The 104,587-nt window shown below is 65.0% G+C and carries 92 protein-coding genes, 2 pseudogenes and 1 riboswitch; of the genes and pseudogenes, 48 read left to right on the forward strand and 46 right to left on the reverse strand.

The genetic code is table 11. The features are described 5' to 3' along the window. Positions 1–164, forward strand: a pseudogene (locus tag CKW13_RS21070) (acetyl-CoA C-acetyltransferase); the annotation flags it as partial. Positions 165–506: 342 nt separating this feature from the next. Further along, the gene (locus CKW13_RS21075) at positions 507–1,304 is read left to right on the forward strand and encodes a DUF4349 domain-containing protein (protein ID WP_095110709.1); all 798 of its coding nucleotides are present in this window, start codon (positions 507–509) and stop codon (positions 1,302–1,304) included. Here the strand turns inward: CKW13_RS21075 and CKW13_RS21080 are convergent. Further along, the gene (locus CKW13_RS21080; RefSeq protein ID WP_095110710.1) at positions 1,301–2,380 is read right to left on the reverse strand and encodes a DUF1615 domain-containing protein; all 1,080 of its coding nucleotides are present in this window, start codon (positions 2,378–2,380) and stop codon (positions 1,301–1,303) included. The two genes, CKW13_RS21075 and CKW13_RS21080, sit on opposite strands and share 4 nt — an antisense overlap. Positions 2,381–2,552: 172 nt before the next feature. Between CKW13_RS21080 and CKW13_RS21085 the strand changes: the two genes are divergently transcribed. Beyond that, positions 2,553–3,167, forward strand: a complete 615-nt coding sequence (locus CKW13_RS21085; RefSeq protein ID WP_095110711.1) for a LysE family translocator — start codon at positions 2,553–2,555, stop codon at positions 3,165–3,167. Positions 3,168–3,178: 11 nt separating this feature from the next. Here CKW13_RS21085 and hemB read toward each other — a convergent pair whose 3' ends face one another. The 3 genes from hemB to CKW13_RS21100 form a co-directional block, all read right to left on the reverse strand. After that, positions 3,179–4,153, reverse strand: a complete 975-nt coding sequence (gene hemB / locus CKW13_RS21090) for a porphobilinogen synthase (protein ID WP_095110712.1) — start codon at positions 4,151–4,153, stop codon at positions 3,179–3,181. A gap of 272 nt (positions 4,154–4,425) precedes the next feature. After that, entirely contained in the window at positions 4,426–5,130 is a 705-nt protein-coding gene (locus CKW13_RS21095; RefSeq protein ID WP_095110713.1) for a glutathione binding-like protein, read from the reverse strand. Between the two features lie 81 nt (positions 5,131–5,211). Then, entirely contained in the window at positions 5,212–5,568 is a 357-nt protein-coding gene (locus CKW13_RS21100) for a hypothetical protein (protein WP_095110714.1), read from the reverse strand. Between the two features lie 305 nt (positions 5,569–5,873). Between CKW13_RS21100 and CKW13_RS21105 the strand changes: the two genes are divergently transcribed. Continuing rightward, complete coding sequence (locus CKW13_RS21105; RefSeq protein ID WP_095110715.1) at positions 5,874–6,548, forward strand: histidine phosphatase family protein; 675 nt, start codon at positions 5,874–5,876, stop codon at positions 6,546–6,548. A gap of 92 nt (positions 6,549–6,640) precedes the next feature. Further along, on the forward strand, positions 6,641–7,693 hold the full coding sequence (locus tag CKW13_RS21110; RefSeq protein ID WP_095110716.1) for a permease: 1,053 nt from the start codon (positions 6,641–6,643) through the stop codon (positions 7,691–7,693). Position 7,694: 1 nt separating this feature from the next. Here the strand turns inward: CKW13_RS21110 and mnmH are convergent, their stop codons facing one another. Both mnmH and selD read right to left on the reverse strand, forming a co-directional pair. Then, positions 7,695–8,798 carry a tRNA 2-selenouridine(34) synthase MnmH gene (mnmH, locus tag CKW13_RS21115; protein ID WP_095110717.1) on the reverse strand — a complete coding sequence of 368 codons (1,104 nt, stop codon included), beginning with the start codon at positions 8,796–8,798 and terminating at the stop codon, positions 7,695–7,697. Continuing rightward, a complete protein-coding gene (gene selD, locus CKW13_RS21120) occupies positions 8,798–9,832 on the reverse strand; it encodes a selenide, water dikinase SelD (RefSeq protein WP_095110718.1) in 1,035 nt (344 codons plus the stop codon). The genes mnmH and selD overlap by 1 nt, the downstream gene beginning before the upstream one ends. A 133-nt stretch (positions 9,833–9,965) precedes the next feature. Here selD and CKW13_RS21125 point away from each other — a divergent pair, with 133 nt between their 5' ends. The 4 genes from CKW13_RS21125 (at position 9,966) to CKW13_RS21140 (ending at position 12,670) form a co-directional block, all read left to right on the forward strand. After that, entirely contained in the window at positions 9,966–10,193 is a 228-nt protein-coding gene (locus tag CKW13_RS21125) for a DUF6555 family protein (protein WP_095110719.1), read from the forward strand. A gap of 107 nt (positions 10,194–10,300) precedes the next feature. Beyond that, positions 10,301–11,035 carry an AraC family transcriptional regulator gene (locus tag CKW13_RS21130; protein ID WP_095110720.1) on the forward strand — a complete coding sequence of 245 codons (735 nt, stop codon included), beginning with the start codon at positions 10,301–10,303 and terminating at the stop codon, positions 11,033–11,035. Between the two features lie 98 nt (positions 11,036–11,133). Next, positions 11,134–12,021, forward strand: coding sequence for a DMT family transporter (locus tag CKW13_RS21135; protein ID WP_095110721.1), 888 nt, complete (start codon positions 11,134–11,136; stop codon positions 12,019–12,021). A gap of 70 nt (positions 12,022–12,091) precedes the next feature. Then, positions 12,092–12,670, forward strand: a complete 579-nt coding sequence (locus CKW13_RS21140) for a DcrB-related protein (RefSeq protein ID WP_095110722.1) — start codon at positions 12,092–12,094, stop codon at positions 12,668–12,670. Positions 12,671–12,722: 52 nt separating this feature from the next. Here the strand turns inward: CKW13_RS21140 and CKW13_RS21145 are convergent, their stop codons facing one another. The 5 genes and pseudogenes from CKW13_RS21145 to CKW13_RS21165 all read right to left on the reverse strand — a co-directional run bounded on the left by CKW13_RS21145 (position 12,723) and on the right by CKW13_RS21165 (position 15,509). Next, positions 12,723–13,253, reverse strand: coding sequence for a GNAT family N-acetyltransferase (locus CKW13_RS21145; RefSeq protein WP_095110723.1), 531 nt, complete (start codon positions 13,251–13,253; stop codon positions 12,723–12,725). Positions 13,254–13,360: 107 nt separating this feature from the next. Further along, positions 13,361–13,441: pseudogene (locus CKW13_RS21150) on the reverse strand (ABC transporter substrate-binding protein); the annotation flags it as partial. 123 nt (positions 13,442–13,564) lie between these two features. Next, a complete protein-coding gene (locus CKW13_RS21155; protein WP_095110724.1) occupies positions 13,565–14,137 on the reverse strand; it encodes a DJ-1/PfpI family protein in 573 nt (190 codons plus the stop codon). A 49-nt stretch (positions 14,138–14,186) separates the two neighbouring features. Then, positions 14,187–14,948 (reverse strand): precorrin-6A synthase (deacetylating), encoded by a 762-nt coding sequence (cobF, locus tag CKW13_RS21160; protein ID WP_095110725.1) that lies wholly within the window; start codon positions 14,946–14,948, stop codon positions 14,187–14,189. A gap of 9 nt (positions 14,949–14,957) precedes the next feature. Beyond that, on the reverse strand, positions 14,958–15,509 hold the full coding sequence (locus CKW13_RS21165) for a histidine phosphatase family protein (RefSeq protein ID WP_095110726.1): 552 nt from the start codon (positions 15,507–15,509) through the stop codon (positions 14,958–14,960). Positions 15,510–15,787: 278 nt separating this feature from the next. Between CKW13_RS21165 and CKW13_RS21170 the strand changes: the two genes are divergently transcribed. The 7 genes from CKW13_RS21170 (at position 15,788) to CKW13_RS21200 (ending at position 23,811) form a co-directional block, all read left to right on the forward strand. Further along, entirely contained in the window at positions 15,788–16,642 is an 855-nt protein-coding gene (locus CKW13_RS21170) for a MurR/RpiR family transcriptional regulator (protein ID WP_095110727.1), read from the forward strand. Beyond that, complete coding sequence (locus CKW13_RS21175) at positions 16,639–17,385, forward strand: N-formylglutamate amidohydrolase (RefSeq protein ID WP_095110728.1); 747 nt, start codon at positions 16,639–16,641, stop codon at positions 17,383–17,385. The genes CKW13_RS21170 and CKW13_RS21175 overlap by 4 nt, the downstream gene beginning before the upstream one ends. A 202-nt stretch (positions 17,386–17,587) precedes the next feature. Next, positions 17,588–18,604 carry an arginine N-succinyltransferase gene (locus CKW13_RS21180; protein WP_095110729.1) on the forward strand — a complete coding sequence of 339 codons (1,017 nt, stop codon included), beginning with the start codon at positions 17,588–17,590 and terminating at the stop codon, positions 18,602–18,604. Positions 18,605–18,659: 55 nt separating this feature from the next. Further along, positions 18,660–19,694, forward strand: a complete 1,035-nt coding sequence (astA, locus tag CKW13_RS21185) for an arginine N-succinyltransferase (RefSeq protein WP_095110730.1) — start codon at positions 18,660–18,662, stop codon at positions 19,692–19,694. A 172-nt stretch (positions 19,695–19,866) separates the two neighbouring features. Then, positions 19,867–20,071: riboswitch (cobalamin riboswitch) on the forward strand. 98 nt (positions 20,072–20,169) lie between these two features. Continuing rightward, positions 20,170–22,137 carry a TonB-dependent siderophore receptor gene (locus CKW13_RS21190; RefSeq protein WP_095110731.1) on the forward strand — a complete coding sequence of 656 codons (1,968 nt, stop codon included), beginning with the start codon at positions 20,170–20,172 and terminating at the stop codon, positions 22,135–22,137. Beyond that, on the forward strand, positions 22,137–22,895 hold the full coding sequence (locus tag CKW13_RS21195; RefSeq protein ID WP_095110732.1) for a ferredoxin: 759 nt from the start codon (positions 22,137–22,139) through the stop codon (positions 22,893–22,895). Before CKW13_RS21190 ends, CKW13_RS21195 begins: the two co-directional genes overlap by 1 nt. Next, entirely contained in the window at positions 22,888–23,811 is a 924-nt protein-coding gene (locus tag CKW13_RS21200) for an ABC transporter substrate-binding protein (protein WP_095110733.1), read from the forward strand. The genes CKW13_RS21195 and CKW13_RS21200 overlap by 8 nt, the downstream gene beginning before the upstream one ends. Positions 23,812–24,057: 246 nt before the next feature. Here the strand turns inward: CKW13_RS21200 and CKW13_RS21205 are convergent, their stop codons facing one another. Further along, positions 24,058–25,110: a diguanylate cyclase gene (locus tag CKW13_RS21205; protein WP_095110734.1), complete on the reverse strand. Its 1,053-nt coding sequence runs from the start codon at positions 25,108–25,110 to the stop codon at positions 24,058–24,060. Between the two features lie 204 nt (positions 25,111–25,314). On the opposite strand from CKW13_RS21205, the gene CKW13_RS21210 reads away from it, so the two are divergent. Then, positions 25,315–26,703: a VOC family protein gene (locus CKW13_RS21210; protein ID WP_095110735.1), complete on the forward strand. Its 1,389-nt coding sequence runs from the start codon at positions 25,315–25,317 to the stop codon at positions 26,701–26,703. 237 nt (positions 26,704–26,940) lie between these two features. Here the strand turns inward: CKW13_RS21210 and CKW13_RS21215 are convergent, their stop codons facing one another. The 3 genes from CKW13_RS21215 to CKW13_RS21225 all read right to left on the reverse strand — a co-directional run bounded on the left by CKW13_RS21215 (position 26,941) and on the right by CKW13_RS21225 (position 31,153). Then, a complete protein-coding gene (locus tag CKW13_RS21215; RefSeq protein ID WP_176465158.1) occupies positions 26,941–27,828 on the reverse strand; it encodes a serine protease in 888 nt (295 codons plus the stop codon). A 4-nt stretch (positions 27,829–27,832) separates the two neighbouring features. Continuing rightward, positions 27,833–29,329 (reverse strand): hypothetical protein, encoded by a 1,497-nt coding sequence (locus CKW13_RS21220; protein WP_141234005.1) that lies wholly within the window; start codon positions 29,327–29,329, stop codon positions 27,833–27,835. A gap of 114 nt (positions 29,330–29,443) precedes the next feature. Next, positions 29,444–31,153: a sulfatase-like hydrolase/transferase gene (locus CKW13_RS21225; RefSeq protein WP_095110738.1), complete on the reverse strand. Its 1,710-nt coding sequence runs from the start codon at positions 31,151–31,153 to the stop codon at positions 29,444–29,446. Positions 31,154–31,595: 442 nt separating this feature from the next. On the opposite strand from CKW13_RS21225, the gene CKW13_RS21230 reads away from it, so the two are divergent. From CKW13_RS21230 to nirD, 18 genes are all read left to right on the forward strand, one after another. Then, positions 31,596–32,948: a UDP-glucose/GDP-mannose dehydrogenase family protein gene (locus CKW13_RS21230; protein ID WP_095110739.1), complete on the forward strand. Its 1,353-nt coding sequence runs from the start codon at positions 31,596–31,598 to the stop codon at positions 32,946–32,948. Next, a complete protein-coding gene (locus CKW13_RS21235) occupies positions 32,945–34,027 on the forward strand; it encodes an NAD-dependent epimerase (protein WP_095110740.1) in 1,083 nt (360 codons plus the stop codon). The genes CKW13_RS21230 and CKW13_RS21235 overlap by 4 nt, the downstream gene beginning before the upstream one ends. Continuing rightward, the gene (locus tag CKW13_RS21240) at positions 34,024–34,767 is read left to right on the forward strand and encodes a sugar transferase (protein ID WP_095110741.1); all 744 of its coding nucleotides are present in this window, start codon (positions 34,024–34,026) and stop codon (positions 34,765–34,767) included. Before CKW13_RS21235 ends, CKW13_RS21240 begins: the two co-directional genes overlap by 4 nt. A gap of 1 nt (position 34,768) precedes the next feature. Further along, the gene (locus tag CKW13_RS21245; RefSeq protein ID WP_095110742.1) at positions 34,769–35,416 is read left to right on the forward strand and encodes a CpsD/CapB family tyrosine-protein kinase; all 648 of its coding nucleotides are present in this window, start codon (positions 34,769–34,771) and stop codon (positions 35,414–35,416) included. 21 nt (positions 35,417–35,437) lie between these two features. Continuing rightward, the gene (locus CKW13_RS21250; protein ID WP_095110743.1) at positions 35,438–36,460 is read left to right on the forward strand and encodes a polysaccharide biosynthesis/export family protein; all 1,023 of its coding nucleotides are present in this window, start codon (positions 35,438–35,440) and stop codon (positions 36,458–36,460) included. Positions 36,461–36,476: 16 nt separating this feature from the next. Continuing rightward, a complete protein-coding gene (locus CKW13_RS21255; RefSeq protein WP_095110744.1) occupies positions 36,477–38,057 on the forward strand; it encodes a Wzz/FepE/Etk N-terminal domain-containing protein in 1,581 nt (526 codons plus the stop codon). Then, complete coding sequence (locus CKW13_RS21260; RefSeq protein ID WP_256576647.1) at positions 38,054–39,142, forward strand: glycosyltransferase family 4 protein; 1,089 nt, start codon at positions 38,054–38,056, stop codon at positions 39,140–39,142. The genes CKW13_RS21255 and CKW13_RS21260 overlap by 4 nt, the downstream gene beginning before the upstream one ends. After that, positions 39,139–40,512, forward strand: coding sequence for an O-antigen ligase (locus CKW13_RS21265; protein WP_095110745.1), 1,374 nt, complete (start codon positions 39,139–39,141; stop codon positions 40,510–40,512). Before CKW13_RS21260 ends, CKW13_RS21265 begins: the two co-directional genes overlap by 4 nt. Beyond that, positions 40,509–41,474, forward strand: a complete 966-nt coding sequence (locus tag CKW13_RS21270) for a glycosyltransferase family 2 protein (RefSeq protein WP_095110746.1) — start codon at positions 40,509–40,511, stop codon at positions 41,472–41,474. The genes CKW13_RS21265 and CKW13_RS21270 overlap by 4 nt, the downstream gene beginning before the upstream one ends. After that, on the forward strand, positions 41,467–42,603 hold the full coding sequence (locus CKW13_RS21275) for a glycosyltransferase (protein WP_095110747.1): 1,137 nt from the start codon (positions 41,467–41,469) through the stop codon (positions 42,601–42,603). The genes CKW13_RS21270 and CKW13_RS21275 overlap by 8 nt, the downstream gene beginning before the upstream one ends. An 11-nt stretch (positions 42,604–42,614) precedes the next feature. Next, positions 42,615–43,616: a polysaccharide deacetylase family protein gene (locus CKW13_RS21280; protein WP_095110748.1), complete on the forward strand. Its 1,002-nt coding sequence runs from the start codon at positions 42,615–42,617 to the stop codon at positions 43,614–43,616. Continuing rightward, on the forward strand, positions 43,613–44,917 hold the full coding sequence (locus CKW13_RS21285; protein ID WP_095110749.1) for a lipopolysaccharide biosynthesis protein: 1,305 nt from the start codon (positions 43,613–43,615) through the stop codon (positions 44,915–44,917). The genes CKW13_RS21280 and CKW13_RS21285 overlap by 4 nt, the downstream gene beginning before the upstream one ends. Then, the gene (locus CKW13_RS21290; protein WP_095110750.1) at positions 44,914–46,833 is read left to right on the forward strand and encodes a hypothetical protein; all 1,920 of its coding nucleotides are present in this window, start codon (positions 44,914–44,916) and stop codon (positions 46,831–46,833) included. The genes CKW13_RS21285 and CKW13_RS21290 overlap by 4 nt, the downstream gene beginning before the upstream one ends. Positions 46,834–46,870: 37 nt before the next feature. Then, positions 46,871–48,076: a GNAT family N-acetyltransferase gene (locus tag CKW13_RS21295; RefSeq protein ID WP_095110751.1), complete on the forward strand. Its 1,206-nt coding sequence runs from the start codon at positions 46,871–46,873 to the stop codon at positions 48,074–48,076. Continuing rightward, positions 48,013–48,843, forward strand: coding sequence for a carbohydrate deacetylase (locus tag CKW13_RS21300; RefSeq protein ID WP_095110752.1), 831 nt, complete (start codon positions 48,013–48,015; stop codon positions 48,841–48,843). The genes CKW13_RS21295 and CKW13_RS21300 overlap by 64 nt, the downstream gene beginning before the upstream one ends. Before the next feature lie 37 nt (positions 48,844–48,880). Continuing rightward, positions 48,881–49,273 carry a VOC family protein gene (locus tag CKW13_RS21305; protein WP_095110753.1) on the forward strand — a complete coding sequence of 131 codons (393 nt, stop codon included), beginning with the start codon at positions 48,881–48,883 and terminating at the stop codon, positions 49,271–49,273. A 527-nt stretch (positions 49,274–49,800) separates the two neighbouring features. Next, positions 49,801–52,359, forward strand: a complete 2,559-nt coding sequence (nirB, locus tag CKW13_RS21310) for a nitrite reductase large subunit NirB (RefSeq protein WP_095110754.1) — start codon at positions 49,801–49,803, stop codon at positions 52,357–52,359. After that, positions 52,359–52,721: a nitrite reductase small subunit NirD gene (gene nirD, locus CKW13_RS21315; protein ID WP_095110755.1), complete on the forward strand. Its 363-nt coding sequence runs from the start codon at positions 52,359–52,361 to the stop codon at positions 52,719–52,721. Before nirB ends, nirD begins: the two co-directional genes overlap by 1 nt. An 890-nt stretch (positions 52,722–53,611) precedes the next feature. Here the strand turns inward: nirD and CKW13_RS21320 are convergent. From CKW13_RS21320 to CKW13_RS21350, 7 genes are all read right to left on the reverse strand, one after another. Continuing rightward, positions 53,612–54,511 (reverse strand): transporter, encoded by a 900-nt coding sequence (locus CKW13_RS21320; RefSeq protein WP_095110756.1) that lies wholly within the window; start codon positions 54,509–54,511, stop codon positions 53,612–53,614. Positions 54,512–54,683: 172 nt separating this feature from the next. Then, positions 54,684–55,745, reverse strand: coding sequence for an NADH:ubiquinone reductase (Na(+)-transporting) subunit F (locus CKW13_RS21325; RefSeq protein WP_095110757.1), 1,062 nt, complete (start codon positions 55,743–55,745; stop codon positions 54,684–54,686). A gap of 10 nt (positions 55,746–55,755) precedes the next feature. Beyond that, positions 55,756–56,115 (reverse strand): phenol hydroxylase subunit P4, encoded by a 360-nt coding sequence (locus CKW13_RS21330; protein ID WP_095110758.1) that lies wholly within the window; start codon positions 56,113–56,115, stop codon positions 55,756–55,758. A gap of 61 nt (positions 56,116–56,176) precedes the next feature. After that, positions 56,177–57,691, reverse strand: a complete 1,515-nt coding sequence (locus CKW13_RS21335; RefSeq protein ID WP_095110759.1) for an aromatic/alkene/methane monooxygenase hydroxylase/oxygenase subunit alpha — start codon at positions 57,689–57,691, stop codon at positions 56,177–56,179. A 57-nt stretch (positions 57,692–57,748) separates the two neighbouring features. Beyond that, complete coding sequence (locus tag CKW13_RS21340) at positions 57,749–58,021, reverse strand: MmoB/DmpM family protein (protein WP_095110760.1); 273 nt, start codon at positions 58,019–58,021, stop codon at positions 57,749–57,751. Then, positions 58,018–59,013: an aromatic/alkene monooxygenase hydroxylase subunit beta gene (locus CKW13_RS21345; RefSeq protein ID WP_095110761.1), complete on the reverse strand. Its 996-nt coding sequence runs from the start codon at positions 59,011–59,013 to the stop codon at positions 58,018–58,020. Before CKW13_RS21345 ends, CKW13_RS21340 begins: the two co-directional genes overlap by 4 nt. A 39-nt stretch (positions 59,014–59,052) precedes the next feature. Further along, positions 59,053–59,295 (reverse strand): phenol hydroxylase subunit, encoded by a 243-nt coding sequence (locus CKW13_RS21350; RefSeq protein WP_095110762.1) that lies wholly within the window; start codon positions 59,293–59,295, stop codon positions 59,053–59,055. Between the two features lie 352 nt (positions 59,296–59,647). Between CKW13_RS21350 and CKW13_RS21355 the strand changes: the two genes are divergently transcribed. The 5 genes from CKW13_RS21355 (at position 59,648) to CKW13_RS21375 (ending at position 64,730) form a co-directional block, all read left to right on the forward strand. Beyond that, positions 59,648–61,330: a sigma-54-dependent Fis family transcriptional regulator gene (locus CKW13_RS21355; RefSeq protein ID WP_095110763.1), complete on the forward strand. Its 1,683-nt coding sequence runs from the start codon at positions 59,648–59,650 to the stop codon at positions 61,328–61,330. 287 nt (positions 61,331–61,617) lie between these two features. Next, entirely contained in the window at positions 61,618–62,148 is a 531-nt protein-coding gene (locus CKW13_RS21360) for an iron transporter (RefSeq protein WP_095110764.1), read from the forward strand. Then, positions 62,149–62,502, forward strand: coding sequence for a cupredoxin domain-containing protein (locus tag CKW13_RS21365; protein ID WP_095110765.1), 354 nt, complete (start codon positions 62,149–62,151; stop codon positions 62,500–62,502). A 15-nt stretch (positions 62,503–62,517) separates the two neighbouring features. Next, on the forward strand, positions 62,518–63,372 hold the full coding sequence (locus CKW13_RS21370) for an FTR1 family protein (RefSeq protein WP_095110766.1): 855 nt from the start codon (positions 62,518–62,520) through the stop codon (positions 63,370–63,372). Next, positions 63,360–64,730, forward strand: a complete 1,371-nt coding sequence (locus CKW13_RS21375) for a 4Fe-4S binding protein (RefSeq protein WP_095110767.1) — start codon at positions 63,360–63,362, stop codon at positions 64,728–64,730. Before CKW13_RS21370 ends, CKW13_RS21375 begins: the two co-directional genes overlap by 13 nt. 85 nt (positions 64,731–64,815) lie before the next feature. Here the strand turns inward: CKW13_RS21375 and CKW13_RS21380 are convergent, their stop codons facing one another. The 11 genes from CKW13_RS21380 to CKW13_RS21430 all read right to left on the reverse strand — a co-directional run bounded on the left by CKW13_RS21380 (position 64,816) and on the right by CKW13_RS21430 (position 79,497). Further along, positions 64,816–65,511 carry an anaerobic ribonucleoside-triphosphate reductase activating protein gene (locus tag CKW13_RS21380; protein ID WP_176465159.1) on the reverse strand — a complete coding sequence of 232 codons (696 nt, stop codon included), beginning with the start codon at positions 65,509–65,511 and terminating at the stop codon, positions 64,816–64,818. Then, positions 65,508–65,675 carry an anaerobic ribonucleoside-triphosphate reductase gene (gene nrdD, locus CKW13_RS21385; protein WP_095110769.1) on the reverse strand — a complete coding sequence of 56 codons (168 nt, stop codon included), beginning with the start codon at positions 65,673–65,675 and terminating at the stop codon, positions 65,508–65,510. The genes CKW13_RS21380 and nrdD overlap by 4 nt, the downstream gene beginning before the upstream one ends. Before the next feature lie 31 nt (positions 65,676–65,706). Further along, complete coding sequence (locus tag CKW13_RS21390; protein WP_095110770.1) at positions 65,707–67,722, reverse strand: ribonucleoside triphosphate reductase; 2,016 nt, start codon at positions 67,720–67,722, stop codon at positions 65,707–65,709. A gap of 305 nt (positions 67,723–68,027) precedes the next feature. After that, a complete protein-coding gene (moaA, locus tag CKW13_RS21395; RefSeq protein ID WP_095110771.1) occupies positions 68,028–69,020 on the reverse strand; it encodes a GTP 3',8-cyclase MoaA in 993 nt (330 codons plus the stop codon). Between the two features lie 25 nt (positions 69,021–69,045). Further along, positions 69,046–69,981 carry a peptidylprolyl isomerase gene (locus tag CKW13_RS21400; protein WP_095110772.1) on the reverse strand — a complete coding sequence of 312 codons (936 nt, stop codon included), beginning with the start codon at positions 69,979–69,981 and terminating at the stop codon, positions 69,046–69,048. Continuing rightward, entirely contained in the window at positions 69,974–70,672 is a 699-nt protein-coding gene (gene narI, locus CKW13_RS21405) for a respiratory nitrate reductase subunit gamma (protein ID WP_095110773.1), read from the reverse strand. Before narI ends, CKW13_RS21400 begins: the two co-directional genes overlap by 8 nt. After that, complete coding sequence (narJ, locus tag CKW13_RS21410) at positions 70,665–71,420, reverse strand: nitrate reductase molybdenum cofactor assembly chaperone (protein ID WP_095110774.1); 756 nt, start codon at positions 71,418–71,420, stop codon at positions 70,665–70,667. Before narJ ends, narI begins: the two co-directional genes overlap by 8 nt. A 2-nt stretch (positions 71,421–71,422) precedes the next feature. After that, positions 71,423–72,961, reverse strand: a complete 1,539-nt coding sequence (narH, locus tag CKW13_RS21415) for a nitrate reductase subunit beta (protein ID WP_095110775.1) — start codon at positions 72,959–72,961, stop codon at positions 71,423–71,425. 1 nt (position 72,962) lies between these two features. Next, on the reverse strand, positions 72,963–76,736 hold the full coding sequence (locus CKW13_RS21420) for a nitrate reductase subunit alpha (protein WP_095110776.1): 3,774 nt from the start codon (positions 76,734–76,736) through the stop codon (positions 72,963–72,965). A 68-nt stretch (positions 76,737–76,804) separates the two neighbouring features. Then, a complete protein-coding gene (locus tag CKW13_RS21425; RefSeq protein WP_095110777.1) occupies positions 76,805–78,202 on the reverse strand; it encodes a NarK family nitrate/nitrite MFS transporter in 1,398 nt (465 codons plus the stop codon). A gap of 68 nt (positions 78,203–78,270) precedes the next feature. Next, a complete protein-coding gene (locus tag CKW13_RS21430; RefSeq protein ID WP_371856250.1) occupies positions 78,271–79,497 on the reverse strand; it encodes a nitrate/nitrite transporter in 1,227 nt (408 codons plus the stop codon). Between the two features lie 330 nt (positions 79,498–79,827). On the opposite strand from CKW13_RS21430, the gene CKW13_RS21435 reads away from it, so the two are divergent. The 4 genes from CKW13_RS21435 to CKW13_RS21450 all read left to right on the forward strand — a co-directional run bounded on the left by CKW13_RS21435 (position 79,828) and on the right by CKW13_RS21450 (position 83,801). Next, a complete protein-coding gene (locus CKW13_RS21435; protein WP_095110779.1) occupies positions 79,828–81,630 on the forward strand; it encodes a HAMP domain-containing protein in 1,803 nt (600 codons plus the stop codon). Further along, complete coding sequence (gene narL, locus CKW13_RS21440; RefSeq protein WP_095110780.1) at positions 81,627–82,274, forward strand: two-component system response regulator NarL; 648 nt, start codon at positions 81,627–81,629, stop codon at positions 82,272–82,274. The genes CKW13_RS21435 and narL overlap by 4 nt, the downstream gene beginning before the upstream one ends. A gap of 86 nt (positions 82,275–82,360) precedes the next feature. Then, positions 82,361–83,038 (forward strand): Crp/Fnr family transcriptional regulator, encoded by a 678-nt coding sequence (locus CKW13_RS21445; RefSeq protein WP_095110781.1) that lies wholly within the window; start codon positions 82,361–82,363, stop codon positions 83,036–83,038. 376 nt (positions 83,039–83,414) lie between these two features. Then, positions 83,415–83,801, forward strand: coding sequence for a putative zinc-binding protein (locus CKW13_RS21450; protein ID WP_095110782.1), 387 nt, complete (start codon positions 83,415–83,417; stop codon positions 83,799–83,801). A 24-nt stretch (positions 83,802–83,825) separates the two neighbouring features. Here CKW13_RS21450 and CKW13_RS21455 read toward each other — a convergent pair whose 3' ends face one another. The 8 genes from CKW13_RS21455 to norR all read right to left on the reverse strand — a co-directional run bounded on the left by CKW13_RS21455 (position 83,826) and on the right by norR (position 95,614). After that, the gene (locus tag CKW13_RS21455; RefSeq protein ID WP_095110783.1) at positions 83,826–88,874 is read right to left on the reverse strand and encodes an NEL-type E3 ubiquitin ligase domain-containing protein; all 5,049 of its coding nucleotides are present in this window, start codon (positions 88,872–88,874) and stop codon (positions 83,826–83,828) included. A 96-nt stretch (positions 88,875–88,970) separates the two neighbouring features. After that, the gene (locus tag CKW13_RS21460) at positions 88,971–89,444 is read right to left on the reverse strand and encodes an SCP2 domain-containing protein (RefSeq protein ID WP_095110784.1); all 474 of its coding nucleotides are present in this window, start codon (positions 89,442–89,444) and stop codon (positions 88,971–88,973) included. Continuing rightward, the gene (locus CKW13_RS21465; RefSeq protein WP_095110785.1) at positions 89,438–90,328 is read right to left on the reverse strand and encodes a U32 family peptidase; all 891 of its coding nucleotides are present in this window, start codon (positions 90,326–90,328) and stop codon (positions 89,438–89,440) included. Before CKW13_RS21465 ends, CKW13_RS21460 begins: the two co-directional genes overlap by 7 nt. A gap of 11 nt (positions 90,329–90,339) precedes the next feature. After that, a complete protein-coding gene (locus tag CKW13_RS21470) occupies positions 90,340–91,335 on the reverse strand; it encodes a peptidase U32 family protein (protein ID WP_095110786.1) in 996 nt (331 codons plus the stop codon). A gap of 123 nt (positions 91,336–91,458) precedes the next feature. Beyond that, a complete protein-coding gene (gene glp, locus CKW13_RS21475; protein WP_095110787.1) occupies positions 91,459–92,694 on the reverse strand; it encodes a gephyrin-like molybdotransferase Glp in 1,236 nt (411 codons plus the stop codon). Further along, positions 92,691–93,245: a molybdenum cofactor biosynthesis protein B gene (moaB, locus tag CKW13_RS21480; RefSeq protein WP_095110788.1), complete on the reverse strand. Its 555-nt coding sequence runs from the start codon at positions 93,243–93,245 to the stop codon at positions 92,691–92,693. The genes glp and moaB overlap by 4 nt, the downstream gene beginning before the upstream one ends. Positions 93,246–93,355: 110 nt before the next feature. After that, the gene (gene pdxH / locus CKW13_RS21485) at positions 93,356–94,003 is read right to left on the reverse strand and encodes a pyridoxamine 5'-phosphate oxidase (protein WP_095110798.1); all 648 of its coding nucleotides are present in this window, start codon (positions 94,001–94,003) and stop codon (positions 93,356–93,358) included. An 87-nt stretch (positions 94,004–94,090) separates the two neighbouring features. Continuing rightward, positions 94,091–95,614, reverse strand: coding sequence for a nitric oxide reductase transcriptional regulator NorR (norR, locus tag CKW13_RS21490; RefSeq protein ID WP_095110799.1), 1,524 nt, complete (start codon positions 95,612–95,614; stop codon positions 94,091–94,093). A 153-nt stretch (positions 95,615–95,767) separates the two neighbouring features. Between norR and ytfE the strand changes: the two genes are divergently transcribed. Next, complete coding sequence (gene ytfE, locus CKW13_RS21495; protein WP_095110789.1) at positions 95,768–96,442, forward strand: iron-sulfur cluster repair protein YtfE; 675 nt, start codon at positions 95,768–95,770, stop codon at positions 96,440–96,442. Between the two features lie 57 nt (positions 96,443–96,499). On the opposite strand, the gene CKW13_RS21500 is transcribed toward ytfE, so the two are convergent. Together CKW13_RS21500 and CKW13_RS21505 are read right to left on the reverse strand one after the other, a co-directional pair. After that, on the reverse strand, positions 96,500–96,934 hold the full coding sequence (locus tag CKW13_RS21500) for a hypothetical protein (protein ID WP_095110790.1): 435 nt from the start codon (positions 96,932–96,934) through the stop codon (positions 96,500–96,502). Between the two features lie 25 nt (positions 96,935–96,959). Continuing rightward, entirely contained in the window at positions 96,960–98,150 is a 1,191-nt protein-coding gene (locus CKW13_RS21505) for an NnrS family protein (protein WP_095110791.1), read from the reverse strand. A gap of 552 nt (positions 98,151–98,702) precedes the next feature. Between CKW13_RS21505 and CKW13_RS21510 the strand changes: the two genes are divergently transcribed. Together CKW13_RS21510 and CKW13_RS21515 are read left to right on the forward strand one after the other, a co-directional pair. Further along, the gene (locus tag CKW13_RS21510) at positions 98,703–99,386 is read left to right on the forward strand and encodes a Crp/Fnr family transcriptional regulator (protein WP_095110792.1); all 684 of its coding nucleotides are present in this window, start codon (positions 98,703–98,705) and stop codon (positions 99,384–99,386) included. Positions 99,387–99,391: 5 nt separating this feature from the next. Continuing rightward, positions 99,392–99,583 (forward strand): protein DnrP, encoded by a 192-nt coding sequence (locus CKW13_RS21515; protein WP_095110793.1) that lies wholly within the window; start codon positions 99,392–99,394, stop codon positions 99,581–99,583. Positions 99,584–99,701: 118 nt separating this feature from the next. Here CKW13_RS21515 and CKW13_RS21520 read toward each other — a convergent pair whose 3' ends face one another. From CKW13_RS21520 to CKW13_RS21530, 3 genes are all read right to left on the reverse strand, one after another. Next, positions 99,702–101,543, reverse strand: coding sequence for a nitric oxide reductase activation protein NorD (locus tag CKW13_RS21520; RefSeq protein ID WP_095110794.1), 1,842 nt, complete (start codon positions 101,541–101,543; stop codon positions 99,702–99,704). A gap of 192 nt (positions 101,544–101,735) precedes the next feature. Beyond that, on the reverse strand, positions 101,736–103,163 hold the full coding sequence (locus CKW13_RS21525; RefSeq protein WP_095110795.1) for a cbb3-type cytochrome c oxidase subunit I: 1,428 nt from the start codon (positions 103,161–103,163) through the stop codon (positions 101,736–101,738). Positions 103,164–103,166: 3 nt separating this feature from the next. Continuing rightward, positions 103,167–103,607, reverse strand: coding sequence for a cytochrome c (locus CKW13_RS21530; RefSeq protein ID WP_095110796.1), 441 nt, complete (start codon positions 103,605–103,607; stop codon positions 103,167–103,169). A gap of 382 nt (positions 103,608–103,989) precedes the next feature. Here CKW13_RS21530 and CKW13_RS21535 point away from each other — a divergent pair. Continuing rightward, the coding region (locus CKW13_RS21535) for a type VI secretion system Vgr family protein (RefSeq protein ID WP_095110800.1) at positions 103,990–104,587 on the forward strand (598 nt) is incomplete at its 3' end.

Consider the following 104,587-nt stretch of genomic DNA (forward strand, 5'->3'; position numbering starts at 1 on the left):
TCAACGGCGGCGCCATTGCGCTGGGCCACCCGATTGGCGCTTCGGGCTGCCGCGTGCTGGTGAGCCTGCTGCACGAAATGCTCAAGCGCGACGCCAAAAAGGGCCTGGCCACCCTGTGCATCGGCGGTGGCCAAGGCGTGGCCCTGGCACTGGAGCGCGGCTGAACCCCCCACCGACCCGCCCCTGCGGGAGCTAGGCCTGCCCGCGATGGCGCTAAGACATCCAGCATTTAGGTTGGCTGGCCCACCGCTATCGTGGGCTGAGCCCGCTCCCACAGGATTGGGTTCCAAATGATGTATGTGGCAGTCCTAACCTTCTCTGTGGGAGCGGGCCTGCCCGCGATAGCGATCTGTCAGGTAAATGAATGTCGACTGACACACCGCCATCGCGGGCAGAGCCCGCTACCACAGCGGGTCCAACAGCCATGCGAGTAACACAGAGGGGCAATTGGCAGTAAGATGCGCGGCCTTTTAATGGCCGTGCCCTCTTCTACCCAAGGACCCCCCATGCAACCGGATGGCAAACCTGCCTCGCGTCACTCCCTGGTTTTGTTGCTGCTCGCCAGCCTGAGCCTCGCAGCCTGCTCCCCCAGCGACCGTTCGCTCTCATCCGCCTCGGCGATTCGTGGTGAGCAGGGCCAGGCTGGCGCAATGCTGGCGTATGAACACGAACTGACCCTCACCCTGCCCCTGGCGCAGATCGCGCCGCGCCTGGCCGAAACCCGCCAGGCCTGCGAAACCGCGCGCTTTGGGGCGTGCAACATCCTGCGTATCGAGCAAAGCGCCGAGCGCGCCGACATCACCCTGCGCATCGCCCCAACAGGGGTGGAGCCGCTGGTGGCGATGGCGGGCGAAGGAGGCGAACTGGGCCAACGGGTGACCAGCGCCGAAGACCTGGCCGACGCCGTGGCCGACATGCAACGCCAACAGGAACGCTTGCGGGCGCAGCAAGCGCGGCTCGATGACCTGGCCAAGCGCCGCGACATCAGCGTCAGCGACCTGATCGCCCTGAGCAAGGAGCAGGCTGGCATCGAAAACGACTTGCAGGCCCTGGCCCAAGTTGCCGCCGGCCACCAGCGACGCCTGGACACCAACCGAGTGACCCTCAGCTTCACCCCGTCCGACAGTAGCCAGCGCGCCTCCAACCTGCGCGAGGCCTTCGCCAACCTGCTGGACAACCTGGCCGACGGCACCGCCCAAGCCGTGGAAAAAGCCAGCTATACCTTGCCGTTCCTGATCCTCGCCTTCCCGACGCTGCTGCTGTGGGTATGGCTGTGGCGCAAATTCGTGCGCCGTCGCGCTTAACGCTTCATACACCGCTGATAACGCTCATCCACGCGCTTGGCGAACCAGGCCGTGGTGAGTTGGCGGGTGATTTTCGGGCTCTTGAGCACGATCCCCGGGAGCAATTCCCGGGGCAGCGCTTTGCCATTGGCCTGATCGGCCAGGGCAAATACTTTGCGATACAACGCGCTCCCTTCAAATTCCAGGCTGTCGCCCTGCTCCAATTGGCTGCGGATGCTCGGGTTGCGCATGCCCAACGACTTGCCCAGGGTGCGCACCGCCAATTCGGTGCTGCCGGGCAGCAGCGAGCCATGGCGAATCAGGTCGCCGTCCAGGGCCAGGGGGATACCTGTGGCCTGGCTGACGGCGTTCTGGAACGCCGCATTGCGGCTGGCATACCAGCCGGCATTGAAGTCGGCGAAGCGGTACAGCGGCTGGCTGTAGTGGGCCGGGTAGCCCAGCAAATGGTCGATACCGAAGTACATCCCACCGCGGCGGCTAAACACCTCCTCGCGGATCGAACCTTGCACCGCGTAGGGGTAATTGCGCGCCCGGGCCTGGGCGAAGGCGATGCTGACCTGCATCGGCCCGCCGGTGTGCACCGGGTTGAAGTTGCCGAACAGGGTGCGGCCCATGGGCACGCGGCCGATAAAGTCATCGAAGATCGCGCTGAGCTGTTTTTCCGTGCGCGCGGCACTCAGGCGATCGCTATAGGATTTACCGTTGGACGACGGCAACTTCAGCGCCGCACTGACCAAAAACGCCGGCACATGGACCTTGGCCGCACGCCGGTCGATCTCGGCGCGGGCGATCTTGCCCAGGCCCGGCACGGGCGGGTCGACCACGAAGGTGGACTCCTGCTCCGTCACCGCCAGCACTGCGCATAGGTTGGACTGATCGGGGCTGATGTTCAGCGCGGCGAAAGCGGCGTAGATGTCGGTGGCCCAGCCTGGGCGGTCGACCGTGCTGGCCGGCAGCAGGCGCACAATCTGCGCCCGCACCTCGGCCGGTTTCGGCGCCGGCGGTTGGCTGCGCTGGCTGCTGCAACCGGCCAGCAGCAACGCGGCGGCGGCCAGAGTGAGGGGTAAGCGTTGCATGGGAACTCCTGCGACAGGGAGGCGGCCAAGGCTGGCGCCGAGGACTTCGACCCCAGTAGCGCCACCCTGTTCCACGGCTAAGCTGGCAATGCCCGCCACGCTGGTATTCAATGGCCGGCCCGGGGCAAAAAACCCACATGGACGGTACCACCAGCGCTGGAGCCTGCAGCTTATGATGACCCTGGATTTCTTTATCACTTCACTGATTGTCGTGTTGATTCCCGGCACCGGTGTCGTTTACACCCTCTCCACAGCCCTGGCGGCCGGCAAGCGCGCCAGCGTATACGCAGCGCTGGGGTGTACCACGGGAATCGTGCCGCATCTGTTGGCGTCGGTGCTGGGCCTGTCGGCGCTGCTACACGCCAGTGCGCTGGCGTTCCAGGGGCTGAAGTTCGCCGGTGTCGCCTACCTTCTGTACCTGGCCTACGCCACCTGGCGCGACCGCGCGGCCTTCGCCCTGGGCGACACGCCGCAGGCCAGCAGCGCCTGGAACATTGCCCTCAAGGCCTGCCTGCTGAATGTGCTCAACCCGAAACTGACGATCTTCTTCCTGGCATTCCTGCCCCAGTTCATCAGCCCCAGCGGCCCGGCGCCTGCGGTGCAGATGCTCAGCCTGAGCGCGGTATTCATGGCCATGACGTTCGCCGTGTTCCTGCTCTATGGGCTGCTGGCCCATAGCCTGCGCAGGCACGTCATCGAGTCGCAACGGGTGCAGGACTGGCTGCGCCGTGGCTTTGCCGCATCCTTCGCCGCGCTGGGGGTGAACCTGGCGTTCGCCCAGCGCTAGCGACAGGGGTTTCAGATCCCGCTAAGCGCTAGGTCCATGGCGAAGTAGGTGAAGATCAGGTCGGCGCCGGCGCGTTTGATCGAGCCCAGGGTTTCGCGCACCACGCGATCCTCGTCTATGGCCCCGGCCTGGGCGCCGAATTTAATCATCGCGTACTCGCCGCTGACCTGGTACGCCGCCAGCGGCAGGTTCGACACTTCACGGATGTCGCGGATGATGTCCAGGTACGCGCCGGCCGGTTTGACCATCAACGCATCCGCCCCTTCCTGCTCGTCGAGCAACGACTCGCGCACGGCTTCGCGGCGGTTCATCGGGTTCATCTGGTAGCTTTTGCGGTCGCCCTTGAGGGCGCTGCCGCCGGCTTCGCGGAACGGGCCGTAAAGGGCCGAGGCGAACTTGGTGGAGTAGGCCATGATCGGGATGTGGCTGAACCCGGCGGCGTCCAGCGCACGGCGGATGGCCTGGACCTGGCCGTCCATCGCGGCCGAGGGCGCGATCACGTCGGCGCCGGCGCGGGCGGCGGCCACGGCTTGCTTGCCGAGGTTGTGCAGAGTCTGGTCGTTGTCCACTTCGGCGCCGTGCATCACGCCGCAATGGCCGTGCTGGGTGTATTCGCAAAAGCAGGTATCGGACATCACGATCATTTCCGGCACCGCGTCCTTGCAGATGGCCGACATGCGCGACACCAGGCCGCGTTCGTGCCAGGTGTCGCTGCCGTCGCTGTCCAGGTGATGGGACACGCCAAACGTCATCACCGACTTGATCCCGGCACGGGCATAGCGCTCGATTTCACTGGCCAGTTTCTTCTCAGGAATGCGCCGCACCCCAGGCATGCTGGTGATGGGCACGAAATCGTCGATCTCTTCTTCGACGAAAATCGGCAGCACCAGGTCGTTGAGGCTGAACTCGGTTTCCTGGAACAGGCTGCGCAATGCCGGCGAGCGACGCAGGCGACGGGGACGGGCTTCGGGAAATTGGCTGGTCATGGGGTTTCCAAAAAATAGGGGCCAGGGGTATCAAGGCCCTGGCAGGTAAAACACCGGCACGGTGGGAGCGAGCCCGCTCGCGATAGCGGTCTTTCATTAAACATCGATGTTGGCTGCAAGGACGCTATCGCGAGCAGGCTCGCTCCCACAGGGAGGGGGCTTAAGCTTAAACGCCGCGCCCGGCCCGGTACAAACCGCGAGTCTATGGCCGACGCGGCAACCCGGGCATGCCGCGGATCAACAATTAGGGCGATCCGAGGCCTGGCGGGCGGTCAACGGACAGCGGGGACGTCCAACCCCCGTGCCACCGCCGGGCGGGCGACGAAGCGCTCCAGCACCCGCAGCACGTTGGGGAAGTTGTGGATACCCACCAGGTCCCCGGCCTCGTAGAAGCCGATCAGGTTGCGCACCCAGGGGAACACCGCGATATCGGCGATGGTGTAGCGCTCGCCCATGATCCAATCGCGCCCCTCGAGCCGCCCTTCCAGCACGCCCAGCAAGCGCTTGGCTTCGTCCACGTAGCGGTCGCGCGGGCGTTTGTCTTCAAAGTCCTTGCCGCCGAACTTATTGAAGAAACCGACCTGGCCGAACATCGGGCCCACGCCGCCCATTTGCCACATCAACCACTGAATCGTCTCGTAACGCGCCGCCGATTCCTGGGCCAGCAGTTGGCCGCTTTTGTCCGCCAGGTAGATCAGGATCGCGCCGGACTCGAACAACGCCAGCGGCTGGTCGCCCGGGCCGTGGGGGTCGAGGATGGCGGGGATTTTGTTGTTCGGGTTCAGGGACAGAAACTGGGCAGACAGTTGATCCTCAGTCTCGAAACTGACCCGGTGCGCCTCGTAGGGCAGGCCGATTTCTTCAAGCATGATCGACACCTTGACCCCGTTGGGCGTGGGCAAGGAGTAGAGCTGGATCCAGTCCGGGAACTGGGCGGGCCATTTGGTGGTGATGGGAAACGCAGCAAGGTCGGTCATGGAAAGCTTCCGATAGCGATGGGAATGGGGCCTGCACGTGACGACGCGGGCCCTCGCGGCGGGCTGATTATAGGCGCAGCCCTACAATGATGGCACCACGCCTGGCTTGGCCGCGCTGACGGAGAAGAAAGTTTCCCCCGCACCATCGGCCCGCAGCGTCACGTCATACAAGCGCGAGGTGGCGCAGCCGCTCACGTTCCAAGTCTCGTGGACTTTCTGCAAGCCACCGGCGGCGTCCTTCTCCAGGGTCACGATGCGCGTGTCGACGGTGTCGACGCGGCGGCACGAGGCCTGCACGTCGAACATCATGTGCACGGTTTTATAGATATCGGCGCGCAGCACCGCGTCGGTCACGCTGGCGCCGCGGTAGGTCGGCCCCATGGCACAACCGGCCAGGGTCAAGGCGGCAAGGGACAGGGTCAGGGTGCGTGACAGCATCGAAGGACTTCCTTGTAGAGGGCGCCAGGGGTTGGCGAATGATCCGACCGACGCCCTGGCCATGGGTTCCGCCCTGGCCGTCACGCATCCGAAACATCCTGTGGTTAAAGTTCATCAACGTCCGATAGAGGCGAAGATAAAGTGCCTTCGCGCGTCAGATATCGAACCAAAACCCGTAAAGGGAATCTGAGGGTGACGCATCGGTGGATGGAACCACCCAATGACAGGGAAAACGCGCGCGGCCCCCGGCTCGTTGTGGACAGGTTTGTCAGCCTTAACCGAATGCGCCGAAGAACGATGAATCCATGAAAAGCCCTTTGCGTTTCGCCCGCTCCCTCAAGCCCCGCACTTACCTGATCCTGCCCGCGCTGTTGGTGGCCGGGGCGCTGTTTTTCACCTTCGAACCCCTGGAAAGCCGGGCCCAACAAGCCAATGGCACGCAGACCCTGGTGTTCTTGCGCCACGCCGAAAAACCCCAGGGCGGCCTCGGCCAGCTCAACTGCCAAGGCCTGAACCGGGCCATCGACCTGGCCACCCTGCTCCCGGAAAAATTCGGCAAGGCCAATTACGTGTTCGCCGCCAACCCTACGCGCAACGTTGAGGAAGGCGAATTCGACAACTCCTACAGCTACATTCGCCCCCTGATGACCATCAGCCCCAGCGCCATCAAGCTTGGCCTGCCGGTGAACATCGAGTATTCGGCCAACGACACCAGCGACCTGGCCCACGAGTTGCTCGACCCCAAGTATCACGATTCGATCATCTACACCGCGTGGTCCCACGGTTACCTGCCGGAACTCATCAACAAGGTGGCCGAAAAAGCGGTGGGGCAAAAAGCGCCGATCACCGAAGACTGGAAATCCAACGACTTCGACTCCCTCTACGTGCTGACCCTGACCTGGCACAACGGCAAGGCCACCCTGCTCAGCCACAGCTACAAGCAAGGCCTGGACAACGGCGAAGAGAACTGTCCGACCTGAAACCAGGCGATGCCCGGCACGCAATCAAGGCCCTGGAGCCGGGACGCTGGGGTATCATCGCCGCCTCCCCCTGATTGTCCGGAACTCCCTGCATGCCCAACTCCCTCGCAGCCCCCCGCCGGGGCTGGTCGTTCTGGTGCAAACCCGCGCTGTTCGTCCTGGTGGCCTGTATCGGCCTCTACTACGTCAAGTGGTCGCCCTACTACTTCAAAGCCTTCGCCGCCGCCGATAGCCACAGCATCGGTGCCTCGATCCTCAACGATGCCCAGACCGCGCCCCTGGCGGCCGCGCTGAGCTACGCCCAGGTGTATTTCCTGGCGATCTGGAAAGCCGCGGTGCTGGCGGTGATTCTCGGTTCGCTGCTGCAAGTGCTGATCCCGCGGGACTGGCTGCTGCGCCTGTTCGGCCGCGCCGGCCTGGCTTCCACCCTGCGCGGCGGCCTGTTCGCCCTGCCCGGCATGATGTGCAGTTGCTGCGCCGCGCCGGTGGCGGCCGGCATGCGCCGCCAGCAGGTCTCGGTGGGCGCGGCCCTGGCGTTCTGGATCGCCAACCCGGTGCTCAACCCGGCCACCCTGGTGTTCATGGGCTTCGTCCTGGGCTGGGGCTTTACCGCGCTGCGCCTGGTGGCGGGCATCGTGCTGGTGCTGGGGGTGGCGCTGATCGCCCAACGCATGTCGCGCCCCGAGCAACTGCCGCAGGCCGCGTTCGAGGCGGTAGCCACAGCCACCACGGCGCCGACCCAGCCGTTCCTGCTGCGCTGGGGGCGGACCCTGTGGCAACTGTTCTGGAGCACCATCCCGGTGTACGTCCTCGCCGTGTTGCTGTTGGGCGCGGCACGGGTATGGCTGTTCCCCCATGTCGATGGGGCCATGGCCGACAGCCTGCTGTGGCTGGTGCCGCTGGCGATTGTCGGGACGCTGTTCGTGATCCCCACCGCCGCCGAAATCCCCATCGTGCAGACCATGATGGCCCTGGGCATGGGCACCGGCCCGGCAGTGGCGTTGCTGATGACCCTGCCCAGCATCAGCCTGCCGTCGCTGCTGATGCTGCGCAAAGACTTCGACCGCCGCGTGCTGGTCACCGTGGCGCTGCTGACCATGGCCATGGGTGTGGTCTGCGGTTTGATCGGCGCCGCGCTGCTGTGACCTAACCGCGCTGGCGGGCGCGCTCGCGCAGGTATTCGAGCACGCTCGCCTGGTCGCCGGCGAACTCGATGCGCTCGCCTTTGCTGGCCCGCTGAAAGGCGTACATCGGGTCGTAATATTCCTTGAGCAACCCCTCGATCCAGGCCCGGTGCAGGTCCACCGCGCCACTGCGCGCCTGTTGCTCCAGGGCCGCGTCCAGCAGCGCCAGCAAACGCTGGTGCCGCTCGCCCCCCAGGCGTTTGCGGATGTTGTTGAGGCTGTCGCGCAGGCGTTGGGCGAACAGGGCAAAACCCTCGGCGCCGAAGCAGGTGACGAACTCGGCGCACAGGTCCACCACATAGTCGCGCAGGATCCGCTCCACGCGCCCGGCCACGCTGTCTTCGAGCCAAACCATCGGCAAGCGCTGCATCGCCTGGTACAACGCCAGGGGCAAGGCGCAACTGCCGACCGTGCGGCTCTCGTCCTCGACGACGAAACTGGCGATGCCGGCGTCGCGCTTTTTCAGCACGTCCACCGCCAAGCGGTTTTCAAAATCGATGTTGGACGGCTGGCCCGTGGCCCGTTTGCCGAAGCTGGAGCCGCGATGGTTGGCGTGGCCTTCCAGGTCCAGGCCATTGCGCAGTTGGCTGAGCACGTCGGTCTTGCCGGTGCCGGTCATGCCCCCCAGCAGCACCCAGTCGCACTGGCCGACAGCTTGTTCCAGGGTATTGAGCAGGAAGGTGCGCATGGCTTTGTAGCCGCCGCCCACCCGTGGGTAGTCGATGCCCGCCTCGTCCTTGAGCCATTGCTGGACGATCTGCGAGCGCAGCCCACCGCGAAAGCAATACAGGTAGCCCTGGGGGTGAGCCCGGGCGAAATCGGCCCAGGCCTGGATGCGCGCGGCCTTGACCGCGCCGCACACCAACTCATGGCCCAGCACGATGGCTGCCTGCTGGCCCTGCTGCTTGTAGCAGGTGCCGACGCGCTGGCGTTCGGCGTCGGTCATCAGCGGCAGGTTGACCACGCCAGGGAAGGCGCCCTTGGTGAATTCCACCGGCGCGCGGGTGTCCATCAGCGGCCGGTCGTGGAGGAAGATGTCGCGGTAGTCGGTGATATCGATAGTCATCAATACACCTCGACCGCGTGGCTCTGTCGGGCCACCAGTTCACCGATGGGGGCCAGGTCCAGGCCCAGTTCGGCGACGACGGCCAGGAAGGCTGCGTTGCCCTCGGGGCTCACGGCCACCAGCAGGCCACCGCTGGTTTGCGGGTCGCACAGCACACGCTTGTGCAGCTCTTGCAGGCGCCCGAGCCTGGCGGCGTAACTGTCGAAGTTGCGCAAGGTGCCACCGGGCACGCAGCCCTGCTCCAGGTAGTACTCCACCCCCGGCAGGCGCGGCACGCGGTCGTACTCGATGCGCGCCGTGAGGCCGCTGCCGTCGGCCATCTCCACCAAATGGCCGAGCAGGCCGAAACCGGTGACATCGGTCATGGCCGTCACCCCGTCGAGCTTGCCGAAACGGCTGCCGGGGGTGTTGAGGGTGCACATCCAGTCGCGGGCCAGGCCCACATCGGCGGCGCGCAACTTGCCCTTTTTCTCCGCCGTGGTCAGCACGCCGATGCCCAGGGGCTTGGTCAGGTACAGCAGGCAACCTTCAGTGGCGGTGTCGTTGCGCTTCATGTGGCGCTTGTGCACCAGGCCGGTCACGGCCAGGCCGAAAATCGGCTCCGGGGCGTCGATGGAATGACCGCCGGCCAGGGGGATGCCGGCGGCGTCGCACACCGCGCGGCCACCGCGGATCACCTCGCGGGCGACTTCCGCGGCCAGCAGGTTGACGGGCCAGCCGAGAATCGCAATGGCCATCAGCGGGTCGCCGCCCATGGCGTAGATGTCGCTGATGGCGTTGGTGGCGGCGATGCGCCCGAAATCGAAGGGATCATCGACAATCGGCATGAAAAAATCAGTGGTGGAAACGACGCCGCGCTCGTCATCGATGGCGTACACCGCCGCGTCGTCGCGCGAGCTGTTGCCCACCCACAATTTTGGGTCCAGGTTCTGCGCGCCACTGCCGGCCAGGATCACCTCCAGCACCTGGGGCGATATCTTGCAGCCACAGCCTGCGCCGTGGCTGTACTGGGTCAGGCGGATGGGCTCGGACATGGGGTGTACCTCTGCAAGTGGAGGGCCGCGATTCTAGCAGAAGCGCCACCCGCCCCCGGGCGAGGTGCAATCAAAGTGAATTTTCCAGCGCCGCGGGGATCAGTCGTTAAACAACAGGGAGGATTACACGGGCATGAACAACGCAAAACTTTTCGTCATTGAGTACCGCCTGCACGGACAACCCAAGTCATTCATCATCCGCCAGGACAAAATGAACGACGCGGAGGCCTGGCACTGGGCCAGTTGCGATGCGGGCGTGGGCAGGATCGGCCGCTTCGGCCTGGAAAAAGTCAAGAAAACCACCCCGCCGCTGGCCCGCCAGTACGGCATCGAAGACGTTACGTGGCGCCTATCCAGCTGACCCGCCGCAGCGTGTAGGTAGCAAGCGGGCGAGCCCGCCTGCTACCTACGCACACTCGCCGGCGGTCTTGGGGCATGATGGCCAGCATCGGCCCCAGGAGTGCGGCAATGCACAACACCCCCACAGTTTCCCTTGCCTTGCGCTCCTATTCGGGCCAGGTCGAGTTGCATGACCACCACTTCCACCAGATCGTACTGCCCCAATCGGGCGCGATGCAGATCGAGCTCGACGGCCGCGCCGGCCAGGTCGACTGGCGCCAGGGCGTAGTGATTCCCGCCGGAGCGCGCCACGCCTTCATGGCCCAAAGCAACAACAGCTTCTTGGTGCTGGACGTGCCCCTGGCCCAAACCGTGGCCGGGCCGTTGAGCGAACAGCGCTTCTTCGCCGTGGCGCCGGATATCCGCCATTTGCTGGATTACGCCAGCCGCAGCGCGCCGCTGATGCTCGCCTCGCCCGCGCTGGCGGCGTCCTGGAGCACCTTGCTGCTGGCCTCCCTGACCCACACCCCGGCCAAGCCGCCCAGCCCGGACGCCCAGCTGTTGGCCCGCGTGCAGGAGTTCATGGCCCGGCACCTGGCCCGCGACCTCACGGCGCGGTGTATCGCCCACGCTTGCGGCACCAGTGAGCGCAAGTTGTACCTCTTGCTGCGCGAGCACCTGGGCTGCACGCCGTTCACCTACCTCACCCGGTTGCGCCTGGACCGCGCGGCAGACCTGCTGCGCGACACCCGCGTGAGCATCAGCGATATCGCCCAGCAGGTCGGTTACGCCGACCAAAGCGCCCTGACCCACGCCCTGAAAAAAAACCGCCAACTGACCCCCGGCGCACTGCGCAGGGGCTGATTTGGCAGCCCTGAACAAACCGCGTGCAGCCTGGCGCAAGATCGCCCTAGGTCCGGGCGCTATGCTGCCCGGCAACTTCCGACCTTCAGGCACGCACCATGACCGCATGGCACACCCCGCCCAATCCGCATAGCGCCACCGCCATTGGCGTGATCGCGGTGTTCCTCTGGTCGTGCCTGGCCCTGCTGACGACCCTGACCGCCGGCATCCCGCCCTTCCAGTTGCTGGCCTCAAGCTTTGCCGTGGCGTTCGTCGCCAGCCTCGGGGTGCTGGGCTGGCGCGGGCGCGCGGGGTTTCGGGCATGGCGCCAGCCATGGGCGGTGTGGGTAACCGGGTTCGTAGGGATTTTCGCCTACCATGCGCTGTATTTTTTCGCCCTGAAAGCGGCCCCCGCCGCCGAAGCCAGCCTGATCGCCTACCTCTGGCCCCTGCTGATCGTGCTGCTGGCGGCGCTGAGCAGCGGCGAGCGGCTCAACCCCCGGCAATTGCTGGGGGCGCTGCTGGGCCTGGCGGGCACCGCGTTCATCATGCAACTGCGCAGCCATGACGCCGCCGGGGCCGCACCCATTGCCGGCTACGCGGCAGCCCTGGGCTGCGCCTTGGTGTGGTCGAGCTATTCGGTTATCAACCGGCGTTTCAGCACGGTGCCCAGCAGTTTCATCGGCGCGATCTGCGGCCTGGTGGCCGTGGCGGGGTTGGTGTGTCACCTGGCCTGGGAAACCACCGTGCAACCGGCCCCGAGCCAGTGGGCGGCTATCGTGGGCCTCGGTTTGGGGCCGGTGGGGCTGGCGTTTTTCGCCTGGGACCACGCCACCAAGCACGGCAGCCTGGCGATGCTCGGCGCCTTGTCCTACCTGGCGCCGCTGGTCTCCACCCTGCTGCTGATCGCCGTCGGCCAAAGCCAGGCCAGCGCGATTCTGATCGTGCCGGCACTGCTGATTATTAGCGGGGCAGTCATCGCAACACGGCGCGACACGGCCTCTTGAACATCGGGCTGGAGCCTGTCGCAAGAGCCGTGGGATGATGCCGCCCTTGCGACTCTCCCGGAGACCCCCCATGTTCTTGCTCGGCAAAAAAGCCATTGTTTTGCTATTAGCGGCCAGCGCCAGTCTCGGCGTGCACGCGGCCCCCGCGCCTCACGTTACACAGCCCATTGCGGCTGCGCAGCAGGTCCAACTACTAGGGGGCAAGTTCACCCTCAAGCTGCCGCCGGGCTTTGAATCCAGCCCCCTGCCTGCGGGCGAAGCCGCCAGCGGCACGGCCGGGGCGACGGGCACGATGTACGCCAACCCGCAGACCCAAAGCGTGGTGCTGGTGGCCGAGAACCTGCGCACCGACGGCGTGACCATCAAGGACAACGACAAAACCTTTCTCGACAGCGCCGCCAGTAACTTCCTCGACCAACAACGCAAGGCGCTGCCCGACTTCACCCAGCAGGACCAGAAGACCCTGACCCTGGGCGGCCTCGGCGTGCGCCAGATCGACAGCCACGCCACCCAGGGCGGCGGCAAGACCCTAAGCACCACCCTGCTGGCGGGATCGGGCAACCGCACCCTGGTGGTTCAGGTAATTTCCCGCGAAGACGCCTTGGCCAAGCACCGCGAACTGGTCAAGTGGATCACAGCCGTTAAATAACTGCGGCCCAGGGCGCCAGCCTGTACCTGCTGGCACCCACGCAAAACGCTCATTACGTCAGATCAGCCAGGTTCGCCTCACTGCGGTTCATGCGGTACAAGCGCACCGGCCGGTCATGGAAGTCCAGCACCTGAAAATCCTTGAACCCGGCCTTTTGCGCGACCTTCAGCGAGGCACTGTGGGCCGGTTCGATAATCACCACTACCGAGGCCAATTGCCGGCGGCTGAACACATGCGCCAGCACACCCTTCACGGCTTCGGTGGCCAAACCCTGGTTCCAGAAGCGTCGGGCCAATCGATAACCGAGGTTGAGCTCCTGCACATCGCCAACCTGCTCCGGGGATACTCCACAGAACCCCACGAACGCCTTGGAAGCCTTGTCCACCAAGGCCCAAGGCCCCATGCCGTGGGCGGCGTAGCAGTCCAGGCAAGCATTGAAGAAGCGGCGCGTGGCGTGCTCATCGCACACCCCTCCCACGGAAAAACGCATCACCTCGGGGTCGCTGAGCATTGCGCCCAACGCCGGCAGGTCTTCGCGGGTCAGTTGCCGCCCCAGCAGCCTAGGGGTTTCAAACAGGTACATGGCTGGCTCCTTGCCAGGCCCCATGAAAAACGTTCAGCGCTTGCACGCAGGCCGCTTTGGCGGGGCCAGGATCTGTGACCGTAAACGTCAAGGTTGAAGTATTTGGCCTACACCTGCTGGTACTTGCCATTGGGGCGGATTGGCTCGATGGCACGATTGAAGCGCTCGGCCAACGCCGTATCGCCTTTGCCCGCCTCAGCGAGCATCGCGTCTAAGCACCCTGCCACCTCAAAGAGGCTGTTTCGCAGCACGTTGTTCAGTTGCCGCAGCCCCGTTATAAAAAATCACTGTTTTATTGCCTGCTTCGAGGCCTACCGCGGCTTGCTGTGTTCCGCCGCGTGGAGCGCCAGGTAGGCGTCCAGGTCCGGGCCAGCCAAGCCGAGCAGGCCGACGATCTGCGCCATGAAGCTCACCGGTGCCGAACCCGGCGCCGTGACCACCCGGCCATCGGCCACTGCATAAGGCACGTCCTGGTAGTGCGCGGCGCCGGCATAGCCGGTCTGCACCAAGTTAGCCGCCGAGTTGGAGGTGTGACGCAGGTGGTCCAGGATCCCGGCCTGGGCCAGCACCCGGGTGCCGTCGCAGATGCCTGCCACGATCAGGCCACGCTCATGGGCCTCGCGCACCAGGGCGCTGACGTCGGGGGCCTGTTCGGTCTGCCAGATCGTGCCGCCACAGACCATCAACAGGTCCACCTCATCGAGGCAGATGTCTTCGATCGCCAGGTGCGGGGTGACCGACAGACCGCCGCTGGAGGTCAGCGGTGCGCCACCGGGTGCGGCGTACAAGGTTTCGATACCGAAATAGCAACGGGCCGTAGAGTTAATCAGGGCGGTTTCCCAGTCGGAAAAATTCTCGGTAATCAGGGTGATGGCGCGGGTCATGGGAAGTCCTTTTCGGATGGCAGGGGCGGGGAATCTAGCATGGCGCGGGTCAGTCGGGGTCGCGCAGCAAGTAAGTGTCCATGATCCAGCCGTTGGCCTGGCGTGCGGCCTGGCGGGTGCGCTGGATGTCGTCGGCGACCTCTTTGAGCGGCCCGGCGATGAGGATTTCGTCGGCCGTGCCCAGGTAGGCGCCCCAATAGATGTAGCGGTCGCGGTTGGCGACCTGCTGATAGGCGTCCTCGGCGTCGAGCATCACCACCAGACTGTCGGCGTCGCTCACCTGCCCCGCCGCCAGGCGCCGGCCGGTGGTGATCTCGACACTGCGGCCGATGCGGTTGAGGGGTACTTTGTGCCGCGCCGCCAGGGCCTGCACGCTGGTGATACCGGGAATTACCTCGAACTCGAAGTGGCAGCGGCCCTCGGCGAGGATCGCACGCAGGATGCGGATGGTGCTGTCGTACAACGCCGGGTCGCCCCAGGCCAGGAAAGCGCCGGTTTCGCCGTCGGCCAGCGCTTCGTCGATCAGGCGCTCGAAGGTGTTTTGCTTGTCGCGGTTGAGGTCCGCCACGCTGGCGCTGTAGTCCACACCGCCGCGCACGCGCTCGGGGCAGTGGGCTTCGATGAAGCGGTAAGCGCGCCCAGCACTGATGTAGCGCTGGCAGATTTCGTGGCGCAGGTCGGTGAGTTTTTCCTTGGCTGGCCCCTTGTCCAGGATGAAAAAGCCATCGACCCGGTTCAGCGCATTGACCGCTTGCATCGTGATGTACTCGGGGTCGCCGGCGCCGATGCCGATAATCAGGATTGTTTTCATGTGGTGCCTTCACTCCTCGCCAGGGGCCGGCAAGCGCAGGCGCCAGCGGCCATTGAATTGCAAATGGATGCGCGCCAAGGGCTCGACATCGATCAGCGTGAACGCCCCCGGCGGGCCTTGCAGGGCATGCACCAGGGCCGCGCGCACCACCTGCGGGTGGCTCACCGCCAGCCAATGGCCGGGGCGGGCGGTGAGGCTGTCCATCCAGGTGCCGACCCGGTGGCATAACATCGCTATCGACTCGCCACCATGGGCCGCGCTGCTGCTGTCACTCAACCAGCACTCCAGGGCTGGGGCCTCGTCGCGTTGCAGCTGTTTGATCGGTAACCCGGCCCAGCGCCCCATATCGCAGTCGCGCAGTGCCGGCTCTAGGGTTGGCGCACAGCCAAACTGTGCGGCGGTCTGCCGGGCCCGCAGTTCAGGGGCGCTGAGCAGCTGCCAGGGCGGGGGCAGCATGGCAACTGCGCCTGGCTCCAGCAGCGGTTCGTCCAAGGCAAAACGCGCGAATTTCTGTGCTGCGGTGCGGCCATGGCAGACCAGGGTCAAGCGGGTGGCTAACACGGAGGGCCTCCATGGGGGAATCGAACGCTTCGGAATGTGGGGCTTTGTAGCATTTGTCGTGGGCATTTTCTCGGGTTCTTCCCCAATTGGTGCTTTTGCGGCCTAACGCTAGGCCCATAGCCGGCACGCGCTGCGCAAGCCTTGCTGTAAGGCAATTCTGCGTATTTTGAAGGGGTATCCACAGCAGCAAAAATTCACTAGACATGTAGTGTTGATTACACAAATACTGTTTTAACGGACTATGAAACAAAAACGACACTGCCCGTGCCGGAGCCAGGATGCCCCCCCTCAGAGACTTGATAACCAGCGCTGCCTTGGATTTGACCCCCTCGGAACGCAAAGTCGTGCGTGCGCTGCTCGATCAGTACCCGCGCAACGGCTTGGGCGCCATGTCCCGCCTCGCCGAGCGGGCCGGAGTCAGCGACCCCACCATCGTGCGCTTGGTCAAGAAACTCGGCTTCCCTGGCTACGCCGAATTCCAGGAAGCCCTGCTCAGCGACATGGACCAGCGCCTGCGCTCCCCCAGCGCCCTTTTGCAACAACATGCCCAGGTCCATCAGGACGATACCTGGGGCCAGTATTTGCACGACTGCCAACGCGCCCTTCAGGAAACCCAGGCCCTGACCCAGGCCGAAGACGTGCGCATCCTCGTGCAATGGCTGCTCGACAACCGCCACCTGGTGCATTGCTATGGCGGCCGTTTCAGCCATCACCTGGCCCAATACCTGCTCAGCCACCTGCGCCTGTTCCGCCCCGGCTGCCAAGCCCTGGAAGACTGCGCTCGGCTGGCCGACGCCATGCTCCAGGTGCAGCACCACGACACCGTGGTGATCTTCGACTACCGCCGCTACGAGGCCCGTGCCCTGCGCGTGGCCACGGCGGCCAAGGCCCGGCATGCGCGGGTGGTGCTGTTCACTGATATCTACGCCTCGCCGTTGCGCGAATTGGCCGACCTGATAATCAGCGCGCCGGTGGCCTCGGGCGCGGCATTCGACACCCTGCTGCCGGCCATGGCTCAGGTCGAGGCGCTGATCGCCTGCATGACCCGCCGCAGCCCAGACCTGGCGGAGCGACTCGATAGCGTGGATGCCTTGCGCAACGAGTTCGGCGTCCACCTGCTGGAGGAAAGATGACCTTGCCCACTGCCGAAACCGGACTCTACGAACAGCCCCCATATACTTTGCACCACGAAGACTCGAGCCACCCGCTGATCCTCGTGTGCGAACACGCCAGCCGCTACATTCCGCCGGCCCTCAATGACCTGGGGCTGAGCCCGCAGGCTGCCGCCGAGCATATCGCCTGGGACATCGGCGCCCTGGAGCTGGCTCGCGGCTTGTCCCAGGCCCTGGGCGCGACCTTGCTCAGCGCCAACTATTCGCGCCTGCTGATCGACCTTAACCGCCCACGCCACGCCGCCGACAGCATCCCGGTGCGTAGCGAGATCTACGATATCCCCGGCAACCAGGGCCTGAACGAGGCCGCCCGCGACTACCGCCGCCAGTGCCTGTTCAAACCCTTCCACACCCGCCTGGGGGAACTGATCGAAGCACGCACCGTTGCGGGGCGCGAAGTGCGCGTCGTCGGCATCCATAGCTTTACGCCGATCTATTTCGGCCAACCGCGCACACTGCAAGCCGGGGTGCTCTATGCTCGGGCACAGGCCTACGCCCAACGCGTGGTCGAAGGCCTGCAACGCCACGGCCTGAACGCGGCCGGTAACCAACCTTATGAAATCGACCCCCTGTCGGATATGACCGTGCCCGTGCACGGCGATGCCCGGGGGATCGATGCTGTATTGATCGAGGTGCGCAACGACCTGCTGCGCACCCCGCAAGCCGTGCAGCGCTGGACGGAGTATCTGGCGCCGCTGTTGTAAACCTTGATCGCCGACAAGCGCACCGACGCTATGACCTGGCATAGCATTGCAATACCATCGAGCGCCAGGCAGAGCGCAGAATAAGCACCGGCACCCCGCCCATTGGCCGTGACCGGGGTCAAACCCGTGGAAAAGACAGTGATAGTCAGGCTCATCCCGCCAAAGCTGGCGCGTAGGAGCCCATTGATACAGGAGTGCATCCATGCTGGTGTTACGCCCAGTCGAGTCAACCGACCTGCCCCATTTGCAGCAACTGGCCCGCGAAAGTCTGCTGGGCGTCACATCCCTACCGGATGACACCTCGCTGTTGCAGGCCAAAATCGATGGCTCCCTGCGGTCCTTCGCCAAGGACGTGGACGAGCGCGCCGACGAGAGCTACTTCTTCGTCCTGCAGGACAGCTTTAGCCAGCGCCTGCACGGCTGCGCCGAGATCATCGCCACCATCGGCTTCAAAGAGCCGTTCTACAGCCTGCGCAATCGCACCTTCATCAGCACCTCGCGGGAGCTGAACATCCAGCACGCAGTGCCGGCGCTGTCGCTGTGCCAGGACCTCAACGGCCACACTTTGCTGCGCGGTTTCCACGTCGACGACGCCCTGGTGCGCGGGCCTTACGCCGAGTTGGGGTCGCGCGCACGCCTGCTGTTCATGGCCGCCCACCCGCGGCGTTTTGCCGAGGCCGCCATCACCGAGATCGTCGGCTACTACAGCGAAGACATGAGTTCGCCCTTCTGGGATGCCCTGGGCAAGCACTTCACCGACCTGCCCTACGCCGAGGCCGAGCGCCTCAGTGGCCTGCAAAGCCGCGAAGCCATCACCCTGTTGATGCCCCATCACCCGATCTACATCCCCATGCTGCCGCAAGCGGCCCAGGACTGTATCGGCAAACCCCACCCGGATGGCCGCGACGCCATGGACATGCTGCTGCGCGAAGGCTTCGAACCCCATAGCTACGTGGACATCTTCGACGGTGGCCCAACGCTTTATGCGCGCACCGCTAACATCCGCTCCATCGCCCGCAGCCAGCTTCTGACCACAGTGCGCCGGGCCCCCAGCGGCAAATTGGGCCGCTACCTGCTAAGTAACGACAAACTGCGCGATTACCGCGCCATCGTCGCCGAACTGGAGGAACCCCTGGAGGGGAAGGTCGGCCTAAGTGATGACATGCTCGAAGCCTTGCGCCTGGACGAGGGCCGCACTGTGCGGTTGATCGCCCTGTGACCTTGCCCCGAGCCCAAGAACTACGCCTGGATAGGCGCGCCCAAGGAGCTGCACCATGATCGTCCGCCCGGTGAATATCACTGACCTGCCCGCGTTGCAGGACCTGGCCCGGCATGTAGACCCCGCGCTGACCAGCCTGCCCATCAGTGAAGAGCGCATGGCCCATCGGGTGCGCTGGTCGCAACGCACCTTCGCCCAACAGGTCGAGCGCGCCGATGCCGACTACCTGTTCGTGCTCGAAGACGACGACCAACGCCTGCTCGGCGTCAGCGCCCTGGCTGGCGCGGTGGGCGAGCGCGAGCCTTGGTACAACTACCGGGTTGGCCTGACGGTGAACTCGGCGCCGGTACTGGGCATCGAGCGGCACATTCCGACCCTGTTCCTGAACAACGAAATGACCGGCCAATCCCAGCTCTGCTCGCTGTTTCTGCGCCCGGACCTGCGCAGCGTCGGCAATGGCCGCTTGCTGTCCACGGCGCGGCTGCTGTTCGTGGCTGAGTTCCCCGAGTTGTTCGGCGAAAAACTCATCGCCGGGCTGCGCGGCTGCACCGATGAAGAAGGCTGCTCGCCGTTCTGGGACAGCCTGGGCCGGCACTTCTTCAAGCGCGACTTCTTCCACGCCGACCACCTCTCGGTGATGGGCAACAAGGCCTCCATCGCCGAACTGATGCCGCGCCAGCCGCTGTACACCTGCCTGCTCACCGAAGAGGCGCAAGCGGTGATCGGCCAAATGCACCCCAACACCCGGCACGCGGCGCAGATCCTCCAGGCCGAGGGTTTCAGCTACCACAATTACATCGATATTTTCGATGGCGGCCCGCTGATCGAAGCGGCGGTGGGCAACATCCGTGCCGTGCGCGACAGCCAGTCCTTGACCTTGAGCATCGGCACCCCGGACGACGAAGCCCCGACCTGGCTGATCCACAACCGGCGCCTGGAAAACTGCCGTATCACCGCCGCCAAGGCGCGCCTGGTGGGCAATCAGTTGCTGATCGACCGCCTCACCGCCAAACGCCTGCAACTGCAACCCGGCCAATCGGTACGCGCCGTGCCCATGGCCCTGCGCCACATGCAAGCTGTCGCCGCGTAACCCTCGCGGTAGCAAGCGGGCTCGCCCGCGCTGGGGTGCGCAGCGCCCCTCGGTGGTGTGGCACCGGGCCAATTTTTACGGCCGTTACGCGACCGAGCGCGGGCGAGCCCGTTTGCTACACCAGTCTCCCCAAAACACCCGCCAAGGTTGACGAACGGTCATGCCAGTGTTCAGATGCCGCCCTGTTTCAGGTGCCTCCTGCCGCCGTGCATGAGGTGAAACGGGAAACCGGTGCGCCCTCCCAGGGCTAGTCCGGTGCTGCCCCCGCAACGGTAAGCGAGTGATGGGTTCAATCAGCCACTGTGCCTCACGGCATGGGAAGGCGAACCCCTCCAGCCTCGCAAGCCCGGAGACCGGCCTGGAATGTTTGTTTGGCAAAAACCTGCGGTGGGCGGGCATGGGCCGGTATCGGCGTGTGCCCGGTACTTTCTCCTGCGTGCTTCTGCGAAAGAAACTTTTTCGAGAAGACCAAAAAATGAATCAACTCCAAACCTTGCGTGCCCGGGCCCTGTGTCCTGCGCCCTTGCATGCCTGCGCGGCCCTGTGCGGCGCCCTCCTGAGCCCGGCCCTGCTGGCCGATGACAGCGCCCTGACCCTCGAACAACAAACCGTCAGCGCTCCGTCCGTGGAATCCACCACCGTCGCCGAGATGGCCAAGTACGGCAGCAAAGTGGAGATCGTCAGCCGCGAGCAGATCGAGCGCGCCGGCCCCAGCAGCGACATCTCCCGCGTCCTGCAGATGTACGTACCGGGCCTATACGTGGCGCCGAAAAACGGCCCGTTCGACTACGGCACCTATTCCCTGCTGGGCGGGCGCAACGACGACACCCTGATCCTGCTCGACGGCGTGCGCCTGAACAATCGCCTGTATGGCGGCATTTACATCGACACCCTGCCTGCCAACGCCATCGAGCGCATCGAAGTGCTCAAGGGCGGCCAGAGCCTGCTGTTCGGCACCCAGGCCGTGGCCGGGGTCATCAATATCGTCACCCGCAGCCCGCAAAGCCGCGACATCGGCGGCGAGGTCAACCTGGGTCTGGACAGCTTCATGGGCAAAACAGGCGACGCCCGCGCCGAGCGCATCGTCAGCAACGGCTGGGGCGACCTGGGCCTTTTGGCCTACGTCAGCCACAACGTCTCCGACGGCTACCAACCGTTTCGCAACCGCGACTACAGCGCCAACACCACGGACAAAAAGCGTTCCTACGAGGTCACCACCTTCGGTGCCAAGGCCATCCAGGCGTTGGGCGACGATGCGCGCCTGGAGCTGTTCTACCAATACTCCGACGCCAACCTGGACTTCGCCCGGCCCGCCAACAACCGCAAAACCACCAACGACCGCGTGCAGCAAATCGCCACGGCCACCTTCGAGCACAGCCTCAGCGAACGCCTGAGCTATTTCGTCAAAGGCCACGTCAACGACTGGGACACCCGCTACACCCGCATCAACAACGCCCCGGGCGGCGCCACCACGGTGGTCAACGACAAGGATTACTGGGGCTTCACCGACTGGGGCGTGCAGGCCGAAGGCAAGGCCGAACTGGACGGCGGCCACGTGCTGGTGTTCGGCGCCGACAACCAGTGGTTCAAGGGCCAGGACGATGTGCTCATCATCGACGACAACCAGGCCCAGGCCCACGCCCTCTACACCCAATTGCGCCCGGTGATCGCCGCCCTGCCCGACTGGCACCCCAGCCTCGGCATCCGCCACGAAGCCATGAGCGGCGGCGATAGCGCCACCGTGGGCATGCTCACCTCGCTCTATGACCTCAACCCCAACTGGCAGCTGCGCGGCCAGTACGGCAGCGCCTACAAGCTGCCCAACGCCGAACAGTTGTTCGCCCGCGAAGACGATGAAATCGGCAACCGCAACCTCAAGCCCGAAAAAAGCCGCAACGCCGAGCTGGGGCTGGACTACAAGGGCGAACTGCTGAACCGCGACTTCAGTGCCAGCGTCACTGGGTTTAGGCGCAAGATCACCGACCTGATTGCTCTGGACGACATCCACTGGACCAACAGCCAGGGCGAGGTGCGGGTGCGCGGCGTCGAACTGGACGGCAAATGGCAGCTGGACGAGCGCTGGAGCCTGTCGGCGGACATGACCCGCAACCTGGTGGAAGGCAACCACGGCGTCACCCTGACCAACATCCCCAGCTTCTTCGCCCGCTCGCGCCTGGCCTTCGACGCCGACAATCGCCTGTGGGGCGTGGCCGGCGCGGTGCGCTACATCCGCAGCGTGGTGGGCGCCAAGGAGGTGGAATACGGCCACTACGCGGTAGTGGACGCCGACGCCTACCGCTACCTCGACAACGCCCGCCAGCACCGCATCAGCCTGCTGGTGGAAAACCTGCTCGACCGCGACTACGTCACCAGCCGCGCCAGCTCGGTGGACAACCTGGGGCGCCCGTTCACCAGCGAAGTGCGCTACACGTACCGCTTCTGATGAACACCCCAAGCACATACCAACAGGTGCTGTTCGTCGGCCCGGGCCTGCGTGACGGCTCGCAAGGCCAGGCCTTTGCCGCCGCGTTACGCACCTTGCGCGGCGCGGCGCCGAACGAGCGGATCATCGACACCCTGCACAGCTTCGACGGGCTCTGGCAGGCCCTCCAAGCACCGCGCCAGCACCTCGGCGAGCAGGTGCTGGTGGTGGACCTGGAGCCCGCGTCCGACAGCGCCTACCTGGACTGGTTGCGCGATGAGCTGGCGCGCCGCGCGGCCGCCCACCCGCAGGCGCCAAGGCTCTGGGTCACCGCCTCGGCCCTCGGCCGCCGGGGCCTGGCGGCCGACGCGGTGTGCGCCGAGGTGGCGCGCAGCGAGCGCCACTTGCCCTGCGAGCGGGTGGCCCCGGTGGCCGCCGACCCAGGCTGGGAACACCCGCCGGCCCACGCCCGCCACCTGTTTTTGTGCACCGGCCCGCGTTGCGTGCGCCGGGGCGCCCTGGCGCGGTGGAAAACCCTGCGCCGCCATTTGCTCGACCATCACCTGGTAGAAACCCCGGGCGGCGTACTGCTGACCCGCACCGCTTGCCAGTTCCCATGCAACCGTGGGCCGCTGCTGACGGTTTACCCCGATGCCTGCTGGTACCGCATCGCCACCGACGACGACGCCCGGCGCCTGGTGGACGAACACCTGCTGGGCAATAGGCCGGTCGCGGCCCTGCTGATCCATCCGCCCTCAGGAGGCCTGCCCGATGCGTAGATTCTTCGTTGCCGCTACGTGGCTGTGCCTGGCCGCCCCAGCCTTTGGCCAAACCTATGGCAACTGCGGCCAAACCTGGGCCGTGGCGCAGCCGCCGCAGCGCATCGTGGCCCTCAACCAGCACAGCGCCGACACCCTGCTCAGCCTCGGCGCCGGCGACTTGCTGGCCGGCGTGGCCTATATCGACGACGACGGCGCAGCCATTGAACACGGCGCCTATCGCGCCATCCCGGTGATTTCCCGGCTCTATCCTTCAGCCGAAGTGCTCTATAGCCAGCATGCCGACCTGGTGGTGGGCGGCTTTGCTTCGGCGTTCGACAACAACCTGACCTCGCGCGCCACCCTGGGCGCCAACGGCATCGCCAGCTACTTGATGGAATCGGCCTGCGACGGCCGCTCCCTGGATTTTTTCGGGCATATCCGCAACGACCTACGCACCCTCGGCGCGCTGGTGCGCCAGCCCGAGCGCGCTAAGCAGTTGATCGCCCGCCTGGATGCCGACCTGGCCGGCGCCCGCGCGCTGCATGACGAAAGCCGAGTGCTGTCGGTGTTCTACCTCGACAGCGAGGTCAATGGCCTGCACAGCGTCGGCACACGGGGTTTTATCACCGCCCTGCTGGCCGCCGCGGGCGGGCGTAACAGCTTCGCCGACGTCGACATCCCGCGCCTGAACGTGAGCAATGAAGTGCTGTTGATGAACGACCCCGACGTGATCCTGCTGGCCGACGCCGTGTGGTCCCCGGCCAGCCGCAAGCGCCACCTGCTCCAGACCGACCCGCTGCTCTCACGCCTGCGCGCCGTGCGGGAAAACCGCCTGATCGACATCCCCTTCGCCCACCTCGTGCCCACCCCGGCCAGCGGCGCCGTGGCCCTGGACCTGGCCAAGCGGTTCAAGGCGATGGCGGGCAAGCGGTAGGGGTTTCACAGCGTAAAGAGCGACCTCTGTGGGCCGCGTTGCCGGGCTTTTGTGGGAGCGGGCCCGCCCGCGATGGCGGCATTGCAAGCGCTAGAGGGGCATCGGCTGTACCGACCTCATCGCGGGCGGGCCCGCTCCCACAGTTGAACTGTGATTTTCCTCTGTATGAGCGAGCCTGCTCGCGAGGGCGGCACGCAGTGGCGGTGACCAGGGGTAAGGGTAAGACAGTTGCTCCTACAAGGTGCTTCAGCCCACCGACGCCGCCACTCCACAAATCACCCGATTACGCCCCGTGGTCTTGGCGGCATACAAGGCCTGGTCGGCGTGGCTGAGCCACAGGGTGGCGTCGCTGTGGGCCGGGTCGTAGGCGGCCAGGCCGATGCTCAGGCTGACTTTCAGGCTCGGGCTCTGGGCATAGCCCAGGCAGGCAAAGCGCTCGCGCAGGGCCTCCATCACCTGGGCGGCGCTGTGCAGGGGCACATCCGGCAGGATCACGCAAAACTCGTCACCGCCATAGCGCCCGGCCATGTCGCTGGCGCGCAGGTTCTGCGTGAGGATGCGGCTCAACTGGCGCAGCACGATGTCGCCGGCGACATGGCCATAGGTGTCGTTGATGGTCTTGAAGTGGTCGATATCGATCAAGGCAATTGCCCCGCTGCGTGATTGCTGGCGGCAGCGTTGGAACTCCAGGTCCAGTTGATCCTTCCACGCACCGTGGTTGAGCAGGCCGGTAAGGCTGTCGGTGCGGCTCAGGGCCAGCAGCTCGCGTTTGTGCCGGCCCAGGGTGGCGGCCTGGCGATAGCAGATCCAGCCCAGCGCCAGCGGGTAAAGGCTCAGCAACGGCAGGCTGGCATACAACTGCACAGGCGTGGTCTGGGGGATGAACAACGGGGCGAAAATCATCAGGGAAGTCGCCACGCCAAGGCCCTGGGCCACGAACCCGGCCAGCAGAAAGCGAACCCCGCCGATGGCGACGTTGTTCATCGCCATCATCGACAGCGAGGTGACGCTGGGCAGCGGATTGAAATGCATGGCGCCAACCCAGAACCCGGCCATGTAGGAGTCGATCAGCAGGTTACGCCGCTCGCTGTCGTAGGGCGCCTTGGCCAGGCGCGAGCACAGGTACGCCAACGGCGCCCAGGCAAAGCCGTTGAACAGCATCAAGGCCCAGACCCAGGCCGGCGGATGCAGCGGATACATCGCCGCGCCCACGCAAACAAACCCCAGGGCCAGGCCCAGGGTACGTGAGCTGTAAAGCCTCCTTGCCAGTGAACGTCCCTTGTCGCCGGTGTGAGGCATCGGGGGCCAAACTCCTGTGACAGGTAAACAGCGTGAGGGGAGTCTATCAGGGCAACGTCAAATAGCCATCACCGACCGGCAGACCGCGATCCAGGCACCTACAGCAGTCCGGCAAAGAATGAAGTCGGGAAGAAACTTCGTTTGCCAGCCCCCCGCTTGCCCAACAGAATCGCGCCATCGCCCTGTTGCCTGGAACCTACCGCCATGAGCCACCCGCGTTTTGTCAGCCCCGACCTGATCCGCCAGCGTTTTTCCCGGGCCATGTCCGACATGTACCGCCACGAAGTGCCGCTGTACGGCGTGCTGATGGAACTGGTCGCGCAGACCAACGCCCGGGTGCTGGCCAACGACCGCCAGGTGGCCGAGCAACTGCGCATGACCGGCGAAATCGAACGCCTGGACCTGGAACGCCACGGCGCCATCCGCGTCGGCACCGAAGCGGAACTGGCCACCCTCGCCCGCCTCTTTGCGGTAATGGGCATGGAGCCGGTGGGCTACTACGACCTCACGCCTGCCGGGGTGCCGGTGCATTCCACCGCGTTCCGCGCCGTACACGAGGCGGCGTTGCAGGTCAGCCCGTTCCGGGTGTTCACCTCGCTGCTGCGCCTGGAGTTGATCGACAACCCGCCGCTGCGCGAATTCGCCCGCGCCACCCTGGCCCGACGCGAGATCTTCACCCCCGCCGCCCTGGCCCTGATCGACAAGGCCCACACCGAGGGCGGCCTCGACGAGCGCGACGCCAATGCATTCGTCGCCCAGGCCCTGGAAACCTTCCGCTGGCATTCGCGCGCCACGGTCAGCGCCGCGCAGTACCAGCAACTGAGCCAGCAACATCGCCTGGTGGCCGACGTGGTGGCCTTCCCCGGCCCCCACATCAACCACCTGACCCCGCGCACCCTGGACATCGACGCCGTGCAGGCGCAGATGCCCGCCCACGGCATCACCCCCAAAGCCGTGATCGAAGGCCCACCGCGCCGCCACTGCCCGATCCTGTTGCGCCAAACCAGTTTCAAGGCCCTGGACGAGGCCATCGCTTTTGCCGGCCAAGATGCCAGCCAGGGCAGCCACAGCGCCCGTTTCGGCGAGATCGAACAACGCGGCGCCGCCCTGACCCCGGCCGGCCGCGCCCTCTACGACCGCTTGCTCGATAGCGCCCGCGACGCCCTGCAAGCGTTCCCCAACGAAAGCAACGCCCTGCGCTACGAGCAATTACTGGCCGAGCACTTTGCCGACTTCCCCGACGACTACCCCAACCTGCGGGACCAGGGCCTGGCCTATTTCCGCTATTTCGTCACGGCCAAGGGCCAGGAAGCCGCTGGCCAACTGCCTGCCAACGCGGGCCTGGAGGCGCTGGTCGCCGCCGGCCATCTCGGTTTCGAGCCAGTGGTGTACGAGGATTTCCTGCCGGTCAGCGCGGCGGGAATCTTCCAGTCCAACCTAGGGGACAACGGCCAGGGGCACTACGATTCGGCGTCCAACCGCCAGGCCTTCGAGCAAGCCTTGGGCCGCCCGACCATCGACGAATTGGCACTTTACGCCCAGACACAACAACGCTCCCTGGAGCAGTGCTTCAAGGTGCTGGGGCTGGGGTAACAGGAACGGGAATGAAACGCGGGAAGGAATAAAAAGGGAGTTCGCCCAGTGCAGTGGCCTCGGCAATCCATGCACCGGTAAAGAGCCGTGACACTGGGCGAACGGGGTGGATTCTAATCCAGGAAAAGCGCGCTGTGGGCGCTCATTTCAAGGTTTTTTCCGGGCCGCGCAGAACCCGCTGAAACCCCCGACCTAGAGCCTTCTTGAACTCACCAGTCCGACCATTTACAGGCCTGCTCAGCAGCGCTCGTAGCCACGGCTATCGAGCACCCTGCAATCGAGTTTGGCCGTGTCTTGAATCCACGTTTTGTGCACGGACACCTGGGTGTACACGCCCGGCAGCGGCGTGTCCTCGCAGCCCTCGCCAAAACTGACGATGCCCAGTTGCATCGCCTGCTTGTCCTTGCCCAACACGTACAACGGGCCGCCGCTGTCACCGCGACAGGCGCGCTTGGCGTCGCCGCCGCCCTGGTCGCCAGCACACAAGGTCCCACCCGGCAGATTCGGGCGTAAGTGCTTGCAAGCGGCGTGTTCCATCACTGGCACCGAGGCTTGGATCAAATCCCGCGAGCCCAGCCCCAAGTCACTGCGGGCCCCCCAGCCGGCCACGTGGAACTGCGGCTTGGCCGCCACCACACTCTTTTCCTGCGCCGCATCCGGCAGCTCAATGGCATGCAGGCCGGGCACCGGCTTGGCCAATTTCACCAGGGCGATGTCGTAGTACTTGGCCTTGCAGTCATAGCCGGGGCGAATCACCACCTCTTCAACCTGATAGGCCGGGGTTTGCTCGTTGAGGGTGACCGAGCCGAGCAACAAGTAAAACCCGTTCCTAGTCAGGTTCTGTTTACAGTCGCCCTCGCCATTGTGAAAACAATGGGCGGCGGTCAGAGCCCATTGGTCGTTAATCAACGTGGCGCTGCAAAAGGCTCCCGCCGCTCGGGGCTGGTCCTTGCGCAGCATCGCCACCTGCCAGGTGTTACTGCCCTGTGCCACCCGCGTGCCGCCCCTGGTCAACAAGTCATAGGCCATTTGTATGGTTGCCGTGTCCGCCACGGCCAGGCTCGCCACCGCGAGTGCCAGCAGCGCCGCGTGCGCCCAACGGGCGCTCATTCTTTTAAAGCCCATGGCATCAGTCCAGGTGCGGGTAAGGGGCGGCCCGCCCGGCATCGCGGTAGGCCTTGTTGGCTTTGATCTTGCTGTCCAGCAGCTTGGCCTTGGCCGCGCTCAGCTGCGAAGCTGGAATGTCGGGTACGGCACTGGTTTCAATCAGCACAGCTTGGGCGTACTCCACGGCGTAGTCGGCTTGCAGCATGCCCTCATAGCCTTCGCGCTTGGCCTTGTCCGCCGCATCCCGGGCCGCTTCCCGTTGCGCGGGGATCACTTTCGATTGCACCAGCGTCGAGAGTTCGTCCTTGGAGGCAGCCAGCGCATTGCCCAGGTAAGCGGCGAACTTGCTGCCTTCGCGGGTTTCCACCAGGGTGGCGGTGGTGATGAAGTAGCCGGTGGTGCCAGTGACCGTTGGCAGTGTCGAGCACTTTTGGGCCTCAAGCTCTCCCTCTGCATTGCGGGTGGGCGGTATTTGGCAGACCGAATGGGCCCAACTCACTTGCGCATCGCTGATATAGGCGTCCTTGAGGCCCTTCTCCAACGCCAAGCGCGAAGGTTCATTGCCATAGGTACAACGCTCGTCGTTCAACGCGAAGTTGCGCGGCACACTGCGATTGTGTTGCTGCAACTGGTGGCAATAGGCCTGCGCCGCCGCTTGCACCGAGGTGTCGTAAATCGGGGGCCGAGTCGGCAGCGCGGGCGTCTTGGGATGGTCGTGCCGGTAGCGGCTATTGATGATGTCGTACGCCAGCACATAGGGCGCCGCCTGGGCTTCTTGGCGGGTTTGGGCGACCTTCGCGTCAGCCATGTCTGCGGGCAAGGGAACGGGCAAGCTCTCCATGCCGACCATATCGCCGATCAGCTTCTCGTCCCCGGCCCTGACGCCGGGGAACTTGAACTCGAAGGCGCTGAAGGGCGCAGCACTGCCCGGCGTGGCAAAGGTCACCGCGACTGAATAATCCCGGGTCTTTTTAAACCAGGAGCTTTCCTGAAATTTCTCAACTTTGAAGTAGGTAGGAATCAACTTTAAGTATTGTTTTTCCACTACCACCGCAATCGCTGACAGCCTGAACTGGACATTATTTATCCCTGCGAAGTTAGTGATTCCGTCAGCCCATGGATGCTCGGCAACCGTATCTTTGGTAGGGTCACCGAAGTTGGCGCGGACAATTTCCAGGCAACGGCTGCCATCACTCTTTTTTAAATCCCCCTCTTCGGTGACGTCATAAAACTTGCCGTCGACCCGCGCCTGGCTACTCACCGCCTTGCTCTGCCCTGCCGCTTTCAAGTAATCGGCCCCGGCATCAATGGCCCCCGAGATCAACTTCGGCACCACAATGGCAACCACAGCAGCCCCCACCACTGACTGGTAGGCCGTGTTGTTGGTAATGGTTTTCACACCACACTGAGTGCGCCACCCCACCCGCGTTTCAATCACCGAAGAAGGCGCTTTACTGGCAGGCGCAGACGCACAACCGGCAACTAACGAAGTTGCCAAACACAGACTGACAAGGCGCATGATTTCCTTCCCTTTATGACCTTGGCAAGGAACTGACTGCATCCCTGCATTGTTTTTTAAGTTGATGACCCGTGGGGACTTTCCGACAACGCTAGCAGTAGGCCATTAATCTGTCTAATCACCAAAAGCGCTTGGCCTTAGTGTGAAATCAACGGGGCCGGGGGGCGTGACGACCTGGCCCAGATCAATGTGTTTGAACAGTGGTTTAGCGCCCAGGCGTGCGTTGAAGCGGTAATTGAAACTGAACGCATCCTCGGTGGGTTCGCTCAAGGGCTTGCCGTAGAGCGGGCGGATGGCCGCCAGGTTGTAGCCCATTAGCGCCAGCAACGTAGGAAAAATATTGTAGTGGCTGGAACGGTCCTTGTTGCCGGGCAGTGCGGCTTGCCAGTCGAGGGTCTGCAACTGGCGGCCCTGGATCACCACCAGCGGCACCAGCCCTTCTTCTGGCATCGGGTCGCTGCCGCAATGGGTGTCCAGCCCCGGGTTGCCGCGTTCGTGCAGGTCCTGGCCGTGGTCGGAGGTGTAGATCAGCACCGCGCGGCTGAGGTCGGCCTGGGCAAATACTCGGGCAAAGAACTCGCCGACGTTCCACAGCAAGGTGTTCTGGTAGGCGTTGCGGTAGCGCTGCCAGTCGTCCGGCCGGCCGTCGAAGCCGTCGCGCGCGCCGGTGTCGGAGATATCGGCATAGCCCCCGCGCGGCAGCGCCGGCCGGTAGCGCATGAAGGCGTCGGGGTATTTGTCGTGCACCGGAAAGTGCGCGCCCACCTTGTTGATGACCACCAACTGCGGTTGGCCGTCGTTGAGCAAATCGATCAATTGCCGGGCCACGGCCATGTCGCGGTCACGCACGGGGACGTCATCGAACTGGATAAAGCGCTGGATGTCCTGACGCTCCAGGCGTGTCATCAGGTTCTGCAAATGCCCGCCGGTGCGCTGGGCGTCGATGTACACCGTGGCCAGCCCGGCCTGGCGGGCGTACTGCCAGATCGACGGTTGGGTGGCGTTGATCCGCAGGTAGTCCTCGCGGGTGCCGCCAAAACGCAGGGTGACATTGGTATCGGCACTGCAATTAGCAATCGCGGCGCCATAGCCGAAGTTGAAGATAGCCACCCCGGCGGGCGCTTGCCCCAGGTGGCTGGGCACACCGCCGGGGGTGTTGATGTCCAGGTAGTTGCCCGACACGCTTTCGTCGATCACCAATACGATATCGTGCCCCACCGCCCCACCCTGGCGCGCCAGGGTCACCGGTTGGCGCGGGCCCACGGAGGCCTGGGCGCTCTCGTAGGCCAGCAGGTTCAGGTACACCAGGGGCGTGAACAACCCCGGCAGGCCCATGGCCCCAGCCCCCGCCCGGGCGAACAACAACACCGACAGCGCCAGCACGGCCACGAAGGGCGCCGCCACCGCCAGCACCTGGGGCACCCGCGAAGGCTGGCGCGGCGCCACGCCAATCCCCAGCAACAGCAACAACCCCGAGCCCAAGGGCCAGATGAGCGCCGCGCCGTATTGCTGCAACGCCTCCCCGATAAACCCGGCCGAGTACACCAGCGAGACAAACTGGCTGTAGGTCAGGTAACTGGCTGTCACCCTCGCGTAGCCCTCGAAAAATACCGCCGCCCCCGCCAACACCACGGCCAGGCCCCAGCGCAGCACAGGTGGGCGGATGGCAGCAGTGAGCCACAGTGCCAGCACCAGCGCTGCGAACAACACGCCATAGGCCAGCAGCGGCCAGCCCCAGCCTAGGGCGGCGAGGCGTTCCTGGTACTGGCCCAGGCCCGTGAGCAGGTACAGGCCAAGCAAGATGGGTTTGAGGCTGTGGCGCATGGCGTCCCCGGAAAGAAGGCTCGATAGCCTTTATCAAAAAACCACAGGGCGAAGAGTCAATAATTTGGCGATAGCAATTCGCGTGCCGTTTTTCTGATGAATCGACTCGAAAACTAGCAGCACCTGGGCAAAGAGCAAGTTCATGTTTCATTTTTACAAGCGTCAAAAAACGAACCGTCTCATTTCTGACGCAGACGGCTGCGCAGCCCTTCCAAATCAAGGCCTACAGCCGTTCGTCGTGTAAATCTGGCGAGAGGCTTTCACAGAAAAATGGGCTAAATCCCCGACCGCAAAGCAATTCATGGTCATTGGCAGAGCGTGGGAAAAAGATCGTCCGATAAAAAACATGTCATTTCATTGACACGATTTTTCCAGGCTGATCTATACCAACTCCAAGGTATTAATTCTATTTAGATAAATTGATTATTTAAGAGGCGTGAATATGGACGTCAGCGTATTCGGCACGGGCTACGTGGGCCTGATTCAAGCAGCCGCTTTGGCTGATATCGGCCATCGCGTGCTCTGCGTGGACACCGACGCCCAGAAGATTCGCCAGCTCCAGCAAGCCGTGCCCCCCATCAGCGAACCCGGCCTGTCGCTGATGCTCGAAGACAACATCAAGCACGGCCGCCTGCTGTTCAGCACCCAGGCCAGCGACGCGGTGGCCCATGCCACCCTGGTGTTTATCGCGGTGGGCACCCCGCCCGACGAAGACGGTTCCGCTGACCTGAGGCATGTGCTGGAGGTCACCCGGCAAATCGCCCAGCACATGGCTGCCGACCGTACCCTCATCATCAAATCCACCGTGCCGGTGGGCACCGCCGACCAGGTACTGGCCTGCGCCCGCGCCGAACTGCAACGCCAAGGCAAGCCAGAGCTGTGCGTGCGGGTGGTATCCAACCCCGAGTTCCTCAAGGAAGGCAGCGCACTGCTCGACTGCATGCGCCCCGACCGGATCATCATCGGCACCAGCGACCCCATCGCCCAGGCGCAACTGGCCGACCTGTACGCACCGCTGTGCCGCAACCACGAAAAACTGATGGTGATGGACAACCGCAGCGCCGAACTGACCAAGTACGCCGCCAACGCCATGCTGGCCACCCGTATCAGTTTCATGAACGAGTTGGCCAACCTGTCCGAACACTTGGGCGCGGATATCGAGGCGGTGCGCAAAGGCATCGGCTCGGACCCACGCATTGGTTACCACTTCATCTACCCCGGCTGCGGCTTTGGCGGCTCGTGCTTTCCCAAGGACCTGCGTGCCCTGCTGCACACCGCCGACCACAACGGCATGCCGCTGCGCCTGCTGCAAAGCGTGTGCGACGTCAACGACAGCCAGCGCAACATCCTCTTGGGCAAGTTGCGCGCCTACTTTCCCGAAGGCCTGGGCGGTAAATCGATCGCGCTCTGGGGCCTGGCCTTCAAGCCCAACACCGACGACATGCGCGAAGCCCCCAGCCGCTACTTGATGGAAGCCCTGTGGCACGAGGGGGCCACAGTGCGTGCCTTCGACCCCGAGGCCATGGCCGAATGCCGGCGCCTGTACGGCTATCGCGATGACCTGCAACTGTGCGCCACCCGCGACGACACCCTGGAAGACGCCGACGCCCTGGTGATCTGCACGGAATGGAAGAACTTTCGTGTGGTGGACTTCCCCTGGTTGGCCAGCAAGTTGCGCGCGCGGGTGGTGATCGACGGGCGCAACCTTTACAACCCCGAGCACATCGCGGCCGCCGGGCTGCACTATCGCGGCATCGGCCTACGCCACGTGGCCCCGCAAGAGGCCGCGAAGTGAAGGTCCTGGTCACCGGCGCCGCCGGGTTTATCGGCGCCCATTGCGTGTTGCGCCTGTTGCGCGACGGCCATCAGGTGCTGGGCCTGGACAACTTCAACGGCTACTACGACCCGGCGCTCAAGGAAGCGCGGGTGCGCTGGGTGCGCGAGCAGGCCGGCGACTTTGCCCTCGAACGCCTGGACCTGGCCGATGGCGTGGCTATCGACCAGTGGTTCGCCCGCGAGCAACCCGAGGCGGTCATCCACCTCGCCGCCCAGGCCGGGGTGCGCTACTCCCTGGAAAACCCGCGGGCCTATGTGGACAGCAACCTCACCGGGTTCCTCAACATCCTCGAAGGCTGCCGCCAGTACCCGGTGCGGCACCTGATCTACGCCTCGTCCAGTTCGGTGTACGGCGCCAACACGCGCACGCCCTATTCGGTGCACGAGGGCGCCGACCACCCACTGTCGATGTACGCCGCCAGCAAAAAAGCCAATGAGTTGATGGCCCACAGCTACAGCCACCTGTTTGCGATCCCCTGCACCGGCCTGCGCTTTTTTACCGTGTACGGCCCCTGGGGCCGGCCGGACATGTCGCCGATCCAGTTCGCCCGGGCCATCAGCGAGGGCCGCCCGCTGCAACTGTTCAACCACGGCCTGCACCTGCGCGACTTCACCTACATCGACGACATCATCGAAAGCCTGGTACGCCTGCTTGATCGGCCGCCCCAGGGCAACCCGCAATGGGCCGGCGACGCCCCGGACCCGGCCACCAGCCTGGCACCCTGGTGCCTGTACAACATCGGCGGGCAACGCCCGGTGGCGCTCAAGGCTTACGTGGCACTGCTGGAAAAACACCTGGGCCGCCAAGCCCGCGTCGAGTTACTGCCCCTGCAACCGGGGGATGTGCTCGACACTTGCGCCGATGCCGCGCCGCTAGAGCGCGCCAGCGGCTTTCGCCCACGGATCGCGCTGGACGAAGGCCTTGGGCGCTTCGTGGCCTGGTTTCGTGACTACTACCCCTTGCCCGATGTTGAGACACCACAAAACCGTGGAGCTTCGTCAGCGGCAGCGACCCATAAGCCGTGGAGAACCCCATGACAGGCCAACAATCCCATGCCACCACCCAACTGCGCCGCGACAAGCGCCTGGACGCCACCCACCGCATGCGCCTGGACGCCGCCATCCACCGCCAGGGCCGTGGCTGGCTCACCGGCCGCGAGGGCGGGCGGCCCTGGAGCCTGTCGCGCACCAACCGCGTGCTCGCCTGCCTGGGTGCCCTGGCCTTGCTGGTGCTGCTCTCGCCCCTGCTCCTGGCCCTGGCCGCCCTGGTCAAATGGAGCAGCCCGGGGCCGGTGTTTTTCGTGCAACAGCGCACGGGTTATCGCGGGCGGATGTTCGGCATGTACAAGTTGCGCACCATGGTCGCCAACGCCGAAGAGCTCAAGGAATCGCTGCGCTACCTGAACAAGCACGGCAGCGAGGCCATCGACTTCAAGATCGACCGCGACCCGCGCGTGACCCCGATCGGGCGCTGGCTGCGGCGCAGCAGCCTCGATGAACTGCCCAACCTGTTCAATGTGGTCATCGGCGACATGCGCCTGGTGGGCCCGCGCCCCACCTCCTTCAATGCCTACCGCTACCAGGACAACCACTTGGTACGCCTGAGTATTTATCCCGGCATCACTGGCCTATGGCAGATCAGCGGGCGCAGCAACATTGATTTCGACCAACGGGTAGAACTGGACCTGAGCTACATCAGCCAACAGAGCCTGATGCTGGACATGAAGATCCTGTTGAAAACCCCTTTCAAAGTGTTCAGCGGCCAAGGAGCAAGTTGAGATGGACGGTTCAACCAGCAAAAGCCCCACCTTCGCTCAACCCAGCGAAACCAACCTGACCTCGGCCCTGCTCGACCCGGACCTGCGCCTGTTGCTCATCACTGCTGCCAGCACCGGCGATGGCACCAGCACCAGCGCCCTGGCCCTGGCCGGCCAACTGGCACAGATGAGCTGTGGCCGCGTACTGCTGCTGGACGCCTGCCAGGATAGCCGCAACCTCAGCCAGCAACTGGGCCTGGGCCGCGAGCGCGGTTTTCGCGACTTGCTGTTCGATTCCCAACCACCGCCCCTGGTGCAGGACTGCATTGTCCAAGTGCCTAACCTGCCCTTCGACGTGATGCCCAATGGCCGCTCGCCGCGCGACGCCAGCCACTTGCACAGCGAGCACCTGCGCCCGTTGCTCAAGCAGTTGGGCGGCAAGTACCGCTTTGTGGTGATCGACGGCGGCGCGGTGTACTCGGCGGCCGACGCCCTGGTCATCAGCCCCCTGGTGGACGGCGTGATTCTCGTGGTGCGCGCCGAAGACACCCGCAGCGAAGTGGCCCAGGCCGCCACCCAGCGCCTGGCCCAGGCCGGGGCCAAGCTGATCGGCAGCATTTTCAATGGCCGCAAGTACTACATGCCCAAGTGGCTGTACGACAACCTCTGAGCCGCCACGAAGGATGACGCCATGAACACCCGACTGCTTGTCCTGCTGTTGCTGCCGCTGGCCGGTTGCACCAGCCATACCGAAACCCGCAGCACCCCGGTGCAGATCCTCACCGCTGCGCCCGCCAACGCCCAGGCCACCGATATCGGGCAAGTGGAACAAACCCTGCGCCCGCAGGACGTGCTGGAAGTGATCTTCCATATCGGCACCAGCGGCTCCAACGCCTACCAAGTGCAGGCCGGCGACCAAGTGGCGCTGACCTTCAACGCCGCCAGCCAGCTCAACGGCAATCGCCTGGTACTGCCCGACGGCACCATCGACCTGCCCGGCGCCAATGCCTCGGCGAAAATCGCTGGGCTGACCAGCGAGCAGGCGCGCGAGGAGATCCAGCGCATCTACACACAAAAGAGCCTGTTCAAGCCCAACCGCAACCAGTTGTCGGTGCAGGTCACCAGCCCGATGACCAACGAACAGAACCTCAAGAACACCCTTAACCACCCGGCCACCGGCATGAGCCGCGACATCACCGTGGGCACCGACGGCTACGCCAGTTTCCCCGAGATCGGTGCCCTGCCCCTGCAAGGCATGACCCTCAACCAATTGCGCGACCAACTCAACCAGCGCTACGCCCAGCTACCGGGGCGCATGACGGTGGATGTGCTGCTCAAGTCCACGGCGGGCAACGAGGTGTATGTGCTGGGTGAAGTGGGCATGCCCGGGGCGTACCCGATCCGCCGGCCGGTGTCGATCCTCGAAGCCCTGTCCCTGGCCCGCGGCCCCAGCATCAAGGCGCAACTGGGCTCGGTGGTGGTGATGCGGCGCAAGGGCAACCAGGTCGAGGCCTACCACTACGACGTGGCCAAGGCCCTGGAAGGCGATGCCACGCAAATGGCCTACCTGCAACCGGACGACATGCTGTTCGTGCCCAAGACCGGGTTGGCCAGCGCCGGCGAAATCGCCCGGCAACTGGCCGACGTGGTGCTGTTCCAGGGCATCGGGTTCAGCGTCGGCTATGACCTGAACGACAACAGCAATGACAACTAAAGCGCAGGTGCCCGCCATGAATCCCCAGGAAAACTACCTGCACGAGTTCTTCAGGATCCTGTTCGCCAACCGGCAACTGGTCAAACGGGTGTTCCTGCTGTTCGCCGTGATCGCCCTGCTGCTGCCGCTGTTGCTCAAGCAGAGCTTCGACATCACCGCCCAGGTCATCGTCCAGTCGAAAAAACTCTCGCAAAGCGACACCGCGACCCTGCTGGCCCAGGACACCGACAAGTTCGTGCAGCCGTCGCTGTCGGACATGGAGACCGAAAGCAACATCCTGCGTTCGCCCACCCTGATCCGCCAGACCATCAGCCAGTTGCGCGAACGCGGCGAATACACGCCGCCCAAGGGCCTGCTCAGCCGCTGGGTGATGCGCCCGCTACGCGAGCAGGTACTCACACCCTTGCGCGAGCATCTGGTCAACCCAGCGCGCCAGGCCTTGGGCATGGAGGTGGACCCGCCGCGCGATAACACCCTGGACATGCTGGTGGAGAACGCCCTGCATAACCTCAAGGTGGAAACCCTGCCCGGCTCCAACGTGATCTCCATCACCTACCGCTTTGCCGACCCGACCCAGGGCACCCTGTTCGTCGCCCAATTGCTGGATAACTACCTGCAAAACCGCCAGGACCTGCAATCCAACGACCTGCCGCAGACCTTTTACGAGCAGAAGAAAAGCCAATACCGCGCGCGCCTCGATGGCCTGGAAGGCAATCGCCTGGGCCTGCTCGAAGGCATCGGCGCCTCCGACCCCAAGGAGGAAATCACCTTTCGCCTCAACGCCATCAACGTCGAGGAACAGGCCCTGAACCAGGCCCGCGACCGCTTGCTGCAAGGCCAGCAGTGGCTCGATTACCTCAAGGCCAGCCTGGCGGCGGCCAGCAGCCGCGACTTCACCTTCCCCTACACCTTCACCACCACCGTGGACAACCTCACCTACCAGGACCGCGAAATCGGCCAGATGGTCGAGCAACTGACCACCCTGGTGGCGCGCTACAACAGTGACCTGGCGATCTTCCAGCCCGGCAGCGAGCCGATGCTGTTGATCCGCGAGCAGATCAGCCGCGCGCGCCAGCAGTTCCTCAAAGTGGTCAACAACCGCATCCAGGAACGCAGCAGTGACCTGGACATCGTCCGCTCGGTGGTGGCGCAGAAAACCCAGCGCATCGCCGACTTCAAGGCGCGCATCCACCAACTGCAAGAAACCCTGAGCAAGCTGCGCCAGATGGACACCGAGATCGACGCCTTGCACGCGGCGTTCTTCACCTATACCCAGCGCTATGAGGAAAGCACCCAACGGCCCCAGGACAACGGCCTGTCCAACGCCCGCGTACTGAGCCCGCCCTACGAGCCCACCGAAGCGGCGTTCCCCAAGCCCATGCTGATTATTCCGTTCGGCCTGCTCACCGGCCTGCTGCTGGCGATCACCCTGGTGTACCTGCGTGAGTTCTTCGACCACCGCTTCAAACACCCGGCGCAGATCACCCGGCAACTGGACCTGCCGGTGCTGCTGGTCATCAACGACCAGCAGCACGAGCAACCCAACCCGCACCCCAACTGGTCGATGCCGCGCCTGATGCACTGGGTGCGCAATTGAACAGCGCCGTCGAGGCTGCGCTGCCGATCATCCACCTGCTGGGCAGCGGTGGTTTCTACGGCGCCGAGCGGATGCTGCTGGACCACTGCCTGGCGACGGCGGGCCGGCATCAGGTGCTGTTCCTCGGCGCGCCGGCGCCGCTGGTAGCGCGTTTTCGCGCCGCCGGGGTGCAGTGCCATGACTGCCCCGACCTGAGCACGCTGCTGCGCAGCCTGCATCGGCAAAGGGCCCAGCGGCCGTTGCTCAATGCTCATAATTTCAAGGGCCTGGTGTTCGGCTGGCTGGCGGCCTTGCTGTGGCGCCTGCCGTTGGTCATCACCCAACACGGCTTTACCCCGCGCAGCCGCAAGCAGCGCCTGTACACCTGGCTGAGCCTGCAACTGTGCCGCACCCGCGTGGTGGACCGGGTGGTGTGCGTGGCCGAGAGCATCGCCGTGCTGCACCGCCAGGCGCAGGTACGCGCGGACAAACTGCACGTCATCCCCAACGGCTTGCCGGCCGCGCTGGCCGCGCTGCCCAGCAGCCCGGGCGAGTACCCCTGGCTGGCTGGTTTTGTCGGGCGCCTGAGCCAGGAAAAAGGCCCCGACCTGTTCCTCGATGCCTTGATCCCGCTGTGCCGGCAACACCCCACACTGAATGCGGTGATGCTCGGTGACGGCCCCGAACGCGAGGCCTTGCAGGCGCGTATCGACGCTGCCGGGTTGGCGGGGCGCATCCACCTGCCCGGTTACCAACACGACATGCAGCCCTGGTGGGCGAAGCTCAATGCGCTGGTCATCAGTTCGCGCACCGAAGGCACGCCGATGATCCTGCTCGAAGCCATGCAGGCCGGCGTGCCGGTGGTGGCCTTCGCCGTGGGCGGGATTGGCGACGTGATCGTCGAAGGCCACAACGGCTTGCTCGCCCCGGCCCTGGACAGCCCCGCGCTGGCACGCCAGCTCACCTGCCTGCTGGAGCAGCCGCAACGCGCCGGGCAATTACGCGACAACGCCCGCCACACCCAGCGCGAGCGCTACGACCTGGCCGCACTGGCCGGGCGTTGGGGGCAGTTGTACCTGAACACCGCACGGGGGCCGCGGCCATGATCGTGCCACTGTCGCTGGTCGCCCTGGTGGCGCTGTTGGCCCTGGCCTTATTGGCCAGCCCTTTTCCGTACCTGGCACCCGGCGCCGTGCTGGGGTTGCTGGGCGTGGTGCTGCTGTATCGGCGCCCGGCCTGGGGCTTGCTGGCGTTGGTGGCGGTGCTGCCGTTCGAGGGGTTGTTCCGCGACAGCAGTTTTTCCGCGGCCAAGTTCCTCGGGCTGTCGCTGATGCTGGTGCTGGCGCTGCAACTGGCCCTGCGGCAAATCCCCGCCAGCCACTTGCGCAGCAACCTGTGGCCGCTGCTGCTGGGCTTCAGCGCCCTGTACCTGCTGAGCCTGTGGGCCTCCGATGACCGCCAGGCATCCCTGGGCGACCTGCGCAACCTGCTGGTGGGCCCGGTGGTGTTCGTCATCACCCTGGTGTTGGGCCGGGGGCTGAACCTGGGGCTGTTCTGCCGCTTGACGGTACTGGGCATCGCCCTGACCTGCGCCATGGCCCTGCTCTCCAGCCACTTTCAAGACGAGGGCCGCGCCGCCGGCCTGCTCGACGACCCCAACCTGATGGCGATGATTGTCGCCTTTGCCGTGCCCCTGGCCCTGTTGCTGGCGATTCACAGCCCCAGTGCCGGGCAACGGCTGCTCTGGCTGGGCTGCATCGGGCTGTTGCTGGCGGGCATGACCGCCACGCAATCGCGCTCGGGGCTGCTGGTGCTGCTGCTCAGCCTGGGCCTTGGGGTGTGGCATTACCGCTCGCACCTGCCCGGCATTCGCCCACGGCACTTGGGGTTCGCCATGCTGGCCCTGGCCATTGCCGTGCCCCTGGCGGCCTACACCGTGCCGGCGTCCTACTTTGCCCGTATGCAGTCGTTGGCTGCGCTGGGGGGCAACGTCAGCACCCAGGCCGACGAATCCCTGGGCCGGCGCGCCTCATACGTGTTGGTGGGGGGGCAATTGATCCTGGAGCACCCGTTGCTCGGCGCCGGCCCCGGCACCTTCCCCCAGCATTACGCCAACAGCGGTTACGCCAAGCTGTTCATTGCCTCGCACCGCAAACCCGGCGACCTGCTGCGCGAAGCCCATAACACCTACCTGGGGCTGCTGGCCGAAACCGGCATCCCGGCGGCGCTGCTGTTTATCGCCATGATTGCCCTGGGCCTATGGAATTTCCTGCGCGCGCGCGCCCTGTGCCTGCGCCGGGGCGCCCACGAGCAGGCCGACCTGCTCACTCACCTGGGCATCAGCCTGTTGGTGCTGGCCCTGTTTTTGTTGTTCCTCAGCGTGCCCAACCTCAAGTACCTGTGGATCATGCTGGCGCTGTCCGCCGTGCTGCGCCAACAGGTGGAACAGGCCACACGCCAGGAGGCGCGGCCATGACCGGGATCAGCATCGTCATACCCATGTACAACGAAGCGCGGCACATTGGCCGCACCTTGCAGGCCGCGCGCCTGGCGGCACGGGCGGCTGGCCTTGAGTGCGAGCTACTGGTGATGGATAACGGCTCCCAGGACCAGGGCCCGCAGATCGCCCGCGACTGCGGTGCCCGCGTGTGGTCGCTGCCGGGCCTGGCCATCGGCGCCCTGCGCAATGCCGGCGCGGCCCAGGCGCAGGGGCAATGGCTGGCGTTTATCGACGCTGATATCGAAATGCCCCCCGACAGCCTGGCACTGCTCACCGGCCTTGAGGCCAGTGGCCAGGCCGATGTGCTGGCGCTTGATTGCGACACCCCGGCCCAGGCGCCGTGGTTCGCCTGTGCCTGGCAGCGGCGTACCCTGCGCCCGGCCCATCGCCCGCGGCCACCGGCGCCGTGGCTGCCCAGCGCCAACCTGCTGATGCGCCGCCACTGGTTCGAGCAGGTCGGCGGCTTCGACGAACACCTGCGCACCGGCGAAGACAAGGACCTGACCCAGCGCCTCAGCCGCGCCGGCGCACGCCTGCTGGCGGTCAACGACAGCCTGGCGCTGCACTGGGGCTATGAAGTCAATTGGCGCGAATGGATGGGCAAGGAGCTGTGGCGCCAGGGCAGCCATGTGCAACTGCTGCGCAGCCGTTTCAACTGGCGCCTGCTGCGCTTGCCCCTGCTCTCGCTGGGCGTGTGGGCCCTCGATGCCCTGGCCCTGGCGGCGCTGTTCGCCGGCCAGACGCGCCAGGCCTTGTTCCTTTTACTGCTGACCAGCCTGCCGGCGCTGGCCCTGAGCCTGCGCCAAAGCCTCAGTCACCGCGACCCCTGGCTGAGCCTGCAACTGTGGGGCCTGCACTGGGTACGCCTGCACTTGGCGGGCGCCGCGTTCGTGCTCAGCCTGTGTCATTGGAAAGCAAGGAGACCTGCCCGTGGCTGAAGTGATTTTCTGGTTGTGCCTGCTGTTGCCGTTCTATGCCTACGTCGGCTACCCGCTGCTGCTGACCTTGTTGGCGCCGCTGTTCAAAGCACGCCGGGTCGAGGCCGCCCGGCCGATGACGGTGAGCGTCATCATTGCCGCCCACAACGAGGCGCGGCATATCGAAGACAAGCTGCGCATGCTGCTGGTGCAGGATTACACCCCCCTGGGTCTGCAAATCATCCTGGCCAGCGACGGCTCCAGCGATGACACCGTGGCCCGTGCCCAAGCCGTAGTCGACCCACGTATTGAAGTGCTCGACCTACCACGCCGGGGCAAGACCGCCACGCTCAATACCGCCGTGGGTCACGCCACGGGAGAGATACTGGTATTCACCGACGCGGACAATCAGTGGGCCAGCGACACCCTGGGCCACTTGCTCGCACCGCTCAACGATCCCCAGGTTGGGGCGTGCGCCGGGCACATGAGTATTCCGGTGCCGGGCAACGGCCTTAGCCTGGGCGACAGCCTCTACCGTCATTACGAGGGCTGGCTGCGGCGCATGGAAAACCGTACCGGGTGCATGGTGTCTGCCGACGGCGCGCTGCTGGCCCTGCGGCGCGAGTTGCTGCAATGGATCCCCGCCGAAGTCAACGATGACTTCTTTCTCAGTACCTGCGCGGCCGTGGGCGGCAAAACCATCGTCTACGTCGAATCGGCGCGGGTCACCGACCAGGGCGTGGATCAAGCCAACAGACAGTTTCGCCGCCGCCAACGGGTGACCGTAGGCGGCCTGCAAAGCCTGGCCCAGCGCAGCGAACTGCTCAACCCGCTGCGCCACGGCCTCTACGCCGTGGCCCTGATTAGCCACAAGCTGCTGCGCCGCCTGGCCCCGGTGCTGCTGGTGCCCCTGCTGCTGAGCAACCTGTGGCTGTGGGGCGAGCATGGCTTCTACAACCTGGCCTTGATCGTCCAGGTGCTCGGCTATGGCGTGGCCATCGCCGGGTTGCTGGACGTGCGCCATCGCCTGCCCAAACCGTTTCGCCTCGCTGCCTTCGTGGTGGTGACCCTGGCCGGGATGAGCGCGGGCCTGTGGCAGTTCCTGCGGGGCCATCGTTACCCCCAGTGGACCCCCGACGAAAACCGCTGAGGACGGCGCCCATGGCTATCAAACAACTCGTCAAGCGCAGCGCCGGCTGGCTCTACCTCAACACGCCCCGGCCAGCGGCGCCCTTGCGCGGCGCCGGGGTGATCCTAATGCTGCACCGGGTGCTGGCCGACGACACCAGTGCCCTGCTCGCTCATCGCACTGAGCTGTGCATCGGCCCTCAGGCGTTCGAGCATTTGTTGCGTTGGCTCAAGCGCCATTTCGACTGTGTACCGCTGATGGACTTACTCACCGCCCCCGTGCGCGCCGCGCGGCCACGGGTGGCCTTGACCTTCGACGATGGCTGGCGCGACAACGCCGTCAACGCTTTCCCCTTGCTGCAACACCATCAGGTACCGGCAAGCATTTTCCTCTCCACCGACTTCATCGGCAGCCGCCAGTGCTTCTGGTGGGAAAGCGTCGGCGAAACCCTGTGGGGCAGCTTCGGCGCCCAGGCCCGGCAGAACCTGATCGAGCACCTCTACGGCATCGGCCGCCCGGTGCCCGCCGCCCTGCTCGACAGCGCCACCGAGCCACAACGCAGCCAGGCCCTGGCCCAGTACCTGCAAAGCCTCAAGGCCATGTCCGCGCAAGGCTTGAGCCAATTGGCCGAGGCCTGCCCCGCCCAGGGCACGCCCCAGGCACTGGACTGGCAACAGGTGCGCCAGCTGGAAGATTCCGGGCTGGTGCGTTTCGGCCCCCATGGCGCCAGCCACGCCATCCTCACCGGGCTGGACGATGAGCAATTGGAGCATGAGTTGCGCCGCAGCCACGAAGCCCTGCTGCGCGGCTGCCGCCAGCCGCTGCCGGTGTATTGCTACCCCAATGGCAACCACGACACACGGGTACGCGAACGCGTGGCCGCCCACCGTTACCCCTATGCCCTGGGCACCCGCCCAGGCGTCTGGCGCGGCGCCCACGACCCACTGGCACTGCCGCGCATCGGCGTCAGCCAGCACACCGCCCACCACCCGTCGCTGCTGGCCTGGCGCATGTATCAAGGGGCCCGACCATGACCCGCAGCCCCTACCTGCGGCATCTGGCCATGAGCATGGGCACCCGCGTGGCGATGATCGTCCTGCGCTTGCTGCGTAACGTGCTCCTGGCGCGCATCCTGGGCCCCAGTGAGCGGGGCCTGTTCGCCCTGCTCAGTGCCCTGCCCGAACTTATCAGCGCGGTCACCAGCGGCGGGCTCAACTCGGCCATCGCCTACCAGGCCGCCCAGCAACGGGCCATGGGTTTGCTGCTCAGCCAGGTATTGGTGTTCGGCTGCCTGCTCGGTGGGCTGGCGACCTGGCTGGGGGTGTGGCTGCTGCGCGAGTTCGGCGCCAGCCTTGAGATCACCCGGCAACTGGGCCTGCTGGCCTGGTTGCTGCTGCTGGCGGTGCCGTTGGCGGTGCTCAAGAACGGCCTGCTCAACCTGCACAATGCCTCCGGCGGGGTGGAAGGCTACAACGGCTTGCGCCTGATCGAGTCCGCCGCGCCGCTGCTGCTGTTCCTGGCGTTGTTCTGGATGTGGCAAACCGCAGCCCTGGAAGCGGCGCTGATAACCTGGCTGGCGGGGCTGGGGCTGGTGGTAGCGGTGGGCTGCTGGTGGCTTTCGCACAACCACGAACTGGCCCTGAGGTGGGACCGCCAGGGGCAAAACGAGCTGCTGCACTACAGCGCCAAGAGCCACCCCGAAACCCTGTTCAGGCAGGTCATCTCGCGGGCCGATTACCTGTTCATCAGCACCCTGTTGGGCAGCACCGCCCTGGGTTTCTATGCCATGGCCAGCGCCGCCGCCGACCTGCTGACCATCGTCACCGAGGCCGTCACCACGCCGCTGATGAAACGCCTGTTGCAACAGGGCGAAGGCATCGAGAGCCTGACCGCCATGGCCCTGCGCCTAACCAGCACCGTGATGATCTGCGCCTGTGCCGGCATGGCGCTGCTGGGCGAATGGCTGATCGTCACCTTGTTCGGCGCCGAATACCGCCCCGCCTACCCGGCGCTGTTGGCCCTGCTGCCGGGCAGCCTGGGGCTGTGTTTCGTCAGCACCCTGCGCCTAGACCTGTTGGGCAAGAACCGCCCCGGCAGCATCTCCCTGGCCACCGGCCTGGGGGCCCTGCTCAACCTGGTGCTCAACCTGGTTCTGATCCCCCGGTACGGCATCGTTGGCGCCGCCATAGCTTCGTCCGCCACCTACTTGGCGGTGGCCGCCTGCCTGCTGGCGCTGTACTGCCGGCTCAACCGGGTGCCGGTGTGGCAGACGTTGTTCATCCTGCCCGGCGATTTGGTGTCGGTGCGCAACCTGCTCACCCGGAGCCCGGCATGAAAGCCATGGCCCTGCTGCTCGGCTTGCTGCTGTGCCAGGGTGCGGCGGCGCAGGCCCTGAGCTGGGCGGCGATCCGCGATGGCAGCCTGTATCTGCAAACCGGGCAAGGCGACACCCTGGCCGTCAGTTGGACCCCAGCCTGGCAAGCCGATGCCAACCAGGAGCACCTGTACCTGCTGGACGGCCAGGGCCGTCTGCACGCCGAGCGCGTGATCGACGCCGACGAAACCCGCGGCCGCCAGCGCTGGCCCCTGGCCGCCGGCCGCTATCGCCTGGAGATCCCCGGCTACAGCTTCCGCCGCTACCGGGTAGAGCACGATGACCGAACCGCAGCCCTGTACGCACCGGTCAAGGTTCACTTCAACGCCGAACTGCCCGCCGACACCGAGCTGTACTTCAAGGTGGGCGCCGGCGAGCGGGCCTTTCTCGCGGGCAAGTTCCATGGCGGGGTGCGCGCCCTGCAAGCCGAACGCCTCGCCGATGGCCAGCGCCTGGCCCTGGCACTCAAACCCTACCCGCAGCACTGGCATTTCGACCAAGTGGCCCTGCCCGTAGCCACCACCGAGCAGGTCTGGCGCCTGCGCCTGCTGGGCAGCGGCAAGGCGGCGTTCTGGCTCGATGGCACGGCCAACCTGTTCGCCCAGCGCCCCGAACACCTGCAACCGCTGCGCGAGGACGACGGCCAAGTGCGCCTCACGCTGTACGCCGACGTACTGGGCAGCACGCCGCGCCTGGGCAGCGGGTTGCCCTATGAACGCCTGCCGCCCGCCACCCATGAAGCGGTCCAGGCCCTGGGCCTGCGCACCGCCGGCTATTACAGCTTTGTCGATGTGGTAGGCAACCGGCCGCAGTTCGAAGATAAATTCCGCCAGCTCTACCGCGAACGGTTTGCCATCGACCACGACCTCACCCTGATGGCCGCCACCGGGCGCAAATCCGACCTGGTGGCCGACGACACTACCCAGGCTGCGCTCCAGGCCTGGCTGGCGAGCACCGTGGCCATGGCGAAGCCTGGGCTGCACTACATCAGCTTTGCCGACGAACCCAATGCCAGTTACCGCAACTACAGTTCCTTTCAACAGCTGTTCGACAGCCTGGCCTGGCAGGTGCGCCGCTACCCCGGCGCCCACGAAGCCGGCGTGCGCATCGCCATGCCCGCCAGCTCGCGCTTCGTCAACGGCCCGTTCTTGCCAAACGCCCGTGACTACCGGGGCATCGACTGGGCCCGGCGCCTGTTGCAGAACTCGGGGGAAAACGTCGACGCCCTGGCTTGGCACGAATGGATGGTGCGCGACCTGTTGGCCACCCGCACCTACCGCGACGCGGTCCGCCAGGCCGCCCAACTGGTGGGCCTGGACAGCGATGGCCGCCCGCGCAAGGCGCTGCTGCTGGACCAGACCAACATCTCCAGCGGCGGCTCGGTCAGCCCCTATGAACAAGACACCCACTTCGCCTCACTGTGGTGGGCCTCGGTGGTCATCAACGCCAGCCAGGACGGCTTGCTGGACATGCTCAACTGGTTTTTGCTGGCCGATGAAGACGACCACCTCAAGGGTTTGCTGCGCCCGCGCGCCGACGGCAGCTTCGAGCTCAAACCGGTGGGCCTGGCCCAGCAATTCATCAGCCAGCACTGGCTGGGGCAGGTACTGCGCCTGGATAACGACGCCTTTGAAGTCGATGTGCTGGCCATGGCCAGCGCCCAGCAGCGCAGCCTCCTGGGGGTGAACAAAGCCAACCGCCAGCAGCACGTCAGCCTGCAAGGTTCCCAGGTTCAGTGCCCGCCCGCCGACAGCCAACTGCTGTACATGGGCGACGACAGCGTCAGCCGCAAGGCGCCCTTCGACTGCCAGGATGGGGTGGTGCGCTTCACCCTGCCCGGCCAAACCCTTTTTGCCCTGACATGGAACGTTATATGACCGCTCACCCTGCACCCCACGCGGCAGCCTGAACGCCATGGCCGTGCGTTTCCAATGGCTGGGCTCGCTGCGCGACCCGCTTTTCCCCCAGGGCGCCTACGAACAATTGCGCCAGCGCTGCCCCGACGCCACGCCATTCAATACCCTGGCCTGGTTGCTGGCGGCCGAAGCGGCCCTGGGCCCGACCCAGCAGTTACAGGTGTTACTGGCCTGGCAGGCCGATACCCTGTGCCTGTGCCTGCCCCTGGTCAGTGGCCGCGAGCGTTTTGCCGGTTGGCCGTTTCGCGTGGTGCGCCACCTGGGCTTTCCCTTGGCCGACCGCCTCGGCTGGCTGGCGGAACTGGGCGTGGCAGACCTGCAACAAGCACTGGGGGAAATCCGCCGCCGGCAACCCCACGCCCTGCTCCAACTCAGCGAGCTGACCGACCTGCCGGACCGCCACAGCACCCTGGCCCACTGGATGTACCGCAGCTCCACCGCCGAGCGGCGCCTCAGTTGCCGGGTGCCGGTGCACCTGATCGGCGACGCCGACCGCGAGGAAGTCAGCGGCGCCCCCCGCTATAAACTGCGCCGCGCGCGCAAGCGCATTGCCGCCTGCGGCGCCCAGGTGCGGCGCTGGGTACCCGACGCGGCCAGCATCGGCCCGCTGCTGCAAGCCCTCAGCGATGTGGAGGCGCAGAGTTGGAAAGGCGACGAGGGCGTGGGCATCTTCAGCCCCGCCAACCGCCCGTGGATCATCCAGGCCTTCACCGCCCTGGCCGAGCAAGGCCTGGTGCGGGTGGTCAGCCTGGAGCTGGACGGGCGCTGTATCAGCTATCGCCTGGGCTTGCTCGAGCACGCTCGGCTATACGACTACAACCTGGCCTTCCTACCGCAATACGCCGACCTGGGCAGCGGGCGTGTGCTGCTGCAAGCCTGGATCGACTGGGGCCTGGACGACGGCTGGCGCTGGGTAGACGCCTCGCGGGTCAGCCTGGACAACTCCAGCCACCAACTCCACGAACGCATGAGCGACCAGGTCGAGCACTGGCGCTGGAGCTTCTATTCCTGGCGCCCCAGCGGCATTTGCCTGGGCCTGGGCCTGCGCCTGTGGCACCTGTTCAAGCCGTGGCTGCGCCGGCGCGCCAACTCCAACCTCGCACCACCGGCACCACCCATCCCCTGCCAGGAGGCACCGCCATGCCCAGCCACGTCATCATCAACGCCGACGACTTCGGCCTCGACGCCCACGAAAACGCCGTGATCCTGCAAGCCTTCCAGGCCGGCCTGATTAGCAGCGCCACGGCCATGGCCAACATGCCCGCATTTGCCCAAGCCTGCGCCATGGCTCGCCTGCCGCTGCTGCGGGGGCGCGTCGGCCTGCACCTGAACCTCACCCATGGCCGCCCCCTGAGCCAGGCCATCGTTGCGCAACCGGCGTTCTGCAACGGCGCCGGCGAATTCGACTTGCGCCTGCCGCGCCACTGCCTGTGGCTCCAGGCCTCGGTGCGCGAGGCCATCCACCAGGAACTGCACGCCCAATGGCAACGCTGCCTGGACCTGGGGCTCAAACCCAGCCATCTGGACTCCCACCAACACGTGCACAACATCTGGCCCATCGGCGAGATCCTCGCCCGCTTCGCCGCCCAGCACGGCGTACCGGTGCGCCTGGCACGCAACCTGGGCAGCCGGATCCACCCCGTCAAGCGCCTGTACAAAACCCTGTTCAACCGGCGCCTGCGCCAACTGGCCGCAAGCACCGCCGACTATGTCTGCACCCCGGCAGACCTGCGCGACCTGGCACCGCCCGAGCGGGGCCTGCTGGAAGTCATCGCCCACCCCAGCCTGCTCGACGGCGACTTCGGCGATACCTACCTGCGCCCCGAAGAGTCCTTGAGCCAGGTCCTGCAACAGCGCCTGGAAGGCATCGAGCGAGTGTCCTATGGCCACAGGGCCTCATCCGGCGGGGCCTGGAGCAATGCCGGGCGCCGGCACACCGATGCCTTTCAAAAACAGCAGCCGGGCAGTTAAGCTGCGCCCCCCATCATTGGCAAAGGAACGCTGCCCCATGAAGTTCGGATACACCATCGTCTACGTCCCCGACGTCGCCGCCTCCCTGGCCTTTTTCGAACAGGCCTTTGGTTTTGCCCGCGGTTTTTTGCATGAATCCGGAACCTACGGCGAACTGGCCAGCGGTGAAACCACCCTGTCCTTTGCCGCCCACGAACTGGGGGAGATGAACTTCCCCGGCGGCCACATCCAGGCCCACGCCTCAGCGCAACCTTTAGGGATGGAAATCGGCCTCGTCACCGACGACGTCCACGGCGCCCACACCCGCGCCCTGGACCATGGCGCCACGGAGCTCAGCGCGCCACAGCGCAAACCCTGGGGGCAAGTGGTGTCCTACGTGCGCTGCCCGGACGGCACCTTGGTGGAGTTGTGCACGCCGATCCAGGCTTGATTGCGCGGTGGTGGCGAACCAGTGGGCCGCGTTGCCGGGGGGCATTTGTGGGAGCGGGCCCGCCCGCGATGGCGGCATTGCACGCGCTAGAAGGGCATCGGCTGTACCGGCCTCATCGCGGGCAGAGCCCCACAAAGGCCGATCATTTCTACTGGCCTCTGGGATAAGGCCCTGGCGCCCCAAAAAGAGTATTCCCGCTCCCGGATGCCCTGATCTGGTTCATCCCCTTTCTCGCCACCCCCCACCATCAGCCGCGTAAAACCCTTTGCCTAGAGCCCTGCAACCCCCATACATCCAACACTGGCACGAACCCTGCTACACCCCAGGCACACCCCGAGTGGTCATCGACGACCACTGGCCTGCCCAGGCACGGGCGCGGTGATCCAGGCAACGCGGCCCAGGTCCCTCACCGCTAGCACAACGAACGCCAGGCAAAGACGCCTGGAGCTGATTCCCCAGCTCCAGGCGTTTTTTTTTGCTTTTTATTTGGCCCCCGCCCGGGCCGCGACCCGTTTCGAGGAAAGGCTATGAACCCCACCGTCACCCCCACCCCACGCGAAACCCTGGTGATTATCGGCAACGGCATGGTCGGCCATCATTGCGTCGAGCAACTGATCGAACAGGGCGCCCTGGCCCGCTATGAGGTGCATGTGTTCGGCGAAGAGCGCCAGCGCGCTTATGACCGCGTGCACCTGTCCGAATACTTCGCTGGGCGCGACGCCGAGTCCCTGGCCCTGGGCGATGCCGACCTCTACCTGCGCCACGGTGTGCACCTGCACCTGGGTGAACCGGTGCTGGCGCTCGACCGCGAGGCTAAGCAGATCGTCACCGGCGCCGGGCGTCAGGCCTACGACTGCCTGGTGCTGGCCACCGGTTCCTTCCCCTTTGTGCCGCCGATTCCCGGTGCGGCGGGCCCTTCGCGCCTGGTCTACCGCACGCTCGACGACCTCGACACTATCCGCGCCGCCGCCACCACCGCGCGCCGCGGTGTGGTGGTGGGCGGTGGGCTGCTGGGGCTGGAGGCGGCCAACGCGCTCAAGTCCTTGGGGCTGGAGGCCCATGTGGTGGAGTTCGCCGCGCAACTGATGCCGGTGCAACTCGACAGCCTGGGCGGCGAGGCCCTGCGCTCGCGCATCGAAGCCCTCGGCGTGCAGGTGCACCTGTCCCGCGCCACCCGGGAGATCGTCGCCGGCGAGGACTACGCCTACCGCATGAACTTCACCGACGAGCAGTTCCTGGAAACCGACCTGATCCTGTTCTCCGCCGGCATCCGCCCCCAGGACGCCCTCGCCCGCGACGCTGGGCTGGACGTGGCGCCCCGGGGCGGGGTGATGGTGGACAACCACTGTCGCACCAGCGATGCAGCGATCTTCGCCATCGGCGAATGCGCCTCGTGGAACGGCAGCGTGTTCGGCCTGGTCGCCCCCGGCTACACCATGGCCCGCACCGTTGCCGCGCACCTGGCCGGGCACGTGGCGCAACCCTTCACCGGCGCCGACATGTCCACCAAGCTCAAGTTGCTGGGAGTGGATGTCGGCTCCATCGGCGACGCCCACGCCACCACGCCGGGCGCGCGCAGCTATCGCTACATCGACGAAGCCAGCGCCAGTTACCGGCGCCTGGTGGTGTCCGCCGACGGCAAGCATGTGCTGGGGGCGGTGCTGATTGGCGACAACAGCTACTACGACACCCTGCTGCAATACGCGCAAAACGGCATCGCCCTGCCCCAGGAACCGGCCAGCCTGATCCTGCCCAGCGGCGGCGCGGCCCCGGCGCTGGGCGCCGACGCTCTGCCCGCCAGCGCCACCCTGTGCTCGTGCCACAACGTCAGCAAAGGCGCGGTGTGCTGCGCCATCGACGCCGGGTGCAGCGACCTCGGTGCGCTCAAGCAACTGACCCGCGCCGCCACCGGTTGCGGCGGTTGCAGCGCCCTGCTCAAGCAAGTGTTCGAGCATGAACTCAGCGCCCGTGGCGTGGCGGTGGACAAGAGCCTGTGCGAGCACTTCGCCTATACCCGCCAGGAGCTCTACGCCCTGGTGCGCGTCGAAGGCATCGAGGATTTCGACCAACTGCTGCGCCGCCACGGCCGTGGCCACCTGGGCTGCGACATCTGCAAGCCGACTGTGGGTTCGATCCTCGCCTCGTGCTGGAACCAACCGATCATGGACCCGGCCCGGGTGGCCCTACAGGACACCAACGACACCTTCATGGCCAACATGCAGAAAAACGGCACCTACTCCATCATCCCGCGCATCGCCGCCGGCGAGATCACCCCCGACAAGCTCATGGTGCTGGGCGCGGTGGCGAAGAAGTACGACCTCTACACCAAGATCACCGGCGGCCAGCGCATCGACCTGTTCGGCGCGCAACTGCACGAACTGCCGGACATCTGGGGCGAACTGGTGGCGGCCGGGTTCGAGACCGGCCACGGCTATGGCAAATCCCTGCGCACGGTCAAATCCTGCGTGGGCAGTACCTGGTGCCGCTATGGCGTGCAAGACAGCGTGGCCATGGCCCTGCACTTGGAGAACCGCTACAAGGGCCTGCGCGCGCCGCACAAATTCAAACTGGCGGTTTCAGGCTGCACCCGCGAATGCGCCGAGGCGCAAAGCAAGGACATCGGCGTCATCGCCACGGAAAAAGGCTGGAACCTTTACGTCTGCGGCAACGGCGGCATGCGCCCGCGCCACGCCGAGCTGCTGGCCACCGACCTCGATGACGCGACCCTGCTGCGCTACATCGACCGTTTCCTGATGTTCTACATCCGCACCGCCGACAAACTGCAACGCACCTCGGTGTGGCGCGAAAGCCTGGAGGGTGGCCTGGACTACCTCAAAGCCGTGGTCATCGACGACAGCCTGGGGCTGGCGGGCGAGTTGGAGGCGCAGATGCACCAGGTGGTCGAGCGCTACGAATGCGAATGGGCCAACGCCATCGCCGACCCGGAAAAACTCAAGCGCTTTCGCACCTTCGTCAACGACCGACGCGCCGACCCGGACATCCACTTCGTCAAGGAGCGCGGCCAGCGCCGCCCGGTCCACAACCATGAACTGCAACTGATAAGCGTCACCCAGGAGGCCCACTGATGACCCCGCCAAACACCCTGCGAAACGCCGCCCCAGCCGTGCACTGGCAAGCACTGTGCAGCCGCCAGGACCTGGTGGCCGACTCGGGCGTTGTCGCCTGGTTCGACGGCGCCCAGGTGGCACTGTTCTACCTCAGCAGCGAAGAGCGCCTATACGCCGTGGATAACCGCGACCCGCAATCGGGGGCCAACGTGATCGGCCGCGGCATCGTCGGCCACCTCAAAGGCCACCGCGTCATTGCCTCGCCGCTGTACAAACAGCACTTCTGCCTCGACGACGGCCACTGCCTCGAAGACCCCCAGCAACAACTGCGCACCTGGCCGGTGCGGCTGGTGGGAGATGTGGTGGAAATAGCCGGCTGACAAGTGCCCGCGCCCTTGCAGGCAATACAGCGGTGGCGGCTGTACCGGCCCCATCGCGGGCAGGCCCGCTCCCACAGTTGAACTGTGGTGCGGGTGGGATGTTCATTTTCCTTGGTGGGAGCGAGCCTGCTCGCGAGGGCGGCACTGAGTGGCGATGACAAATGGCAGGGGTAAGACAGTTGCTCCCACAGGTCCTGCCAGCAGCACCACTGGAACGGTGGGAGAGCGGTGTCGGCTGTGCTGGCCCCATCGCGGGCAGGCCCGCCCCCACAGTTGAACTGTGGTGCGGGTGGGGTGTTCATTTTCCTTGGTGGGAGCGAGCCTGCTCGCGAGGGCGGCACTGAGTGGCGGTGACAAATGGCAGGGGTAAGACAGTTGCTCCCACAGGTCCTGCCAGCAGCACCACTGAACGGTGGGAGAGCGGTGTCGGCTGTACCGGCCCCATCGCGGGCAGGCCCGCTCCCACAGTTGAACTGTGGTGCGGGTGGGATGTTCATTTTCCTTGGTGGGAGCGAGCCTGCTCGCGAGGGCGGCACTGAGTGGCGGTGACAAATGGCAGGGGTAAGACAGTTGCTCCCACAGGTCCTGCCAGCAGCACCACTGAACGGTGGGAGAGCGGTGTCGGCTGTACCGGCCCCATCGCGGGCAGGCCCGCTCCCACAGTTGAACTGTGGTGCGGGTGGGATGTTCATTTTCCTTGGTGGGAGTGAGCCTGCTCGCGAGGGCGGCACTGAGTGGCGGTGACAAATGGCAGGGGTAAGACAGTTGCTCCCACAGGTCCTGCCAGCAGCACCACTGAACGGTGGGAGCGGGCCTGCCCGCGATGGCGGCGGTACAGGCGATGCACTTCTGGCCGCTGCAACACTGCCACCGCAGGCACGCACACCGCCTCAGAACGGTACTGTCAATTTCATCCAGTACGCCTGCCCTTCAGCACGGTTGCGCACTTGGGTTTCCTGCTCCCATTTGGCGGTGAGGAACCAGCCGTTGGGGTTGGTGTATTTCACCGAGGGGCCAACGGCGAAAACCCGGCCCTTGTTATCGTCGATGCGCTCGCCGTACTGGCGGTCGTCGGTAGTCTGGCGGTAGACGTAGCCGCCCACCCCCACCACCCAGCCATTGCCCAAGCCCCAGCCCAGGGCGTAGTCCACGTGTAGTTCCTGGCCGGAGCGGTAGTCGGTGTCGTCATTCTTGAGGTTGAAGTCGTACATGATCTTCGCGTCCAGGTTCCACCCCGCCGGGTCGATGTACGACAGCGCCAGCACCGGTTCGATGCCCCAGTAGTTGCGCCCGATGTTGGTCTGGTCGTAGCGCTCGTAGCGCCCGGTCGGGGCCAGCAGGTCGAGGGCGACGATGGCGTGCATTTTCTCGCTCAGGTGATAGCCCAGGGCCGGGCCGAAGATCACATCCCCCAGGCCTTGCTTGCTTTGCGAATGGCCATTGATCGAAACCTTGAGGTCCACCAGCGGCACCAACGCATGAAACGCCAGGCTGGCGCCCAGCACCTGCTGCTCGGTGACCCAGATCAGGCGCGGGGCGATGGAGTTGGCGCGAATGCGCAGGTCCACCGGCACCTTGCGCCCGTCATTGCCGCGCAAGGTGTCGGCCTCGTAATGGCCGACAAAAAACTGCGAGTACAGCCCCGGCGGCGGCATGGCCCCGGACAGGTAGTTTTCTGCGCCATTGGGGTAGGTAGAACCGCCGCCCTCGGTGGCCAGCGCCGGCAGCGCGACGCCGGCCAACAGGCCGCACAGCAGGGAAACATTGGTTTTGCAGGTGAATGGGCTCATCAGGGTTGACCTTTTATTGTTGTTATCCGGGTTGATGGCGTTGCTTCTCTGTAGCCAGCGGGCTCGCCCGCGCTGGGGTGCGCAGCAGCCCCCAAACCGTGCCCGGCCGAACAGCGATTTACGGCCGCTACGCGACCGAGCGCGGGCGAGCCCGCTTGCTACACACAAGGCGCTAGATGCGCTTGAACAGTGCCGAGCGGTTGCCTTGGCTGGCGCCGTCGGCGGCGCTGTAGAAACGCTCCATAAAAATGTCGCGCTCGAACAGGCGCCCTTGCATCAGGCAACTGATCGCCGCGTCGATCATCGGCGGCGGCCCGCACAGGTAGGCCTTGTTGGCGCTGAAGCGGCCGTCGAAATGGGCCTTGGCCGCTTCGTGCACGTAGCCTTTGAAGCCTTGCCACTGCGGGTCGTCGTCGGCCTGGCTGAGGGCCGGTACGTAGCTGAAATTGGCGTGGCGCCGCGCCAAGTCCTCGAACAGTTCGCGGTTGTACAGTTCGGCGCGGTTGCGCGCGCCCTGGAACAGCACGATGCGCCGCCCATCACCGCGTTGCAGCAGGTCGAGGATCATCGATTGCGGGCTCGACAGCCCCGAGCCGCCGGCGATGAAAATCAGGTCGCCAGCCTGGGAATCACGAACAAAAAACTGCCCGTAAGGCCCGGCCACCGCCACTTCATCGCCCACCTGCAAGCCCTGGTGGATATACCCGGTGGCCGCCCCGCCCTCCACCCGCCGCACGTGCAGCTCGATTTCGTCGGCGCGGGTGGGCGGGTTGGCCAGGGAAAACGCCCGGGTGCCGTCGATGCCCGGCAGTTGCAGGTTGATGTATTGCCCAGGCTGGAACGCCATGGGCCGGTCCAGTTTCAGGTGCAGGCCCTTGATGGTGGGCGACAGCTCGGTCAGCGCGGTGACCCGCGCCCGGTAGTCCTGTACCGGGTGGCCGGCGAAGTCGGCGTCCACGTCCAGGTCGGCCTCGATGACCATGTCGCTCTGGGGCATGGCGCAGCAGGCGAGGATCTTGCCCTCGTCGCGCTCCATGTCCATCAGGGCGAAGGTGGACGCCGCACCCAGGTCGGCTTCGCCTTCCAACACCTGGACCTTGCAGGTGGCGCAGGTGCCGTGGCCGCAGGCAAACGGCAGCCACACGCCCTGGCGCAGCGCCGCTTCGAGGATGGTCTGGCCCTCCTCGACCTCGATCTGTTCGCCAGTAGGCTCGATGGTGACTTGATAACTCATGGGCGCCTCCTCAATTGCCAGTGCCGGCGATGCCGTTAAGCCCGGGGGTGTCCAGGTGCAGCAGGCTCTTGTGGTCGATGCCATTAGCCGCCAGGCTCAGGGCTGGGTCGGGCACGAACGGGCGGTCGTTGAGGCGCCAGTGGGCGGTGGTGAAATCCACCTGTGCCGCATCCGGGTGCGCCACCAGGGCCGGGCGCAGCACCTGGGTGAGGAAGTCGGCAAACAGCATCTGCGGCGGCAGCGGCCAGGTGAACGGCGCGCAAAACATCAGGTGGCGTTCCCAGCACAGGTACACCAGTTGCAGGCCGTTAAAGTTTTCCTGGCGATCCAGGGCGATGGCCTCGTAGGGGCCGATGGCAGTCACGGGCATGGTCTTGTCCTTTCTTGTTATGGGTCGATGCCCCGGGGCTAAAGCCCCGGGTTGGGCGGGTTCAGCCGGCCTTGTGGTTGGGGTGCCATTGCTGCCAGCGCTGGTGCTCGGTGGAGCCCAGGTACTCGAAGTTGTCTTCGCCGGGGGTGATGTTGTAGTAGTCGCGCACCACCGACTCCACGTCCGCGCCGCCGCAGTTGCCCTGCAGGATCTGGTGCACCGGCAACCAGGCCTGGATGTACTTGTGCGGCTCGAAGGTGAAGATGTCGCAGCAGCCATCGGAGCAGAAGTGGTAGCGCTCGCCCTCATGCTCGGCGCTGCGGTGGCTCAGGGTGCTGGGGTCGTCGGGCTCGCTGAACGCCAGGGGGATCTGGCAGATCTGGCACAGCATCGGCAGGGTCGGGTTGTAGAAGCGCTCACCCTTTTCCTGCAGGGCGCGCCAGTGCTCGAAGCGCGGGCGGTAGATCGCGTCGAAGGTGTCCGGGTACTTTTGCGAGAGCCAGTCCAGCTCTTCGTCGGTGGGCATCCAGGTGTGGAAGTTGGTGGCCTGGCTGTACTGGTAGAAGATCGACCAGGCCTGGTGGGTGATGTGTTCCTTGCCGATGTTGGCCTCTTCCACGTACTTGGGCGCGCGGATGCCGTAGCGCTCCAGGTCCTTGAACAGCGCCCCGCCCGCCTCCTCGAAGTACACGCCCCAGGCCTCGGACCAGGACATGACTTTGTTGGGCAGCATGTAGTCCATCATCATGCCCACCAGGGTCAGCAGGCGATAACCGCGCCAGAACCACTTGTCGATCCAGCGCTGGATAATCGGCACGTTGTCTTCGTGCTGTTCGAGCAAAAACTTGATGACCTCCAGGCCCAACGTCATGTGCCGCGCCTCGTCGGACTGGGCCGAGAAACCGAAGGTTACGGTGGCCATGTCGCCGTTGAACGCCGCGCCGGACATGAAAGGCACGAACAACAGGTTGGTCAGCACGTACTCGAAGGAAAACGAAATCGCCGTGAGGAACTCGAACGGCCCCGCCGTGCGCGCGTCCTCGAAGAACGACTTGGGCACCGAGAGGAACCACACCCGGTCGTGCATATGGGCGAAATCATGCAGGCCGTTGAAGTGCTTGTTGTAGTGGCTCATGGCGTGGATCTGGGTCTGCACATGGCGCAGTTCATCGATGGCCTGCATCTGGCAGGCCACCCGCGCACCGGCGCCGCTGAACTGCCGGCCAACCCGGGCAAACCCTTGGTAGGCCTGGTATTCCAGAGGCGTGACGCCGGACAGGAACAGCTTCAAGGCGTTGACGTAACGGGCGTCCGACAGGCTGGTGTGGCCGTTGTTCTGGGCAAAGGCATCGAAGATCGCGTAGAGCTTTTTCTCTTTCTCGGCCTGGTACTTCCAGTAGGTGTCCATGGTCAGGCGAAAGGGGTCTTCCCACTTGTCCCAGTCGGTGATCTTGATGCCCTCGAAGCGCTCCAGCGGGTAGATGTCTTCGTGGCGCTGGTAGCTCGGCTCCCAGTCCAGGTCCCGGGTCATGCAACGGTATTTTTCTTTGGCGTTCAGGCGTTTTTTCACGGCCATGACGGTTCTCCCGCAAATGTTCTTATTGTTGAAAAGCTACGGCACGCACGCCGCGGGTCAGGTGTTCCAGTGCAGGGAAAAACAGTCGTCCTCTTCCTCGACGTTGCCGCCCAGGGTAATCACGTACATGAGCATTTCCTGGATGTCCCAGGGGCTGGCGGTGAGGGCCTCGACCGTCTCGCGGCGGATGTCCAGGCGCGCGTCGGCCTCGATGCGGATCATCGACGGCTGGTGCTGCACCACGGCGCCGGGGTTGTCCTGGACGATGGCCTCGACAATGGCGCGGGCGTAATCGTTGTCCTGCAGGTTGATGTACACGCGCGAGGTCATGGCGCCACCCCGCTCAGGCCGATTTTCTTCAGGCGCACGGCAAACTCGCTGCACACCGCGTCCAGCGCCGCGTCGCCCGGGCCCATGGCTGCCAGCGGGCGCACGGCGGCCAAGGCGCGGCGGCTCCATTGATCGACCCAGGTTTCGACCCGCGCCAGGTTGGCCGGGCTTTCAGCAATCACGGTCTTGACCAGGGCATCGACCCAGCGCTGGCTCTCGGCGAACCACAGGCGCATGAACTCGGTGAGCATGCCCACCTGCCCGGCGCCGTTGGCGCTCAGTTGTTCGTCGAACTTGTGGAACAGCAGCGGGTACACCAGGCCATCGCTGACCAGGTTCTGCGCCAGGGTCAGCTCGAACCAGTCGCGCACCACCAGGCTGTCCTCGACATAGCGGCGCAGGCCTTGCCAGGCCGGGTCGCCCAGCCATTGCTGCTTGGCTTTGGCCAGTAGCAGGACGTCGCCGTCGTCGAGCATCAGACCGATGCGCGACAGGTACTGGGCAATGCCCAGGCGATCCATGGCGTGGAACATGTGCATCTGGGTCAGGCTGGTGCCCAGGCCATCGGCGGCGATGTTGCTGTTGTTCATGTTCGCCCCCAACTCGGCGTGACGCAGGGGCAGCAGCAGCGCGCTGATCTGCGTCAGGCTCACGGGGTCGAGGCCAGCAAGCATGTTGCGCTTCTCGCAGAAGGCGTAGTCGTGCTCGGCGTTTTCCTGCATCCGCGCCCGGGCCTGGACGTAGGCGCCGTAGTAATACTGGCGCGGGTCGCTGACCTTGCCCCAGTCGGCCATGACCACGGCGGTGCGGGTCGGGTCGTTGAGCAATTTGTCGGGCTGCCACAGCGGGCGGTAATGGAAATTGGTGGCGGCCTCCAGGTCGAAACTGGCCTCCTGATAACGGCTGGCGGGCTTGTCGCCAAAACGCCGGCGGGTATGGCTGAAGGTATGGCGCAAGGTCTGCACCGTGGTGGTCTTGATTTCTACACTCATGGCTTGGGGTCCTTTGTTTTTGTTATGGGCCGGTGTGCGCTAGGCGTCGCCGTAGCGCCACTTGCGCATGTCGGCCTCGATGGCCGCGCACATCTGCGCATCCATGTGCTGCACCCGGTTGGCCTGGCAGAACTGGGCGAAGGCCGGGCGCGGCATGACCAGTTCGACATACAGGTCGGGCGTGCCGATGGCGAAGTCGAACTCGACGAAAGTGGCGGCTTCGTCACTGCGTACCCGCACATAGCGCGGCAAACGGTCGAACGGGGTGGATGGGGTGGGCATGCTCAACTCCTCACAGGGGCCAGAGGGGCTAGAGCAATGGCTGTGCCAGGACCGTTTCCAGAACCTTGGATTATTTCTATCCCATTGATTTACATCGTTAATAAATCAACTTAGGGAGCGCGCCGGGGTGCCTGGACGGTCTCGACCCCAGCCCGGGCGAGCGGGGTTTTTCATCATTTGATCCATCGCCCCAAGGACGTTTGAGCAAATGGTGCAAGGCGCTGTGGCAATTGACTTTCGCGGCGAATTCAGGCCGTTTAATAAGCGCCTGAAAGCAACCTGTGGGCGCCTGCCACACCGCCACAGGCAATACCCAAAGTCCCTACTAAAAAAACAACAGGGGTTAGCGTGCATGAGCATCAAATACCGGGCCACGGAGCACGCTCCGCTGGTCAAGGACCTGGCCGAACGCATCCGATTCCTGGGCAGCGAAGGCAAAATCTGGCTCGACGAACAACGCATGTTGCTGATGCAGGTGTCGGCCATGGCGTCGTGCCGGCGCGAGTTGATCGAGATGATCGGCGAAGAACGGGCCAAGGGTTTCTTCCTGCGCCTGGGCTATCAGTCGGGCCTCAAGGACGCCGAACTTGCCCGCAAACTTCGCCCTAATGGCAGCGATATCGAGATGTTTCTCACCGGCCCGCAACTGCATTCCCTCAAGGGCATGGTCAATGTGCGGCCGCTGAAAATGGACATCGACCTGGAGCGCGGCCACTTCTACGCCGACATCGAATGGCTCGATTCCTTCGAGGTGGAAAACCATCAGAGCGAGCACCTGCCCTCGCACCAACCGGTGTGCTGGATGCTGCTGGGTTACGCCATCAGCTACACCTCGCTTTTCGTCGGGCGCCAGATCATCTTCAAGGAAATCAGCTGCCGCGGCTGCGGTGACCTGCACTGCCGGATCATCGGCAAACCCGCCGAGCAATGGGACGACGCCGACGCCTTTATGCGTTATTTCCAGAGCGACCCGATCATCGAAGAGCTGCACAGCCTCAAGATCCAGATCGAGAGCCTGAACCAGCGCCTGGAACTGCGCGCCGGGCAGTTCTATGGCATTGGCCAGTCGGCGATCTACCGCAAGACCTGCGCCCTGATCGACAAGGCCGCGCCGGGCAAGACCTCGGTGCTGCTGACCGGCGAAACCGGGGTGGGCAAGGAAATCATCGCCCGCAGCGTACACCTGCGCAGCGAGCGCGCCGACGGGCCGTTCATTGCCCTCAACTGCGCGGCAATCCCGGCGGACCTGATCGAATCGGAGCTGTTCGGCGTGGAGAAAGGCGCGTTCACCGGCGCCCACCAATCACGCATGGGGCGCTTCGAGCGGGCCAATGGCGGCACCCTGTTTCTCGATGAAATCGTCGAACTCACGCCCAGGGCCCAGGCCAGCCTGCTACGGGTGTTGCAGGAAGGCGAACTGGAACGGGTGGGCGACAACCAGACCCGCCGCGTCGATGTGCGGGTCATCGCCGCCACCCATGAAGATTTGGCCCAAGCCGTCAAGGCCGGGCGTTTTCGCGCCGACCTGTATTACCGCCTGAACGTCTACCCGGTGAAAATCCCCGCCCTGCGCGAGCGCCGCGAGGACATCCCGCTGCTGATCGAACACTTCCTCGACAAGCTCCACGCCACCTACCCGAAGAAAAACCTTGGCCTCTCCGACCGCGCCCTGGAGGCCTGCATGCGCTACGACTGGCCAGGCAATATCCGCGAGTTGGAGAACCTGATCGAACGTGGGGTGATTATCACCGACCACAACCAAAGCATCTGCGTCGACGCCCTGTTCCCGCACCTGGGCGACGAAGCCCAGAGCATTGGCCTGGGCAGCGACGGCAACCTGGTCAGCCAGGAACGGGACGTGGCCAGCGATTGGGCCGAACAACTGATGGACCGTGGCCTGAGCCTGGAACAGGTCGAACAGGCCATGCTCAACAGCGCCCTGCAACGGGCCGGGCAGAACGTCTCCGAAGCCGCACGCCTGCTGGGCATGACCCGCCCGGCGTTGGCCTATCGCTTGAAAAAAGCGCCGTTGTAGCAAGGGCTTGCGACAGAGGGGAGCGGTGCGTCAGGGCTGCCGCCATCGCGGGCAAGGCCCGCTCCCACAGAGGCTGCGGCTTGCCACACATCCCGCCAGCACCACGCCTCCACGGTGGGAGCGGGCCTCGCCCGCGATAGGGCCGGTACAGGCGATGCACTGCTGGCGGCAGGAGGGCGGCTATCACCGTTGAGGCCTATCACCGGAAAAATTGACAATAATCATTATTATTCGCAGCAAAGCTTCCTAGACTCGGGTTCCCACTCCCTCGAGCCCAGGAAATTCCCATGCGCACGCCCGTTTCGCTGTCTGTTGCCCTGCTGCTTCTGTCGCCCCTGGCCCAGGCCAAGGAATACCCGATTGGCGAACCGCAGTTCTGCCCTGGGCTGGAGGTGGGCGCGGTGTATTTGCAACCCATCGAGATGGCGCCAGCGGGGATGATGCGCGCCACCGCCGATTCCGATGTGCACCTGGAAGCCGATATCCGCGCCACCGCCGACAACCGCCAGGGCTTTCAGGAAGGCAGTTTCGTGCCCTACCTGAATGTGGCCTTCAGTTTGAAAAAACAGGGCGCCAGCGACGAGATCAAAGGGGATTTCCACGCCATGGTGGCCAATGACGGGCCGCACTACGGCGACAACGTCAAGTTGCTCGGCCCAGGCAAGTACCAGCTCACGTTCACTGTGCTACCACCCTCGGGCCACGCTTCGCTGGGCCGCCACACCGACAAGGAAACCGGCGTCGAACCCTGGTTCGAGCGCTGCGAACTCCAGTACGAATTCGTCTACGCGGGGATCGGCAAGAAAGGCGGCTATTGAATGGCGATCCCTTCCCGCTTCGCCCAGACCCACCGGCGCTTCGGCGCGCTGCTGTTGGCCCTGGCGGTCACGCCGCTGGCCGCCGCGCCGCTGCCCACCTATGAGCTGAGCATCGACGACGGCCATTTCACCCCGGCCCTGTTGGAAGTACCGGCGGGGCTGCGGTTCAAGATCGTGCTCAAGAACATCGGCCAAGGCCCGGCGGAGTTCGAGAGCACGCCGCTACGGGTGGAAAAGGTGCTGTCGCCGGGGGTGACCACCTTCGTCGTGATCCACCCGCTCAAGCCTGGCCACTATCCGTTCTTCGACGAGTTCCACCCGCAATTGCCCGAGGGCGGCATTCTCGCCCGCTAACCGCTGGAGCCTTGCATGAATCAATCGATGTTCATCGTCTGGCGCGAAAGTGTCGAAGCCCTGTTGGTGATCGGCATTCTCCAGGCCTGGGTCGGCCAACAGGCCCAGGCCTCGCGCCTGCACCGTTTCCTGTGGGGCGGCGTGCTGTTGGGGCTGCTGCTGTCGGGAGTGCTGGCCGGGCTGATCCTGTTTGCTGGCGAGGCCATGAGCGGCGCGGCCAATGAGTGGTTCCAGGCTGCGCTGACCCTGGTCGCCAGCCTGCTGATCGTGCAGATGGTCAGTTGGATGCACCGCCACGGCCGCACCCTGCGCCACGACCTGCTGCGCGACGCCGATCACCAGGTGGCGCGCCAGGGCGGCCTCGGCCTGCTATTGCTGGCGATGCTGGCGGTGAGCCGCGAAGGCAGCGAAACCGTGGTCTTCCTCTATGGCCTGGGCGCGCGCCTGCAAGGCTCGGCCCTGGGCCTGTTCGCCATCGGTGGCGTACTTGGCCTGTTGCTGGCGGGCCTGACCGTGGCTGTGTTGCACGGCAGCCGCCGGTTCATTTCCTGGCGCAGTTTTTTCGCCATCAGCGAAGTCATTCTCCTGCTGCTGGGCGCCGCGCTGCTGGTCAGCGCCACCGAGCGCATCGGCGGCCAGTTGCTTGCCCTGGATGTGCCGCAATGGGTGTATGGCGCGGTCGGTGAGGGCCTGTGGGACACGGGCCCGTGGTTGGATGACGGCCGTGGCCTGGGCAGTTTCCTCGCCGATTTTGCCGGCTACCGGGCCAGCCCCAGCGCCGCCGTGCTGCTAGCGGTGGTGGCTTACTGGCTGGGCGTCGGTGGCTGGCTGCGCCGCGCCTCCCGCGAGCGCCTGCCATGTCCGGCCTGAGCCTGGGCAACCGTTGGCTCGCACGCCTGGGCGATGGCATGCGCCGCCATGGCGCAGCGATCCGCGCCATGCAATGGGCGGTGGTGCTGTTCTACGCCGTGCTGCTGGTGATCCCCGCGTGGCTGCCGTTGCCCGACAGCCAGGCGCGGATGCTGGATAACCTGACCCTGTTCGCACAGTTTCTGTTCTGGGGCCTGTGGTGGCCGTTCGTGCTGTTGTCCATCGTCCTGTTCGGGCGCCTGTGGTGCGGCGTGCTCTGCCCCGAAGGTTCCCTCAGCGAATGGGCCAGCCGCCACGGCCGTGGCCTGGGCGTGCCGCGCTGGCTGCGCTGGGGTGGTTGGCCGACCCTGGCGTTCTGCCTGACCACCCTCTACGGCCAATTGATAAGCGTCTATGACTACGCCCAGGCCGCGTTGCTGATCCTCGGCGGCTCCACGGTGGCCGCCGTGGCGGTGGGCCTGATGTTTGTGCGCGGCAAGCGCATCTGGTGCCGCTACCTGTGCCCGGTCAGCGGCGTGTTCGCCCTGCTCGCGCGCCTGGCCCCGGTGCATTTCGCCGTGGACGAACAACGCTGGCTGGCCAACACCGCCCCGCGCCTACCCCCGCCCAACTGCGCGCCGCTACTGGACATCCGCCGCATGCGTGGCGCCAGCGACTGCCATGCCTGCGGGCGCTGCAGCGGGCAACGCGGCGCGGTGCAGTTGATCGCCCGCTCCAGCAACGCGGAAATCCTCGACGCCGACCCGCGCAGCGTATCGCTGTGGGATGCGCGCTTGCTGCTGTTCGGCGTGATCGGCCTGGCCATGGGCGCCTTCCAATGGACCGTCAGCCCCTGGTTCATCGCCCTCAAACAGGCCCTGGCGCAGTGGCTGGTGGAGCACGATGTGCTGTGGCCCCTGGACGACAACGCCCCCTGGTGGCTGCTGACCCACTACCCGCAACTCAACGACAGTTTCAGTTGGCTCGACGGCGCCAGCATCGTCCTCTACCTGGGCCTGAGCGCCCTGCTGCTGGGCGGTGGCCTGATGCTCCTGCTGCGCCTGGCCGCGCGCCTGGGCCGCCAGCCCTACTTGGCGCTGGCCCTGACCCTTACTCCCGTGGGCGCCGCCGGGTTGTTCCTCGGCCTCTCGGCCACCACCGTCAAACTGCTGCGCTACGAAGGCCTGATCCTGGCCTGGGTACAACCGGCCCGCGCCTTGCTGTTGCTGGCGGCCATTGCCTGGTGCCTGGCCCTGGGCTGGAAACGCCTGGGCCGCGACCCCGCCGCCCCCACCCGCCGCCTCGCCGCCATGGCGTGCCTGATAGCCGCAAATGGCGGCGTGGGCCTCGGCTGGTGGTTGCAGTTCTGGGGGTGGTAGAGGGGGGGTGAGCGAAAAGCTGCAAGCAACAAGCGCCTGCCTCTGCTTGCAGCTTGTAGCTCACAGCTCGCAACTGCTCCCCCTCTTATCCTCGCAAGATGAATTCCGGAAACAGCTCGCGCATTTGCGCCCATAGTTCTGCCTGGCGGGTTTGGGGGGAGATGAGGGACAGTTCGGGGTCGAGCATGCGGGCGGTGCGTACCAGTTGGATGGCAAAGCGTTTTACCCCGCGCTCGCTCAGTTGTTCGGCCAACTCCAGCAGGCGCGGCGGGTCGAACAAGTGCCAGTGCACGGTGGTGCGGCATTCGTAGTCCACGCCGCTGTCGAGCAGGTGGTCCAGGCTGCGCCAGTTGGCGGCACCGCTGCCGGCCACGCCGGTCACGCTTTCGCTGTCCTGGGGCAGGGCTTTGACGTCGAAACCTACCCAATCGGCCAAGCCCACCACTTTGGCGAACGCTGCGGGTTTGATCCCGGCGCTGTGCAGGCCGATGCGAAAGCCCATTTGCCGCACTTCATGGATGGCCGCCGGTAAGCCTTCTTGCAGGGTCGGTTCGCCGCCGCTGAACACCACGGCGTCGAGCAGGCCTTGGCGGCGTTGCAAAAACGCCAACACCCGGCACCAATCCAGCTCGGCGCTACCGCGCGGGCCGATCAGGTCCGGGTTGTGGCAGTAACGACAACGCCAGGCACAGCCCTGGCAAAACAGCACGCAGGCCAGTTGCCCGGGGTAGTCGAGCGTGGTCAGGGGCACCAGGCCCCCGACCCTGAGCATTCGACTCATTGGCGGGCGGCCATGGCCGCGGTTTCGGTGAAGTGCTGACGCTCGCGGTGTTCCGATTGCTTACCGGGGTTGAAGGCCGCGACGGGGCGGTGGTAGCCCATCACCCGGGTCCAGACTTCACAGCGTTGGCGTTGGTCTTGCGGCAGGGTTGCGGTGGCATTCATGGTGAGACTCCTTGCGGTGGGTAAAGGGAAATCAGTCGGCGCTGCCAAGCACCTGGGCCTGTTGCAGCAGGGCTTCGTCGCACTTGGGGCAGAACTCGTGTTCGCCGTCGAGGTAGCCGTGCACCGGGCAGATGGAGAAGGTTGGCGTCACGGTCAGGTACGGCAGGCGGAACCGGCCCAGGGCGTTGCGCACCAGTTGCTTGCAGGCCTGGGTCGAGGAAATGCGCTCGGCCATGTACAGGTGCAGCACGGTGCCGCCGGTGTATTTGCATTGCAGCGCATCTTGCAGTTCCAGCGCCTCGAAGGGGTCGTCGGTGAAGCCCACCGGCAGTTGCGAGGAGTTGGTGTAGTACGGCGCCGTGGCGCAACCGGCCTGGAGGATGTCCGGGTAGCGCTTGAGGTCTTCCTTGGCGAAGCGGTACGTGGTGCCTTCGGCCGGGGTGGCTTCGAGGTTGTACAGGTGGCCGGTTTCTTCCTGAAAGCGCAGCAGGGTGGCGCGTACATGGTCGAGCAGGCGCAGAGCGAATTCGCGGCCCTGTTCGGTGTGCGTGCCCTCTTGGTCACCACTGAAGTTGCGCAGCATCTCGTGCAGGCCGTTGAGGCCGATGGTGGAGAAGTGATTGCGCAAGGTGCCCAGGTAGCGCTTGGTGTAGGGGTAGAGGCCGGCGTCCATGTGGTGCTGGATCACCTTGCGCTTGACCTCCAGGCTCTCCATCGCCAGCTCCATCAGAGTGTCCAGGCGCTGCAACAGGCCGCTGGTGTTGCCCCGGAACACATAGCCCAGGCGCGCGCAGTTGATGGTCACCACCCCCAGCGAACCGGTCTGCTCCGCCGAGCCGAACAGGCCGCCGCCACGCTTGAGCAGTTCGCGCACGTCCAGTTGCAGGCGGCAGCACATCGAGCGCACCTGGTTGGGCAGCATGTCGGAGTTGAGGAAGTTCTGGAAATACGGCAGGCCATAGCGCGCGGTCATCTCGAACAGGCGATCGGCGTTTTCGCTGTCCCACGGGAAATCATGGGTGATGTTGTAGGTGGGGATCGGGAAGGTGAACACCCGCCCCTTCGCGTCGCCGGCCTGCATCACTTCGATGTAGGCGCGGTTGAGCAGCTCCATTTCCGCTTGCAGGTCGCCGTAGGCAAAAGGCATTTCCTCGCCACCGATCACCGGGATCTGCTCGCGCAGATCCTCAGGGCAGACCCAGTCGAACGTCAGGTTGGTGAACGGCGTCTGGGTGCCCCAGCGCGACGGCACGTTGAGGTTGTAGATGAACTCTTGCAGGGCCTGGCGGATCTCGGGGTAGGTCAGTTGGTCCTTGCGCACATAGGGCGCCAGGTAGGTGTCGAAGGAGCTGAACGCCTGGGCCCCGGCCCATTCGTTTTGCAGGGTGCCGAGGAAGTTGACCATTTGCCCCAGGGCGCTGCTCAGGTGCTTGGGCGGCCCCGCCTCCACTCGCCCCGGCACGCCGTTGAGGCCTTCGTGCAGCAGGGTGCGCAGGGACCAACCGGCGCAGTAACCGGCGAGCATGTCCAGGTCGTGGATATGCAGGTCGCCCTCGCGGTGGGCCTGGCCGATTTCATGGCTGTAGACCTCATCCAGCCAGTAGTTGGCGGTGACCTTGCCCGACACGTTGAGCACCAGCCCGCCCAGGGAGTAGCCCTGGTTGGCGTTGGCCTGCACGCGCCAGTCGTCGCGGTCCAGGTACTCGTTCATCGAGGTGGCGACTTCCACCAGGGTCTTGCGGTCGCGACGCAGGCGTCCGTGTTGCTCGCGGTAGACGATATAGGCACGCATGGCAAAGAAGTAGCCGGCGTCCATCAACACCCGCTCCACCCGGTCCTGGATCTGCTCGACATGCAAGCGGCCATGGCCCTCCAAGCGTGCGAGTACGGCGTCGAGCAACACCTCGGCCTCAACCTCGGTGTACTCGCCCGTGGCCCGCCCAGCGGCGATCAACGCCTGGCGGATCTTATCGGCATCAAAGGCCACCAGGCTGCCATCGCGCTTATGCAACCGGTTCAGTCCCGCCGTAATCAACGTGCTCTGCATCCCGCCTCCAGACACTACATATAGGTGTTTATAGTTTTAAAAACACAAGATGCGGGAAAGACTACGGACAAAGCCCCCTCAGGCCATTGACCGACATCAAGTTTTGCAGGCGAAAAAAACCGCCCACAGGGGCGGCAAAAGGGAATTGATCGCATTAGGTGCGGGCCCTGCCCGCGAGGAAGCCGGGGCAGGCGCTGCACTTCTGGCGGCCGGAATGCCGCCATCACGGGCAGGCCCGCTCCCACAGAAGAGAAACAAATCCCGCCCACAGCCACAGAGGAAAAACAAACCTCGCCCACAGCCCCTTAACCGCCACTCACACTCATAAACCGCAAAATCTGCACCGAACCATCGGGGCTGAAGTCGTGGCGTTGGGGTTTGCCGCGCAAGGCGGTGTGGATGGCTTCGATCAGCGGCGCGTCGTCCAAGGGGTAGCGGCGTAGCAGGCCGCGCAGGTCCAGGGCGTTTTCCTGGCCCAGGCACAGCAGCAGGCGCCCTTCCACGGTCATGCGCACCCGGTTGCAGGTGGCGCAGAAGTTGTGGCTGTTGGGCGAGATAAAGCCGATGCGCGTCTGCGCGTGGCGGGCCAGGCGCACATAGCGCGCCGGACCGCCGCTGCTTTCGGTGCTGTCGAGCAGGGTGTGATCGCGCTCGATCAGCGCCCGCACCTCGTCACTGGAGCAGAACGACTCGCCGCGTTCGCGGCCCACCTCGCCCAGGGGCATCTCCTCGATAAAGCTGATGTCGATGCCCTGGTCGATGGCGTATTGCACCAGCGCCGGCACTTCGTCGAAGTTACGCCCCTTCATCACCACGCAGTTGAGCTTGACCCGGGCGAACCCCGCGTCCCGCGCCGCTTCGATCCCGGCCAGCACCTGGGCCAGGTCGCCGTTGCGGGTGATGGCGCGAAACCGCGCCGGGTCGAGGCTGTCCAGGCTGATGTTGATGCGCTTGACCCCCGCCTCCACCAGCGGCCGCGCCAGGCGCCCGAGTTGCGAGCCGTTGCTGGTCATCACCAATTCGCGCAGCCCTGGCAGCGCGGCGATGTGCCGGCACAGGTCGACAATCCCCGGGCGAATCAGCGGCTCGCCTCCGGTCAGGCGAATCTTGCGCACCCCCAGGCCGACAAACACCCCGGCCAGGCGCTGCAACTCTTCCAGGGTCAGCACCTGTTGGCGGGGCAGGAAGGTCATGTTCTGCGCCATGCAATACACACAGCGAAAATCACAACGATCGGTGACCGACATCCGCAGATAGTCGATCTGGCGTCCAAAACCATCCTGCATGACTGTTTTCATCCCATACTCCCCGTTGGCCAAAGGCTCACTGCACCAGCGGCGAGTCCGCGCCCTGCAAGGCGATACCGCGTACATCGGCGGCGCCGATCAGGGTTTGCAGGTATTGCACCAGGGCCTTTTGCCACACGCCTTGCTGCAACTGGGTGCGGATCGCCACCGCCACCGCTTCATAGGGCAGCGGCATGCCTTCCACGCGCTGATCGACGCTCACCACGTGCCAGCCGTAGCGGCTTTCCAAAGGCTTGGCGCACAACCCCGGGGCCAGGGTGAACAGTTGCCGCTCGAACTCCGGCACCGTCTGGCCCTTACTGATTTGCCCCAGCGCCCCACCCTGGGCCTTGGACGGGCAGGCTGAGTACTTGAGCGCCAACTCGGCGAAGCTGCCGGGCAGGTCAGCCAGGCGTTGCACCAGGATGTCCGCCTGCTCGCGCGCCAAGTGGCGCGCCTCGGCGTCGTCCGGCGCGCACTCCAGGAGGATGTGCCGCACCGCCAGCAACGGTGCGCTGTGAAAGCGCGCCCGGTTGCTCTCGTAGTAACGCAGGCACGTGGCCTCGTCGCATTGCGGCACCTGCACTTCGCGCTCCAGCAGCAGGCGGGTGGCCGCTTCCTCTTCGTTTTCCCCGGCGCCGACCTGCAACAGCAGGCCCAGCTCGGCGATACGCTGCTGCAACAGCTCGCGGATCACCAGGGCGCGGGCGGCCAGGAACACCGCCTCCTCGCGGCTTTCAGCCGGGTGGTATTGCAGCTCCAAGGCCATGGCCTCGGGGGTGATGGCCACGCCGTTGACGCTGACGATGGGCCATTCCTGCTCGCTGCTGGCGATCAACTCTGGCGCAGCCTCGGCCACGGGCTCGAATTCTACCGCGCCGCTGGCAGCCGCCACTGGTGCCAGGCTTTCTTTATTGGACGACCCGCAGCCACCGCCGCCGTTGCCGCCGCCACATCCGCAGCCACTAGACATGATTGCCTCCTTGGGCTTTTTGCCGAACGATTTGATAACGCCGCCCCAGGTACCACACCGGCGCGCTGACGATATGCACCAGGCGGGTGAACGGGAACAGCACGAACAGGGTCAAGCCGAGGAACACGTGCAGCTTGTAGGTCAGGCCCACCGGGGCGATGGCCGCCGCCGCTTCCATCGGGCGCAGCATCACGGTGTTCTGCGCCCAGTCGGCGAGCATCACCATCACCGAGCCGTCCATGTGGGCGGTGGAGGCGGCGATGGTCAGCAGGCCCAGGAGCAACTGCGCCAACAGCACGAACAGGATCAGGATGTCCGAGGGGCTGGAGGTGGCGCGTACCCGCGGGTCGGTCAGGCGGCGGTTGATGAGCATCAGCAGGCCGATCAGGCACAGGCCGCCGAAAAAGCCGCCCGAAACCATGGCCAACAACTGCTTATGCTCGGTGCTGATGACGTGGTGGTAAATCGACGCTGGGGTCAGCAGGCCGACAAAGTGCCCGGCCAACACAAACAACACGCCGACATGGAACAGGTTGCTCGCCACGCGCATGCCGCGCCCGCTGAGCATCTGGCTGGAGCCGGCCTTCCAGCTGTACTGCGACAGGTCGAACCGCGCCCAACTGCCGATCAGGCAGATCGCCAGGGCGACATAGGGATAAATCCCGAAGGCCAACAGATTCCACTTATCCATGCTTCACCTCCACGGCAGGCGCGCCGGCCTGCCCTTCATGCTGAAAATCCACCCAGTGCAACGGCACCGCGCTTTCCTCGCGGGCCTTGCCCGGGGCGCTGGGCATCGAGCTGCAACGGTCCTGCTGCTCGGCCTTCATAAAGTCCACGGCCTCTTCTTCCCAGACCTTGTCCAGGGCTTCGAGGGAGTCGTCGCGTACCTCCGCCGCCACTTGCTCACGCAACTCGGCCACGGCCTTTTGCGGCTCCATGCCGGCGATTTGCAGCAACGCACGAAAGCAACTGGCGTAAGCGCTTTCGCGCTCGTCCAGGCGCGCCGCCAGCAGGGCCAGTAAATGCCCGACATCCGCCAGGCCCTCGCGGGCCTCGATGTCTTCGCGGGTGGAGAGGAACTCCAGGTACAACGGGATGTAGTCGGGCAGTTCCTTGACGCCGATGGCGAACCCCGCCGCTTCGTACTGGGCCATCATGTCGACCATGGCCTGGCCCCGGTCGCGGGACTCGCCGTGGACGTGCTCGAACAGCAAAAGCGACAGCGAGCGGCCACGGCCGAACAGCGCGCCGTAGTGTTCCTGGCCGTCCATCAGGTCATTGCCGCAGATCAGCTCCAGCAGCTCGAACAAACCGCCGCGCTGCTTGGGGCTGATTTCCCGGGCCTGGATGATCGCCTGCTCCAGTTCATCGCGCCCCTCGATCAGGCCCTGGGTCGGGTAATCGAGGAGCAACGAAATTACTTTCAGGATGCGCATGCTCATTCCTCCCACAGCTGTACGGTTTTGAGCACGTCGCGGCGGTTGGCCTTCTTCGCGCCGAACATGTTGGTGTCGGAACTGCCGCTACAGCCGCTGCCGAAGCTGAAACCACAACCCGAACGCTCGGCGAAGGCGTCGCTCAGGGCCTCTTCACGGTGGGCGCTGGGCACGACGAAGCGGTCTTCGTAGTTGGCGATGGCCAGGTAGCGGTACATCTCTTCAACCTGGGCCACGCTCAGGCCGACGTCTTCCAGCACTTGCAAGTCCTGCACGCCGTCCACCTGTTCGGAGCGCTTGTAAGCGCGCATCGCCAGCAGGCGCTTGAGGGCGCGCTTGACCGGTTTTTCATCGCCGGCGGTGAGCAGGTTGGCCAGGTAGCGCAACGGAATGCGCAGGCTGTCGACGTCCGGGATCACCCCGTTCATGCCCACGGTGCCGGCCGCGGCGGCGTTCTGGATCGGCGACAGGGGCGGCACGTACCAGACCATCGGCAAAGTGCGGTACTCGGGGTGCAACGGCAGGGCCAATTTCCAGTCCACGGCCATTTTGTACACGGGCGAACGCTGCGCCGAGTCGATCACCGACTGCGGCACGCCATCGGCCAGGGCCTGGCGAATCACCGCCGGGTCATTGGGGTCGAGGAAAATTTCCAGCTGCTTCTCGTACAGGTCCTGCTCGTTGGCGGTGCTGGCCACCTCGCTGATGCGGTCGGCGTCGTAGAGCAGCACGCCGAGGTAGCGGATGCGCCCCACGCAGGTTTCGGCGCACACGGTGGGCATGCCGGCCTCGATGCGCGGGTAGCAGAAGATGCACTTCTCGGATTTGCCGCTTTTCCAGTTGAAGTAGATTTTCTTGTACGGGCAACCGCTGATGCACATGCGCCAGCCGCGGCATTTTTCCTGGTCGATCAGGACGATGCCGTCCTCTTCACGCTTGTAGATCGCGCCACTGGGGCAAGACGCCGCGCACGCCGGGTTGAGGCAGTGCTCGCACAGGCGCGGCAAGTACATCATGAAGGTGTTTTCGTACTCGCCATAAATGTCGGCCTGGATCTGGTCGAAGTTCTTGTCCTTGCGCCGCTTGGCGAACTCGGTGCCCAGGATTTCCTCCCAGTTGGGGCCCCACTCGATTTTTTCCATGCGCTTGCCCGACACCAGCGAACGCGGGCGGGCCACCGGTTGGTGCTCGCCCAGGGGCGCGGTGTGCAGGTGCTGGTAGTCAAAGTCGAACGGCTCGTAGTAGTCGTCCAGGCTCGGCAGGTCGGGGTTGGCGAAGATGTTCGCCAGTACGCGGAACTTACCGCCAATCTTCGGGTTGATCGAGCCGTTGGCGTTGCGCACCCAACCGCCCTTCCACTTGTCCTGGTTTTCCCATTCCTTGGGGTAGCCGATGCCGGGCTTGGACTCGACGTTGTTGAACCAGGCGTATTCCATGCCTTCGCGGCTGGTCCAGACGTTCTTGCAGGTGATCGAGCACGTGTGGCAACCGATGCACTTGTCCAGGTTCAGCACCATGCCGATCTGTGAGCGAATTTTCATCTCAGTTCTCCTCGATATCGGTCGGCAATGGGCGCGGCAGGTCATCGCCGCTGGAGCCATCGAGCCAATCCACCTTGGCCATCTTGCGCACCACGACGAATTCGTCGCGGTTGCAGCCCACGGTGCCGTAATAGTTGAAGCCGTAGGCCTGCTGGGCATAGCCGCCGATCATGTGGGTCGGCTTGAGCACCACCCGGGTCACGGAGTTGTGGTGCCCGCCACGGGTCTTGGTGGTTTCGGAACCGGGCAGGTTCACGATCCGTTCCTGGGCGTGGTACATCATCACCATGCCCTCCTTGACCCGCTGGCTGACCACTGCGCGGGCGGTCACGGCGCCGTTGATGTTGAAGCACTCGATCCAGTCGTTGTCCTCGATGCCGGCGCGCTGTGCGTCGATCTCCGAGAGCCAGACAATCGGCCCGCCACGGCTCAAGGTGAGCATCAGCAGGTTGTCGCTGTAGGTGCTGTGGATGCCCCATTTCTGGTGCGGGGTGATCCAGTTCAGGACGATCTCGGTGTGGCCGTTGCTGCGCTTGTCCTTGACGCCGGCGATGGTCTGGGTGTTGACCGGTGGGCGGTAGCTCATCAACTGCTCGCCGAAGGCCTGCATCCACGGGTGATCCTGGTAGAACTGCTGGCGGCCGGTGATGGTGCGCCATGGGATGTTTTCGTGGACGTTGGTGTAGCCGGCGTTGTAGCTCACGTGTTCGTCTTCCAGGCCCGACCAGGTGGGGCTGGAGATGATCTTGCGCGGCTGCGCCTGGATATCGCGGAAGCGGATCGCCTCGTGGGCCTTGGGCAGCGCCAGGTGGCTGTGGTCGATGCCGGTGAACTGCGACAGTGCGGCCCAGGCCTTGACCGCCACATGGCCGTTGGTTTCCGGGGCCAGGGACAGGATCACTTCGGCGGCGTCGATGGCGGTATCGATTTTCGGCCGGCCCTTGCTGATGCCTTCATCGCCTTCGCGGTAGTTCAGTTCACCGAGAAATTTCACCTCGTCATCGGTGTTCCAATTGATGCCCTTGCCGCCGTTGCCGAATTTTTCCAGCAAGGGGCCGAGCGAGGAGAACTGCTTGTAGATGTTCGGGTAGTCGCGTTCCACCACATGGATGTTGGGCGCGTTCTTGCCCGGTTGCGGCGCCACGCCAGCGGTTTTCCAGTCGGTGCCGCCAAAAGGCTGGGCCAGTTCGCCGACGCTGTCGTGCAACAGCGGCACGGTCACCAGGTCTTGCTCGACGCCCAGGTGGCCGTCGGTCATGGCCGAGAACGCCTTGGCGATGCCTTTGTAGATTTCCCAGTCCGAACGCGATTCCCACGCCGGGTCGATGGCGGCCGACAGCGGGTGGATGAAGGGGTGCATGTCGGAGGTGTTCATGTCGTCTTTTTCGTACCAGGTCGCCGTGGGCAGCACGATGTCGGAGTACATGCAGGTGGACGACATGCGAAAGTCCAGGGTGGTCACCAGGTCGAGCTTGCCGATGGCGCCCTCCTCGACCCATTCGGCTTCGGTGGGCGTGCAGTCGCCGACCTTGCCGCTGTCTTCGTTCATCACCCCGTTCTTGGTGCCCAGCAGGTACTTGAGCATGTACTCGTGGCCCTTGCCCGAGGAGCCCAGCAGGTTGGAGCGCCACACAAACATATTGCGCGGGAAGTTCACCGGGTTGTCCGGTTGCTCGCAGGCAAAGCGCAGGCTGCCGTCCTGCCAGGACTTGACCACGTAGTCCTTGGGCGCCATGCCGGCCGCGGCCGCGTCACGGCATACGTGCAGCGGGTTCATGTTCAGTTGCGGCGCGCTGGGCAACCAGCCGGCGCGTTCGGCGCGGATGTTGTAGTCCAGGGCGTGTTGGGGGAACTGCGACTTGTCGGCCAGGGGCGAGAGCACGTCGTGCATGTTCATTTTTTCGTGGCGCCACTGGGAGCTGTGGCCGTAGAAGAAACTGGTGCCGTTCATCTGCCGTGGCGGGCGGTTCCAGTCCAGGCCGAAGGCCAGGGGCAGCCAGCCACATTGCGGGCGCAGTTTTTCCTGGCCCACGTAGTGGGCCCAGCCGCCGCCGGTCTGGCCGACGCAGCCGCAGAGCATGAGCATGTTGATGAGGCCACGGTAGTTCATGTCCATGTGGTACCAGTGGTTCATCGCCGCGCCGACGATAATCATCGAGCGGCCTCGGGTCTTGTCGGCGTTGTCGGCGAACTCACGGGCGATCTGGATGGCTTTCTCACGGCTCACGCCGGTGATCTGCTCCTGCCAGGCCGGCGTGCCGGGCACGCTGGCATCGTTGTAGTCGCGGGCCACGTTGGCGCCGCCCAGGCCACGGTCGATGGCCAGGTTGGCGGCCGACAGGTCGAACACCGTGGCCACCTTGACCTGGCTGCCATCGGCCAGGGTCAGGTTGTGCACCGGCACGCGGCGGTACTGCACCGCATCGCCCGCCACGTGCTGGAAGTAGTCCTGCACTTCGCCGGCGAAATAGGGGAAGCCCACTTCGGCCACATCGGCGCCGATCAGGCTCAGTTTGAGGTCGATTTCACGGCCTTCGCCGCCCTCGCGCGGCAGGATGTTCCACTTGCCCTTCTCGCCCCAGCGGTAGCCGATGGAACCTTGCGGCGACACCAGTTCGCCGCTTGCGTCCATGGCGATGGTTTTCCACTCGGGGTTGTTCTCCTGGCCCAGGTTGTCGGCCAGGTCCGAGGCGCGCAGGAAGCGGTCGGGCTGGTAACCGGCGCCCGGGGCGAAACCGGTCATGGGCTTGAGCAGCACCAGCACCGGCAAGTCCGTGAAGCGCTTGGCGTAATCGGTGAAGTACGCGCTCGGTTTGTCCAGGTGGAATTCTTTGAAGATCACATGGTTGAAAGCCTGGGCCAGGGCGGCGTCGGTGCCCTGCTTGGGGTTGAGCCACAGGTCGGTGAGCTTGGCCACTTCCGAGTAGTCGGGGGTGATGGCCACGGTCTTGGTGCCCTTGTAGCGCACCTCGGTGAAGAAGTGTGCATCCGGGGTACGGGTCTGCGGGACGTTGGAGCCCCAGGCAATGATGTAGTTGGAGTTGTACCAGTCGGCCGATTCCGGCACGTCGGTCTGCTCGCCCCAAACCATGGGGGACGCGGGCGGCAGGTCGCAGTACCAGTCGTAGAAACTCAGGCACACGCCGCCGATCAGCGACAGGTAACGCGAGCCGGCGGCGTAGCTGACCATGGACATGGCCGGGATCGGCGAGAAGCCCACCACCCGGTCAGGGCCGAATTCCTTGACGGTGTAGACGTTGGCGGCGGCGATGATTTCGTTGACTTCGTCCCAGTTGGAACGGATGAAGCCACCCATGCCGCGCTTGCTTTTATAGGACTCGGCCTTGGCCTTGTCCTCGACGATGCTTGCCCAGGCTTCCACCGGTTTCATGGTCAGCCGTGCTTCGCGCCACAGCTTGAGCAGGGGCTTGCGGATTTTCGGGTACTTGAGCCGGTTGGCGCTGTAGATGTACCAGCTGTAGCTGGCGCCACGGGGGCAGCCACGCGGTTCGTGGTTGGGCAGGTCGTTGCGCGTGCGCGGGTAGTCGGTCTGCTGGGTTTCCCAGGTAATCAGGCCGTTTTTCACGTAGATCTTCCACGAGCACGAGCCGGTGCAGTTCACCCCATGGGTGGAACGCACGATCTTGTCGTACTGCCAGCGCGAACGGTAGACGTTCTCCCAGTCGCGGGACTCCTGGCGGGTCTCGCCGTGACCATCGGAGAATTCGCCTTGCTTACGCTTGAAAAACCGCAGTTGGTCCAATAGATGACTCATGTCGCTTTCCTCTCAGGCTTGCTGCGGGGTTCTGTGCCCCGCCCACGCAATGGTTGGATTCGGGTCGGTTAGCAGGGGGTCTGCGCACCCTTGCGGGCGTACCACCACCAGGTCACGGCAATGCAACTCAGGTAGAAGCCGACGAACATGTAGAAGGCCGCCTCCGGGCCGCCGGTCAGGGCCATGGAGCTGCCGAAGGTCTTAGGAATGAAAAACGCACCGAAGGCGCCCATGGCGGAGCTGAAGCCCAGCACCGCGGCCGACTCCTTGCCGGCGTTGCGCAGCGCTTGCTCGCGCGCGGCGGGCGGTTGGCCGGCGCTGGCCTTTTCGTGGAGGGTGCGAAAAATCACCGGGATCATGCGAAAGGTCGAACCGTTGCCCACCCCGGTGGTGATGAACAGCAGCATGAACATGCCCAGGAACCCGTAGAAGTTGCCGCCCTGGCCGTTGTGCGGCAAAAAGTGCAGCACGCCGAACACCATCACGATCATCAACACGAAGTTCCACAGGGTCACGCGGGCGCCGCCCAGTTTGTCCGCCAGCCAGCCGCCCAGCGGCCGCACGAGGGCACCGACCAGGGGGCCGAGGAAGGCGAATTTGAGCGCGATCACGTCCGGGAACGAGGTTTTGATAAGCAGCGGGAACGCCGCCGAAAAACCGATGAACGAACCGAAGGTGGCCAGGTACAGCCAGCACATCAGCCAGTTGTGCTTGCGCTTGAAAATCACCGCTTGCTCGCTGAACGAAGCGCGGGCGCTGGACAGGTCGTTCATGCCGAACCAGGCGATCAGGGTTACAGCGATGATGAATGGCACCCAGATGAAACCGGCGTTCTGCAACCACAATTGGCTACCGTCGGCCAGCACTTGCGGGTTGCCGCCAATGAAGCCGAACACACCGAAGGTAATCACCAGCGGCACGCAGAACTGCATCACCGACACCCCCAGGTTACCCAGGCCGGCGTTCAGGCCCAGGGCCGTGCCTTGCTGGGCCTTGGGGTAGAAGAAGCTGATGTTGGACATACTGGAGGCGAAGTTGCCGCCGCCAAAACCGCAAAGCAAGGCGATCAGCACGAACACGCTGTAGGGGGTGTTGGGGTCTTGCACGGCAAAGCCCATCCACAGCGCCGGGGCCAACAGCGAGGCGGTGCTCAGGGCCGTCCAGCGGCGGCCGCCGAAGATCGGCACCATGAACGAGTAGAACACCCGCAAGGTCGCGCCGGACAACCCGGGCAATGCCGCCAGCCAGAACAACTGGTCGGTGGTGAAACTAAAGCCCACGGCGTTGAGGCGCACGATCACCGTGCTCCACACCATCCATACGGCAAAGGCCAGCAACAGTGCGGGAATGGAGATCCACAGGTTGCGGGTGGCGGTCTGCTTGCCGCTGGCGCCCCAGAATGCGGGGTCTTCGGGGCGCCAGTCATGGATCACCGGGCCCGAATCGGGCTTTTGCGCAATGGTCATAATCACTCTCCTCGCATCATTAAAAGGGCTGCCCTGGCGTATGTGTGTGCGTGTAGCAAGCGGGCTTGCTACAGGGGGCGTTTGCCCAGCAGCGGGTTCTTGCGCACTTCGCTCAGGTACATCCAGGCCAGCGACACCCAGACCACGCCGTACATCAACATGAAGCAGGACGAGCGCACGCCGGTCAGGTCCACCAGGGCGCCAAACAAAATCGGCAGCACAAACCCGCCCAGGCCACCGGCCAGGCCGACGATGCCGGACACCGCGCCCATGTTTTTCGGGTAGTCGTCGCTGATGTATTTGAAGACCGAGGCCTTGCCGAACGCGAAGGCGATGCCCATCACGAACAGCAGCACGGTGAACAGGGTGGCGTTAAGGCCGATATGGAAATCCAGGGGGCCGTTGACGGTCTGCACCTGCAATTGGGTGGGCGGGTACGACAGCAAAAACAGGCAGACCCAGCTCACCCACAGCACCCACCAGGTCACGCTGTGGGCGCCCCAGCGGTCCGACATCCAACCGCCCACCGCGCGCAGCACACCGCCGGGCAGGGAGAAACAGGCCGCCAGCAACGCCGCGCTTTGCAGGCTGAAGCCGTATTCCTGCACGTAGTATTTGGTCATCCACAACGCCAGGGCCACGTAGCCGCCGAAGACGATCGAGTAGTACTGGCAGTAGCGCCACACGGCCGGGTCTTTCAGGCAAGCCAGTTGCTCGCGCAGGGTGGCGCCGCTGGCGCTGCGGTGGCTTTTGTTCTCGGCGGTGAGGAACCAGAACAGCAATGCGGTGATAAACAGGATCGCGCTGAACACCTTGGGCACCAGGTGCCAGGTGCCGAACGCAATCAACGCCGGGGCCAGGAACTTGGTGACCGCCGCCCCCGCATTGCCGGCGCCGAACACGCCCATGGCAAAGCCCTGGTTGTCCTTGTCGAACCACTTGGCGACGTAGGCGATGCCCACCGAAAACGAACCGCCGGCCAAACCGACGAACAGGCCCAGCACCAGGAACTGCCAATAGGCAGTGGCGTAGGTAATCAGGTACAGCGGCAACACGCAGGTGAGCATCAGCAGAAAGAACACGATGCGCCCGCCGAAGCGGTCAGTGAGCAGCCCCAGGGGCAGGCGCACCAGCGAGCCGGTGAGCACAGGCGTGGCTGCCAGCAGGCCGAACTGGGTCTCGTTGAGTTGCAGCAACTCTTTGATGGGCACGCCCAACACGGCGAACATCATCCACACCATAAAACACACGGTGAAGGCCAGTGTGCTCATGCCCAGCACCAAGCCTTGTTGCATACGCGCTTGAGTCACGATGCTCTCCAGTCAGTTGAACAATGACTGCAGACTAGGGACACAGCCCCGGCAAAACTTGACTCAGGTCAACGTGGGCCTTGGGGGTATTGGCCTATGCTTGTGCCCTCTACCTCTTAGGTGGTAGTTCGAAAAACAAGAGAAATGCTTTGTTTATCAATGGATTGACCTCTTGTGCCGGCGTTTTCGCAGCGCTGCGACGGCCGGCAACTCTTTAGAGGTAGAACGCCAGGATCGGCAGCCCTTCCCTTCGCCACCTGGTTTTTCGGAGCCTTCCATGCCTGCTTTGCCCCCCCTGCCCGCGAGTCGCAGCCGATGCTGACCTGGCTGCGCCGTTCCCTGCCCGCCCGCGCCGGGTTGGCGGTGATCCTGATCGCCATCCTGGCCCTGGCCAGTTCCCTGAGCGCCGGGCTGATCGCCTGGTTCAGCCAGGGCGACGGCGCCGCGATCAACACCGCAGGTTCGGTGCGCATGGAAACCTACCACCTGAGCTGGAAACTCGCCGCCGGCGCCGACGCGCAAGAGATCCGCCGCATCAGCGACAGCCTGCAACAACGCCTGGAGAGCCAGTCCCTTAAAGCCGTGCTCGAAGACGGCCCCGCCAGCGCCCTGCAAACCAACTACCGGCAACTGCAACAGCGCTGGAACGAGGTGCTGCGCCCGGCCCTGGAACGCGGCGACGGGGTGTTTTTCCAGGCCAACGCCCTGCCCTTCGTCGAACACCTGAACCAATTCGTCACCCTGTTGCAGCGCCAGAGCGAACACAAACAGGGCTGGCAGCAGGCGATCCAGGGCATGGCGTTGTTCGCCACCCTGTTCATCCTGCTCATTGGCCTCTATCAATTGCAGTACGGCGTCATCATGCCGCTGCAAGAGTTGGTGGAAGCCACGCGGCGCTTTCGCCAGGGTGATTTCAAGGTGCGGGTCAACCATCAGTCCGCCGATGAGCTGGGGCAACTGGCCCTGAGTTTCAACGCCATGGCCGAGACCATCGAAGAGTCCCACCGCACCCTGGAAAGCCAGGTGCGCAACAAAACCCAACACCTGCAACAGGCCAACGCCGCCCTCGAACTGCTCTACCAAAGCAGCAGCAGCCTGGCCACGCGCCTGGCCAACGCCGAGGGCCTGGACCAGTTGATCCAACGCTTCCAGCAACGCCTGCCGGGCTTGCGCCTGTCGCTGTGCCTGCAAGGCCATTACCTGGCGCCGGCCAAGCAGATGCTCGCCCTGCATGGCGAGAACAGCCGCAACGTCTGCGCCGTGGGTGACTGCGCCACCTGCCAAAAGCAAAAGGCCGGCCCGCCGCAGACCTTCAGCATCAGCAACCAGGGCAGCGAACTGGGCGAACTCAAGGCGCACTTCCTCGACGGCCACACCCCACAACCCTGGGAAACCGAATTGATCCAGGCCTTGGCGCACCTGATCGGCACCTCGCTGTCCCTCAAGCGCCAGCGCGAGCAGGACCATCGCCTGCTGTTGCTGGAAGAACGCACCATCATCGCCCGCGAGTTGCACGACTCCCTGGCCCAGGCGCTGTCGTACATGAAGCTGCAAGTGAGCCGCATGCAAACCCTGATGCGCCGTGGCGAGCCGGTGGAAACCCTGGAGAACGTCACCGCCGAACTGCGCGAGGGCCTGAACACCGCCTACCGCCAGTTGCGCGAGTTGCTCACCACCTTCCGCTTGCAAATCCACGACGCCGGGCTGAGCCAGGAACTCAAGGACACCGCCCAGGAGTTTTCCCGCCGCGGCGACTTCCAGGTGCACTTGCACATCGACACCCTGGCCTTCGCGCTGTCGGCCAGCGAACAGATCCACCTGCTGCAAATCACCCGCGAAGCCCTGTCCAACTGCCTGCGCCACGCCCATGCGCAAAACGCCTGGCTGGCCTTGCGCCAGGAAGGCGAAACGGTGCGCCTGGTGATCGAGGACGACGGCCGTGGCTTTTGCGGCGCGGTGGACCAGCGCGAACACCACGGCCTGACCATCATGGACGAGCGCGCCCGCAGCCTGAACGGCCGCTTGCAGATCTTTTCCCGCTCCCCCCAGGGCACCCTGGTACAACTGGAATTCCACCCCGAATTCCTCGGCCAGCCCACTGAAGGTACCGCCTCATGATCCCCTCCGCGCCCCACCGCCTCTTGCTGGTGGACGACCACCCGATGATGCGTCGTGGCATCCGCCAGATGCTCGAACTCGAAGACGACTTGCACGTGGTCGGCGAAGCCGGCAACGGCGAAGAAGCCCTGGCGTTGATCCACAGCCTCAAGCCCGACCTGGTGCTGCTGGACAACAACATGCCGCAGATGAATGGCCTGGAAACCCTGCGCCGCCTGCGCAGCCTGGACTGCACGGCCAAGGTGTTGCTGTTCACCGTGTCTGACGCCGAGGACGACATCCGCGACGCCCTGCGCCTGGACGCCGACGGCTACCTGCTCAAAGACATGGAACCCGAGTTGCTGGTGCAGTACATCCGCGATGCCTTGGCTGGCGAGCTGGTCATCAGCCCCGGGCTGACCCAGGCCATGGCCCAGGCCCTGCGCTCGGCTCCGCGCCAGGCCACGGTGGAACTGACCGAGCGCGAGCGCCAGGTACTCAAGAGCATCGCCAGCGGCTACAGCAACAAGGTGATCGGCCACAAACTGGGTATCACCGAAGGCACGGTCAAGGTCCACGTCAAGAACCTGCTGCACAAACTCGGCCTGCGCTCGCGGGTGGAGGCGGCGGTGTGGGCCATGGAGCACCTGCGCCAAAGCGCCTAAGCCGACTGCCTCTTCGGAGGTAGGCCGGCAGAGGCATAGGCCGCCCGCGACGCGGGCGCTACCCTGTTCGTCAGCGGAGGTACGCCATGCTGACCCATCCATCCATTGTTCTGATCCTGCGTCGCCATCACTTATTCAGCCAGTTACCGGAAAAGGTCTTCCAGGACGTGTGCCAACTGGCCAACCTAAAACGCCTGGACGCCCAGGCCAGCCTGATGCACCAGGGCGACCCGGCGAAACGGTTTTTTCTGTTGGTCAGCGGCCAGATCAAGTTGCACCGGGTCACCGGCGAAGGCCAGGAAAACCTGGTGGAGATCATCCACGCCGGGCAGACCTTCGCCGAGGCCCTGCTGTTCAGCGAGGCCCGCTGCTACCCGGTCACCGCCACCGCCCTCAAAGACAGCGTGCTGGTCAGCATCGAAGGCACGCACTACCGCAAGGCCCTGGAGGAACAACCGAAAATCTGCCTGGCGATCCTGGGCAGCATGAGCATCCACCTGCACCAGCGCCTCAAGGACATCGACACCCTGACCCTGAGCAACGCCAGCCGCCGGGTCATCAACTTTCTGTTCCAGGAACGCGACCCGGTCAGCGGCGACGTGGTGCTGCAAGTGTCCAAACGCCTGGTGGCGTCGAAACTGGGCATCCAGCCAGAGACCTTCTCGCGCATCCTCCATCGCCTGGTCGAAGGCGGCCTGATCGAAATGCACCGGCGCAACATCCGCATCCTCGCCGAGGAAGAACTGGCGGTGTACCAACAATAAAGCCAGCCATAAGCCCCCTGTGGGAACAGGCTTTTGGTGACCCGAACAAGCCCCCCACCGGCGGGAGCGGGCTCGCCCCGCGATGGCGGCCAAGCATCCAAGATCGCCGGTGGCTTGTCACCGCCACTGCGTGCCGCCATCGCGAGCAGGCTCGCTCCCACAGAGAAAAATGAAAATCCCACCCGCACCGCAGTTCAACTGTGGGAGCGAGCCCTGCTCGCGATGGCAATTTCAAGGCCGCCATCGCTGGCAAGCCAGCTCCCACAGGGCTTGGTCCGGGCGGCGATCCGACGATGGCGATGTCGGTCTTGACGATGGTCAAGGCGCTGGGCAGGGGGCGCGGCACACTGACGCGGTTCATCCGTGGAGGTCTGTCATGTCCCGTGCCCACTTGCCGCTGGTCTATTCCTGTTCCGGCTGTTCCAACGTCGCTCAACTGGCCAATACCCTGGCCTTGCGCCTGGATCGTGCCGGGTTGGCGGAGATGTCGTGTATTGCCGGATTGGGCGGGCACGTGGCCTCGTTGGTGAACAAGGCCCGTTCGGGGCGGCCGATCGTCGCCCTGGACGGCTGCCCGCTGCAATGCGTGGAAGGCTGCCTGAACCAGCACGGGTTGGAGGCCGACGTACACGTCGTCCTTAGCCAGTACGGCCTGCGCAAACGCTACGGCCAGGATTGCAGCCAGGCTCAGAGCGACGATCTGTTCGAAGAAATCAAGCAATTGATGCAGCCGCAAGCGGCCAGCTTCAAGCCGCAGGCCTGAACCTCACCACTTGCCGCTTGCAGCTTACAAATCCGTACTTCCGACTATGGTTTCGATTTGCGCCCGCGTCAGGTCCACCAACAGTTGCGCCTGTTCCACCCGCAGTTGCAGCTCGAGGTCCTGGGACTGGCGTTGGTAGTCATCCTCCGACAGGGTGGTGCCTGCGTATTGTTCATCCAGGGTGGTTTGGCGCTTCAGGAAGGACTCGTTCAAGGCGTCGAATGCCGGGCGGTGACTGGTTTGGATGAACTCCACCCAAAAATCCCGACCGACAATGGACTGCAATTGCGCCTCGGAGCCCTCCAGGGCACTGACCTGTGCCTGCGCGGCGTCGAGCATGGCGTTAGTGACGTTGGCCAAGGCGTGAAAGCGAAAGCTCTTGGGCTGCCCTGGCAATTGCAGGCGCTCACGCAGGCCCACCCGGTAGGCCAGGCGCACCTCCACTTCTTCGATCCGCGCCAGTTGGTGAAGCTGCTGCTCCTGGCTGAGGTCGGCCGTGGTAATGGCATCCCTGCGCTGCTGAATATCGCGCAAGGCGATGCTTTCCACTTCGTCCAGGCGGAACAAGCCCTTGGCCAAGTTGTAGAGCTGCTCGCCCTCTTCGCCCACCGCGCTGAGCAGGGTCGCGTTGTGCACCATCAAGGTGATTTCCAGGCTGCTGAAAGACAGCGCCGCGCGGTCTTCGCAGGCAGGCTCGCCGGCCTGTTCGAACAGCCGTGTGCGCAATTGGGTCGACTGCTCGGCCGCCTCCAGCATTTGCCAGATGCGCGCTTGCAGGTCGGGATAGCTTTCAGCGTCCACATAACTGTTACCCAAACGCTGCAGCAGTTCGAAAAACTCGTCAGCGCCCGGCTCGCGTCGCAGCGCATCCCACAGAGCAGTCTTGCTCCGGGCGTCTTCACCACTCAGGTTGTTCAGCCAACGCGCCACTGTGCCCCTCTGCCCGGTCGGCTCCACCTCGCCCAAGGTGAAGGTCGCGGGGAGGCGCCCTTGCACCCATTGTGGGTACTGCTGCTCAACGCGCGGCCAGTAGCCAAGCAGCTGTTGGCGGCTGGCTTCGTTGATGGGGTTGCGCTGCAAAAAGGTCACACGGTTGATTCTGATGATCGCCTCGGCTTCCTCGGCCGGGGGGGTGAACAGGTAGTCGGGGATTTCGGCGATTTGGTTGTCGCGCAGGTCCAGGGCCTCCAGCGCCTGGCCGCGCAGGCCCACAGGCCAAACGTCGATACCGGTTTGGTGCAGGTCCAGGCCCAGCAGGTCGCTCAATGGGGAAAAATCCGGCAGCACGCCCAAGGGGTTGCGTGCCAGGTTGAGGATTTTCAACTGTGTAAGGCCTGCCAGGGTTTGGGCGCTTGACGCCGTCAGCACCATCCGGTTGCCGGTCAGGTAAAGCCGGGTCATTTGGCGCATCGAGGCCAGGGGTGCAGGCAGTACGCGCAGGCCATTGTTCATCATGTCCAGCCAGCGCAGCTGGGGGAAGCCACTGAGAAACGCCTCGCAACTGAAGTGGGTCAGGCCCATGTTGCGCAGTTTCAGGGAGGCGACATGGCTGAAGTTGGCCGACAGGTCCGGCAACTGGCCCACACGCAGGTCGTTGAGGTCCAGTTCAAAACCACCCAGTTGGCCATCGCCCAGGCGGATGCGCCGCCCCTGCTGGCGCCAGCACGCCTTGATCCGGCGCACCACTTCCTGCTTGGTCCCATCGGGCACAATCTGGATGTGATGCTCACCCGCCTCCACCATCAGGCGTTGTGCAGCCCATTGGTCCAGGGCCTTGGTCAACTGCTGAAACTCCACCGCGAGCCTTTGCAGCGCGACCTGGGCATTGCGCCCCAGGGATTGCAGCAGGGCATCGACTTGCGCCGGCGAGAAATCCGGATACAACTCCAGCACTTTGCCACGCAACACGGACGAGCCTGCGCGCCACCATTTCCAGCCGCCACTCAGAGGGTAGCCCACCCGGCCGGCGTCCAGGCGCAGGGGTGGCTTGAAGAACGCTTTGAGCGGCTGCATGCCCAGCACCTGGGCCGCTTGCCCCCGGGGAATGATTCTGGCCAAGACCCGTTGCCCGAGTTCAGCCCCCTGATGCACCGAGGGCACACCCAAGGCCAGGCGCTCGCTGTCGGGCAAGGCGTGTTGTACCGCCTGGTAGAAATCCGTCCAGGCGCAGAGTTCGTTTTCCTGGGCGTCATAGGCTTTATAGCGCCCGCCCTGCTCCACCAGCACCTTGGTGAACCGCGCCTCGCCGGGCCCGGCGCTGGCACGCAACGGGCCACTGAATTCGTCGGCGCGCAACTCGATGCGCACACTGGCGCTCCACCCGGGCAGGGTCTGCAGGGTAGCCAACTGCAACCTGCGGGTGTCCGCACTCGCCAGATAATCCAGGTACAGACCCTCATAGGCGCGGTTCAGGCGCACCTCGCGCTGGTACAGGCGCAGCGCTTCGGCCAAGCGCAACGGCACCGGTTTGGTTTGCTGCGGCTGGGTAAAGTCCCAGGCTGCCATTTGCAGCTCTTCTGCAGGGCTTACCAGGCTCAGCAACTGCTTGACCACCGCCGCGGGCACAAGGGGAAAACGCGCCATCAATAAGTCCACCCGCGGGCCGTCCTTGGCCTGGAGGCTGGCGTAATGGTCGTTGAATAAGCGCACCTTTTGCTGCCTGGCCAAGGTGGCGATTTTTTCGCGCAGATGCGCCACGCGCGCTTCCATCGGGGCACCGGCCACATCGCCCTCGAACCCCGGGCGCACGCCTGCCCGATCCATGGCGTCAAGCAAATGCCTGAGCAGGTCCGGGCTACGCACCTGGGCTTCCCAAAGCTGCACCTCACGGGTCGTATCGGGCAACGCCTGCGGCTCGGCATAACGCCACACCGGCTCACCGCTGGCATCGAGCAGTTGCAGGCGGGCCTGCCGTGGCCATTGCCCGTATTGGGTGAGGATGTGCAACTGAGTCATGGGGTCGGCGCTGGCATTGAGCGACGGCACATCGCTACCAATGGCGTCGATAAAGGCGTCGATCTGGCGGGCCGACTCAAACCGCGCGATCTGGTCAGCGAGCAAGGGCGGCAACGGCTCGCCTTCGGCATGCAAACGCCGCAACAGGCCTTCGTCGAAGCCTCCGATGCGCCGCAGTTGCTCCAGTTGCGCGTCACTGAACGCCGCCACCCGGTGCCCCAGGCGGCGCATCAGCAACGACCCCTGCCACGTGCGCGGTTGTTCCAGTTCATGGCTCCAGGCCCCGGTGCCGTTGTGCCGCAACAAAGGCTGATAGGCGTCGGGGCGGGTGGGGTGTTGGATGCGGTAGCGGCCCGTCAGTGGTTCCTGCGTGACGCCATATAACCTGCCTTCAAGCGCCAGGTAAGCCTGGCCGTTGACCCGGTGCAAGCCTTGTTCATCGGGCTGCGCGCCGTTGACCAGGGGTACCTCGCGCGCGTAGGGCGCCAGGTCCGGGTGCCACAGCCGCGCTTGGCCGTTGGGCCGTTCCACGGGGCGCAGGTTATCGACCTTAGGCGAGGAATGGATCGCGGGCAGCACAGCGGACCCAGCCGCGATAAAGGCAACGTTCAAAGCGACGCTGGAGAGATGGGCCCACATTTCCCTCAGGTCACCGTCTTCAAAGGCTTCGATGCCCTCGAATGCTTCATCGAGCATCTGCGCGGCGCCGACCGCCAGCAACAGCGGCCCCAACACGGGAACGACAAAGGCCGCCAGCATGAAAACGTTCTGCGCCGCGTTGAGAAACCCGGCAAGCCGTTCCAGGCGTGCCTGACGGTCTTCGTCGCCGGTAGGCACCGCCAGCACCCGGGCATCGGCAAACACCTTGTTGACCTGGCGCTGGGCCAGCAACTGCCAGAGGTCGCCGACCAAGGGCACTTCAGTCATGGGCAGCGCCGCAGGACGAGGGCCAAGCGGGTAATCCTGGGTCGCATCCGACTGCTCGGCAGGTTGGTACAAGCGGTTGAAACGCTCGAAGAAACGCCCCTGCTCACGCACTGGAATGAAACGGCTGAAAAAGCGTCGGTAGGCGCCGCTGTGCAGGCGCGTGCGCAAATCGGCCATGAACTCGGCGCTGGAGGCGTACTCCTTGAAGGGTTGCTGCGGGTCGCCGGGCAGATAGGCCAGCACCCGCTCGACCCGCTCGCTGCCTTCGCGGGCCGGCCCCAGCAGCAAGGGCCCGATCAGCTCCACATCCAGAACCTTGAAGGCGGTGGCCACCACCGCGCGACCGTCGAGCCGCGCCTCACCCGGCGCCCTCAACCACTGCTGAAGCATCTGGTAGGCCTGGCTGCCGATCCCCACGCCGGCACCTTGCAGGCCCCCGATCTCGGTACTCAGGGTCAGCAGCTGTCGATGGTGCTCGCGCAGTTGTTCGTTGAGTTCGGTGCGGGCCTGGGCGTCGGGCGGCAGCACAATACTTTGCAAATGTTCCTGATAGCGTCGGCCCAGGTCCAGGCGTCGGCACAGCCCTGCGAAAGCCTCGGGCGCCAGCGCCACGGCCTGGCTGGAGACAGCGGCGTAATCGGCCAGGATCGCGCCGTCATAGCTGCTCCAGCGGGTAATCACTCGGCAGTCATGGCAAGCACTGGCCTGCTCGTCTTCGGGGGCGAAGTTGGCCAGTGCCGCTTCCAGCAGGGAGATGCCTCGGTAGAGGTAGTGGCTGGCGGGGTCGTCCTGACGCTCGAAGACCAATGCGCCGAACAGGTCGTCGCGCCCCTTGAAGCCATACTTGCGAGCGAAAAACACCTGGCGCACATCCAGGGCCAGGCCGAATTCGTTCTGGATCGCTTGGGTTAACAGGGGCTCGGCGAAGGCCATGATGTCTTGCACCGCACCCAGTTGGCGGTCGATACGGTTCAACGTGGCGTGGTATTGACCATGCCGGGCCAGCAACGCAGTGCGCGCGCCGTGGCTGGCGCGCCGATACCACGTGGGCAGCGTAAGGCTGTGCTCGGCCAAAGCTTGCTGACGGTGGGTGGCGGCGGCGCTGTACCAGGCCGGCAAGCGGCTTTTGAGCAGGTCGTAATGCAGGCTGGCGGGCGCGGAGTCGGTGTTCCGGCTAATCGGTTGGGGCATTGAGCTCATCCTTGATGGAGGGTAAAGCCGCCAGCCTACTCACTGTCCCGCCCGCAAAAACCTAAGTATCCACCGCCCGCATCCACCGCCACGCTGTTAGCCGGCGCTGGCCAGGCCCTTGCCCGCACGCTCCAGGTTGCGCCACAGCCAGGGCGGCAATACGTCCGGGTCGAGGCTGTCGATAAGGTTTTTCAGGGCCAGGCCCAGTTCGGTATCGCCCTCGATCACCAGGCGCCTGCGAAAGAACAGGGTGTCCGGGTCCTCCTGTCGGCTGGCCAGCAACAGGAACTCGCGCCAGTTGCCGCGGATGGTCACCTGGGCCTCGGCCTGGCGGGCGATGCGCAGGCCATCACGGGCCAGGGTCACGTACCAGCGCAAGCCCAGGTCAGCCACGTGCAGGCACATCCAGCGCCCGCGCAGCAGCTCGAACTCGCCGTCACGCAACGGCTCGGCGAAGCAACGGTTGAGGGCCTGCTGCAACACCAGTCGCTGCACCCCGAACGGCACACGGCGCGCCAGTGGCAGCACGCGGTCGGCGCCCTTGAGCAGCCAGGCTTTGCGGATCAACACAGGCCCACCTCCTCAACCCGCAGCATGCCGGCCTGGCCGTGCCAGTAGCCGTTGCAGCCGTCGACGAACAGCGGCGGCGGCGCGCCTTCGCGCACCCGTTGATAGGCCGCAACCACCTCGGCCATGCCTTGGGCCCGCGGGCTCAAGCGCAGCAAGTCAGCGCCGCAGGCCACCAGCGCCGGGTAGTCGGCCAACAGGTTGGTGATCTGGGCAGACATCGTCTGGATCCCGTTGATCGTGAACAGGGCCTGGCCTTCCTGGCTGGTCAGGGCCAGGCCGTCGGGGTAGTTGATGCAACAGAAATCGCAGTCGTCCTTGGGCTTGTTTTCCGCCCGCGCCGTGAAGCAGCGCGCCGAATAGGCCAGGGGCAGGTGGCCGTAGGCGAAGATTTCCACTTCGGGCAGCGTGCGGCCCATTTCACCGAGCTGGTCCAACACATCGCGGATCAACCCTTGGGAGCATTCCACCGGCGGCACCCAGCGGATCATGCCGGCGTCCTGCAATTGCCCCAGCGCATGGCCGTTGTACATGTTCAGCGCCGGGCCGGCGACGAAGGGCAGCTTGCGTTCGGCAAGGAACTGCACCGCGCCCATGTCGTTGGCCTCCACCAGGAGCTGGCCGTTGTCGCACAGGCGGCGCAGGCTCGACAGCTCGGAGGCGGCCTCGATCAGGGTCAGGCTCGACAGCACGATCTGCGCCGGGCTGCATTGCTGCAACTCACGCCCCAGGCCCAGCCATTGATCCAGGGAAAACGCGCGGCGCTTGGAGCACACGGTTTCCCCCAGGTAAATCACGTCCAGGGGCAAGGCCGACATCTCGGCGTAAAACTGCCCCAGTTGTACTTTGTCCCAGTAATACAGGACCGGTCCCAGGCTGAGCTTCATGTGCCCTCCCCTTATTGCCATGAGCGATGGTAAGCGCCGAGGGTGGTCTGGTTGCCCTCGGACAACCCGGCCAGCACCTGGCGCCATTGATCCTTGACCGCAAAGGTCGCGGGCGAAGCGCGATGGGCGTCCAGCGCGGTACGCCAGACCCGCGTGACCTGCTCGACATAGGCCGGGCTGCGTTGGCGGCCTTCGATCTTCACCGCCACCACGCCCATGGCCTTGAGTTGCGGCAGCAGGTCCAGGGTGTCGAGGCTGGTGGGTTCTTCCAGGGCATGGAAGCGCTTGCCGTTGACCAGGAAACGGCCCTTGCACAGGGTCGGGTAACCGGCGGGCTCATCGGCGCTGTAGCGGTCGATCAGCACCTCGCTCAGGCGCGCGCTCAAGCCCTCGGCATCCTCGCTCCAGCGCACGGCCTTGGCCGGCGAGCAGACGCCGCACAGGTTCGGTGATTCGCCGGTGATGTAGGAGGACAGGTGGCAGCGCCCCTCGGCCATGATGCACAGGCTACCGAAGGCGAACACTTCGATGGGCACCGTGGTGCTGGCCGCCACTTGCTTGACCTGGGCCAGGGACAGCACCCGGGGCAGCACGGCGCGGCGGATGCCATAGCGCTCGGCATAGAACTTGAGGGCCGAGGCGTTGGTGGCCGAGCCTTGCACCGACAGGTGCAGCCCCAGGTTGGGGTGGCGCTGGCTGGCGTAGTGCAGCACGCCGGGGTCAGCGGTAATCATGGCGTCCACGCCAAAGTCGGCGGCGCGGTCCACCGCCCGTTGCCAGCGCTCCCAGCCGCGCGGTTGCGGGTAGGTGTTGACCGCCACCAGCAGCTTGCGTTTGTGCTCGCGGATATGGGCGACGGCGGCGTCGAACTGCTTGTCGTCCATGTTCAGCCCGGCGAAATGCCGGGCATTGGTGTCATCTCGAAAACCCACATAAACGGCATCGGCGCCTTGGCGCACGGCCGCCTTGAGCGAAGGCAGGTTGCCTGCCGGGCAGACCAGTTGCATGGTTGATCCTCATCAGAACCCAGGTCGGCACCGGCCCGCCCCCGAAGGTGCCCGCGCCGGCGAAAAATCCGTGGCCAGCATAACCAGCGCCCACGCGCCGACCTTGACCACAATCAAGTGCGCCTACTGCAACAGCTCGGCAAACGCCAGGAACGGCACCGGTTCACCCAGGCTCAATACCTGGCCGCGCTCCACCAGCGCCAGGCCGTCGGCCCAGCACGCGGCGCTGAGCATGGCCGAGCTTTGCTGGGGATGCAGGGCCACGCTCAGTTGCCCCGAAGCATTGGCGGCGAGCCGGGCGCGCAGGTATTGACGGCGTTTGTTGGCGTTCAACCAAGAAAAATCCGCCGCCACCCACACGGCCTGCGGCATCAGGTCACACAGGCCTTGAGCCTTGCGCACGAACGGGCGCAGCACCACCAGCGCGGTAATCAGCGCCGCCGACGGATTGCCCGGCAGGCCGACCCACGGCGTGCCTGCCACCTCGCCAAAGGCCAGCGGCTTGCCCGGTTGGATCGCCAAACGCCACAGGTCGAGGCTGCCCACCTCGGCGATGGCGTGCTTGAGATGGTCCTCCTCGCCCACCGAAACGCCACCGGAGGTCAGCAGCAGGTCGCACTCCGCCGCGGCCCGGCGCAAGGCTTCGCAACTGGCGGCCAGGGCATCGGGCATCACCCCGTAATCCACCACCTCCACGCCCCAGCCGCGCAGGATGGCGCCCAGGCAATGGCGGTTGCTGTTGTAGATCTGCCCCGGGGCCAGCGGCTCGCCGGGTTCGCGCAACTCATCGCCGCTGCTCAACAGGCCCACCCGCAACGGCTGGTAGACCTCCAGGCGAGTCACCCCGGCGCCGGCCAGCAGGCCGATTTCCTGGGCGCGCAAGCGCTTGCCCGCCGCCAACAGGCGTTCGCCCCGGTGCACCTCTTCGCCCTCCTTGCGCACGTGCTCGCCCAGGGTGACCGCCGGCAACCAGACGCGCTGGCCATCGACCTGGCAGCGCTCCTGCGGCACCACGGTATCGGCCCCCGGCGGCAACGGCGCGCCGGTGAAAATCCGCACCACCTGCCCCACCGGCAGCGGCGCGGCGGCATCATCCCCGGCGGCGATGCGCCCGGCCACGGGCAAGTAACCGCCCCCGGCAGGCAGGTCGGCGGCGCGCAGGGCGTAGCCGTCCATGGCGCTGTTGTCCCAGGCCGGCAGGTTCATCGGGCTGCGTACCTCCGCCGCCAACACCCGGCCCAGGGCGTGGCTGAGGGCGACGTAGTGCACCGCTGGCGCGGCCGGCGCCTGGCTGAGCAAATGGGCGATGGCTTCGTCCACCGGCAGTAGATGGCCGCTGTCGCACACCGACAGGCTCACGGCCGTGACTCGCAAGCGCCGACCAGAGCCTCGCCCTGGGGCTTGAGGTGTGGGGCGAAATTGCACGGGCCGGTGCGGCTGTCCAATTGCTCGCCGAGGATCTTCGTCCACGCCGTGCGGCACGCCCCGGGCGAACCGGGCATGCAGCACACCAGCACGCCATTGCTGAGCCCGGCCAGGGCCCGCGATTGCAGGCTGGACATGCCGATTTCTGCCAGCGAGACCTGGCGGAATAACTCGCCGAAACCGTCCACCTGCTTATCCAACAACGGCTGCACCGCTTGGGGGGTGTTGTCCCGGGCGGTGAAGCCAGTGCCGCCGGTCATCAACACCACTTGCACCGCCGGGTCGGCAATCCATTGGGAAACCCGTGCGCGGATCTGGTAGATATCATCGATCACCAACCCTCGGTCCACCAGGCGATGCCCGGCCGCTTGCAGCAAATCCACCAGGGTTTGCCCGGAGGTATCGGTGGCCAGGGTGCGGGTGTCGCTGATGGTCAGCACGGCGATGTTCAGGGGTTGGAAGGTGCGTTGCGCCAGATGGGCCATGTGAGAGTCTTCCCATTGCAAAGAATATTGGCCAAAGCCTGCACCCGTGGGCCGGGCGCGGCTATTCCTCCAAGGAGGTATGCCCGCAGGCTGTGGTTGTGCAAGCGGGCTTACGGCGCCAAGCGGTTACGTACCCACACGCCGTCGTGCAAGCGATAGTCGAGGCGGTCGTGTAAACGGTCGGGGCGGCCTTGCCAGAATTCCAGGCGCTGCGGGTGCAGGCAGTAGCCACCCCAATGCGGCGGCCGTGGCGGCTCTTGGCTGGCGAAGCGCTCGCGAGTATCGACCATGCGCAACTCCAGTTCTTCGCGGCTGGCCAGGGCCTGGCTCTGGGGCGAGGCCCAGGCACCGAGGCGGCTGGCCAGGGGGCGCGAAGCGAAGTAGTCGTCGCTGTCCTGGGGGTCGAGTTGGGTCACGCGGCCCTCGATCCGTACCTGGCGCTCCAGCCCCGGCCAGAAGAAGGTCATGGCGGCATAGGGGTTGCCCGCCAGTTCCTCGCCCTTGTCGCTCAGATAGTGGGTGTAAAAAATGAAGCCTTCTTCGCTCAGGCCCTTGAGCAGCAGGATCCGGCAATGGGGCCGGCCCTGGCTGTCGACGGTGGCCAGGGCCATGCTGTTGGCCTCGAACGGCGCGTTCTCGGTTTCGCTGGCCTGGGCGATCCATTCGTGGAACAGGGCCTGGGGGTCATCACAGGTGAGGTCGTCAGGCAGGCCGGCGCGGGTGTAGTTGCGGCGCATTTGCGCCAGGGACAGGGTCATGGCGGAGCTCTCCAAAAAGTTCTGCGCAGTGTGCGAGGCCGCGCCACGCAGAACCTTGACCACCATCAACACTGTGCCGCGCGCGCCTTACTTGAGGCGCAGGCGCCGGGCCAGTTTGTGCAGGTTGCTGGGGTCGATGTGCAGCAGGCGCGCCGCGCTGGCCCAGTTGTCGCGGCACAGGCTCAGGGCCTGGAGGATTTTCTCGCGCTGGCAGGCGTCCACTGCCTCGGCCATGGGCTGGAACGGCTGCTGCGGGGTCACAGCCATCAGCGGCGCGGGGGCCGGCTCGCCACGGCCGTTATCCAGGTCGAGGGCGCCGGCCTCCAGGGTAATGATCTGGCTGCGGCTGTTGCCCCGGCTCAGTTGCTTGAGCGCCGCGCGGCTGATGACGTGCTCCAGTTCGCGCACGTTGCCCGGCCAGGCGTAATCCAACAATGCCCGCTCCGCCGCGGGCGCCAGGCGCAAACCGCGCAGGCCCAGGCGCGTGCGGTTGAGTTCAAGAAAATGCCCGGCCAGCAGCAGCACATCGTTGCCCCGTTCGCGCAGCGGCGGGATCGGCACCGGGTACACCGAGAGGCGGTGGTACAGGTCGGCGCGAAACAGGCCATCGCGGATGCTGTCAGGCAGGTGGCGGTTGGTGGCGGCGATGATGCGCACGTCCACATGCAGCGGTTTGTCCGCCCCCAGGCGCTGGATCTCGCCGTTTTGCAGGGTACGCAGTAGCTTGGCCTGCACGCTCAAGGGCAGCTCGCCGACTTCATCGAGAAACAGCGTGCCGCCATTGGCCGCGTCGAAACGCCCGGCGCGGTCGCTGCTGGCCCCGGAGAACGCGCCTTTGACGTGGCCGAACAACTCGCTCTCGGCCAGGGACTCGGGCAGCGCCGCGCAATTGACCTGCACCAACGGCTTGTGGCTGCGCCGCGACAGGCGATGCAGGCGCCGCGCAAACAGCTCCTTGCCCACGCCGGTTTCCCCCAGCAACAGCACCGGCAATTCGGAGTCGGCGAGCACGTCCAGTTCATTGAGCAATTGGTGCAGCACTTCACTCTGGCCGAGGATCTCGCCCTCCTCCCGCGGCGCACGCACGTCCACCAGGTCACTGCGCGACAGGCGCAGGCTGCGGTTTTCCTGCTCCAGGCGCGTGACCCGCACGGCGGCTTCGATCAGCAGGGTGCAGCGCTTGAGCTCGTCCCGCGCGCGGGCATCGAAGGTGCCGGCGTGCAACGCATCCAGGGTGATGGCGCCCCACGCGCGGCCCTCCACGTACAGGCTCACGCCCATGCAGTCGTGTACCGGCAGGGATTCGCCGACATGGTTGTCCAGCAGGCCGTCGTAAGGGTCCGGCAAGCGGCTGTCGGGCTCGAACCAGGTGGGCGCGCGCGAGGCCATGATCGCGGCCAGGCGCGGGTGCTGGGCGATCACAAAACGCCGGCCGAGGGCTTCGTGCACCAGGCCCACGGTGGCCACCGGGCGCAGGCTGTCGTCGTCCAGGCGCAACAGGCCGACGGCGCCGCTGTGGAAGTATTCGCGCAGGGTCTGCACCAGACGCTGCAACCGCACGGCATTGGGCAGCTCGACGATCAGGTCGGCCACCAGGCTTTCACGCAGCATGGTCATCATTACCTTCAAAGGGTGGCAACTACCCTGTCACTCCAGGGTAGAAATCACCACCACAAAAAATTAATTGTTCGTTTTCAATCATTTAGATCTGGCACAACGCCTGCAACGGCCTTCAGGAATCCGTGAACCGCAAAAGGAATCCCGATGAGCCTTTCCCTGCTGGACCAAAGCCTGGGCCAATTGGCCTGTGACATTCCCGGCGCCACACGCGCCTTCCATACCTTCCACTTGGACTTCTGCTGCGGTGGCCGCACAAGCCTGCGCGAAGCGGCCCTGGGCAAAGGCCTGGACCCACTGCAAGTAGCCGAAACGCTGCTGGCCCTCAAGGCCCGCGGCGACGCTGGGCACGACTGGCGCAATGAACCGCAGACGCGGTTGATCGAGCACCTGCTCAGCCGCTACCACGCCCGCCACCGCGAACAACTACCGGAGCTGATCCGCCTGGCCAGCCGCGTCGAGCAGGTCCACGGCGCGCGCGACAACTGCCCCAACGGCCTGGCTGACCTGCTGCGCGATATCCAACAAGAGCTGGAAAGCCACATGCGCAAGGAAGAGCAGATCCTGTTCCCCCTGTTGCAACAGGGCCTGGGCCCGCAAGCGGCGCCACCGATCCAGGTGATGCGTTGGGAGCACGACCAGCATGGCGAGGCCCTGGAGCGGATGCTGGCCCTGACCGACCAGATCACCCCACCCGCCAACGCCTGCAACACCTGGCGCGCGCTGTACCGTGGCTTGGAAGAGTTTCGTGATGACCTGATGCAGCACATCCACCTGGAGAACAATGTGTTGTTTGTGCAGGCGCTCGATCCGCAAGCTTGAGGGCTGCGCTAACCCTTGTGGGGCTTGGCCCCGCAGGGGATCTCGCGCCCTGCCCACTCACCAATAAAACATGCCCTTGGCCAACACCACGATCAACAGCATGTGCCCCAGGATGCTGTGGCGCACGCCGTCGGCGCGGGCCTGGGTGATGCGCCCGCGCTTGAGCCAGTAGGCCAGCAGCAGGTAGTGGCCGATGATGCTTAGCGCCAGGAAGATCTTGACCATCAGCAGCAGGCCAAAATGGCTGGCCAGGGGTTGGCTCAGCGCGCCCCAGTGATGCCACGCCAGGCCCGCCCCGGCGCCGTACAGCACCAGCACCACGCCATGCAGCACCTTGCGCGAACGCTGGGCGATGGCTTGGTCGGCGCTCAAGCGGGCCGACCAGGGCAGCGGGCGACGGGCGCTGAACCAAATCGCCACCTCAAAGAACAGGGTGCCAATAAAGGCAATGGCCGCCAGCAAATGGGCAATCAACAGCAAGGGGTAGATCACAGCGTTTCTCCGTCAAGGGGGCCCATCAACCCGGGTGCCCGTCCACCCGTGCGCGCACCAGCATCGGCCCGTAGCGCCAGGCGTACAGGGCAAAGCCCAGGGTCCAGCACAGCGCCGCCAACCACAGGGCGCCCAAAGGCAACACCAACACCAGCAACACCCGGCACAGGCACGCCAGGTTGAGCAGGATGAACGCCAGGCTCATCCCCGCCGGCGGCTCCAGGGCGCGGCCGGTGTGGCCCAGGCTGACGCGGGCGAGCATCGCCAGAATCAACCCGCCCATGGCCCCGATGGTCAGCGCATGTACCGCCAGGCTGGGGTTGAGGGGCACACCCAAATGCCACAGCGCCATGCCCAGACAGGCCAGCGCCAGCCAGCCGTAGGCCAGGTGCAGCGACCACAGCAGCGGTACGCGCCACAGGCCGCGATCATGCCAACGCCCCAAACGAATGCTGTGGCCCACCGCCAATGCGCCGAACAGCAGGCCGATTGCCGGGTTGGCCGTCAACGCCGGGCCGCTGGCGTACAACAGCGCCACCAGGGCCGAACCGCCCAACAGCAGCCAGTCGAGCCACGGCCAGGGCGCCACGGCCGTGGCTCGGCCCAGGCCACGCTGGGTGAAAAAGGGAATCACCCGCCCGCCGATCAGGCCCATCATCGCCGCCACCAGCCAGATCCCGGTGAGCACCGACTGGCGCTGCCAACCTTCATGGCCCTGGATCAAGCCCAGCAACGACAAGCCATCGGCGCCGGCCAGCAGGGCCAGCACCAGCACAATCGGGTAGTTGCGCGTCTGCCGCACCTTCCACAGGGTCACGCCCATCGCCCCGGCCACGGCCAGGGGGAAGGCCAGCTCCAACACGGCGAGCAGCGGCCAGGGGGCATTGGCCAGCCAGGCCAGGCGCGCCGCCAACCACAGCAGCGCCAGGGCCGCCAGGGGCTTGCCACTGAGGCCCGGGCGGCCGGTCCAGGTCTGCACCGCCGTGAGCAGGAACCCAGCGATGATCGCCAGGCCAAACCCGAACAACAATTCATGGCGATGCCACGCCAGCCAGCCGCCGGCCGGTTGCCATTGCCCAAGCTGGCCGGTGAACGCCAGCAGCCACAGGGGGATCGCCAGCAGCGCCAACAGGCTACCGGCCAGGAAAAACGGCCGGAAAGCCAGCCGCAACAACGGCACGATGGCCATGGCGGTACGACGGTCAAGCACTTGCATCGTTGCACTCCTTAAACAGCCCGGGCCTCGCCGGGCAATACCCCGGCGTCATCATCGGGTATTGCCCACGGCCCGCCCTTGTCATAGATCAAGGCGGGTCATGGCGGTTGCGCTAGATTGCGCGCCCGGTCGGGGCTTGGGTTGCAACGAACATGCCGCCGGCAGTTCTTGTAGCGTGCGGGCTCGCCCGCACGGGGTGGCGCAGCCGCCCTAAAGTGGCGCTCACCCCACCGTACTGGCGGCTGCGCACCCGAGCGCGGGCAAGCCCGCCTGCCACAGAAATGGTCATTAAAACCATTTAAGGGTCAATAAAACCCTAGTGCGCCAGGGTATTTATGACCACATCTTGGCCTGAGCCCGCACAGATCAAGGCCTGCGCCCCTGGCCCGGCTCTTGCTCTGCACAGGTCACCTATTCATTGATGGAGCGCGCCATGCAAAAAATCATTCCCCCGCTGACCTGGTTTGTGGTGCTCAGTTCAGTACTGGCCCTGGCCAGCAGCCTGTCCCTCGGGCTGCTCTGACCCGCCCTTCACTTTCAGGATCAATCCCCATGGTGCTACATCGTGTCCACCACCAGATTTTGCGCAGCCATCACCTGTTCGAGCCGTTGAACGAGGAGCAGCTCGACGAGTTGATGAGCACCAGCCAGTTGCTCAGTGTCGACAAGGGTGAACCGCTGTTCCGCCAGGGCGAGCCGGCCGAGGCGTTTTACTTTGTGATCGCCGGTGCGGTGAAGATCTACCGCCTCACCCCCGACGGCCAGGAAAAGGTCTTCGAGGTGGTGGGCGACCGCCAGACCTTCGCCGAGGCCATGATGCTGATGGACACGCCCAACTACGTGGCCTCGGCCGAAGCCGTGTGCCCGACCCAGTTGTACCGGGTATCCAACGCCACCTACATGCGTCTGCTGCAAAGCAACAGCCGCCTGACGTTCGCCCTGCTGGGCAAGTTGTGTGTGCGCCTGCACCAGCGGGTCAACGAGATCGAAACCCTGTCGCTGAAAAACGCCACCCACCGCGTGGTGCGCTACCTGCTGACCCAACTGATGCGCCTGCCCACCCCGGGCAACCGCTTCGAGCTACCGATGGCCAAGCAGTTGATCGCCGGGCACCTGTCGATCCAGCCCGAAACCTTCTCGCGGATCATCCGCCGGCTGATCGACGAAAACATCATCACCCAGGAAGGCCGGCAGATCAGCGTTCTCGATCGCCTGCGCCTGGAACAGTTCGAGTAACCCCCATGCGCCGTTGCCTGTATTGCCAACACACCAACCCCGCCGCCGCCAGCGATTGCGACGAATGCGGCATGCCCCTGCCCGCCCGCGCCGAACAGGCCAGCGAAGACCGCCAGCGGCGCTTCATGTGGTTTTGCCTGGGCCTGACCCTGTTCTGCGTGAGCATGTTCTTCTGGTTGCCGCGCAGCATTTATTGAACCTGCGGCTGCGCCAACAGCCAGTGAACCCAGTGTGGAGTTTTGGCTTACCCGGATCTCGTAAACCCGGAAATATCCCTGTGGGAGCGGTGTGCTCCCAGCTGCACACCGTCATCCCTCACGGTTGGGTCAGTTGCCGGTACAGCTGCACCAACCGCAGGGGCAGTTGTTCGGGTTGGTGGATCAGGGTGTAGCCATTGGCACCGAACATGTACGGCAGGTAGTCGCCGGCCTTTTGGTCGATGGTGATGCAAAACGGCGTCAGCCCCAGGCGCCGCGCTTCAAGCACAGCCTGGCGGGTGTCTTCGACACCGTAGCGGCCTTCGTACAGATCCAGGTCGTTGGGCTTGCCATCAGTGAGCAACAACAGCAGTTTGCGCCGGCGCTTACGGCCCTTGAGCAGTTCGCTGGCCTGGCGAATCGCCGCGCCCATGCGTGTGTAGTAACCAGGCTTGAGGCCTTGGATACGGCCCCGGGTGTGGTCGTCGTAACGCTGGGTGAATGACTTGAGTTGCTGCATGCGCACTTGCTGGCGACGCAGGGACGAGAAGCCGTACAGAGCGAAATCATCCCCCAGCACCGCCAGGGTTTCGCCGAACAGCAACAGGCTGTCGCGCACCACATCGATGACCCGGTGCTGGTCATTGAGGTGGGCGTCGGTAGACATCGACAGGTCCGCCAACAGCAGGCAGGCCAGGTCGCGTTGGGTGTGGCGCTGCTCCAGGAACAAACCGCGCTCGGCGCACTGGCCGTGCTGGCGCTCCACGTGAAAATCCAGCCACGCCGGCAGGTCCAGCTCTGAACCCTGGGGTTGTTGGCGCAGCCATTGGCGGTCGTTGCGCAGGTGCTCGAATTGGCGCCGCAAACGCTGCGCCGGGGCGTGCAGGCGGGGCGGCAAGGGCCGCGCTTCGTCGTCGCGGGGCAGGAGCATTTGCAGGTTGACGAAGCCCGGTTGCAGGCATTGGCGGCGGTAGTCCCACTCCGGCAACTTAATGCCCTCGCCCAGGGGAATGTCGTCCACATCGGCCGGTGGCAGATCCAGGTGCAGCTTCAAGCCGCCGCCCTTGCGCACGCGCTGGCGGGACAGGGTCAGCTCATCGAGGTCATCGGCGACTTTGCTGGCATCCGGGTCGTCGCTGTCGTCGGACCAGCGATCGAGGTCGACGTGCTCGGTCCAACTGAACAGGTTCTCCAGGCGCACCACCAAAAAGCCGCCGTCACGACGGTTTTCGTCCACCCGGGTGGCGCGCTTGCGCCCGCTTTTCTGCTCGCCGGGGCGGGTGGCCAGGGTTTCTTCGGATTCATCGTCCAGGTCGGCCGCCTGAGGGCTGCCCAGTTGCTGCGGCGGGTACAGCCACAGCGGCAGCGGCCAGGCCGCCCGTTCGCTACGCGGGAACTGCTCGACACTGCCGGGCTCGCGCAGGGCCTGGCACAGGGCCCGTTCCAGGGCCGCTTCGCCGGGGCCCAGGGTGGCCGGGTCGGGGCGCAGCGCCAGATGGGCGTCCACCAGGCGCCGGTAGCGTGGCGCCATGGCCGGGTAGCGCTGCAACAGGTGACAGGTCCAGCGCTGGTTGTCGCGGCCCCAATGGCGCATCGGCCCGGCCTCGGCGGCCAACAGTGCGAGCCAACGGTACAGGTCCTGGTTGAGGGTGGCGTCGGGGAACACCGCCAGGCTCGCCGGCAGGCGCAGGCTGTTGTCGTCGCGCCAGGCCAGGGGCACGCTCTTGCAGGTGCCGGCGACCTGTTGCAGCAAGCTGCGGCGCAGCAGCAGGTCGCGCTCGCTGGCGGCCTCCACGCTCATGCCACTGGCCCCGCCCGTGGCCCGGAACAGCAACGCCAGCGCACGCTGGCGCTCAAGCAATTCGACCCGCGCCTCGGGGAAGTCCGGGCTGGCACGGCGGGTGATAAAGCGGTGCCAAACGCTACCGACCCACTCTTCCAGTTCAACGGTAAATGCCATGGTACTGTCCTCGGCCGGGGTGGAAAGTAAAACGGCCCGCAGTACCTGCCGGGCCGCCCTCCTTGGGGATTGGATGGATCACTGTCGGTGAACGGGCTTTTGTGAAAGCACAGGCGTAGGGGAGCAGGCTTGTGTGGGAGCGGGCTTGCCCGCTCCCGCAGCCACATCCACACACAGCCCCTCACTTTCTCCTTATGCCCGGCTCACCGCCGCATGGGGCTGCCTCACTTCCGCGCCGCGGCGCTTGAAGCTGTACAGGTAGCACAGCAGGCCGAGCAGGAAGCCGATGCCGCTGACCAGCCGCGCCCAGAACAGCAGCGCCAGGTGATCCATGGTGGCCATGAACGGCAGGGCCACACCATCGGCCTGCCAGCGTTGCAGCCACACTTGCACTACACCAGCAGCGGTGAGGAACAAGGTAATCATCACCATCGACAGGGTCATCAGCCAGAAACCACGGATTTCCCAGGTCTGCGAGCGGGCATCCGGTGCTTCACCGAGGCCGCGCAAGCGAGGCATGGCGTAGCTGATAAGCGTCATCACAATCATCGCGTAGGCACCATAGAACGCCAGGTGGCCGTGGGCCGCCGTCAGTTGGGTGCCGTGGGTGTAGTAGTTGACCGGTGCGAGGGTGTGCAGGAAACCCCATACGCCAGCGCCGAAGAACGCCGTGACCGTGGTGCCCTTGGCCCACAACGTGGCGGCGCGGTTGGGGTGCTCGCGGCGCCGGTTGCGAACCATGCTGAAGGCGAAAATCACCATGGCCAGGAACGGCAGTGGCTCCATCGCCGAGAAGATCGAACCGACCCACAGCCAGACCTCGGGCGCGCCAATCCAGAAGAAGTGGTGACCGGTGCCGATGATCCCGGTAATCAGGGCCATGGCGATAATCACGTACAGCCACTTCTCCACCACTTCGCGGTCTACGCCAGTGATCTTGATAAGCACGAAGGCCAGCATCGCGCCCATGATGAGTTCCCACACGCCTTCCACCCAAAGGTGCACCACCCACCACCAGTAGAACTTGTCGCGGGCCAGGTTTTCCGGGTTGTAGAAGGAGAACAGGAAGAACACCGCCAGGCCGATCAGGCCGGTGAGCATGACCATGCTCACGGTGGTCTTGCGGCCCTTGAGCAGGGTCATGCCGATGTTGTAGAGAAAGCCCAGGGCGACGACCACGATGCCCATCTTGGTGATGGTCGGCTGCTCCAGGAACTCACGCCCCATGGTCGGCAGCAGGTCGTTACCGGTGATCCGCGCCAACGTGGCATAGGGCACCGACAGGTAACCCAGGATCGTCAACACCCCCGCCACGGCGAACACCCAAAACAGCACGAGCGCCAGTTTCGGGCTGTGCAGTTCACGGTCAGCCTCCTCCGGTATCAGGTAGTAAGCCGCGCCCATGAAGCCGAACAGCAGCCAGACGATCAGCAGGTTGGTGTGCACCATCCGCGCCACGTTGAAGGGGATCAACGGGAACAGAAAGTCACCCACCACGTATTGCAGGCCCATGATTAAACCGAACAGCACCTGGCCCAGGAACAGGATCAGAGCAAACACGAAGTAAGGTTTGGCCACGGCTTGCGAGGCGAATTTCAGATGTGGATTGGCAATGCTCATCTCTCAGCCCTCCTTATTGGGCGGCCAGCCGTTGGTATTGATGTTCGAGCTCCACTTGAGGAACTCGGCAATGTCATCCACCTCCTGATCGCTGAGATTGAATTGCGGCATCGCCCGCCGCCCGGGTACGCCCAGGGGCTGCATTTTCATCCAGGCGTGCAGGAACGGCTTGAACGCCTCATCGCCGCCACGGCGGGTGAACACATTGCCCAGCTCCGGCGCAAAGTAGGCGCCCTCGCCCAGCAGCGTGTGACAACCGACGCAGTTATTGCGCTCCCAAACGCCCTTGCCCCGTATGACCGACTCGCTCAACTGCGCCTGGTTGCTGCGCACCGGGAAGGTCTGTTCCGTGTGATAGGTCAAGGCCAGAAAAATGAGGAAAAAGAACACGCTTCCCCCAAAGTAGATATTCCTGGCCATGCCTTTGGTGAAGGTCTCTGACATGGTCGCTTCCTCTATTGCTTGGCGTGACCATTCTAGAAACCGCAGGGTGGGAAACTGCTTGATGGCGATCAAGAAATGCCGATGGTTTTGCTCGGGTATTGGCCGGCAGGCGAGTCTTGGTCGGGTGGATATTTTTTACGTTGCAATGCGCGCGGGCCCATTAACGTGCACGTTTGCGTAGGGTTTTTCTCTAATTCATGTAGGCCTCATATTTAAACGCTCCACCCCCCCTCAATCCTCCCCCGCAACTAGGCACAATGCCGCCGCGCCCTGCTGCCTGGCGCGCTTCACATCCCAACGCTGTTAGCCTCTTTGGCGGGTTATGGCCGACTGGCTGAACTGCGAATTTCGCAACCTTATGCCTGGTTTGGATGTCACGCCCATGAACCCCACTGCCCCGCTCATCAGCGATCAAACACGCCTGTATTCCTTGCAAACGCCCACGTCCATGGCCCCCCTGCACGTTGAGCGCTGGGCCGGCCGCGAGGCGCTTTCCGAGCTGTACCGCTGGGACGTGCTGGCCCTGAGCGCCGACCATCGCCTACCCCTCGAGGCGATGCTCGGTGCGCCCATTACCTTGCTCACGGCCCTGGCCGATGGCAGCCACAGCCGACGCAGCGGTTTGCTCAGCCGTGTCGCCCGCCTGGGCAGCGACGGCTCCCTGACCCGCTACCACCTGACCCTGGTGCCCTGGCTCTGGGTGTTGAGCCAGAGCTTTCGCTCCCGGGTGTTCCAAGACAGCACCGTGCAGCAGATCGTCAGCCAGGTCTTCGCTGGTTACGAGGCCTACGCCCGTTGGCGTTTCACCCTCGACGCCGACCAGTTACTGAGCCACGTGCGCCCGCGCAGTTACTGCGTGCAGTACCGCGAAACCGATTTCGACTTTGTGCAGCGGCTACTGGCCGAAGAGGGCCTGGGCTATTGCTTTGTCGAGGACCCACAAGCACCGGCCGGCCACTGCCTGGTCATCTTTGGCCAGA

The sequence above is a fragment of the Pseudomonas sp. Irchel 3E20 genome (assembly GCF_900187645.1).
Lineage (GTDB): Bacteria > Pseudomonadota > Gammaproteobacteria > Pseudomonadales > Pseudomonadaceae > Aquipseudomonas.

Bases quoted from the DNA above. Each gene is read 5' to 3' on its own strand.
- CKW13_RS21075 (WP_095110709.1), top strand. From the start codon at position 507: ATGCAACCGGATGGCAAACCTGCCTCGCGTCACTCCCTGGTTTTGTTG.
- CKW13_RS21080 (WP_095110710.1), bottom strand. From the start codon at position 2,380: ATGCAACGCTTACCCCTCACTCTGGCCGCCGCCGCGTTGCTGCTGGCC.
- CKW13_RS21085 (WP_095110711.1), top strand. From the start codon at position 2,553: ATGATGACCCTGGATTTCTTTATCACTTCACTGATTGTCGTGTTGATT.
- hemB (WP_095110712.1), bottom strand. From the start codon at position 4,153: ATGACCAGCCAATTTCCCGAAGCCCGTCCCCGTCGCCTGCGTCGCTCG.
- CKW13_RS21095 (WP_095110713.1), bottom strand. From the start codon at position 5,130: ATGACCGACCTTGCTGCGTTTCCCATCACCACCAAATGGCCCGCCCAG.
- CKW13_RS21100 (WP_095110714.1), bottom strand. From the start codon at position 5,568: ATGCTGTCACGCACCCTGACCCTGTCCCTTGCCGCCTTGACCCTGGCC.
- CKW13_RS21105 (WP_095110715.1), top strand. From the start codon at position 5,874: ATGAAAAGCCCTTTGCGTTTCGCCCGCTCCCTCAAGCCCCGCACTTAC.
- CKW13_RS21110 (WP_095110716.1), top strand. From the start codon at position 6,641: ATGCCCAACTCCCTCGCAGCCCCCCGCCGGGGCTGGTCGTTCTGGTGC.
- mnmH (WP_095110717.1), bottom strand. From the start codon at position 8,798: ATGACTATCGATATCACCGACTACCGCGACATCTTCCTCCACGACCGG.
- selD (WP_095110718.1), bottom strand. From the start codon at position 9,832: ATGTCCGAGCCCATCCGCCTGACCCAGTACAGCCACGGCGCAGGCTGT.
- CKW13_RS21125 (WP_095110719.1), top strand. From the start codon at position 9,966: ATGAACAACGCAAAACTTTTCGTCATTGAGTACCGCCTGCACGGACAA.
- CKW13_RS21130 (WP_095110720.1), top strand. From the start codon at position 10,301: ATGCACAACACCCCCACAGTTTCCCTTGCCTTGCGCTCCTATTCGGGC.
- CKW13_RS21135 (WP_095110721.1), top strand. From the start codon at position 11,134: ATGACCGCATGGCACACCCCGCCCAATCCGCATAGCGCCACCGCCATT.
- CKW13_RS21140 (WP_095110722.1), top strand. From the start codon at position 12,092: ATGTTCTTGCTCGGCAAAAAAGCCATTGTTTTGCTATTAGCGGCCAGC.
- CKW13_RS21145 (WP_095110723.1), bottom strand. From the start codon at position 13,253: ATGTACCTGTTTGAAACCCCTAGGCTGCTGGGGCGGCAACTGACCCGC.
- CKW13_RS21155 (WP_095110724.1), bottom strand. From the start codon at position 14,137: ATGACCCGCGCCATCACCCTGATTACCGAGAATTTTTCCGACTGGGAA.
- cobF (WP_095110725.1), bottom strand. From the start codon at position 14,948: ATGAAAACAATCCTGATTATCGGCATCGGCGCCGGCGACCCCGAGTAC.
- CKW13_RS21170 (WP_095110727.1), top strand. From the start codon at position 15,788: ATGCCCCCCCTCAGAGACTTGATAACCAGCGCTGCCTTGGATTTGACC.
- CKW13_RS21175 (WP_095110728.1), top strand. From the start codon at position 16,639: ATGACCTTGCCCACTGCCGAAACCGGACTCTACGAACAGCCCCCATAT.
- CKW13_RS21180 (WP_095110729.1), top strand. From the start codon at position 17,588: ATGCTGGTGTTACGCCCAGTCGAGTCAACCGACCTGCCCCATTTGCAG.
- astA (WP_095110730.1), top strand. From the start codon at position 18,660: ATGATCGTCCGCCCGGTGAATATCACTGACCTGCCCGCGTTGCAGGAC.
- CKW13_RS21190 (WP_095110731.1), top strand. From the start codon at position 20,170: ATGAATCAACTCCAAACCTTGCGTGCCCGGGCCCTGTGTCCTGCGCCC.
- CKW13_RS21195 (WP_095110732.1), top strand. From the start codon at position 22,137: ATGAACACCCCAAGCACATACCAACAGGTGCTGTTCGTCGGCCCGGGC.
- CKW13_RS21200 (WP_095110733.1), top strand. From the start codon at position 22,888: ATGCGTAGATTCTTCGTTGCCGCTACGTGGCTGTGCCTGGCCGCCCCA.
- CKW13_RS21205 (WP_095110734.1), bottom strand. From the start codon at position 25,110: ATGCCTCACACCGGCGACAAGGGACGTTCACTGGCAAGGAGGCTTTAC.
- CKW13_RS21210 (WP_095110735.1), top strand. From the start codon at position 25,315: ATGAGCCACCCGCGTTTTGTCAGCCCCGACCTGATCCGCCAGCGTTTT.
- CKW13_RS21215 (WP_176465158.1), bottom strand. From the start codon at position 27,828: ATGGGCTTTAAAAGAATGAGCGCCCGTTGGGCGCACGCGGCGCTGCTG.
- CKW13_RS21220 (WP_141234005.1), bottom strand. From the start codon at position 29,329: ATGCGCCTTGTCAGTCTGTGTTTGGCAACTTCGTTAGTTGCCGGTTGT.
- CKW13_RS21225 (WP_095110738.1), bottom strand. From the start codon at position 31,153: ATGCGCCACAGCCTCAAACCCATCTTGCTTGGCCTGTACCTGCTCACG.
- CKW13_RS21230 (WP_095110739.1), top strand. From the start codon at position 31,596: ATGGACGTCAGCGTATTCGGCACGGGCTACGTGGGCCTGATTCAAGCA.
- CKW13_RS21240 (WP_095110741.1), top strand. From the start codon at position 34,024: ATGACAGGCCAACAATCCCATGCCACCACCCAACTGCGCCGCGACAAG.
- CKW13_RS21245 (WP_095110742.1), top strand. From the start codon at position 34,769: ATGGACGGTTCAACCAGCAAAAGCCCCACCTTCGCTCAACCCAGCGAA.
- CKW13_RS21250 (WP_095110743.1), top strand. From the start codon at position 35,438: ATGAACACCCGACTGCTTGTCCTGCTGTTGCTGCCGCTGGCCGGTTGC.
- CKW13_RS21255 (WP_095110744.1), top strand. From the start codon at position 36,477: ATGAATCCCCAGGAAAACTACCTGCACGAGTTCTTCAGGATCCTGTTC.
- CKW13_RS21265 (WP_095110745.1), top strand. From the start codon at position 39,139: ATGATCGTGCCACTGTCGCTGGTCGCCCTGGTGGCGCTGTTGGCCCTG.
- CKW13_RS21270 (WP_095110746.1), top strand. From the start codon at position 40,509: ATGACCGGGATCAGCATCGTCATACCCATGTACAACGAAGCGCGGCAC.
- CKW13_RS21280 (WP_095110748.1), top strand. From the start codon at position 42,615: ATGGCTATCAAACAACTCGTCAAGCGCAGCGCCGGCTGGCTCTACCTC.
- CKW13_RS21285 (WP_095110749.1), top strand. From the start codon at position 43,613: ATGACCCGCAGCCCCTACCTGCGGCATCTGGCCATGAGCATGGGCACC.
- CKW13_RS21290 (WP_095110750.1), top strand. From the start codon at position 44,914: ATGAAAGCCATGGCCCTGCTGCTCGGCTTGCTGCTGTGCCAGGGTGCG.
- CKW13_RS21295 (WP_095110751.1), top strand. From the start codon at position 46,871: ATGGCCGTGCGTTTCCAATGGCTGGGCTCGCTGCGCGACCCGCTTTTC.
- CKW13_RS21300 (WP_095110752.1), top strand. From the start codon at position 48,013: ATGCCCAGCCACGTCATCATCAACGCCGACGACTTCGGCCTCGACGCC.
- CKW13_RS21305 (WP_095110753.1), top strand. From the start codon at position 48,881: ATGAAGTTCGGATACACCATCGTCTACGTCCCCGACGTCGCCGCCTCC.
- nirB (WP_095110754.1), top strand. From the start codon at position 49,801: ATGAACCCCACCGTCACCCCCACCCCACGCGAAACCCTGGTGATTATC.
- nirD (WP_095110755.1), top strand. From the start codon at position 52,359: ATGACCCCGCCAAACACCCTGCGAAACGCCGCCCCAGCCGTGCACTGG.
- CKW13_RS21320 (WP_095110756.1), bottom strand. From the start codon at position 54,511: ATGAGCCCATTCACCTGCAAAACCAATGTTTCCCTGCTGTGCGGCCTG.
- CKW13_RS21325 (WP_095110757.1), bottom strand. From the start codon at position 55,745: ATGAGTTATCAAGTCACCATCGAGCCTACTGGCGAACAGATCGAGGTC.
- CKW13_RS21330 (WP_095110758.1), bottom strand. From the start codon at position 56,115: ATGCCCGTGACTGCCATCGGCCCCTACGAGGCCATCGCCCTGGATCGC.
- CKW13_RS21335 (WP_095110759.1), bottom strand. From the start codon at position 57,691: ATGGCCGTGAAAAAACGCCTGAACGCCAAAGAAAAATACCGTTGCATG.
- CKW13_RS21340 (WP_095110760.1), bottom strand. From the start codon at position 58,021: ATGACCTCGCGCGTGTACATCAACCTGCAGGACAACGATTACGCCCGC.
- CKW13_RS21345 (WP_095110761.1), bottom strand. From the start codon at position 59,013: ATGAGTGTAGAAATCAAGACCACCACGGTGCAGACCTTGCGCCATACC.
- CKW13_RS21350 (WP_095110762.1), bottom strand. From the start codon at position 59,295: ATGCCCACCCCATCCACCCCGTTCGACCGTTTGCCGCGCTATGTGCGG.
- CKW13_RS21355 (WP_095110763.1), top strand. From the start codon at position 59,648: ATGAGCATCAAATACCGGGCCACGGAGCACGCTCCGCTGGTCAAGGAC.
- CKW13_RS21360 (WP_095110764.1), top strand. From the start codon at position 61,618: ATGCGCACGCCCGTTTCGCTGTCTGTTGCCCTGCTGCTTCTGTCGCCC.
- CKW13_RS21365 (WP_095110765.1), top strand. From the start codon at position 62,149: ATGGCGATCCCTTCCCGCTTCGCCCAGACCCACCGGCGCTTCGGCGCG.
- CKW13_RS21370 (WP_095110766.1), top strand. From the start codon at position 62,518: ATGAATCAATCGATGTTCATCGTCTGGCGCGAAAGTGTCGAAGCCCTG.
- CKW13_RS21375 (WP_095110767.1), top strand. From the start codon at position 63,360: ATGTCCGGCCTGAGCCTGGGCAACCGTTGGCTCGCACGCCTGGGCGAT.
- CKW13_RS21380 (WP_176465159.1), bottom strand. From the start codon at position 65,511: ATGAGTCGAATGCTCAGGGTCGGGGGCCTGGTGCCCCTGACCACGCTC.
- nrdD (WP_095110769.1), bottom strand. From the start codon at position 65,675: ATGAATGCCACCGCAACCCTGCCGCAAGACCAACGCCAACGCTGTGAA.
- CKW13_RS21390 (WP_095110770.1), bottom strand. From the start codon at position 67,722: ATGCAGAGCACGTTGATTACGGCGGGACTGAACCGGTTGCATAAGCGC.
- moaA (WP_095110771.1), bottom strand. From the start codon at position 69,020: ATGAAAACAGTCATGCAGGATGGTTTTGGACGCCAGATCGACTATCTG.
- CKW13_RS21400 (WP_095110772.1), bottom strand. From the start codon at position 69,981: ATGTCTAGTGGCTGCGGATGTGGCGGCGGCAACGGCGGCGGTGGCTGC.
- narI (WP_095110773.1), bottom strand. From the start codon at position 70,672: ATGGATAAGTGGAATCTGTTGGCCTTCGGGATTTATCCCTATGTCGCC.
- narJ (WP_095110774.1), bottom strand. From the start codon at position 71,420: ATGCGCATCCTGAAAGTAATTTCGTTGCTCCTCGATTACCCGACCCAG.
- narH (WP_095110775.1), bottom strand. From the start codon at position 72,961: ATGAAAATTCGCTCACAGATCGGCATGGTGCTGAACCTGGACAAGTGC.
- CKW13_RS21420 (WP_095110776.1), bottom strand. From the start codon at position 76,736: ATGAGTCATCTATTGGACCAACTGCGGTTTTTCAAGCGTAAGCAAGGC.
- CKW13_RS21425 (WP_095110777.1), bottom strand. From the start codon at position 78,202: ATGACCATTGCGCAAAAGCCCGATTCGGGCCCGGTGATCCATGACTGG.
- CKW13_RS21430 (WP_371856250.1), bottom strand. From the start codon at position 79,497: ATGCAACAAGGCTTGGTGCTGGGCATGAGCACACTGGCCTTCACCGTG.
- CKW13_RS21435 (WP_095110779.1), top strand. From the start codon at position 79,828: ATGCTGACCTGGCTGCGCCGTTCCCTGCCCGCCCGCGCCGGGTTGGCG.
- narL (WP_095110780.1), top strand. From the start codon at position 81,627: ATGATCCCCTCCGCGCCCCACCGCCTCTTGCTGGTGGACGACCACCCG.
- CKW13_RS21445 (WP_095110781.1), top strand. From the start codon at position 82,361: ATGCTGACCCATCCATCCATTGTTCTGATCCTGCGTCGCCATCACTTA.
- CKW13_RS21450 (WP_095110782.1), top strand. From the start codon at position 83,415: ATGTCCCGTGCCCACTTGCCGCTGGTCTATTCCTGTTCCGGCTGTTCC.
- CKW13_RS21455 (WP_095110783.1), bottom strand. From the start codon at position 88,874: ATGCCCCAACCGATTAGCCGGAACACCGACTCCGCGCCCGCCAGCCTG.
- CKW13_RS21465 (WP_095110785.1), bottom strand. From the start codon at position 90,328: ATGAAGCTCAGCCTGGGACCGGTCCTGTATTACTGGGACAAAGTACAA.
- CKW13_RS21470 (WP_095110786.1), bottom strand. From the start codon at position 91,335: ATGCAACTGGTCTGCCCGGCAGGCAACCTGCCTTCGCTCAAGGCGGCC.
- moaB (WP_095110788.1), bottom strand. From the start codon at position 93,245: ATGGCCCATCTGGCGCAACGCACCTTCCAACCCCTGAACATCGCCGTG.
- pdxH (WP_095110798.1), bottom strand. From the start codon at position 94,003: ATGACCCTGTCCCTGGCGCAAATGCGCCGCAACTACACCCGCGCCGGC.
- norR (WP_095110799.1), bottom strand. From the start codon at position 95,614: ATGCTGCGTGAAAGCCTGGTGGCCGACCTGATCGTCGAGCTGCCCAAT.
- ytfE (WP_095110789.1), top strand. From the start codon at position 95,768: ATGAGCCTTTCCCTGCTGGACCAAAGCCTGGGCCAATTGGCCTGTGAC.
- CKW13_RS21505 (WP_095110791.1), bottom strand. From the start codon at position 98,150: ATGCAAGTGCTTGACCGTCGTACCGCCATGGCCATCGTGCCGTTGTTG.
- CKW13_RS21510 (WP_095110792.1), top strand. From the start codon at position 98,703: ATGGTGCTACATCGTGTCCACCACCAGATTTTGCGCAGCCATCACCTG.
- CKW13_RS21515 (WP_095110793.1), top strand. From the start codon at position 99,392: ATGCGCCGTTGCCTGTATTGCCAACACACCAACCCCGCCGCCGCCAGC.
- CKW13_RS21520 (WP_095110794.1), bottom strand. From the start codon at position 101,543: ATGGCATTTACCGTTGAACTGGAAGAGTGGGTCGGTAGCGTTTGGCAC.
- CKW13_RS21525 (WP_095110795.1), bottom strand. From the start codon at position 103,163: ATGAGCATTGCCAATCCACATCTGAAATTCGCCTCGCAAGCCGTGGCC.
- CKW13_RS21530 (WP_095110796.1), bottom strand. From the start codon at position 103,607: ATGTCAGAGACCTTCACCAAAGGCATGGCCAGGAATATCTACTTTGGG.